This is a genomic window from Streptomyces sp. NPDC004051 (assembly GCF_053604275.1).
Genome location: NZ_JBSGHG010000024.1, coordinates 1 through 106,462 on the forward strand (window position 1 = coordinate 1; position 106,462 = coordinate 106,462).

A 106,462-nucleotide genomic window follows, 5' to 3' on the forward strand; every position below is an offset into this window, starting at 1 on the left:
GCATGTCGAGCCGGGTGGCGGCGGCGAGGAGTTCGTCGTAGACCTTCGCGTATTCCTGCGCGCGTACGGCGTGGAGGTCATCCACGTCGGGTGCCGCGGACACCCCCACCTCTGCTCCCTGCTTCCCCGCGCCCTGCTCCTACTGCCCGGGGCCCGCCGTCCCCCGCACCGGCCCCACCCGGTCCAGCAGTCCCGTCCGGGCCGCCAGTGCCGCCGCCTCCAGCCTGGAGCCCACTCCCAGTTTCATCAGCACGCGCTGCACATGCGTCCGTGCCGTGGACGGCGCTATGCCCATGCCCGCCGCGATCAGCCGGGTGTCCTCACCGTCGGCCACCCGGACCAGGACCTCCACCTCACGCGGGGTCAGCATCCGCAGCAGCCGCTGCCCCTCGTCGTCCGGTTGTGCCGCCGGATTCAGCAGCTCGCCGAACGCCCCCTGCAGCAACTGCGGCGCCACCGCGGCCTCCCCCGCCCGCGCCTTCATGATCGCCCGTTCCACGCCCTCGATGCGTTCGTCCTGCCGCACATAGCCGGAGGCCCCCGCCGCGAACGCCGCCGCGATGCCGCGGGGGCTGGGCACCGGGCCCAGCACCAGCACCGCCACCTGCGGCCGCTCCCGCTTGATCTTCACCACCGGATCGAAGATGCCGGCCTCCGCCGGTGCCGCGGTCCCCAGCAGGCACACCTCCGGCGCCCTGCTGATCACCAGGTCCGCCGCCCCCGCCACCGGTGCCGCCGCGGCCAGCACCCGGTGCCCCCGCAGCTTCAACGCCGAGGCCAGCGCCTCGGCGAGCAGCCGGTGGTCGTCGACCACCATCAACCGCACACCCATGTATCAACCCCCCATACCGCGAGCGCATCCCCGTGCGCCGCCTCCCCGTCCGGTCCCGGAAGCTACACGCTTGTTCGACGTCGCGCTCCCCCTACCGGTGAGAATCGTCCCGGATCACCGAAATTCTCGCATTCGGTGGCGATGGGCACCCGATGAGCGGTACGCGTGCGGCCCCGCCCCTGAGCAGGGACGGGGCCGCACGAGCGGGCCGACGGAACGATCAGCCGGTTCCGAAAGCGATCGCCAGGTATTCCTTCCTGTCCAAGCTGGAATCGCTGGCGTACACCTTCGACATGTACAGGCGTCCCTGCGCGAACAGCACCTCGGAGCTCCTGGGCGACATCCCCGTCTCCGCGTCCCGCACCGCTTCCGTCGCCGGGTTCTCCAGCAGCTTGGTCTGCTCGAAGGTGCCGCCGTCGATGCTCACGACCTGCCCGCCCTTGTCGTAGGGCGGCCGCTTGTACGCCAGGATGTTGCCGCCGTCCATGCGCAGCGGGGTGATCGTGTAGCCGTCGCCGGCGTCGGCGCGCTGACCGGTCTGCTCGCCGGTGGCCAGGTCGAAGGCGACGACCTCGTTGGTCCTGCTGAACTCGGCCGTGCCGTCGTGCTCCTCGGTCGGGATGTACAGCCGGTCGTTGCCGACCGCCAGCCCGTTGCAGTACTCGATCCTGGTGATGCCGTCGCAGCGGGCCGCGAACTCCTCACCGGGCGCGGAGATGCGGGTACGCAGCTTGCCGGTCTTGTTGTCGATGGAGAAGAAGTCCGAGATGCCGCTGCCGTCACCGGCGGAGTCGCCGACGTCGGCGGCCACGACCAGCGGGTCGGTGGACACGACCGCGGCGTACTCGATGCCCTCGGTCATCTTGTACTCGGAGATCACCTTGCCGGACTTCGGGTCGATGGTCTGGATGTGCAGCTGCCGCTGATCGTACGAACCGCACTTGCGCACCGCGACCAGCTTCGGTCCGCCGCCGTACCCGGCGTCGTAGCAGGAGTCGGACGTCTTGGGCGACCACAGGGGCTTGCCGGAGGTGAGGTCCCAGGCGGCGCCGCCGCTGGTGCTGGCCGCCGCGACGGTGTTCCCGCTGACGGTGACGTTGTTGAAGCTGATCTCCTGGGTGCCGGACTTGGCCGTCTCGGACCACAGCTTCTCGCCCGTGGCCAGGTCGAAGACCGCGACCTGGGTGCATCGCTGCGGCTCGTTCTTGGTGGGCATCCTCGGCTTGTGGACGATCGCCGTCTTGCCGTCCTCGGTGGCGTGGGCGCTGGCCTCGCAGACCGGTCCGGGCAGGTCGAGCGTCCACACCTTGCTGCCCTTGACGGCGTCGTAGCCGACGACCTCGGCGATGCCGCTCTTGGCGTACACCGTGTCGGTCAGCCAGGAACCGGAGACGGAGATGCTCGTGCTGTCCTTCGGGGCCTTCGGCGCCGGGACCTGGAAGAGGACCTTGGCGGAGGGGTCGGCCGGGGCCTTCTCCTTGCCGCCGGCGGCGGAGCCGCCGTTCTCGGCATCCTTCTCGCCGCCGTCGCCGCCGTCGGCGCCGCCCGAGTCCGCGGTGGTCTCCTTGTCGCCGCCGGACGAGGACGAGGACGAGTACCAGACACCGGCGCCGACGATCAGGGCGATGGCCACGACCGCCGAGACGATGATGGCCAGCTGCGCGTTGATCTTCCGCCCGCCGCCGGGGGGCGGCTGCATCGGCACGGTCGGGTACGGGTAGCCGTGACCGGGCTGGCCGTAGGGCTGCTGCGGGTGTCCGTACGCACCCTGCTGGCCGTACGGCTGCGGCGGTTGGCCGTACGGACTCGGCTGGCCCGGGTAGCCGTAACCGGCCGGGGGCTGCTGCGGGTAGCCGTACCCGGGGGGCGGCGTCGGGCCCGTCGGCGCGGGCGGGGTCTGCGGGTAGCCGTATCCCGGTTCCGGGGTCTTGCTGAGGTTCGGCCCGGCCGGGGCGGACGGCGGCTGCTGCGCCGGCGGCTGCGACGGCTCGGCCGGCGGACCGAAGCCCGGCGGCGGAGCCGGCGTGGCCGACTGCTCGGGCTGCGAGGACTCGGGCTGCTGCTTGGGCTGTGACGGCTCGGGCTGCTGCGGGGGCTGGTTGGGCGGCTGGGGCGGCTGCGTCATGACGTGTGGACCTCGGAAGGATCGAAGAACCCGAAGAACCTGAGGAACCCGAAGGAATCGGAGGACTCTGAGGGCTCGGAGGACTCGGAGGACTCGAAGAAGGGGACGGACGGAGGGGAAGGGGCCGGACGGAGCGAGGGCGCCGACCGTACCCGGCCGGCGCGCCCCACCACTGCTGCGCGCCTCACTTGCCGTAGGCGAGCATCAACTTCTCCTTCGCCTCGTCGTTGCCGGACAGCCGGGTCGTCGAGATGTAGAAACGGCCGTCGACCCAGTCGATCGCCTTGCTGAAGAAACCGTTCTCGATCCTCGCGACGCCCTGCGGGTTCTGCAGCAGCGTGACCGGCTCGTGGCTGCTGCCGGTCGTCGGGACGGACACGACCCGGCCGCCCGCGTCGTACGACGGCTCCACGTAGGCGATGAGCTTGCCGCCCTCTACCTTCATCGGCACCATCGAGTCCGACGTCGGGGACTTCACCCGCCACTTCTCCTTGCCGGTGGCGAGGCTGATCGCGACGACCTCGTTGGCCCCGGTGATCGCCTTGGTGGGCAGGTAGAGGGTGTCCGCGTCGGCGGCGACGGCCTCGCAGCCCTGGAGGTCACGGGCGAAAATGGCCCAGCCGCACTCGGCGGCGAAGTCCTCGTCGACGGCGACCTGGGAGCGGATCGAGCCGTCGGCGCCGAGCGTGGAGATGTTCCACGCCTTCTTGTCCTTGTTGGTGCTGTAGATGACCACCGGGTCGATGGAGTAGGTGCGCTCGACGCGCCAGCCCTTCTCGAACTTCCGGGTCCACTTCACCTTGCCGGTCTTCGGGTCGAGCTCCTGGACCTGCTCGTGCTCGTTGTTCCCGCCGGCGCCGCAGGAAGCGACCTGGATCAGCCGCTTGCCGCCCGCGAAACCCGCGGGGAAGCATGCCTCGCCGTATTTCTTCTTGTCGTACATCTTCTTGCCGGAGGTGACGTCGAAGGCCGTACCGGACTGCGAGCGGCTCACCATCAGCGTGTCGCCGCTGAGGGTCATCTTGATGGAGACCACGGAGTCGAACAGCGCGCCGTCCTCGACCTTCTGCGTCCAGCCCTTCTCGCCGGTGTCGAGGTCGACGAGCTGGATCCGGTTGCACTTGGCCCGGTCGCTGCTGCCGCTCATGTACGCGACGACGATCTTGTCGTCGGACGTCTTGTCCTGGGTGGCCGCGCAGATCTTCTCGGGGAAGGCGATGGGCTCCCAGGTCGGCTTGCCGTCGGCGACGTTGTAGGCGGAGAGCTCCTTGTAGGCCGCCTTCACCGCCGCCTTGTCGGTGATCCACATGCCGGGGGCCTCGGCTCCGGAACCGGGCGCGTCGGGCGCCTCCTTGTACCAGAGCACCTTGGCCTCGCCGGACTGGCGGCCCGCGTTGAGGTCCTCCGGCTCCGAGCCGCCGTCTCCGCTGCCGTCGCCCGGGTCGACCGGGGCGCCGGAGGGGTCGGAGGAGTCGGGCTCGGGGGCGTCGCTCTGCTGGGCGACGGGCTTCTTGTCCTGCTTCCCGTCGTCGCCGGAGACCGCCCACACGGTGCCGCCGACCACCAGCAGCGCCGTCACCACCGCGGCGCCGATGATCATGGCGGGCTTGCCCTTGAAGGGGTTGCGGGAGCCGGGCCCCGGCTGCGGGGCGCCGGGCGCGCCCGGGTACTGCGGCTGCGGATAGCCGTACTCCGGCTGCCCGTACGGGCCGGGCTGCTGCGGCTGGCCGTAGGGCCCGGAGGCGTACGGTCCGGAGGCGTACGGTCCCGGCTGCTGGCCGTACGGGCCCGGCTGCTGCGGGTAGCCGTACCCCGGCTGCGGCGGCACACCGGACGGCGGGCCCTGCGGGGACGGCGGGGTCTGGGGCGGGCCCTGCGGGGGTGGCGGGGTCGGAGCCCCGAAACCGCCACCCGGGGCGGACGGATCCTGCGGCGCTCCGAAGCCGCCCTGCGGCGGCTGATTGGGCGGCTGAGCCATCAGCGCGTTCCCCCCTTGCTCACTGATTTTTGGCCACGCCCTGAGGTGCGTGATGTTCCCCAGAGTCGTATAAAGCCGGTTCTTACTCTTCTCAGACTGGGCCTTTCTATCACCCGGTACCGACAGGCCACCGGGCCCCGTCCAGCCCTGTTCCCAAGGGAGGACCGGCCCGTGATGCCCTCGTTACGCGCCCCCGCGCACCTCCACGCGCCTCCACGCACCCTTCACACGACGCGCGCCCCGCGCACGGACCCGTGCGCGGGGCGGTACGGACCCGGGTACGGGGGTCAGGCGTCCTCGGCGAGTTCCAGCCACCGCGTTTCCAGCGCCTCGCGCTGAGCGGCCGTCTCGCGCAGCTCCGCGTCGAGTTCGGCCACCTTCGCGAAGTCGGTGGCGTGCTCGGCGATGGCGGCGTGCAGCGTGGACTCCTTCTCGGAGAGCTTGTCCAGCTGCCGCTCGATCTTCTGCAGCTCCTTCTTGGCGGCGCGCACCTCGGCGGCGCTCTTCTCGGGGGCTTCCTCGACCGGTTTCGCCGCGGGGGAGGCGGCCGCGGCGGCCTCTTCCATTCGCTTGCGCCGCTCCAGGTACTCGTCGATGCCGCGCGGCATCATCCGCAGGGTGCCGTCGCCGAGCAGGGCGAAGACCCGGTCGGTGGTGCGCTCGACGAAGAACCGGTCGTGGGAGATGACGATCATCGAGCCGGGCCAGCCGTCGAGGACGTCCTCGAGCTGGGTGAGGGTCTCGATGTCGAGGTCGTTGGTGGGCTCGTCGAGGAAGAGGACGTTGGGTTCGTCCATGAGCAGCCGCAGCAGCTGGAGCCGCCGTCGCTCACCGCCGGACAGGTCGCCGACCGGTGTCCACTGCTTGTCCTTGTTGAAGCCGAACGTCTCGCACAGCTGCCCGGCGGTCATCTCCCGCCCCTTGCCGAGGTCGACGCGCTCCCGCACCGCCTGGACGGCCTGGAGCACCCGCCAGGTGGGGTCGAGTTCGGCGACCTCCTGGGAGAGGTAGGCGAGCCTGACCGTCTTGCCGACACCGATCCGGCCCGCCGCGGGCTGCACCTCGCCCTCGCTCCGGGCCGCCTCGGTCAGCGCCCGCAGCAGGGACGTCTTGCCCGCGCCGTTGACCCCGACCAGACCGATCCGGTCGCCGGGGCCGAGCTGCCAGGTGATGTGCTTGAGCAGCACCTTGGGTCCCGCCTGGATGGTGACGTCCTCCAGGTCGAACACCGTCCTGCCGAGCCGTGACGAGGCGAACTTCATCAGCTCGCTGCTGTCGCGCGGCGGCGGCACGTCCTTGATCAGCTCGTTGGCGGCCTCGACGCGGAAGCGCGGCTTGGAGGTCCGCGCGGGCGCCCCGCGGCGCAGCCAGGCCAGCTCCTTGCGGACCAGGTTCTGCCGCTTGGCCTCCTCGGTGGCGGCGATGCGCTCGCGTTCGGCGCGGGCGAAGACGTAGTCGGAGTAGCCGCCCTCGTACTCGTACACGGCACCGCGCTGCACGTCCCACATGCGGGTGCAGACCTGGTCGAGGAACCAGCGGTCGTGGGTGACGCAGACGAGCGCCGAGCGCCGCTCGCGCAGGTGCCGGGCGAGCCAGGCGATGCCCTCGACGTCGAGGTGGTTGGTGGGCTCGTCGAGGACGATCAGGTCCTGTTCCTCGATGAGCAGTTTGGCGAGCGCGATCCGGCGCCGTTCGCCACCGGACAGCGGTCCGATGACGGTGTCCAGGCCCTTGGGGAACCCGGGCAGGTCCAGCCCGCCGAACAACCCGGTCAGCACGTCGCGGACCTTGGCGTTGCCCGCCCACTCGTGGTCGGCCATGTCGCCGATGACCTCGTGCCGGACGGTGGCGGCGGGGTCGAGGGAGTCGTGCTGGGTGAGCACGCCGAGGCGGAGCCCGCCGGAGTGCGTCACCCGCCCGGTGTCCGCCTCCTCCAGCTTGGCCAGCATCCGGATGAGGGTGGTCTTGCCGTCGCCGTTGCGCCCGACGACACCGATGCGGTCCCCCTCCGAGACCCCGAGGGAGATGCCGTCGAGGAGGGCACGGGTGCCGTACACCTTGCTGACGTTCTCGACATTGACCAGATTGACGGCCATTTCTCTCCTGCCTGGGGGTTCGATCAGCTTTCCAGCGTAGGGCGTCCCCGGGGGCGGCCGGGGCGCGAGGGGGCGGTCACCCTTTGTGATGACGTGATCGGAAACAGGCGGCTACCTTGGAGGGCAGGCAGTAGGACCCCGTCCATCCCTGACCTTGCGTGGGTATCCCCCGCTTCGGCCAGGGAGGAAAACACATCCTTGACGCGGAGACGCGAAGCACGGAGTTCGCTGTGTCTTCGTCCTGACGGTCAGACGGGCCGCTTCTGCCCTTCGATGTACTGGCGAATCACGGTCAACGGTGCTTCGCCGCAGGATCCCACGAAGTAGGAGCAGAACCAGAACACCGACCCCGTGCCGGTGAGGTTGATCCGCCCCGTGTACTCAGCCCGCAGATACCTGGGACTGACGTCCTTGAGGCTGTTGACCAGCTTCGACAAGGCGAACTTCGGCGGGTAACGCACCAACAGGTGAACGTGGTCGGCTTCGCCGTTGAAATCCCTCAGCTTCGCTTCGAACGTGCTGCAGACCTCACGCATGACCTCTTCGCATCGCTTCAGCATGGCGTCATCGAACACACCGCGCCGGTGCTTGGTGACGAGCACCAAATGCGCATGAAGATCGTAGGTAACGTGACAACCAGTGTGAATATCAGAGTTTTATTCCCAGTGTGGCGATATAGGCCAAACGTATTAAGCTTCCGGAACTGACCAGGAAAGAGGGGTGGGCCGGATGATTCGCGCATACAAATTCCTCATGCGGCCTACCGTGGGCCAGCAGGGCGCGCTCGCTGAGATGCTTCGCGACCACCGCTCGCTCTACAACGGCGCGTTGCAGGAACGCCGCGACGCCTACCGGCACAGCTCGAAGACGACGGTCCGGTACGGGCAGCAGTCCGCCCAGCTCAAGGACATCCGCGCCTTCGACCCTGCGCGTCAGGGCCGTTGGTCGTTCTCCTCTCAACAGGCGACGCTGCGGCGGCTGGACAAGGCGTTCGCGGCATTCTTCCGGCGGGTCAGGGAAAGGGAGAAGCCGGGCTATCCGCGTTTCCGTTCGGACAAGCGGTTCGACACCGTGGACTTCCCGAAGAACGGCGACGGCTGCCGCTGGGACTCTACCCCGCACGATCCCGCCACCCGCGTCCGCCTCCAGGGCGTCGGCCACGTCAAGGTGCATCAGCACCGGCCGGTCGTCGGCAAGGTCAAGACGGTCTCGGTCAAGCGGGAAGGGCGGCGCTGGTACGTCATCCTGACCGCCGAGCAGACCGCGCCCGAGCCGCTTGCCCCGACTGGCAGCGCGATCGGCATCGACATGGGCACAGCGAATTTCCTCGCCGACTCCAACGGCGCGTTCGTGCCCAACCCCCGTCACGCGGCGAAGGCCGCCGCCAGGCTGGGAGAGGCCCAGCGGACACTCGCCCGGTGCAAGCGCGGCAGCAAGCGCCGGCGCAAGGCCGTAGAAACGGTGGCACAGCTGCACCGCAAGGTACGCCGTCAACGCCTGGACCACGCGCACAAGGCCGCGCTCGACCTCGTACGCGAACACGATTTCATCGCGCACGAAGACCTCAAGATCCGCAACATGAGCAAGTCCCCGGCCCCGAAGCCGGATCCCGCCACGCCGGGCGGCTTCCTGCCCAACGGGGCCGCCGCCAAGGCCGGGCTGAACCGCTCGATCGCTGATGCCGGATGGGGGGTGTTCCTGACGATCCTCACCGCCAAGGCAGAATGCGCCGGACGGGAAGTGATGGCCGTGGACCCCCGCAACACCTCTCGGCAGTGTCCCATATGCGGGCACACCGCCAAGGAGAACCGGCCCACCCAGGACACGTTCCACTGCGTCTCGTGCGGCCACCACGCGCACGCGGACACGGTAGGTGCCCTGAACGTTCTACGGGCCGGGCTGGTCCGTCGCGAAGCCCAGTCGGCATAGCGAGAAGCCCCCACCTTCACGCGGGGGAAGAGTCACGGGAGGAACCATGACCGCCGAGTCCGTAGAGCACCACCGTCACTGGCCGGTGCCGCCTGTGGACGGTTACACCGTGGACGACCTGTTCACACTGCCCGATCTCCCGCCGCACACTGAGCTGATCGACGGGAGCCTGGTTTTCGTAGGTCCGCAGCGCAATTTCCACGCAGACGTGATCGACCTGCTGGTCAGCGGCCTGCGGCGAAGCGTGCCGAAGAAGTACAGGGTGAAACGGGAGATGACCGTCGTCCTGGATCGGCGCAACGGACCAGAGCCCGATGTGAGTGTGGTCTTCGCCGATGCGGTCCGTGGCCCGGACCAGACGAGCTACCAGGCTCAGGACGTGGTCCTGGCCATCGAGGTCGTGTCCCCGGACTCGGAGTCCCGCGATCGTACGACCAAGCCGCACAAGTACGGCACCGCAGGCATTCCCCACTTCTGGCGCGTCGAGCGGGACGGAAGCGGCCGCATCCCACTCGTTCATGTATACGAGTTGGACCCGATGACTCGCTCGTACGTGCACATGGGCATGCACCGCAACCGGATCAAGGTCGACGAGCCGTACACCATCGACATCGACCTCACGGCCATCGACGAACTCTGATCCGAGCCCTCTCAGATCACCGTCGCGCCCGGTACGGGACCTACCGCCGTACGCACCGTGCGGCAGGTGCCCGAGGCACGCAGGGCGCGGGCGATCCCGTCCGCCGCTTCCGCGTCCCGGGCGAGGAACGCCGTGGTCGGCCCCGACCCCGAGACCAGTGAAGCCAGTGCCCCGGCCGCACGCCCCGCCGCCAGCGTGTCCGCCAGCTCCGGGAAGAGCGACAGCGCCGCCGGCTGGAGGTCGTTGGAGACGGCCGCGGCCAGCCCGTCGCAGTCGCCCTTGGCGAGGGCGTCCAGCAGGTCCTGCGAGGCCACCGGCTCGGGGACGTCCCGGCCCTCGGCGAGCCGGTCGAACTCCCGGAAGACCGCCGGGGTCGACAGCCCGCGCCCGGCCATCGCGAACACCCAGTGGAAGGCGCCGCCCACCTCCAGCTCGGTCAGCCTCTCGCCCCGCCCGGTGCCCAGCGCCGCCCCGCCGACCAGCGCGAACGGCACGTCGCTGCCCAGCTCGGCGCAGATCTCGAGCAGTTCCGCCCTCGATGCGCCGGTCCCCCACAGCGCGTCGCAGGCCAGCAGCGCGCCGGCGCCGTCCGCGCTGCCGCCCGCCATGCCGCCGGCGACGGGGATGTCCTTGGCGATGTGGAGGTGCACGTCGGCGTCCCGGCCGTACCGCTCGGCGAGTGCGAGGGCGGCGCGGGCGGCAAGGTTCGTACGGTCCAGGGGGACCTCGGCGGCGTCCGGGCCCGCGCAGGTGACGCGCAGCCCGTCCGGCGAGGGGGTCGCGGTGACCTCGTCGTGGAGGCCGACCGCGAGGAAGACGTTGGCCAGGTCGTGGAAGCCGTCGGGGCGGGCCGCGCCGACGGCGAGCTGGACGTTGACCTTGGCGGGCACGCGGACGGTGACGCTCACGCGGCGGACTCCTCGGACTGCTCGGGCCGCTCGGGCCGCTCGGGCCGCTTGTGTTCGGCGATGCGCGCGAACTCCTCGACGGTCAGGGACTCGCCGCGCGCCTGCGGCGACACCCCGGCGGCGACGAGGGCGGCCTCGGCCGCCGCCGCCGAGCCCGCCCAGCCGGCGAGGGCCGCCCGCAGGGTCTTGCGGCGCTGGGCGAAGGCCGCGTCGACGACGGCGAAGACCTCGCGCCGGGAGGCGGTGGTCCTCGGCGGCTCGCTCCGGCGGACGAGGGAGACCAGCCCGCTGTCGACGTTGGGGGCCGGCCAGAACACGGTCCGTCCGATGGCGCCGGCCCGCTTGACCCGCGCGTACCAGTTGGCCTTGACCGAGGGCACGCCGTACACCTTCGAACCGGGCGCGGCGGCGAGCCGGTCGGCGACCTCCGACTGGACCATGACGAGGGTGCGCTCGATGCTCGGGAAGGTCTCCAGCATGTGCAGCAGCACCGGCACGGCCACGTTGTAGGGCAGGTTGGCGACCAGCGCGGTCGGGGCGGGGCCGGGCAGCTCGGTGACGTGCATCGCGTCGGAGTGGACCAGCGCGAACCGCTCGGCGCGCTCCGGCATGCGGGCCGCGACGGTCGTGGGCAGCGCGGCGGCCAGCACGTCGTCGATCTCGACGGCGGTGACCCGGTCGGCGGCCTCCAGCAGCGCCAGGGTGAGCGAGCCGAGCCCCGGGCCGACCTCGACGACCACGTCGTCGGGGCGGACCTCGGCGGTGCGGACGATCCGGCGGACCGTGTTCGCGTCGATCACGAAGTTCTGGCCGCGCTGCTTGGTGGGCCGTACGCCGAGGGCGGTCGCGAGTTCGCGGACGTCGGCGGGGCCCAGGAGGGCGTCGGGGGTGGGGCTGGTCACGGGACAAGGGTACGGGGCGCCGGGGGCCCGCAGGTCACGCCTGTGGATAACCGAAAGCACGGGCCGTGTTCGCCGCGAGCGCCGTGGCGAGGGTGTCCTCGTCGACACCGCGTACGGCCGCCATGGCCCGCACCGTGACCGGCACCAGGTACGGGGCGTTGGGCCGGCCGCGGTAGGGCGCCGGCGTCAGGAAGGGGGCGTCGGTCTCCACCAGGATCAGCTCCGGCGGGGCCACGGCGAGCGCGTCGCGCAGGTTCTGGGCGTTCTTGAAGGTGATGTTGCCGGCGAACGACATGAAGTACCCGGCACGGGCGCAGGTCTCCGCCATCTCGGCGTCGCCCGAGTAGCAGTGGAAGACGGTGCGCTCCGGTGCGCCCTCCTCCTTGAGCACCCGCAGCACGTCGGCGTGGGCGTCGCGGTCGTGGATCACCAGGGCCTTTCCGTGCCGCTTGGCGATCTCGACGTGGGCGCGGAAGGACCGCTCCTGCGCCTCCTTGCCCTCCGGCCCGGTGCGGAAGTAGTCCAGTCCGGTCTCGCCGACGCCCTTGACCTGGGGCAGCGCGGCCAGCCGGTCGATCTCGGCGAGCGCCTCGTCCAGCGCGGCCTCCCCGCCCGGCTCCCGCGCCCCCTGCCGCGACCACCCTCCCCCAGCCCTGGGGGGCTGGGAGGTGCCCCCAGGGTCGCCGAGCACGATGCGCGGGGCCTCGTTCGGGTGCAGCGCGACCGTCGCGTGGACGGCGTCGTACGCCGCCGCCGTCTCCGCCGCCCACCGGGACCCCTCGACGTCGCAGCCGACCTGCACCACCGTCGTCACGCCCACCGACGCGGCCTTGGCGAGCCCTTCCTCCACGGTGCCGGACTGCATGTCGAGGTGGGTGTGCGAATCCGCGACCGGTACCCGCAGGGGCTCCGGGAGCGGCGGGGCGGCGTTCTTGTCGGGGGCGTTCGAAGACATGCCCCCGATCCTACGGAAGCGGCGCGGGCGTCAGCCCGCCCTGTGGAAGAGGTGCAGGAGGTGGGACAGCTGCCACTGGTGACGCTCCCGTGCGGGCGTCGATCCCTCGGGCTCCCACGGCGCCTCGACGGGCCCGGCGGCCGGCACCAGGCGTTCGCGGTGGGCGGCGTCCCGGGCGGAGGCGACCCGGCCCGGCCGCATGATCCGCACGACGTGGCCGTCGCAGTGCCGGCACGTCGGACGGCTCAGCGGGGAGGGCACGACCCGGCCGTCCGCCAGGTAGCGCACGGTCTCCCGGCCGTCGATGTCCGTGTGGTGCTCTATCTCGTACGACTGCTCCCAGCCGTACCCGCAGCGCATGCAGGCGAACGAGTACGACTCCCTGACGACGCCGTCGGTGCGGTGTCCGGCCCTTCCTGCGATCTCGGTCATCCCGGCTCCTGTCGGTCCACGGCGGGCACGGGCCGGTGCGGCCCGTGCCCGTCTCCAGTGGACTCCTCCCAGGAGGCGAAAGCAGGAGGGGAGGCAGAGTATTGGAGCCGTTTTGAGCGTTTCGTTGCCGAAGGCTCCCAAACGCTTTACGGACGTCCCCGGCCGCCCCGGTCCCCGCTCACCCCGCGGGGTGTTTCGCCGCCACCACCGCGTCGAAGACCTCCCGCTTGGGCACCCCCGCCTCGACCGCGACCGCCGCGATCGCCTCCTTGCGCCGCTCCCCCGCCTCCTCGCGCACCCGCACCCTGCGCACCAGCTCGGCGGCGTCCACCTCCCCGGGGCCCCGGTCCGGCGCGCCCTCGACCACGACGGTGATCTCCCCGCGCACCCCCTCGGCCGCCCACGCGGCCAGTTCGGCGAGCGAGCCCCGCCTGACCTCCTCGTACGTCTTGGTCAGCTCGCGGCAGACGGCGGCCCGGCGCTCCGCGCCGAACACCTCGGCCATCGCGGCGAGCGTGTCGTCGAGCCGGTGCGGGGACTCGAAGTAGACGAGGGTGCGCCGCTCCCCGGCCACCTCCCGCAGCCGCCCGAGCCGCTCCCCCGCCTTGCGGGGCGGGAAGCCCTCGAAGCAGAACCGGTCGACGGGCAGTCCGGACAGGGCGAGCGCGGTGAGCACGGCGGACGGTCCGGGCACCGCGGTGACCTTGATGTCCCGCTCCACGGCGGCCGCGACCAGCCGGTACCCGGGGTCGGACACGGAGGGCATCCCGGCGTCCGTCACCAGCAGCACGCGCGCGCCGCCGGCCAGTTCCTCGACCAGTTCGGGCGTACGGGCGGACTCGTTGCCCTCGAAGTACGACACCACCCGGCCCTTGGGGGTGACGCCGAGCGCCTGGGCCAGCCGCCGCAGCCGCCGGGTGTCCTCGGCGGCGACGACGTCGGCGCCGGCCAGCTCCTCGGCGAGCCGGGGCGGGGCGTCGGAGACGTCGCCGATGGGGGTGCCTGCGAGTACGAGGGTTCCGGTCACTCCCCCATCCTCCCAGGGCCGGGCGGGCCGGAGGGTCCGGGCGGACCGGCCTCGTCCGGAACCGGGCATACCACCCATGCGCGGGACTCCCACAGCGCCGTTCCCTACGATGGCGCGGTGACCAGTACCGCGTCCTCCACGGACATCCGGCAGGAGCAGTCGCCACAGGAGCGGCAACCGTCGTGGCAGCAGCGGTTGCGCCGCTTCGGCCACCCGGCGACGGGGACCGGGGGCAGCGCCCCCGAGGTCCCCGGGGCTCCCGGGGTTTCCGGGACTCCCGACATCCGTGACCGCCTGGTCCCGCCGTACACCGAGCCGTCCGGCAGGCTGTGGAGCACGCTCGGGGTGCCGCCGGTGCTCGCCGACCGGATCGTCCGCTGGTCGGCGTGGGGCGGTCCGCTGCTGGTCACCCTGTTCGCGGGGGTGCTGCGGTTCTGGAACCTGGGCAGCCCCAAGGCGGTGATATTCGACGAGACGTACTACGCCAAGGACGCGTGGGCGCTCGTCCACCGCGGCTTCGAGGTCAACTGGGACAAGAACGCCAACGACCTGATCCTCTCCAGGGGCGGGGACGTCCCGATCCCGACCGAAGCGGCGTACGTCGTGCATCCGCCGGTCGGCAAGTACGTCATCGGGCTGGGCGAGCTGCTGTTCGGGTTCGACCCGTTCGGCTGGCGGTTCATGACGGCCCTGCTCGGGACGGTCTCCGTCCTGATGCTGTGCCGTATCGGCCGGCGCCTGTTCCGTTCCACGTTCCTGGGCTGCCTCGCGGGCGCGCTGATGGCGGTGGACGGGCTGCACTTCGTGATGAGCCGCACCGCGCTGCTCGACGGGGTGCTGATGTTCTTCGTGCTCGCGGCCTTCGGGTGCCTGCTCGTCGACCGGGACCGGGCCAGGGCGCGGCTCGCCGCCGCGCTGCCGGTGGGCCCCGACGGCCGGCCCCTGCCGGACCCGGACATCGCCGAGAACACCCGGCTGGGCCTGCGGCCCTGGCGGTTGGCGGCGGGGCTGATGCTGGGCCTGGCGTTCGCCACGAAGTGGAACGGGCTGTACGTCATGGCCGCGCTCTGCGTGATGGCGGTGCTGTGGGACGTCGGCGCGCGCCGCACCGCCGGCGCCCGCCACCCCTACCGGGCGGTGGTGCGGCGCGACCTGGGCCGGGCTTTCCTCTCCACCGTCCCCATCGCGCTCGCGACGTACGTCGCCTCGTGGCTCGGCTGGTTCCTCTCCGCGGACGACGGCAGCGGCGGCTACTACCGCGACTGGGCGGCGACCGACGGCAAGGGCGGCAGCTGGTCCTGGCTGTTCCCCGACTGGTGGCGCAGCTTCTGGCACTACGAGAACCAGGTGTACGACTTCCACGTCGGCCTGTCCTCGCCGCACCCCTACGAGTCCAACCCGTGGAGCTGGATCGTCACCGGCCGCCCGGTCTCCTACTTCTACGAGTCCCCGGCGCCCGGCAGGGACGGCTGTCCGGCCGACGCGGCCGAGAAGTGCGCCCGCGAGGTGCTGGCCCTGGGCACGCCCATGCTGTGGTGGGTGGCCTGCTTCGCGCTCCTCTACGTCCTGTGGCGCTGGTTCTTCCGCCGTGACTGGCGGGCGGGCGCCATCGCCTGCGGCGTCGCGGCCGGCTATCTGCCGTGGTTCCTGTACCAGGAGCGCACGATCTTCTTCTTCTACTCCATCGTCTTCCTCCCGTTCCTGTGCCTGGCGGTGGCGATGCTCCTGGGCGCCCTCGTCGGCCCGCCCCGCTCCAGCGACACCCGCAGGGTCGCGGGCGCGACGGCGGCCGGCGTCCTGGTCCTCCTGATCGCCTGGAACTTCATCTACTTCTGGCCCATCTACACCGGCACGTCGATCCCCATCGACGACTGGCGGGCGCGGATGTGGCTGGACACCTGGGTCTAGCTGGGCAGATGCAGCACGAGGGCGCGGCAGTCTGCCGCGCCCTCGTGGTCGTTGTTGGTCGTTAGCGGTTGCCATGGGCCACCCCCGGACGGCCCAGAGACGGCCCGTTAGTCGGGGCTGACAACAGGGCTGAGACACACCGTGCCGACAACGCCTGGTGCCTGCGGACTCAAGAACTGAGCAGCGCCGCACGACCCATGTAAGCGATAATCCTCGTCCCGATGCCTCTTAAGGAGATCCCAGCGGACGATCGAACACTTACCCACAAGCGTCCACCAATCCGTCTTCCATTAACCAGCCAGAAGGAGCGCAACTAAATGAATCTGGAAGTCCAAGAAGACGGCAGAAACAAAAGCCACACATACGGCACAATCCGGGCAGGAGAAGTAGAGTTATTCGCCTTTCGAAATTTCGGCTATCCCGATAACGAGCTTGAGATAGGAATGACTTCCCCAGAGGCCATGCAGGTGCATTTTGGGGACATTATGGGTGCGTTCGCCAAGAAAATCCCCGGCCTCGACCTCACAGTGGGTAGTCCAGCAGAGTGGCCAGAATTCTCAACATGGCGAGAATCTTCCCCTATGAGTTTGACTCTCGGTTTTGACGAAGAGGACATCTGGTTCACCTTCGACTGGATAAATGGGCAGCCACCCACGGTAACTTTTTCCATCCCCTTTGCGCAGGTCGTGTCAGAAAGTGAGGTGCGGCAGCGCTCGGAAAGAATCCTGCTCAGGCATGGAATGAAGCTCCTCAACGTGGAGGAGTACGACGAATATAAATTCCATACATGGTCGATCCAGGCCGCCTGCATAAAGGATCAGCGGTTGAGTGACGCCAAGGACTGCGCCCAACAGCTCACTATCGCAGCGCACTCGATTGCATGGCCCAATGAGCTATCTCGCGCAGAAACCCTGCGAATCATACGACTGGGTCAGGTCGAGACCCTGCTGGGATGGCTCACAGAGAACGAGTGGTTCGACGCCAAAGAGAGCGTCGTTCTTGATGCACGCGGAACGGTGGAGTTCGCCAAGGACCTTGCGCAATTTGCCAACGGGCCCGCTGGGGGGCTGCTCCTGATCGGAGCCAGAACCAGCAAAGACGAGGGCGGCGTCGAGACCCTATCGAAATTGTGCCCGCTGGATAAAAACCCCAAATCCCCTCAACCTGTTACCCGCCTAGCTCAAAGCCTGCGGGACATCGCTACGTCGCACATCTACCCGTTGCCCGAAGGGCTAAAAATAGAGGTAGTCGACACCTCTAAAGGCCAGGTCATCTGCGCCCATATTCCAAAACAAGCAAAGAACGTAAAGCCGTTTATCGTGACAGGCGAGGCAGTATCCGGCAAGATCAAGAATACATTCTTCAGCATTCCTGTTCGCACCCACGACGGTAACGTCCCAGTATCATCACGCGAAATTTACGCATTGTTGGCGGGTCGCATGATCCGACTGCAAGACGGAGACGCGGGCAAGGAGGGATAATTCAAATCGGTCACTATTAAACGCAATGAGGGACGGTACGTGTGGAGCAGACGTGGAGCGACTATCAGGGCGGCCAACTCGGCAGCGTCATCGCCGCTCTTCCCGCCCTTCTTCCTCACAGGGCTCACTCGACGCCGTCATTCCCGTTCTGCGGTATCCGGCACGAGTCGGCTCGTGAACCCGGCGTCACGCAGGCGCTCGTACGCTGCGACCACGTCATCGGGAACGCGCTGCTCAATCATGAATCCCTGTTGCGGGTAGATCATGAGTCGCTGCTGTGCGCCGGTCAACATGTCGATGACCAGGCGTGCGTCTCCGATCGAGTCGACGTAGTCAGCCAGGGGCATGGGTGTGGATGTGCTGACCCACTCGACTTCGGGCCACAGTTTGCGGGCGGTCGCGTAGGCCCGCCGTTCCTCGTACGGCTTGCTGATCAACAGGACGGAGGACACGGCGGCCTGGTGCTCTTCGAGTAGTGCGCGCGAGAAGCGGATGTTCTCTCCTGTGTTCCGGGCCCGCGGCTCAACAAGGATGGCGTCAGCCGGCACCCCCAGTTCCATCGCTCGCTCACGGTAGTGCTCGGCCTCGCCGCGCGGCATGCGGTCGCGTGTGGTGCGGCTGGTCGCCCCGGTGAAGACGATCAGCGGCATCATGCCCCGGTGGTAGAGATCGGCGGTTGCCTCCGCGACTCCGAGGTCATGGCTGCCGAGTCCGATCGCGACAGAGCATGGGCGCAGCTCGTGACCCATCTGCTGGAAGTCCCAGAGCCGTTGAGCGTCGGCCCATGCCTGTGCTGAGATCACTTACTCTCGCCCTTCGCTTTCGCTGAGTCGGGGACCTTGAAGTCGTACGTCCAGGCGAAGCGTGTCGCCGCGTGAACGCCGATCGCGAATTCCACCACGGTGCCGTCGGCCGTGCAGGTCGTCCGGTGCAGCTCCACCACCCATTCGCCCGGCACGAGCTGGAGGAGCTGGGCCTCATCCGCCGTGGGGATACGTGCGAACAGCGTCTCCTGGATGTGGTCGATCTCGTATCCGGCGTCGTACAGGACATGGAAGTCCGGTGCGTATGAACTGCTGCTCCCCGCTCATGGTTTGAGCGGGGAATGCCTTCATACCGCGCTGCTTGAAGACGGCAGGCTGTGGTGGGCACCGGTCAGCAGACTGCGCGGATCATCACCGTGAGGACCGGGGAAGCCGGTGACGGCTGGCTCTGTCCGATGTCCTCGTAGCCCCACGACTTGTAGAGCGCGTGGACCTTTCCGTCGCCGGCGGCCGGGTTGACCATGAGTGTGACGTACGGCTCGTCGCGGGTGGCGAGGAGGGCGTCGTGGATGCGGCGGGCGGTGCCGGTCTTCCGCCAGGTCGGCCGGACACCGATCTCCTTCAGGGCCACGGCCGGACGTTCGGTGTACTCGTCCGCCGGTGCCGGGCTGGTGCGCTGCCAGTAGCGGTCTCCGTGCTCGATGGTGTTGCCGTAGGCGTAGCCGACCGGGTGCCCGTCCGCGTAGGCGAGGACGGCTGTGAACCCCGGCTCTGCACTGTGCCGGTCCAGACGCTCGCCGAACGCGGTGACCGCGTAGTTCGGCAGGTGCAGCAGTGGGGCGCGTACATCGGCGTACACGTCGAGGAGGTCGCCGCGGACGGGATCCAGGGCGGTGAAGGTGCGCAGGTCGATGGCGGGCGCCGTGGTCATGCGGCCATCCTCCAGGAGGCGGTGTGCTCGGTCCAGGTCTGGATGGTGGTGCTGCCGGGTGCGGTGGCGCGCAGCGCGGCCCCGAACTCCTGGAGCATGCGCGAGACGCGAGCGTGTCGGGTGGCGGCGTCGGCGGACACTTCCATCGCGGTGGCCGTGGCGGCGTCGGCGTCGCCCTGGGCGAGCTGGGCGTGGGCGAGCCGGGTCGTGGTGATGGCCCGGGACCTGACCATGTGGGGGCGGAGGGCGAACAGGCAGCGGTGGGCGTGGTACTCGGCGGTCGGATAGGCGCCGAGTGCCAAGTTCGCTGACAGAGCCAGGGAATCCAGCTCGGCCTGGTCGTAGAAGGCGAGCATCCACACCGGCCGGTGGTCGGCGGGGTCGGCGCGCAGCATGGCGTCCTGGGCCTGCTCGAATGCACGGCGGGTGCCGGTGCGGTCCTGTGCCGCTCCGTGGATGGCGCCCTGGCGGGCCAGGCCGAGGGATGCGAACAAGGGGTCTCGGCGGGTGAGGTGCAGGTTGCGGGCGACATCGTTGGCGGCGAGCGCATCAGCAGGGCGGCCCATGTGCCGGTACATGGTGCCCGCGTGGCTCCAGATGCGGAACTTGATCGACTGGTCGCCGGACATCTCGGCGAGGGCCTGGGCTTCGCGCATGTGCGCCTTGGCGATGTCGTAGCGGCGGCCGTCGATGGCGGCCCACATCGCGGAGGAGCGGAAGGCCGCTGCGGAGGCGTAGAGGCTGCTGCGTACGCGTTGGGTGGCGCTGCCGGCGTTCTGGAGGTTCAGCGCCTCGTCGGCGAGCGCGGAAGCCCGCTGCTCGATGCCGAGTTGTCCGCCGTGACGGTGGTCGCTGGCAATGATCTCGGCGAAGCGCTTGTTCAGGCGGTTGACGTCGCTCATACCGATACGGCGCGGCGATGCGCTGCCGGGCGCTGCGGCTGCTGCGGCGGCAGCCGCAGCGATGCCGCCGACGAGGGTGCGGCGCTTCATGTCGGGGTCCTCCTGCTGAGATGAGGCTGGGGTGGACGAAGGCCGACTCCGTGGCACGAACCCTAAAGCGACGGCGGGCAGTCCGGTGACGTCCTCAAGTGCTTTGCGGGCGGCCGATTTGGGCCACGTGACCCGGCCCGCCTTCCATGCCCGGACCGATGAACCGTCGAGCCCGCCAGGGCGCCCGGTCAACCGTTCAATGGCCCTGTTCACGGCCTCGGCAAGGCTGTTGGAGCTGTAGCCGTGTTCGGTCATCCACGCCTCAAGAACGGTGTTGCGGGTGGTGTCCATGCGGGCACGGTAGCCCGCGCGCTTCTCACCCGCCAGGTAAAGGAAAAGCCAAAACACCCTAGGTCCGGCCGGTGGATGAATCCCTGAACGCCCTAACCAACATGCTGGGAGCGGGAGTTGTCTGGGTACTGGCCGCCCGTTACCTCCTCCGGTCCGGGTGGCTGTTGACGGCCCGGCTTACCCCTGAAGTGTTCCGAGGGAATAGCCGGGCGCCGAGACAACACGAAGGCTCCACCCCAATGACGAGTCTGAAAAAGCCGACTGAGGCCGCCTCCGTCGGCCACCCCAAGTACAGCCAGACCTTTCCGTGCGAGCCGTCCACGGCCGAGATCGGCCGGAAACTCGTCCGGGACGTCCTTGGCGTATGGCACCTCGATGACCTTGCTGACCGAGCCGCACTGGTCATCACGGAGCTGATCGCGAACGCCTCCAGGCACACCCCGTGCTCCGAGATCCGCCTCATCGTGGGGCGGCCGAGCGCGATACGGGTACGCCTCGGGGTCGTGGACCGGGAACCCTCACTCCTGCCGGCGCTCAGCCGTGCCGGTGAGGACGACGAGTCCGGCCGCGGACTGCTCCTCATCGATGCTGTCGCCGACCGTTGGGGCTACGAACTGCAAGGCTCGGGCAGACGTCCATGGGGCAAAGAGGTCTGGGCCGAACTCCGCACCAAGGGCGACGAGTGAGTATCCCGGCTACGGCTCCCTCAACCCTTCCGGCCATCGCCGGACTCCGGTCCCACCAGCAGATGGCCATGGACTGCGCCCTCTGTGCCCACCCACTGGAGGCGAGCGACCGGCGACTGGGCGAGGTACGCCACCGGGACCTGCTGTTCCAGCTCTGGGCCTGCGCTCCCAACTGCCAGGCCCCCGGACCGAACTTCCCGACCAGCTGAGAAACCGGCACACGACTTCCCGATGTGAGGCAGGCGGCCCGCGAGGACTTTCTACGTGGGTCACGCCCCCTCATGCCGGGCGGCCAGAAGCCGTCCGGGGAGCCAGCCGTCCGGCCATGCTCCCGCTGACGGCGTCTGGTGGGCGTTCCAGCCCAGCAACACACCAACGATTGCGAGGAGTTGAAGCATGACACGCAGCACCGTAGTTCCCAGCCGTACCGAGGTGCGCCCGCAGATCCCGGGGGCATCGGACGGCTTCGACCTCGACGTTTCCCTCGTGGAGATCGCCGACCCGGCAGGCCTGGTCAACCTGACCGACGACAACTGCGGGTCCACCTGCGGCGCCTGCACCACCAACGTCGGCTGACCCGCCCCTAGTTCACCCCGGTCTGGTGCCGTCGCGTCCCGGCGCGGCGGCGCCAGCCGCCCGTCCCCTCGCCTACGGAGGTCATCGGTGGTTACTCCGCCCGCAGTGTTCCGAACCGGTTCCACTGCTCTCGTGCGCGCCGTGGCCCGGCCCTTGCTGCCGGTTCCTCCGTGTCCTGACCTCGATGACCACTCGCCCGGTGGTTCGTCTTCCTGTGTGGTGTGGCTGCGCGCGGTCTGGGCGAACAAGGACGTCGCCGAGGCACTACAGCACTCCAGCCCGGTTCTGGCCGCGCAGGTACGGGCCCTGTGTGCGGCCGAGCATCCTCCCCTGCGGGACGTGCGACGCGCGGCGCTGTCCGTAGCCCGCTACCTGCTGCGGGCCCAGCACCGGGCGACGCCCTTCGGTCTGTTCGCCGGTGTGGCCACCGCGCAGTTCGGTCCGCAGGCGCGTGCGGACTGGGGTGAGGAGCACGTGGCCGTCGGCCGCGCGGGGGCAGAGTGGCTGGCCGCCGTGGTCGAACGGTTGGAGTCGTGTCCGGACCTCCTCGAACGGTTGCCCGTCGTCGTCAACAACACCGTGACGATCCGGGAAGGCCGGCTCATCGTGCCGTTCCAGCCCGACGTCCAGGACGACCGGACTCGCGCGGTCGAGGCGTCCCTGGCCCTGACCGAACCGGTGCGCGCGGTCCTCGCCGCGAGCCGGGCGCCGATCCGGTTCGAGACGCTTGTGGACAAGCTCCGAGCGAAGTTCCCCGAGGCCAGACCGGAGAAGGCGCGTCGTCTGCTGACGGAGCTGATCCGGCGGCGAGTGCTGATCACGAGCCTGCACGCGCCGAGCACCGAAACCGACGCCCTCGGGTGTCTGCTCGACCGACTCGACGTGATCGACGCCGGAAGCCTCGCTCCGGTCGCGGAGGCGGTGCGCGAGCTGCACGCGGTTCGGGCGGATCTGGAGGAGTGCGCCACGCGCGGCGGCCGGGACAGCATCACGGCACGGATGCGTGCGCTCGTTCCTGGCCTGCGCCGCCACCCCGTCGCGCTCGACCTGCGCCTGGACGCGCAGATTGTTCTGCCGGAAGCGGTCGCCCGGGAGATCGAGCGCGCCGCCCTCATCCTCACCCGGGTGAGCACCCGGCCGTACGGAACCGCCGCGTGGAACGACTACCACCAGCGGTTCTACGAGCGGTACGGCATCGGCACGATGGTGCCGCTCGTGGAGACCGTGGCGGACAGCGGCACCGGCTGTCCCGACGGCTACCCGGGTGCTCCGGGCGAGGCGCGTCGGCCTCGTGTCTCCGCTCGGGATGACGCCCTCGTACGGCTGGCGCAGGCCGCTGCACTCGACGGTTGTGACGAGGTACTCCTCACGGACGAGCTGATCGCGGCCCTGGACGTGGGGCCAAAGGAGCCTCGGATGCCGCCGCACCTGGAGGTGGGGGTACGGGTGCACGCGGCCGGCCTCGAAGAGTTGCAACGCGGGCGGTTCCGGCTGGAGGTCGTGAGCGTGTCCCGTGGTGCCGGCGTCTCCTCGGGCCGGTTCCTCAGCGTGCTGTCCCCGGGCGACCGCGAGGCGTTGGCCGCGGAACTGGCCGATCTCCCGGCCGCGGACGGCAACACCGTGCCCGCGCAGCTCTCCTTCCCGCCGCTCCTCCCGGAGAGTGCTCACGTCACCCGCGCCCCGCAGGTCCTGCCCACCGTGATCAGTCTCCAGGAACACCGCGCCCCGAAGGAGAACATCCTCACCCCGGGGGATCTGGCCGTGGGGTGCGACGGCCGTCGCATGTACCTGGCCGCTCCGGAACGAGGCCACCGCGTCGAGGCCGTCGGGGTGAACGCGCTGAACCTGCACACGCACACTCCGCCGTTGGCGCGGTTCCTCACCGAGTTGTCCCGCGCCCAGTGCGCACAGGTCACCGTGTTCGACTGGGGCGCCGCAGCGGCGATGCCGTTCCTACCGCGCCTGCGGTACGGGCGCACCGTACTGGTCCCGGCACGTTGGCGGCTGGAGGCGACCGAGCTGCCCGGCCGCGCTCGCCCTCGGGCCGAGTGGGACTCCGCTCTCACCGACTGGCGGGCCCGTCGGTGGCTGCCGCGCCGCATCCACCTCGTCGAGGACGACCGGCGCCTCTTTCTCGACCTCGACGAGGCCGGCCACCGGACGCTCCTGCGCCGACACCTCGACCGTACGCGCTCGGCCGTGCTCGTCGAGGCTCCGGAACCGGACGCGTACGGCTGGTGCGACGGGCGAGCCCATGAGGTCGTAGTACCCCTCAAGGCGACCCGGCCACCGACATGGCCTCCCCTGCCCTCCCCTACCCGGGCTCGCGCCCTGTCGCCCGCCCAGACGCAGACCCCCGCATCCTCCTCGGTACTGCTCGCCGCCCTGTACGGAGATCCCCGCCGCCAAGACCTTCTGCTCACCCGGCACCTTCCCGGCCTCCTAGAACAGCTCGGCAACCCGCCGTGGTGGTTCATCCGCTTCCGCGACCCGGACCAGCACCTCCGCGTACGCATTGCCCTCCCCGATCCGGGAGCCTTCGCCCGAACGGCTCGTACGGTGAGTGCGTGGGCCGACGGGCTGCGAGGTGCCGGCCTGCTGGCTGATCTGCGCTACCCCACCTCCTACCGGGAGATGGGCCGCTGGGGTTCCAGCGCCGCCTGGGAGACAGCCGAGGAGGTGTTCCGGGCGGACTCGCGGGCCGTCCTGGCCCAGCTCGCGCAACCACAGCGCCCAGGTCAGCGCACATTAGTGGCGGCCCATACCGTCGCCATCGCCTCCGCGTTCCTCGGGAGCGCCGAAGCCGGGATGCGGTGGCTGATCGACCGCATCCCGCCGACAGCACCCGTACCCGTGCCACGTCCGCAGTTCACCGAGGCCGTACGGCTCGCCGACCCCCGCGACGACTGGGCGGCACTGCGCGAGGCCCCGGGCGGAGACGCCATCGTGTCGGGATGGGCAGACCGGGATGCGGCGCTCGCCGCGTACCGGCCGCACCTGCCGGGCCCGGACACCCAGGGCATCGCCGTCGACGACGTCCTGACCTCCCTCCTGCACGTCCACTTCGTGCGGCACGTCGCGGTGAACTTCCCCGAGGAAGAGGTTTGTCTCCACCTGGCGCGTGCCGCCGCTCTGGCCTGGGCCGCCCGCACCATCGGGAGGCCGTCATGACCGCCCACCCCGCACTCGACCTGGCCGACACCATCGCCTCCCGGCTTGCCGACCCTGACACTGCGCTTCTCGTCCCCCGGAAACACCGGCAGCACCTTGCCTACGGCCCGCCCGGCATCGCGCTCCTGCACATCGAGCGGGCCGCGAACGGCCTCGGACCATGGCAGCGCGCCCACAGCTGGCTCGCCGCCGCCTCCCGCCAGCCGTTCACCAGCGGCCCCGACAGCCATCCCTTCTACGGGGTGCCCGCCTTCGCCCACGCCCTGGCCTGTGCCGCCGACCACCTACCCGGCTCCTACCAGCGCGCCCTCGACACGATGGACCGACAGGTCAAGGCCGATGTCAGGCGCCGTCTCGACACCGCACACCGCCGCATCGACACCGGACGCCTGCCGCAGCTCGCCGAGTTCGACACCATCCGGGGCCTCACCGGATACGGCGCCTACCTCCTGCGCCGTGACCCCGGCAGTCCCACAATGCGCGCCGCCCTCGACTACTGCGTGCGTCTTACCGAGCCGCTCACCCACCACGACGAGACCCTGCCGGGCTGGTGGACGGAGGCAAGCCCCTCGGGCAGCCCGGACGACGACCGGTTCCCCGGCGGGCACGCCAACGGCGGCATGGCCCACGGCATCGGCGGCGTGCTCGCGCTCCTGGCCCTCGCCGCCCGGAACGGCACCGTCACCGACGGACACCACGCGGCACTGCGCACCATCCTGGCGTGGCTGGACCGCTGGCAGCAGGAGACCGGCCGCGGACCGGTCTGGCCGTACTGGGTCACCCGGGGCGAGTTGCGCACCGGACGCCTCACCCCGTCCGCACCCCGGCGGCCGTCCTGGTGCTACGGCACCGCTGGCCTCGCCCGCGCCCAGCAACTCGCCGCGCTCGCCCTCGGCGACACCGGCCGCCAGATCGACGCCGAGAACGCGCTCGTGGCGGCCCTCGCCGATCCCGACCAGCTCAAGGCCACGACGGACAACGGCCTGTGCCACGGCTTCGCCGGCCTCGCCCACGTCGCCGCCCGTACGGCCGACGACGCCCACCCCTCGACCGTGGGTCGGCTCCGCGCCGCAATCCCGGCACTTCTGGCTGCGGTCCGTCCGCCGGACGCCGACCCCGAACTCACCGCCACGACTCTCATTCAGGACGCGAAACGAGGCCCTGGTCTGCTCGACGGCGCCGCCGGCACAGCCCTGGCGCTCCTCGCGTTCAGCACAGCCGTACCGCCCCGGACCGCCTGGGACGCCTGCCTGCTCATTGCCTGATCCACCGACCGAAGGACCCCTATGCCCCCCGATCGCTGGCAGCAGCACAACATCACATTCGCCGACCGCGAGAGCGCCTGGCCCGCCATCGTCGAACACCTGGGCCCCGCCCTGACCGCGGCCGAGGCCGAGGGGCAGCTCACCTGCTGGTGGTTCATGAACAAGCAGCCCTGGCCGCTGCGGTATCTCGCCGAAGAGCCTTCGCCGCTCGTCGAGTCGCTGCTGAGCGATCTCGTCGACGACGGCGTAGTCGTGTCGTGGCTGCCCTGCATCTACGAGCCCGAGACCGAAGCATTCGGCGGTTCGCAAGCCATGGACGCCGCCCACGAGCTGTTCCACAGCGATTCCCGCCACCTGCTCGCCTACCGGCCGAGCCCGGAGCACCTGGGACGCAAGGAGACCGCCGTCCTGCTGGCGAGCGCCATGATGCGCGGTGCCGGACTCGACTGGTTCGAACAGGGCGACGTATGGGCGAAGGTCGCCGCCTTCCGGCCGGCCACCGACCCTCTGCCACCGGAACGAGCAGCCGAACTGGCCCCGGCGACGCGGAAGCTCATGACCGCCGACGCCCACGGCCTTTGCCGTCCGGACGGCCCGCTCCACACACACGAGGGATGGGTGACCGCCTTCGAACGGGCAGGAGCCACGCTCGCCGACCTCTCCGCCCGCGGCGCCCTCACCCGTGGCCTGCGAGCGGTCCTCGCCCACCACGTGATCTTCCACGCCAACCGCGCCGGTCTCCTCCGGGACGAGCAGAGCACCCTGTCCAACATCGCACGAGAGGCAGTCATGGGAACGAGTAACCACACCGCGTCGCCCGCCGGGGCAACGGCCGACGCCGATAGCGTCAACGTGGTGAACACCGACACGACCACCACCCCCACGGCGGACGCCGAGCGCCTCCGCAACGCCCTGGTCGACCAGATCCGTGCGGATGGACACGCCCGCACGAACGCCGTCGAGACCGCGCTGCGGGCCGTGCCCCGCCACATGTTCGTGCCCGAAGCGTCACTCGAGGACGCCTACGCCGACGCACCGGTGCACATCAAGTACGACACCGACGGCACGTCCATCTCCTGTGCCTCCCAGCCGAGCGTCGTCGCCCTCATGCTGGATCAGCTCGACGTCCAGCCCGGCCAGCGCATCCTCGAACTCGGCGCCGGCACCGGCTACAACGCCGGCCTGCTGGCCCACCTCGTCGGTGAGCGCGGCCACGTGTCCACCCTCGACGTCGACGACGACCTCGTGGAGGGCGCCCGCGCGCACCTCGCCGCCGCCGGGATCACCCATGTCGAGGCCGTGGCCCGCGACGGAGCCCTCGGCTACGCCGAAGGAGCGCCGTACGACCGGATCATCGCCACCGTCGGCGCGCACGGCGTACCGCACGCATGGTTGCAGCAGCTCGCACCCGGCGGCCGACTCCTCGTCCCCCAACGCCTCAAGGGCACGGTGTCCCGGTCCATCGCCTATGAACAGCGCGACGGCCGATGGATGTCCCTCAGCAGTGAGATGAACACCTTCATGCCGCTCCGGCGTGGCATCGCCGACGACGACCGCCGAGCCATCCCGCTGAGCGCCGACGGCACCGTCCGGCTCCAGGCCCCCGCAGGCCACAACTTCGACGCCGACGCCCTCGCCGGTGTCCTGGAGCAGCCGCGCACCGAGGAGTGGACCGGCATGACGGTCCGCGCCATGGAGTCGCCGGAGTGGATGGAACTGTTCGTCACCTGTTCCCTTCCCTCCGGCCTCATGCGAATGCTGTTCCCCCGGAGCGCCAAGGGCGGTCTGCTCACCGAGGACCCCTACCCCTCGTCGGCCGCCGTCGTCGACAAGGGCGCCGTGACCTACCTCGCCCGACGCCTGTCGGAGGAGAAGACTTCGGAGGGCGACAAGCTCTGGGAGTTCGGCGTCATCGGTCACGGTCCGGGCAGCGACGAACTGGCCGCGAAGGTCGCCGATGCCATCCGCACCTGGGACCACGGCTACCGCGGCCGTGAGGCCACGTTCGAAATCCAGCCCCTCGACGCCCCCGCGACCGAGCATCGCCCCGGCCTCTTCACTCTCGACACCCCGCTGAACCGCATCATCGTCGACTGGCAGTGACGCACCGCGTGGAGCGGACGGTGCCCGCCGTCCTACGGCCGGCGGGCACCGGCACCTCAGTAGTTCTCACTCACGCCCGGGGGACCCATGGACCCGCACGGACCCACAGCCCAACGCTTCCCGCTCGTCGCCCGGTTCCGGCCCGCCTGCCTGCCGCTGCCCCAGCGCGTGCGCGCGCTCGTCGACCTGGCCGACACCGCGGTGAAGAAGAGCGATCAAGGGCTCGCATCGGCCGTCTACAACCAGGCCGCGCTCATCGCCTCCGATCTCGACCTTCCCGACCTCGCACGCGAGATGTGCCACCAGCACGCCGCCGCCTACATCCGCGCCTGCCCCCTGCCCGGCATGAGCGCGATCCGGGCCCTGGAACCGGTCGTCAACCTCGCCCGCCTCCAGATCCGCGCCGGTCGCGCAGACGAGGGCCGTCAGCGACTGCTCGACCTGTACGAGACCGTCGAAGCGGGCACGGCTGCCCGGTTCGACGGCATCGTGGTACCGGCGGACCTCACTGCGACCGATGAGGACCGCCACGAGGTCCGCGCGTGGCTGTGGCGCGTGCTCCTCGCCGACGGCACCCGCACTCTCACCACCGAGGGACGCTGGGCCGAGGCCCTGGCCCACATCGAAGCTCAGCGCGGCGTAGGCAGGCGGATGCTCGACGGGCGCCAAGTCGCCGTACTCGCAGCCCTCGTCGCAGGTGACACGGCATCAGCCGCTGCTCTCCTCGACGACACGATGCCCGGCGCCCCGTGGGAGCAGGCCGTCACGGAGTGCCTGACTACCCTGTGCTACCGCGACGACGGGCTGTCGGTCGACGATCACCTGGCGAACCTGGTGACCACCTACTCCGAGCGGAAGATCGAACCCGGGATGACCGTCTTCGACATCCGGCTCGGGCTCACCGTCCTCGACGCGATCGGTTCCGCCGAGGCGCCCGGCGCACGCAGCGTCGTCGAGGAACTGCACCGCAGGACAGTGAACGCCGAAGACGGATACGCGGCCCGCGAAGACCTGGCGCACCCTCTGTTCGTCGCGCTCGCCACCGACCGACAAGAACAGGACTGCCTCGCTCTCGTTCATGCCTGTGCTCTCGGGGCAGGGACTATGCCGGACCGGTTGCAAGCGGAACTGACAGGAGTACTGCGCGCCAGTGACAGCGTGATCCAGGAAAGCCTTACGTGAACATCCGCCGAACCGTGATCAGGCGCAACTGCTTCCACGGCCAGGACATGCCACTGCCCCGCCGATCACCGCCCGCCCGCTGGCTCACTCCCAAGCCAACGACCCTCCCGATCGGCCGGACAGTCCCAGCGGCGCCCAGGGCGGCCCCCGACTCGCCAAGAACCGGCACGACCCCGGCCCTGCTGCGGTCCGCACAGGAGCGGGGGAGGATGGAAGGCGAGCGACCGAGGAGGCCTGTCATGAAAACCGGAGACGCCGGAGACGCCGGAGACTCTGACTACGAACCGTGGCTGTACTCTCACACGCCCTCGCAGGCCGAAGGCGAGCGTGACGATCCCGTCGAACGCGCTGCCACACACCCGGACGTCCCCAGGACCGAGCCGTCCCAGGCGGAGGGCGAGCAGGCGGACGACACCGGGACGGCATGACCGCCGCCGAGAGTCACCCTCGCAATCTATGAACGAGTGTGCGCACCGAGCCGGCTCACGCCCCTCGGCACGCTCGGTTCCAGGGTCGTGTCAGGCCGGGCGGCCGACGGGCGGTGTCATCAGGTGGATCCGCGCGGGCACGGCTCCGTCGTTCCCGGTGGGTTGTCCGCGAGGTGGTCGAGGGCGCGGGCGACGGCCGAGTCGCAGCGGCGTTCGAGCTCCGTGGCCGTGAAGACGGGGGTGCGGAACTCCCGTGGGACCGGGATGCCGCGGCCCTCGAAGCTCTGCCCGGTCGCGTCCCGGTAGTCCTCGTTGCTGAGGTCGAGGTACCAGTCGCCGGGCAGGGTCCGCGACAGTTGGTCCGAGAAGACGCCCTGCGTCGGGCGGCCGATCAGGGTGGGCTTCGGCGAGCGGTTCAGCAGGGCCATGACCGCCGTCTCGCCCGCGCTCACCGTGAGGTCGCTGACCAGCAGCGCGATCGGTCCGTGGAAGCCGGGGCGGGCGCTGGGCGGCACCCGCAGTCTCTGGTACGGCGTGAACCCGGAGGCCGCCTGCGTGTCGCGTGCCCGCTTCTGGAACGCGAAGTGGGGCTCGTCCGTCAGCCGGGAGGCGAGGGCGATGCCGAGCTCGTCGAAACCTCCGTCGTTGAGGCGCAGATCGAGCACGAGGCCGCGCCGGCCGTCCCTCTCGGCGACGGTGAACACCGTGTCCAGGGCCTGTTCGAACCTCTTCCGGTCGGCGTCGTACGACTCGTCCGCGAAGTCGTCGAACCGGGTGATGCGCAGGTATCCCAGACCGTCCGGCAGTCCGCCGGCGTACTCCACCCCGTCGTCGATGACGGGGGTGAGCCGCTTGCCCAGCCTCGCTTCGATCGCGGGCCGGAGGGCGTCGGTGTCCACGTCGTCGGATTCGCGCGTGCCCGGCCGTTTGCCGTAGAGGCTGAGGTCCTCCCCCTCGATGCCGGTGTGCATGTCGCCGAGTTCGCGGACCGTGTCGCCCAGCAGTTCGCCGAGCGTCCGGTCGGTGTTGTGCTCGGCGAGGGTGGCCCGGTCGCGCTCCCTGCGCGCCGTGTCGAGCTTCCGGTGCGGGTAGGGCGGGTAGTGCTCGACGAGGTTCTGCCAGAAGACGTCGAAGGTCTGCAGCCTGCGGTCGGCCGCGTCCTCCGGGACGTCGGACGGGCAGTCGGGCAGCTCCTCGATCCGGTTCATACGGATGTGCCCGACCGACCCCGGTTCCCGCACGATCAGCCGGTCTCCCTGCCTGCGGACGATCAGCTCGGCCTCGCCGTCCTCGCCGAAGGACGTCGCGTCGCCCTCGCGGTCCACCGACGCCGACGAGTCCCCGCCGAGGCAGCTCCCCGCCGTCCGGTCGTAGGAGGTGAGCCGCGTCTTCCCCGCGCCGTCCCGGGCGATGTCGAAGACGTAGCCGTACCCGGCGCTCTGCCATGTCCCCTCGATCGCCGCGTTCCGGTCGCCGGGGGTGCGGTCCGGACCCGAGCAGGCGGTCAGCACCGCGGCGAGCCCCACCAGCAGCAATCGTCTCCACACCATGAGCGCGAACGTATCGCAGGCCTTGTGAGCATTGCGGTCAACCGGGCACCGGAGGGTGTCGGGCCAGAGAAGGCGGGCGACTGCCTCCGGCCTCCTGACCACCCGTATCCGTTCGGACAACAATCGGAAACAGCCATCCCTCCCGTCACTCCTTGTGCGTAAAGTGCTCACTCGCCGAACGTCCTGAACACGTTCAGAAGGCGTGGGGGGTCCGGCGGGGAGGGGGTAAACCCGATGGGCAAGGGGGTCAAGGCCGCCGTCATCGGTGGTGTGTTCGCGGTCATGGTGGGTGGGGCCGGGTACGGGGTCTACAACATCGTGTCGGCGGTGAACGGCGGTGGGAGCGGCGACGGTTCAGACGCGACCGTGACCAAGAGGTCCGGGCCGCCGGACGAGGAGGAGGTCGCGAAGGCGAGCGGGGCGTTCTTCGCGGCCTGGGAGAAGGCGCAGGCCGAGCAGGCCGCGTCGTACACGAACAACGCCGGGGAGGCGGGCTCGTTACTGGCGGCCTACGGCGAGGACGCCCGTATAGCCGACGTCGAGATCACGCCGGGCACGGCCACCGGCACCACCGTCCCCTTCCGGGTGAAGGCGACCGTCTCCTACGACGGGAAGTCCGAACCCCTCACCTACAAGAGCGAGTTGACCGTCGTGCGCGGGAAGACCACCGGGCGCGCGCTGGTCGACTGGCAGCCGTCCGTGGTCCACCCGGACCTGAAGGACGGCGACACCCTGGTCACCGGGGAGGCGGCGCAGCCGCCGATCGAGGCCGTGGACCGGGACGGCGCGGTGCTCACCGAGGAGGAGTACCCCTCCCTCGGCCCGATCCTGGACACCCTGCGCGAGAAGTACGGCGACGAGGCGGGCGGCACCTCCGGTGTCGAGCTGGTGATCCGGCACGCCGACGGGGCCGCGGGCGAGGGCGCCGGCGACACGACGCTGCTGACCCTCGCCGAGGGCGAGCCCGGCCGGCTGCGCACGACGCTCAGCGCGGGGGTGCAGGCCGCGGCCGAGAAGGCGGTGAAGGGGTTCGCCGAGTCGTCGGTGGTGGCGGTGCGGCCGAGCACCGGCGAGGTGCTGGCGGTCGCCAACCACCGCGAGGACGGGTTCAACGCGGCGTTCCAGGGGCAGGTCGCCCCCGGTTCCACCATGAAGATCGTCACCGCGGCCATGCTCATCGACAACGGCGTGACCTCGATGAACGGCCCGGCGCCCTGCCCGCCCACCGCCACCTGGCAGAGCCAGACCTTCAAGAACCTCACCGACATGGAGCCGAACGAGAACGCCACCCTCGCCGACAGCTTCCTGCGTTCCTGCAACACCGCCTTCATCAAGCTCATCGACGAGGACCCGCTCACCGACGCCTCGCTCAGCCAGGAGGCGCAGGAGCGGTTCGGGCTGGGCCGGGACGACTGGAAGACCGGCATCGTCTCCTTCGACGGCAGTGTTCCCGCCGTCGCGGGTCCGGACCGTGCCGCCGGCGCCATCGGCCAGGGCCAGGTGCAGATGAACCCGCTGAACATGGCGTCGGTGACGGCGACCGCGATCACCGGCGCCTTCCGCCAGCCGTACCTGGTCTCCCCGGAGCTCGACGGCCGGCAGCTGGCGCGGGCGAAGGGCCTTCCGGCGGGCACCGCCGCCCAGTTGAAGCAGATGATGCGGCTCACCGCCACCCAGGGCACCGCCCAGAAGGCCATGGCCGGGCTCGGCGGCGACATCGGCGCGAAGACCGGTTCCGCCGAGGCCGACGACAAGGCCGCCTCCGACAGCTGGTTCACCGGTTTCCGGAACGACGTGGCGGCGGCGGCCATGGTCCAGCAGGGCGGCCACGGCGGCGACGCGGCCGGTCCGATTGTCGCAGCCGTGCTACGAGCAGGTGGCTGAGCACGACGCGCGGAAGAGGGGACTCTAGGCTGGTGGCCGTCGTTGGCATGTGAGCGCCGTGGCGGGTGAGAGCCACGGCGGACGAGCGCCACGAGGGCAGCGCGCGGGCATCGGGGGAGCCCGGCGGAGTTTTTTTGCGGAGGATCGGACAAGCAGTGGGCAACAGAAAGCGCGTCGCCGAGCGACGGAAGACCCCGCCCGCCGTGCTCGGCGGGGTGATCGCCGTCGTCGTCGGGGGTGCCGGGCTCGGCGCCTACGCGTTGTTCGGGGGTGGGGGCGAGGACGGGGACGGCACCCGGACGTCCTCCTCCCAGCAGGCCGAGGAGGTCAGGACCGGCCCGTTGTCCGCCGCCGAGGTCACCGCCGCGGCCGACCGTTTCCTCACCGCCTGGCAGCAGGGCAAGGTGAGCGAGGCCGCCGAGGCCACCGACGACCCGGAGGCGGCCACCGCCCTGCTCACCGGCTACACCAAGGACGCCCGCGTCAAGGACGTCGCCCTCACCGCCGGCGCCCGCACCGGCGACAAGGTCCCGTTCTCCGTCAAGGGCACGGTGGCGTACGGGGACTTCACCGAGCAGCTCGCCTACGACAGCACGCTGACCGTCGTACGCCGGGCCGGGGACGGCGAACCGCAGGTCGCGTGGGCGCCCTCCGTCGTGCACCCCGACCTCAAGGACGGCGACCGGCTGGTCACCGGGGAGGCGGGCACCCCGCCGGTCAAGGCGCTGGACCGGGACGGCGGCGAACTGACCACCGCCACCTACCCGTCCATCGGGCTGATCCTGGACGGGCTGCGCGAGAAGTACGGCAAGACGGCGGGCGGCGAGGCCGGCATCGAACTGCGCGTGGTCCGCGGCGAGGAGTCCAAGAAGGCCGAGGCCTCCGACAAGACCGTGCTGGAGCTGAGCAAGGGCACCCCCGGCACGGTGCGGACCACGCTGGACCCGAAGCTCCAGGCCGCGGCCGAGGAGCAGGTGGCCAAGAAGGCCAGGTCGTCGGTGGTGGTGCTGCGGGCGTCGACCGGTGAGATCCTCGCCGCCGCGAACGCCTCGCGCGGCTTCAACACCGCCTTCCAGGGGTCGCTGGCCCCCGGCTCGACGTTCAAGGTGCTCACCGCCTCGATGCTGATCGAGAAGGGCCTCGCGTCCGCCGACGAGAAGCACCCGTGCCCGAAGTACTTCAGCTACGGCGGCTGGAAGTTCCAGAACCTCGACAAGTTCGACATCAAGGGCGGAACGTTCCGGGACAGCTTCGGCGCCTCCTGCAACACCGCCTTCATCAGCCAGGCGCCCGAGTTGACGGACGACGACCTGACCCAGCACGCGCAGCAGGTCTACGGGCTCGCGAAGGACGACTGGCAGATCGGGGTGCCGTCCTTCGACGGCGCGGTGCCGGTGCAGAAGGACGCCCCCATGGCGGCCTCCCTGATCGGCCAGGGCGGGGTGCGGATGAACCCGCTGAACATGGCGTCGGTGTCGGCGACCGTCAAGGCGGGCGTGTTCCACCAGCCGTACCTGGTGGCGCCGGAGGTGGACAACCGCACGCTGGCCACGGCCGCGCGCACCATGTCGCCGGAGACGCTGTCGCAGCTGCGGCAGTTGATGTCGTACACGGCGACCAGCGGCACGGCGGCGACGGCGATGGCCGGGGTGAGCGGTGACAAGGGCGCGAAGACCGGATCGGCCGAGGTCGACAATCAGAAGAAGCCCAACGGCTGGTTCACCGCGTACCGCGGGGACCTGGCGGCGGCGGGGGTCGTGCAGGCGGCCGGCCACGGCGGCAAGACGGCGGGTCCGATCGTGGCGAGCCTGCTGAAGCTCGGCGACGGCTGAACCGGACGCGGGCGCGGACATGGGCGGCGGTTCACCGGCCGCCGCCCCGCCGACGCGGTCGGTACGGTCGGCCCGATCAGTGCGGGACCGGTGCGGCGGTCGCCGCTGCCGCGTGGGTGCGCCGCAGGAACCGCGTCAGGGCCTTCGTCTCGAACTGCACCACCGACACCTCCTGCGCGGAGTGGAACTCCACGACGGTCTGCACCCGTCCGCACGGCCACACCCGCACGTCGCCGCTCCCCACGGGGGCGCGCAGCCCTTGTTCGAGCAGCGCGAGGGGGGCGCTCCACTCACGGTTCCCGGGGCCGGGCATCCGCACCGTCACGGTGCGGGGGGCGCGCTCGGCGTCGTAGCACAGCGTCACGGGCACCGTCCCGCGGTCCGCGGCCTGCGGGGCGTCCGCGTCCGTGACGATCTGCGCACGTGCGTACTGCTCGACTGCGTTCATGGGTGGCCCCTCATGGTGCGCTACCTGTACGAAAGCCGTGTACCCACTTGTACTGACAATGTCGCACACATTTCGCGATCCCACCCTCCGTGCGGGCCCGGTCACGGATGCGCCAAGGCCGTTCCCGCACTCTTGCGAGTGAGTTGCAAGAGCGCGCATCATCGAACAGTGCATGTCCCTGATGGGTTCATCAACGCCCCCGTGTCCGCCACCACCGCCGTGGTCGCCGCCGGCGCCGTGGCCGTGAGTCTGCGCGGCGCGCGCCGGGAACTCGGGAACGAGCGGGCGGCGCCGCTGGCAGGACTGGTGGCGGCGTTCATCTTCGCCGTGCAGATGCTGAACTTCCCGGTCGCGGGAGGCACCAGCGGCCATCTGCTCGGCGGTGCGCTGGCCGCGATACTCGTGGGCCCCTGTACGGGGGTGCTGTGTGTCTCGGTCGTCCTGCTGATGCAGGCCGTCCTCTTCGCCGACGGCGGCCTGACCGCGCTCGGCGTGAACATCACCTGCATGGCGCTCGTCACGGCGGTCGTCGCGTACGCGCTGTTCCGCGGGCTGGTGAAGGCGCTGCCGCGCAGCCGCCGGTCGGTGACCGCGGCGTCCTTCGTCGCCGCCCTGGTCTCGGTCCCGGCCTCGGCGCTCGCCTTCACCCTGATCTACGCGATCGGCGGCACCACGGACGTCGCGATCGGCAAGGTCGCCACCGCCATGGTGGGCGTCCACCTCCTGATCGGCCTCGGGGAGGCCGTGATCACGGCCCTGACCGTCGGAGCCGTCCTCTCCGTCCGCCCGGACCTGGTGTACGGGGCGCGCGGACTGGGGCAAAGGCTCAAGCTGCGGGTGAACGGCGAACTGGTCGACGCCCCGGAGCCCGAGCCGTCCCACGCCCCGGCCACCGCCTGGTCCCCGCGCGGGGTCTGGATCGCCGGTCTGGTCGCCTCGCTGGTCCTCGCCGGAGGCGTCAGCTTCTACGCCTCCGCCCATCCGGACGGACTGGAGAAGGTCGCCGCCGACCACGGCATCGACGAGAAGGCCGAGGAACACGATGCCGCCGACTCCCCGCTCGCCGACTACGGCGTCAAGGACGTCGAGAACGCCCGGCTCTCCGGCGGCCTCGCGGGCGTGATCGGCGTCGGTGTCACGGTCGTCGCGGGAACCGGGGTCTTCCGGGTGGTCCGCAGGCGTCGCGCGGGCGACGGGACGGACGCGTCCTCACCGATGGACGTGCACGCGAACACCCGCACGAACAACGACACGAGTGTCTGACCATGGGCGTCTGACATGGGCAGCGGCCACACCCACCGGCTGTACCGGCACGGACACTCCCCCGTGCACGCCCTGCCGCCGCACACCAAGCTCACCGCGGTCCTCGCCTTCGTGCTGATCGTGGTGGCCACCCCGCGCGAGGCCGTGTGGGCCTTCGGGGCGTACGCGGTACTGCTGGGCCTGGTCGCGTACGCGGCCCGGGTTCCGGCGGGGTTCGTCCTGGGGCGGCTGCTGATCGAGGTGCCGTTCGTCGCCTTCGCCGCGCTCATGCCGTTCGTGGCCGAGGGCGAGCGGGTCGACGTGCTCGGGCTGTCCCTGAGCGTGAACGGACTGTGGGGCGCCTGGAACGTGCTGGCCAAGGGCACCCTGGGCGTCGCCGCCTCCGTCCTGCTGGCCGCCACGACCGAACTGCGCGAGCTGCTGCTGGGCCTGCAACGGCTGAAACTCCCGCCGTTGCTGGTGCAGATCGCCTCCTTCATGATCCGCTACGGCGATGTGATCGCCGACGAGATGCGGCGCATGCGGATCGCCCGTGAGTCGCGCGGCTTCGAGGCGCGCGGTGTCCGGCACTGGGGTGTGCTGGCGAAGTCGGCGGGCGCGCTGTTCATCCGCTCCTACGAACGCGGTGAGCGGGTGCACCTGGCCATGCTCAGCCGCGGCTACTCCGGTGCGATGCCGATCGTCGACGAGGTGGCCGTGGGCCGGGCGCAGTGGTCCTGCGCGCTGTCCCTCCCGGCCGCCGCCCTCGTCGTCTGCGTGCTGGGCCGGGTGCTGTGACGGGAGTCGTGATGAGTGCTGGTACGACGGGTGCGGCGATGGCCTCCCTCGAGGTCTCCGGCCTCGCCTTCGCCTATCCGGACGGCCGACAGGCCCTGTTCGGCGTCGACTTCTCCCTCGCACGCGGCGAGCGGGTCGCGCTGCTCGGTCCCAACGGCGCCGGCAAGACGACCCTGGTCCTTCACCTCAACGGCATCCTGTCCGGCGGCACCGGCACGGTCACCGTCGCCGGACTGCCCGTCGGCAAGCGGCACATGGCCGAGATCCGGCGCCGGGTCGGCATCGTCTTCCAGGACCCGGACGACCAGCTGTTCATGCCGACCGTGCGGGAGGACGTGGCGTTCGGTCCGGCGGCAGCCGGGCTCAGGGGCCCGGAGCTGGAGGAACGGGTGGACCGGGCGCTGGCCCGGGTCGGCATGGCCGCCTTCGAGGACCGGCCCCCGCACCACCTCTCCTTCGGCCAGCGGCGGCGGGTGGCCGTGGCGACGGTGCTGGCGACGGAGCCGGAGATCCTGGTCCTGGACGAGCCGTCCTCCAACCTGGACCCCGCCTCCCGCCGCGAACTGGCCGATGTCCTGCGCTCGCTGGACGTGACCGTCCTGATGGTCACCCACGACCTGCCGTACGCCCTGGAGCTGTGCCCGCGCTCGCTGATCCTCAGCGACGGGGTGATCGTGGCGGACGGCCCCACCGCCGACCTGCTCGCCGACGACGCCCTGATGCGCGCGCACCGCCTGGAACTGCCGTACGGCTTCGACCCCCGATCGGTGCCGGCCGCGCCGGGCGCACCCGGCCGTCCGTGACAATGGGCGTGTGACGAACGAGGAGACCGAGGGCTCACTGCTGCTGGACGAGCAGCTGTGCTTCGCGCTGTACGCCGCCCAGCGTGCGGTGACGGCCGCGTACCGCCCGCTCCTCGACGAACTCGGGCTGACCTACCCGCAGTATCTGGTGCTGCTGGCGCTGTGGGAGCGGGGGGAGACGACGGTCAAGGAGCTGGCGTCGGCCCTGCGCCTCGACTACGGCACGATGTCGCCGCTGCTGAAACGACTGGAGGGCGCGGGCCTGGTCCGCCGGGAACGGGCAGCGCACGACGAGCGCTCGGTGCTGATCGCGTGCACCGGGCGCGGGAAGGAACTGCGGGAGCGGGCGGCTCGGGTGCCCGGCGCGCTGCTCACGACGACCGGGCTCACGGGTGCCGAGGTGGCAAGGCTGCGCGAGGAACTGTGGCGGTTGGCCCGGAGGGCGGACGCGGCGGCGGAGCGGTCGGACTGACCACGCGCACCGACCACGCATTACTCGTAGTTGCTCCCCCCTGGTGGCGGCCACTTGCTACTCGCCAGTACCTTGTGCACGATGCATTTGCGCACACTTGATTCCGGGAAGGTCCAGCCATGACCGAGGGCACCGCTGTCGCCGCCGCCGACACCCGTCCGACGAAGATCATGTACGTCGCCGAGGCCACCGCGCACGGCGGTCGGAACGGCTACGTCACCACCCAGGACGGCCGTCTGGACCTGAAGGTCGCGATGCCTCCCGCGCTGGGGGGCGACGGCGACGGGACCAACCCCGAGCAGCTGTTCGCGGCCGGCTTCAGCTCCTGCTTCCACAACGCCCTGATCCTGGTGGGCAACCGGGCCGGCTACGACCTCACCGGCTCCACCGTCGCCGCGAAGGTCGGCATCGGCCCCAACAAGCAGCACGGTTACGGGCTCGCGGTCGCCCTGAGCGTCTCCCTCCCGGTCCTGGACGCCGGCCTCGCGGCCGGGCTGGTGGACGCGGCCCACGCGGTCTGCCCGTACTCCAACGCCACCCGCGGCAACATCGATGTGACGATCGTGCTGGGCTGATCCGGCCTCCCCCAAGGAATCACAGGCGGACGGCGGCGGTTGCACCCACTGTCGCAGGTACGTGAAGGGGAAGGGGCCGACGGACGTGGGCATGGTCGTGCACGGCACAGTGGCCGAGGGCTTCGAGCCGGTGCGGGAGGCGTTCGCCCGGAACTTCGAGAAGCTCGGGGACCGGGGAGCCGCCGTCGCCGTCTACCGGAACGGACGCCGGGTCGTCGATCTGTGGGCCGGTACCAAGGACGTCAACGGCACGGACGGCGCAGACGGCGCCGACGGCGCAGAGCCCTGGCGGCGGGGCACCGCCCAGGTCGTGCGCTCGGCGACCAAGGGCGTCGCCGCCGCCGTCCCCCTGCTGCTGCACCAGTACGGCGAACTGGACCTGGACGCGCCGGTCGGCCGGCACTGGCCGGAGTTCAAGGCCCACGGCAAGGAGCGGGTGCTGGTCCGGCACCTGCTGAACCACCGGGCCGGGCTCCCGCTCCTCGACCGCCCGCTCACCCCGGCGGAGGCGCTCGACCCGCTGCGGGGCGCCGAGGCGGTCGCCGCCCAGGCGCCCGTGTGGGAGCCGGGCACCGACCACGGCTACCACCCCCTCACCTACGGCTGGCTGCTCGACGGACTGGTCCGGCGCGTGACGGGGCAGGGGGTCGGCGAGTGGATCGCGGACCGGATCGCCGCTCCGCTGGGGCTCGAATTCTGGCTGGGGCTGCCCGACGCGGAGGCCGGCCGGGTGGGGCGGGTCGGCCCGGTCGAGGGACCCGAGCCGTCCGGCGCGCTCCGCACCCGCCCCAAGCGCTCGGTCACCGCGGCCTACGACGACCCCGCCTCCCTCACCCGCCGGGCCTTCGCCGCGATCAGCCCGTCCCCGGACCCGAACGACCCGGCCTTCCGCGCACTGGCCCAGCCCGCCGCCAACGGCATCGCGACGGCGGACGGACTGGCCCGCTTCTACGCCGCGCTGATCGGGCCGGTCGACGGCGTGCGCCTCTTCGAGACGGCCACTGTCGCACGCGCCCGCGCCGAGGAGTCGGCGGGCCCGGACCGCGTCCTGGTCGTCGGCACCCGCTTCGGCCTCGGCTACATGCTGCACGGCAGCGCCTCGCCACTGCTGGCCCCGGGCTCCTTCGGCCACCCCGGCCGCGGCGGCTCCCTGGGCTTCGCCGACCCGGAGTCGGGCATCGCCTTCGGCTACGTCACCAACGGCTTCCGCACGACGGTGACCTCCGATCCCCGCGCCCAGGCCCTGGTACGGGCGGTGCGCTCGTCCCTCGCCGGCTAGCTCGCCCCGCGCCGCTCACACGTGGATCGGGTGCGAGGTCCGGCCGGACGCTTCGTCGATCTCGTCGTGCGCCTTGGTCAGCAGTTGCATCGCGAGTTCGTTCAACGCGCGTGCGCCGGCGACCTCCTCCCCGACCCTGGGCTGGTTCGCGTCGACGTGGTGCCGGCTCGCGTGCCCGCGGGCCCGTACCTCGGTCCCGTCGGGCAACCGGACCATCGCCACCGCGCGCGTGTGCTGGTCGTCCTCCATGAACTCCATGTCGACGTGCCACCCGACCGTGGTGCGCATCGTGCTCGTCATGACGGTCACCTCCGGAAGTCCTGCTTCCAGGGTGCCCCTCCTCCCTTCCGCCCGCACCCCATCGCCCCGGCCCCGCCACCGCTACCCCGCGCGCGGCATCAGCCCGATCCCGACGACCAGCAGCCCGGCCGCGGCGACCCGCGGGGCACCGAAGCGTTCCCGGAAGAACAGCGCCCCGATACCGGCGCCCACGATGATCGACGATTCCCGCAGGGCCGCGACCGGGGCGAGGGGCGCCCGGGTCTGCGCCCACAGGACGAGGGCGTACGCGGCGACGGAGAGGGCCGCGCCGAGCAGGCCGAGGGACGCGTGCGGACGCAGCAGGGCGGTGGTGCCGGACCGCCGGCGCCAGAGCACGTACGCCGGGATGACCGTGCCCTGGACGGCCATGAGCCAGGCGATATAGCCGAGGGAGGAGCCGGAGGCACGTACGCCGAGGCCGTCGACCACGGTGTACGCGGCGATGGTCAGCCCGGTCGCCGGCGCCGCCCCGATCGCCGCCCGGTCGGGCCGGTGCCCGCGCAGCCCCCACAGGGCGACGCCGGTCAGTCCCGCGCAGGACAGGGTGATCCCGGCGGCAGGCGACCGGGTGTGCCCAGGTGGCGGGCACGGCAGACCCGGCAGGCACAGGAGGCACGGCGGGCGCGGAACGGGGAAGCCGGTGAGGGCTCCCCGTCCCCACGGGGCCCTCACCGGCTGGTAGAGGGGACCGCAGGAGTCGATGTCCTGCGGTCCGGTGGTGTCAGGCGTGGACCAGTTCCCGGTCCTCGCCCTTCCTGTCGTCCTGCGTGCGCAGGCCCTCGCCCTCGACGTCCACGTTGGGCAGGACGCGGTCCAGCCACTTCGGGAGCCACCAGGCCTTCTTGCCCAGCAGCGCCAGCACCGCCGGGACGATCGCCATGCGGACGACGAACGCGTCGAAGAGGACGGCGACGGCGAGGCCGAAGCCGATCATCTTGACCATCGCCTCGCTGGAGCCGATGAAGCCGGAGAAGACGGCCATCATGATCACCGCTGCGGCGGTCACGACCCGGGCGCTGTACCGGAAGCCGGTCACCACGGCCTGGCCGGGGTTCTCCCCGTGGACGAAGGCCTCCCGCATCCGGGTCACCAGGAACACCTCGTAGTCCATGGCCAGTCCGAAGACCACGCCGACCATGAAGATCGGCATCATCGACATGACCGGGCCGGTCTCCTCCACGCCCATCAGGCCGGACAGCCAGCCCCACTGGAAGACCGCGACCACGGCGCCCAGGGCGGCCAGCACGGAGAGCAGGAAGCCGAGGGCCGCCTTCAGCGGGACCAGGATCGACCGGAAGACCACGATCAGCAGCAGGAACGCCAGCCCGACCACCAGGGTCAGGTACGGCAGCAGCGCGTCGTTGAGCTTCTGCGACACGTCGATGTTCATCGCCGTGGCGCCGGTGACCAGAACATCGACGCTGCCGGTGCCGCTGCCGCTGCCGGTGCCGTCGGCGTCGGCCTTGATGCCCGCTCCGGCGTCCCGGATGTCGTGCACCAGGTCCTCGGTCGCCACGGACGACGGCTTGGAGTCCGGGATGACGGTGATCGTGGCCGTGTCGCCGGCCTCGTTGGGCTGTGCCGGGGCCACCGTGACGATGCCGTCGAGGCCCTTGATCTCGTCGCCGGTCTGCTGGAAGACGGCCTGCGGGTCGTCGCTGCCCTTGGCGTCGACCACGACGACCAGCGGGCCGTTGAAGCCGGGGCCGAAGCCCTCGGACAGCAGGTCGTAGGCGCGGCGCTGGGTGGTGGAGGTCGGCTGCGAACCGTCGTCGGGCAGACCCAGTTCCAGGGAGCTCGCCGGGACAGCCGCCGCGCCGAGGCCGACGACGCCGAGCAGGAGGACGGCCACGGGACGGCGCACGACGAAGCTCGCCCAGCGGGTGCCCATGTTCGGGCGCTGCGCCGTGCCGGTCCCGGTGGCGGTCCCGGTGGCGGTCTTCTTGGCGCGGCCGCCGCCGAGCAGCTTGCTCTTCTCGCCGGCCGGGCGGACCTTGCCGCCCGCGTAGCCGAGCAGTGCCGGGACCATGGTGAGCGCGATGAGGACGGCGATGGCGACGGTGCCGGCGGCGGCGATGCCCATCTTGGTCAGCATCGGGATGTTGACGACCGACAGGCCGACGAGGGCGATGACGACCGTGAGTCCGGCGAAGACCACCGCGGAGCCCGCGGTGCCGACGGCGCGGCCCGCGGCGTCCTCGCGTTCCCTGCCCTCGGCCAGTTCGGTGCGGTAGCGGGAGACGATGAACAGCGCGTAGTCGATGCCGACGGCGAGGCCGATCATCGTGGCCAGGATGGAGGTGGTGGAGCCGAGCTCCAGGGTGGAGGCCAGCGCGGTGATGGACGCGACGCCGATGCCGACACCGATGATCGCGGTGAGCAGCGGCAGGCCGGCCGCGAGCAGCGAGCCGAAGGTGATGACCAGGACGACCGCGGCGACACCGATGCCGATGATCTCGGCGGTGCCGGTCTCCGGGACGGCCTGCAGCGCGTCACCGCCGATCTCCACGGTCAGTCCGGCGTCGCGGGCGTTCCCGGCTGCGGCCTTCAGGGAGTCGCGCGAGGAGTCCTCCAGCTCCATGCCGGAGACCTTGTAGCTCACCGAGGCGTAGGCGACCGCGCCGTCCTGGCTGACGCCGCCGCCCTGGTACGGGTCGGTGACGAGGGCGACCTGGGAGTCGCCGGAGAGCTCCTTGACGGTCTTCTGGACGGTCGCCTTGTTGCCGGCGTCGGTCATCTTCTCGCCGGCGGGCGCCTTGAAGACGACGCGTGCGGTCGCTCCGTCGGCGCTGGCGCCGGGGAAGCGTTCCTCCAGCACGTCGAAGGCCTTCTGGGCCTCGGTGCCGGGGATGGAGAACGAGGCGTTGCCGGCCGCGGGAGCGCCGGCCGCGCCGACGCCGGCGAGTGCCAGCAGCGCCACCCAGAACAGGGCGGTGAAGTGTCGTCGCCTGAAGGCGAAGCGTCCGAGTCGATACAGGAATGTGGCCACGAGGGAGTACTCCCGGTCAGGTCGTGGATTCTCAGGGCAGGGTGGTCCAGCCCGACGACGTGAGCGGTGGCGTCCGTCAGGTGGTGATGATGGATGGAGAGAGCCGACCGGGGCGGTCAGCGGGGGGAGACGCCGAGGGCGGGGAGGACCACGGCGTCGATGTACGAGATGAGGAAGTCCCGCGTGGGCGGCTGGTCGTCGATCAGCGTCCGGGTGGCGAACGCGCCGACGAGCATGTGCACCATGTAGCCCAGCGCCGGGTTGTCCGGGTGGACCTCGCCGCGCTCGACCGCGCGCCGGAGGATCCCCTGGAACTCGTCGATCTCGGGTTCCACGAACAGGTCTCTGAAGGCGCGCCGCAGGTCGTCGTTGGTGTGGACCGCCATGGCGAGCGCCCGCATCAGGGCGGCGTTCTGCTCCATGACGTAGTCGCCCTCGCGGCCGATGAGTCCGTGCAGGTCACCCTGGAGGGAACCGGTGTCGATGTCGCCGGTGCTGTCCGGTTTCTGGCATCGCATGGCTCTCACCACCAGCTCGGCCTTGCCGCCCCACTGGCGGTAGAGGGTGGCCTTGCTGGACCGGGTGTGGGCGGCCACGGCGTCCATGGTGAGGGCGTCGTACCCGACCTCGCGAAGCAGGTCGAGCACGGCCGCGTAGATCTCGGCCACGCGCTCCGGGGTGATCCGGCTGCGTCGCGCCGTCGCGACCTCGGCCATCCCGCCCACCTCTTCTCGCTCCTGATCTCGCCGTGCCGAACGACACGGTTTCGTACACGAAGAATGTACCGCACCCCTTAGGGGAACGAAACCGTTTCGTACGTGCGCTGGATCACGTCGGGAGGGCCGTCGCCGCTCCGCACGAGTTGCTGCGGCCCGGCACCGGGAAAAGCATGGGAAGGGTGAGTTATCTGCGCCTGCCACACCTCAACGGCGACCTGCTGTGCTTCGTGGCCGAGGACGACCTCTGGCTCGCCCCGCTCGACGCACCGGGCCGGGCCTGGCGGCTCACCGTCGACCGCACCAAGCTCGGTCACCCCCGCTTCTCCCCCGACGGCCGCCACATCGCGTACACGAGCTGGCGCAGCCTCGACCCCGAGGTCCATCTGGTGCCGGTGGACGGCGGGCCGGGCCGCCGGCTGACCTACTGGGGCAGCCCCGACACCCGGGTCTGCGGCTGGACGCCCCCGAGCCCCGACGGCGACGAGGTCCCCGAGATCCTCGCCGTCGCCTCGCACGGCCAGCCGTTCTCGTACTTCTCCTGGGCCTACAAGCTCTCCACCGACGGCGATCCGGGCCGCAAACTGCCCTGGGGGCCGGTGAGCGACATCCAGGTCGCCGAGGTCGACGGGGAACGCAGGACCCTGCTGCTCACCGGCACCCCGCCGCACGAACCGGCCGGCTGGAAGCGGTACCGGGGCGGGGCGACGGGCAGGCTGTGGCTGCACGGACGACGCCTGCTCGACGGGCACGACGGGCTCGACGGGCTCGACGGGTTCGCCAAGGTGGACGGGCATCTGCAGTCCCCGATGTTCGTCGGCGGCCGGGTCGCCTTCCTCTCCGACCACGAGGGCGTCGGCAACCTGTACTCCTGCGCGTACGACGGCTCCGACCTGCGCCGCCACACCGACCACGACGCGTTCTACGCCCGGCACGCGTCCAGCGACGGCACCCGGGTCGTCTACCAGTGCGCCGGCGACCTGTGGATCGTCGAGGACCTCTCCGCGGACTCCGTGCCGCACCGGCTGGACATCACGCTGAGCGGGCCGCGGGCCGGGCGGCGCCGCTACCAGGTGCCCGCCGCCCACCACCTGGACGGCGTCTCGGTGGACGAGACGGGCCGGGCCAGCGCCGTCGTCGTACGCGGCAGCCTGTACTGGCTCACCCACCGCGACGGCCCCGCGCGCACCCTCGCCGACACCCCCGGGGTGCGGGTGCGGCTGCCGGAGATGCTCGGCGCGAGCGGGCGGGTGGCGTACGTGACGGACGCCGAGGGCGAGGACGCGATCGAGATCGTCTCCCTGCCCCGGGCCAGCGGCCGCCGTCCCACCCGGCGGCTGGCCCCGGGGAGGCTGGGCCGGGTGCTGGAGATGGTGGCCGACCCGGACGGCGAACGCCTGGCCGTCGCCTCCCACGACGGCCGCCTGCTGCTCATCGACGCCGGCGAGGCCGACGACACCCAGGGCTCCACCCCCGCCCCAGACCCCCCGGTCACCGAGCTGATCCGTTCCACCAACGGGCCCGTGCGCGACCTCGCGTTCTCGCCCGACGGCGGGTGGCTCACCTGGTCGCATCCCGGGATCGGGCGGACGCTGCGGCAGATCAAACTCGCCCGGATCAAGGACCGGTTCGTCATCGACGTCACCAACGGCCGCTTCGAGGACGAGAACCCGGTCTTCACCCGGGACGGCCGCTACCTCGCCTTCCTGTCCTGGCGCGGCTTCGACCCGGTCTACGACGTGCACACCGGTGACCTGTCCTTCCCGCTGGGCTGCCGCCCGTACCTGGTGCCGCTGTCCTCGGCGACCCCCTCCCCGTTCGCCCTCAGCCCCGAGGGCCGGCCGGCCGCCGGGGGCCTGGACCCGGTGGAGGCCGAGGAGGACGACCTCGGCGACAGCGGCGGCGCGGTGACCGTCGAGACCGAGGGCCTGGAGAGCAGGGTCACCCCCTTCCCGGTCACCGCCTCCAAGTACTCGGCGCTGCACCCGGTCGCGGGCGGCGGGCTGGTCTGGCTGCGCTGGCCGATCTCGGGCGCGCTCGGCGAGACGTTCGCGAACCCGGACGACACCAGCGGCCGGCCGACCCTCGAGCACTTCGACATCAGCAAGGCGAAGAAGTCCGAACTCGTCGTTCACCTGGACTTCTTCGCGGTCAGCGGCGACGGGACGCGACTCGTCGTGGCCGACGAGGGCGAACCGCGCGCGGTGCCCGCGACCGAGCCGGGCGACAGCGACTCCACCGTCTGGATCGACGTCCGCCGCATCCTGCACGAAGCCGACCCCGCGGCCGAGTGGCGGCAGGCGTACGAGGAGGCCGGGCGGCTGATCCGGGCCTACTTCTGGGAACCCGGCATGTGCGGCATCGACTGGGGCGCGGCGCTCGACCAGTACCGCCCGCTGATCGAACAGGTCGCCTCCCCGGACGAGTTCGCGGACCTGCTGCGTGAACTGCTCGGCGAACTCGGCACCTCCCACGCCTACGTCACCGCCGCCCGCCGCAACGAGGGCCCTCCGCACTACCAGCGCCGCCAGGGCTTCCTCGGCGCCAACCTGGTGTCCCGGGAGGGTGGTTGGACGGTCAAACGCATCCTGTCCGGTGACTCCTCCGACTCCCGCGCGCGTTCGCCGCTGGCCGGCACCGGCATCCGCGAGGGCGCGGTCCTCACCCATGTCCACGGCCGCCCGGTGGACCCGGTCGCCGGACCCTACCCGCTGCTCGCGGGAACGGGCGGCACGACGGTGGAGCTGACGTTCGCCCCGGCCGAGGGCACGGGCCCGCCCCGCAGGGTCGCCATCGTCCCGCTGATCGACGAACGCCCCCTGCGCTACCAGGACTGGGTGGCCAAACGCCGGGAAGTGGTACGCGAGCTGAGCGGCGGCCGGTGCGGCTATCTGCACATCCCCGACATGGGCGGCTCGGGCTGGGCCCAGTTCAACCGCGACCTGCGCATGGAGGTGTCCCGCCCGGCTCTGATCGTCGACGTGCGCGGCAACGCGGGCGGCCACATCAGCGAACTCGTCGTCGAGACGCTGACCCGCACCATCCTGGGCTGGGACCTCACCCGCGACGCCCAGCCGGTGTCGTACGCGGCCAACGCCCCGCGCGGGCCGGTGGTCGCCCTCGCGGACGAGGCGACGAGCTCCGACGGCGACATGATCACGGCCGCGTTCAAACTGCTGAAGCTGGGGCCGGTGGTCGGACAGCGCACCTGGGGCGGGGTGGTCGGCATGACCGGCCGGCACCGGCTGGGGGACGGCACGGTGATCACCGTGCCGATGAACGCGGCCTGGTTCGACGCGTACGGCTGGTCGGTGGAGAACAGGGGCGTCGCCCCCGATCTCGAGGCGCTGCGCACTCCGTTGGACTGGGCGGAGGGCCGGTACCCGGTGCTCGACGACGCGGTCCGGCTGGCCCTGGAACTCCTGGAGACGGAGCCCCCGGCCACTCCCCCGACCTACAGCGACGTCCCCGACCGCTCCCGCCCGAAGCTGCCGCCGAGGACACCCGAGGCGTGAGGAGATCAGGGGCCTGAAGGGCCTGAGGAACCTGAGAAGCCTGAGAAACCTGAGGGGCCCGGAGACGTGGGAAGGGGCGCCCCCCGCGGAGGCGCCCCTTCCCGCTTCAGCGAACGGCCTTCAACGGCCGTGCCGAGCAGTGGCGTTCAGCACACGACGTCAAGCGTCGTGGTCGTAACGCTCCTCGGACTCCTGCCGCCCGCGCTGCGGGTTGTTCGGGTCCTCTTCGTGACGGCGGCCGCGGTTCTGCATCTGCTCCTTGGCCTGGCCGGCCTTCCGCTTGGCCTGCTGCTGCATCTGCTCGGACTTCTCCTGGAACTGGTCCTTCATACCCATGTGGGTTCACTCCCGTTGGGGTGTGGGGGAACTTGCCCGATCAGATTCACACGGGCGGTCACCCCGCGCATGTCGATCAGTCACGCACCGTAGTCCTGTGCTGTTCGTCGGCGTTTCCGCCGGCCCCGACCAGGCCCGTGCGCATGCCGGTGAGACGGTCCGCGAACCGCCGCATCTCCCGCTGCCCGACGGTCCCGATCACACCGGGCAGGTATCCGCGCACGCCCTGCATCCCGCGCAGCCACCACTGCCCGTACACATGGCTCGAGCGCCGCTCGATCCCGGCCACGATCCGGTCCACCGCGGGCCCCGGCGGATACGTCCTGTTCGCCGGCCACGGCAGCCGCCGCCTGAGTTCCCGCATCACCTCGTCCTGGTCGGCCCCGCGCACCATGTCGGTGTCGGTCCAGGAGAGGTAGCCGACGCCGACCCGCACCCCCCGGTGTCCGACCTCGGCCCGCAGACAGTGCGCGTACGCCTCCACACCGGACTTGGAGGCGCAGTACGCGGTCATCATCGGCGCCGGGGTGATCGCGGCGAGCGAGGCGATCTGGAGCAGGTAGCCCCGGCTCGCGATCAACAGGGGCAGGAACGCGCGGGCGGTGACTGCCGACCCGATCAGGTTGACCTCGACGACCCGCCGCCAGGTCCCCGGATCGGAGTCGGCGAACGGACCGCCGCCGGCCACACCGGCGTTGGCGACCACGATGTCGACCCGCCCGAACCGTTCCGCGACCTCCTCGGCGACCCGAGCCATCGCCTCGTGGTCGGTGACGTCGGCGTGCCAGTGGCCGCTCTCACCGTGCAGCCGCGCCGCGACCCGCTCGAGCGCCTCCGGCTCCAGCCCGACCAGCGCCACCTTCGCCCCGCGCGCGGAGAGCTTCCGGGCGAGCAACTCCCCCACTCCGCGGGCCGCTCCGGTGACGACGGCGACCTTTCCCTCGAGACTGCCCCTGCTCATGCGGCCACCTCGGTGTCCTCGTGGGGCGCGGCGGTCCTCTTCGCGGGGGCGCGCAGGACGGCGTACTCGGACAGGTCCACGCGCCGGGTCTCGCGCCGGAACTCGCCGGTCGTGCCCGGCCAGACGGTGGTGTTGCGGCCGTTCGCGTCCAGGTACCAGCTGGTGCAGCCGCCGGTGTTCCACACCGTGTGCTTCATCCGCTGCTGCACCCGGTGGTTCCAGACGCGGACGGCGCTCCGGCGGGCGTCGAGGGCCACCCGGCCGCCCAGGACGTCGAGTTGGCGGAGGTAGTCGGCGAGGTAGTTGAGCTGGGACTCGATCATGAGGATCATCGACGAGTTCCCGAGGCCGGTGTTCGGCCCGATGAGCGTCATCCAGTTGGGGAACCCGGCGGCCGAGGCGCCGCGCAGGGCCTCCATCCCGCCCGTCCACGTCTCGGCGAGGGTCCTGCCCTCCGCGCCGACGACCCGCTCGGCGATGGGCATGTCGGTCACGTGGAACCCGGTGCCGAACACGATCACGTCGACCTCGGCCCCGGTCCCGTCGGCGGCGACGACGGTCGACCCGCGGACCTCGCTCAGCCCGCCGGCGACGACGTCGACGTTGGGCTGGACGATCGCCGGATAGTAGGTGCTGGAGAGCAGGATCCGCTTGCATCCGATGCGGTAGTCGGGGGTCAACTTGGCGCGCAGGGCAGGGTCCTTGACGGCACGGGTCATGTTGCGCCTGGCCACCTGCTCGACGAGACCGAGCTCGCCCGGGTGCCTGGTGAACGCCTGCACCTGCAACTCCCTGACGCCCCACAGCAGTCCGCGGCGCAGCCGGGTGGTGAAGGGCAGCGCCCGGTGCAGGGCCCGTTCGGCGCCGCCGATGGCCCGGTCCATGCGGGGCAGGACCCAGGGCGGGGTGCGCTGGAAGAGGGTGAGCCGGGAGACGAGCGGCTGGATCTCCGGCACGATCTGGATCGCCGAGGCCCCCGTGCCGACCACGGCGACCCGCTTGCCGCGCAGGTCGTGGTCGTGGTCCCAGCGGGCGGAGTGGAAGACCTTGCCGGGGAAGGTGTCGAGCCCGGGGATGTCGGGGACCTTGGGTTCGGACAGCGGCCCGGTGGCGGAGACCACGACATCGGCGGTGAGGGTGCCGCCGGCGGTCTCGATCTCCCACCACAGCCGCTCCGTGTCCCACACCATCCGCTTCACCTCCGAGTCGAAGCGGAGGTGCGGGCGCAGGCCGAAGGTGTCGGTGACGTGCTCCAGGTAGGCGCGGATGTGCTCCTGCCCGGAGAAGGAGCGCGGCCAGTCGGGGTTGGGGGCGAAGGAGAACGAGTACAGGTGGGACGGCACGTCGCACGCGCACCCGGGATAGCTGTTGTCCCGCCAGGTGCCGCCGACGCTGCCGGCCCGCTCCAGGACGACGAAGTCGGTGACCCCCTCGCGCCGCAGCCGCACGGCGGCCCCCAGCCCGCCGAACCCGGACCCCACCACCGCGACCCGTACGTGCTCGTGCTCGGCCATCCCGAAGCCTCCAGCCCTCGCGCACCACCGAAAACCCCGCCAGTGAACACTGGCGCAATGGGGAGAGTAGGGCAGGGCCGTACTGATGGGTAGGGGGCACGCAAGGAAAGTTACCGCCGGTACGACCCGGGGCCCGCGCGGCGCGCAGGCCCTAGGCTGCTGCCGTGGCAGAGGAGAGCGCAGGACCCGGCGAGCGGCGCGAGTACCGCATGGAGGAGCTGGCCCGACGGGCCGGCATCACCGTGCGCACGCTGCGGTTCTACCGCGAACGCAAGCTGATCCCGCCGCCCCGCCGCGAGGGCCGCATCGCCTGGTACGACGACCGGCACCTGGCCCGCCTGCGCACCATCACGGCCCTGCTGGAGCGCGGCCACACCCTGAACGGCATAGCGGAACTCGCCGAGGCCTTCGACCACGGCCGCGACGTCGGCGAACTCCTCGGCGTGGACACCCCCACCGAGGAGACCCCGGTCCGCCTCACCCCCGAGGAGCTCGCCGACCATTTCACCGGCGAGGTCACCCCGGAGAACCTCGCCGCCGCGATGGACCTCGGCTACCTCGGCACCGACGGCGAGGAGATCGTCCACATCAGCCGCCGCCTGCTGGACGTCTCCGCCGCCCTGGTCCGCGAGGGCGTCCCGCTCGCCGAGGTGCTGCGCGCGGGCCGGGAGGTCCGCGCCCACGCCGAGGCCGTGGCCGACCTCTTCGCCGAGCTGATCCTCCGCCACGCCCCCGAGGACGCCGTCCACCGCCTGCGCCCGCTGGCCCGCAGCGTGGTCGACGCCGAACTCTCCCTGGCGATGGACCGCCGCCTGCACCGGCGGGACTGACGGCCGGCGGCCGGTCCCCGACCGGTCCCCGGCCGGCCGCCGGTCAGTCCCCGGCCAGCTCCGCCTCCCAGAGGGAGCTGGCGCAGTAGTGGTTGTCGTACCGCTCGGAGCCGGCCTTGATGTCCTCGACGGTGGCCTCGCCCTGGTGGACCCGCTCCAGCAGACGGTAGTAGTCGAAGCGGTCCATACCGGGGGTGAAGGCGACCAGCACATCGGCCTCCTCGCCCCGGGCCGGAGCGAAGGCGTGCGGCAGCCGCGGCGGCACCGTCACGAAGTCGCCGGTCCCCAGGGTGACGATCCGGTCGCCCAGCAGCACCCGCAGGCTGCCGCCGAGCACGAAGAACATCTCGGTCGCCTTGGTGTGGAAGTGGGCGGGGGCGCCCGGGGACCCCTTGCGCAGAGTGGCCCGGTTGGCCGTCAACGCCCCCTGGGTCCGGTCGGAGTCGGCGAGCAGCGTGATGAGACTGGTGGCCCCGTCCTGCAACGTCTCGGCGGAACCGGCACGGACGAGGACGGGGCGGGCGGACGCGTTCATGGGGCTCTCCTCGGATGCGGTCGGTGGCCTGCGGGGAGCGGTCCGCCCGGGTCGCCCCGGGCCGTATCCGGATCCCGGTCTCGCGCCGGGCCGGCCCCCGTCCCCCATGACCACCACGCTACGCACCCGAAAGACCCTGTGTAGGGTGCATTTCCGTGGCTGATTCATGGGTCAATCCAGCCGAACGCGTCGGCAGCGACCTGCACTTGGACCTGAACCCGGGCATGACCGGAGGCGGTGGCCGCCGCGCCGCGCTCGGTCGCGCACTGCGCGAGGCGATAGGGGACGGACGGCTGGCCCCGGGCACCCGCCTCCCCCCCTTACCGGTCGCTCGCCGCCGACCTCGGTCTGGCCCGCAACACCGTCGCCGAGGCCTACGCCGAACTCGTCGCCGAGGGCTGGCTGGTCGCCCGCCAGGGATCGGGGACCCGGGTGGCCCCCCGAGCGAAGCCGGTCGGCTCTCCTCGGGCGCCCCGACCGGCGCCGGCCCGTCCGGAGCCGCCCGCCCACAACCTGCGGCAAGGCCTGCCGGACGCCGCGTCCTTCCCCCGTACGGCTTGGCTGGCTGCCGCGCGGCGGGCGCTGAACGCGGCGCCCCACGAGGCGTTCGGTCCCGGTGACCCCCGGGGCCGGCCCGAGCTGCGCCGTGCCCTCGCCGAGTACCTGGCACGCGCGCGAGGCGTGCGCACCAGCCCCGAGACCATCGTCGTGTGTTCCGGTTTCGCGCCCGCCCTACGGCTCCTCTTCGACGGGAGGGTGCTGCGCGGCCCCCTGGCGGTGGAGTCCTACGGGCTGCCCTTCCACCGGTCGGTCCTCCAGGCCGCGCGCGTGCGGACCGTACCTCTGACGCTGGACGAACACGGGGCCCGCACCACGGAGTTGTCCGCGCTGAAGGGCGTACGGGCGGCGCTGCTCACCCCCGCCCACCAGTTCCCGACGGGAGGACCGCTCCACCCCGAGCGGCGGGCCGCCGCGGTGGACTGGGCGCGCGGGAACGGGGGCCTGCTGCTGGAGGACGACTACGACGGGGAGTTCCGCTACGACCGGGAGCCGGTGGGCGCCGTCCAGGGTCTCGATCCGCAGCGCGTCGTGTACCTGGGCTCGCTCAGCAAGAGCCTCTCCCCCGCGCTGCGGCTGGGGTGGATGGTGCTGCCGGACCACCTGGTGGAGCCCGTCCTGCGCGTCAAGGGCAAGCGCGAGGCGTGGGCCGGTGTCACGGACCAGTTGACGCTCGCCGATTTCATCGAGTCGGGCCATTACGACCGGCACGTCCGCCGGACCCGGCAGCGTTACCGGGACCGCAGGGACCGCCTCGTCGGCCTTCTCGCCCGCCGGGCGCCGCACATCGCCCCCACGGGCATCGCCGCCGGGCTGCACGCGGTGCTGGGCCTGCCGCCCGGCACCGAGCGATCGGTGACCGCGGCCGCGGCCCGGGAGCGCATCGCCGTGGACGGGCTCGCCGGCTTCCGGCACCCGGCCGCCACCATGCCCGCGCACGACGGCCTGGTCGTCGGCTACGCCGCCCCTCCCGACCACGGCCTCGCGGCGGCGCTCGACGCCCTCTGCCGCATCCTGCCCCCACCACCCGGCGGAAGCTGACTGCTGCGGCGGACCGGCGCCCGGCGCCCCGGCAGCGGCCGGGACCCGGTGGCGCTCCGCCCGCGCGGCACACCCGCGGCACACCCGCGGTGCACCACCTCACCGAACGGGCACCTCAGCCCCGGGGCCGGAACACCACCGTCACCGGCGCGTGGTCCGACCAGCGTTCGGCGTGCGTGGCCGCGCGTTCCACGCGGCCCTCGACCGCGCGGGCGGCGAGCCCGGGAGTGGCCACGGCAAGGTCGATGCGCCAGCCCGCGTCGTTGTCGAAGGCCCGCCCCCGGTACGACCACCACGAGTACGGCCCGTCGACACCCGGGTGCAGCGCCCGTACGACGTCCACGTACCCGCCCTCGGCCGGATCGAGGACGCGGGAGAGCCACTCCCGCTCCTCCGGCAGGAACCCGGAGTTCTTGGTGTTGCCGCGCCAGTTCTTCAGGTCGGCCTGCTGGTGCGCGATGTTCCAGTCCCCGCACACCACGACCTCCCGGCCGTCGGCGGCGGCCCGCTCCCGCAGGCCCTTCAGGTAGGGGAGGAACTCCCCCATGAAGCGGATCTTCTCGTCCTGCCGCTCGGTGCCGACCTCACCGGAGGGCAGGTAGAGCGAGGCGACGGTGACGCCGGGCAGGTCCACCTCCACGTACCGCCCGCTGCCGTCGAACTCGGCCGACCCGAACCCGACCTGGACGCGATCGGGCGCACGCCGCGTGTACAGCGAGACCCCCGCACGCCCCTTCGCCGCGGCGGGAGCGTGCACCACATGCCACCCCTCGGGCTCCCGGACGTGCTCGGGCAGCTGCTGCGGCTCCGCGCGCACCTCCTGGAGACACACCGCATCGGCGGAGGTCCGCCCCAGCCACTCCACGAAGCCCTTCTTCGCGGCGGCACGCAGTCCATTGACGTTGACGGAGGTCACAGTGAACATCCGGGCACGATACCGGCACACTGGACGGGTCCCGTTCCGGGCCCGGAAAACGGACCCTCACCTCACCCGGATTGATATACCTTACTGCGCATGAATATCCGCCGCGTCTCCTACGACCACCCCGACGCCGTCAAGCTGAACGACGAGGTCCAGGCCGAGTACCACGTCCGCTACGGCGACGGCGGCGACGCCACCCCCATGGACCCCGCGGACTTCCGCCCCCCGAACGGCGTCTACCTGCTCGCCTACGACGAGAGCGACACCCCCGTCGCCTCCGGCGGCTGGCGCGTCCAGGACACCAACGGCGAGGGCAACCGCGACGGGGACGCCGAGCTGAAGCGGATGTACGTGACCGAGGGAATGCGCGGCCGGGGCCTGGCCCGCCGCATCCTGGCCGCCCTGGAGGAGGACGCCCGTGCGGCCGGCCGCCTCCGCATGGTCCTGGAGACGGGCACCCAGCAGCCGGAGGCCATCGCCCTCTACACCTCCAGCGGCTACGAGCCCTGCGAGAAGTTCGGCTACTACCGCTTCCACGACAGCAGCCTCTGCTACGCGAAGCCGCTGTAGCGGCCCCCGGCCCCACCGGCCACCGACCGGGCCCCAGGAATCACGCCGGCGCTCCCGTGGCGCGGTCACCGGTTCCGTGGCCGTCACCTGCGTCACAGGGCTCGTCGGTGCCGTCCGGTGAGGGCAGGCGCCGACCGCGGGATTCCGCGACGCGCAGGGCGTCGGCGAGGCACTCGGTGAGGCGGATGCCGGCGTACCGCACCTCGGCGTACGGGGACATCGGGTCCTCCAGCACCGTTCGGGCGCGGCGGAGCACGTCCAGGCCGTCGGCCAACTGCCGGGCCTCCGTCTCGTCGGCCAGCCGCGAGACGTATCCGCCGTCCCCGCCGTCGGCGAGGAAGCAGGGCTTTCCCTCCGGCCAGAGCCAGGGCAGCAGCCGGAGCGAGGGGTACGACTTCATCACGCGGCCGCCTTCCCCGCGCCGATGGCGTGCTGGTCGAGGTCGGCCCCGCGACGCCGCCGGCGTGCCGCCCGCTCCTGCTCGTGGGCGGCGAGGTAGGGGCGGACCAGCCGGGAGTCGGCGCCGTCGAGGGGGAGGTGCAGGCAGCACGGGGAGCGGTGCGGGGGGAGGCAGGCGGAGCCGGCGGCGGTCACGGGGCCGGCGACGAGGTGCGCGGGGCGGGGGCCGCCCGCACGGTGGGCTCCGGCGCCGGGACCGAGGAGAAGGCCCAGCCGATGGGCGAGGCGGCGGATAAGGTCATGCATGTCGACGCTCCTGTTTAGCGTTGGCCGTGCCCCGGGAGGTCTGGCCACCTCGCCGGGGTCTTCTTGACTACGAAGCTACATCGAGCTGCATCCCTCTACATACAAGTGCAGAGAGATCCACTCGTTAGTGGACGTGAGGGCATACCTATGTTGGACATATGAGCGATACAGAGGAGTCGAAGTCGACTCTGGATCCGATGAGCGCACGGCCGCTCTACGTTCAACTGGCCGACGTGATCGCGAAGAAGATCGAGTCGGGCGAGCTGGCACCGGACAGGCCGATCCCCTCGGAGAATCACCTCGCCGACGAGTACGGGGTGGCGCGGCTCACCGCACGGCGGGCGGCACAAGAACTCCGCGAGCGAGGACTCATCGTGACCGTACGGGGCAAGGGGTCTTTCGTCGTGGAGCAGCCACCCGCCAACACCCCGAAGGGGCACGGAACCGCCGACTGACGCTCCCGCCGCACCGGGGGAAAGGAGCGGGCATGACGGCCAGGACACCGGCCGAGCAGGCGCTCGCCCGTTCGTACACGACCGGCGACGGCAGCATGAGGTTCGCCGTCGCCGACCTGTCGGTGGAGCACCGTCCGGGTGGCACCGCCGTGCTGGAATACCGGATCACGGTGGAACGCCCGGGACGACGGGACGAACGCTGGGCGGTCACACTTCCCTGGGACGACAGCTCCTTCGTCGACGTCCTCGTCTCATCGGCCCCGGACCCCGACCGGCTCGAGCAACTCGTGCACATCGTGCGTGCGTTGCTGGAGGAGTGGTGGGACACGAAGGGCCACAACCGTCAGTCGGCGAAGATGGGACACCGCCTCCCCTGAGCCCTCCGTGGCCAGTTGCCGCAAAGCCACGAGGAGCAGGTCGCCCGACGGGATCCGCACCACGCCCCTTCGTTCTGCCAACCGCTCGGCCACACCCGGCAGTTCGGCTCCCCGAAACCGAGGGGCCGGGGGCAGGCACCTTGCTGAAAGCTGTGAGCAGTCGGCGGGCAAGTGTCCCTTTCGCGCTCAAACGAGCGGCATATGGACAGCGACGGCTGAAGTGCTCACGGATTTACCACCACATGGCTCGGCCGAGGCGGCGTACGGGCTCGCCCGCGAGGAATGCCTCGATGTTCTCGACGGCCTGGCCGTAATAGGTGCGGTAGTTGTTCTGCGAGACGTGGCCGAGGTGGGGGGTGGCCAGGAGCCAAGGCGCGGTGCGCAGGGGTGACCGGCGGCGGCTGCGGCAAAGGGCTTGCCGTGGACGGGTGGGCGGGCAGTGGCTGCATGCGTCAACGACCTGTGCTGCGGGCGGAGTTCACTCGCCCGGCAGGCCATCGCCCCCCCCCGGCGCCCCGGCGTGCCAAGATCCCGGTGTACGGAGTTCGACCGACCGGAAGGACACCATGCCCGCCTACGTCATAGCCCACCTGCAAGAGGCCGCTCCGCACCCGGAGATCGTCGAGTACATCGAGCGCATCCCCGCCACCTTCGAGCCCTACGGCGGACGCTTCCTCGTGCACGCCACGCAGCACGAGGTGAAGGAGGGCAGCTGGCCCGGGCACGTCGTGATGATCGGCTTCCCCGGGATCGCCGAGGCGCGGGCCTGGTGGGACTCACCCGCGTACCAGGAGATCGCCCCGCTGCGCTCACGGCACATCGAGGGCGACATCATCCTGGTCGAAGGCGTGCCCGAGGGCTACGAACCGACCGGCGCCACCCAGGCGATGCGGGAAGCCCTCCCGGCCGATTAGCCCCGCACGCTCCGGACAGGGCGGGACCGGCCACTCGGAACAGGCCGTACGCCCCTCGACAGCGCGTACGTCGCCCGACTGCTCGCCGCCCGGCAGCCCACCGCGGAGATCCACTGCCCGACCCGAGGGACGCCGCGTGGCAGCGGGCCGTCGACGAGGGCGGCGTGACGCCCGCCACAAGGGCGGGAGGGTTGCCCGCGTCGACACGAAGAAGCCCCCGCCGGTTTCCCGGCGGGGGCTTTCAGCTGCGGTGGACCTGTGGGGATTTGAACCCCAGACCCCCTCGATGCGAACGAGGTGCGCTACCAGACTGCGCCACAGGCCCTTGCAACGAGAGAAACCTTAGCACCTCGATCGGGGTGCTCGGAAATCCGTTGCCGGCGGGGGGTCGGCCACGGGTTTTCCAAGGTCATTCGTTGACGGCCCGGGGGCGGTCGCCGTCCTCGTACTGGTCGAACAGCGGGGTGCGGCCGCGCTCGCGGGCACGGCGGGCGGAGGCCACGCGGAGGGCGTCGTTGCGCCCGTCGGCGTCGGCCTGCTCCTCCGTGCCGGCCCGGCCGCCTTCCGGAGCCGTGCCGTCGGCGGGGCCGGCCATCTCCTCCGGGCCCGGGGCCACGGCGCTCGAACGCGCCGAGCTCCAGGTGTCCTCGGCTCCGAGGTCCACGTCGCTGGTGGCGCGCGGGGCGACCGGGGCGGTCACGTAGGTGGGCAGCGGCACCGGGACCGGGTCCCAGCTGTCGCCGCCCTGGCCGGGCCGCCGCCGGCGCTCCAGCTGCTGGTCGACCCACTCGGCGTGGTCGGTCTGCTCGACGAGCGCGCGCCGGTCGGCGGCGAGCGCCAGGAGGCCGGGGTCGGTCTCCTGGCCCGGTTCGGCGTCGGCTTCGACTTCGGCGTCGAGGCTCGGCGCGGGTCCCTCCGGTTCGTCGGGGTCGATGTCGTCGACGGAGGGGCGGCGGCGCGGCTGACGCTCCCGCAACCGCTGTGCCGCGGCCTCGGCCTGACGACGGTCCATCTGGTACGCGAAACGGCGGCGCTCCTGGGAGCGCAGGTAGGCGATGTAGACGCTCAGCAGCACCGCGGGCACTCCGGGCGCCCACAGGAAGGCGAGCCCGCCGACCGCGGCGACGACCGCGCCGAGCGTGAAGGCGAGGAAAAGCATCGTGGTGGTGCGCCGGCGCCGGGCGAGCACCCTCGAGCGCCGGGCGCGCGCCGCGGCGGCCTGCGCCGACGGAGACGGCTGCGGCTGCTGCAGCTGCTGCTGCGGCGGCGGCTGGGCGGAGGGGGCGGCAGCCTGCGACGGCGCGGCCTGCTGGGCCGGGAGCGCGGGCTGCGCCCTTCGCGGGGGCGCTCCGCGCCGGGCGGACGGGACGCGCTCGCGCGGGGGACGCCCGGTCGGCTCGTCGGGGGCCGGTTCGGAGGACACCGCCGGTTCCGGACGCTGCGCGGAGTGCGGCCGTGCCGGATGTACCGGATGTACCGGCTCCTGCACCTGCTGCGGGCGGGTCTGGGACACGGCGAAGGCCCGGACGTCCACCGAGTCGGTGACCGCTTCCGGGTCGTGGACGCTCTCCTCCGCCTCGTCGGCGGAGCGCGCCCGCAGGTCCTTGGCGTACCGGCGCTCCATCCCCGCCCGTCCGGACAGCAGTCGGATGGCGGTGCTGAAGCGTTCCGTCGGACGGGCCTCGTTCAGCTCATCCTGCCTACGGAGCCACATCGGCACCAAGTAGGCGGCCCAGGCCCCGACGATGGCTGCGTAGATGAGGCCGCTGTTGCTCACGCCTCACACGGTAGAGGGGTTTAGGTGAGGCCATCCGCCAATTGAGCCGGTGTGTCGCACGATCCGGCTGATATTTCGAACTTTTTTTGCGAACGATGCGATCAGCCGACCACTTAAGCCGGGAATTTTCCTGTCTTCAGACGGTCATCGCGCGATCAAATTCGAACATTTATTCAATTACTCGGGTGGTGCGGGATTCCCCGAGCGTGCCCGTTGCCAGCGCCCGAGCAGTCCCTCGGGCACTTCCTCCGCCGTGAGCGCGAAGACGAGATGGTCGCGCCAGGCGCCGTCGATGTGCAGATACCGCGGGCGCAGCCCCTCCTCGCGGAATCCGAGTTTCTCCACGACCCGGCGGCTGGGCCCGTTCTCGGGGCGAATGCACACCTCGACGCGGTGCAGTCCGACGGTACGGAAACAGTGGTCCACGACCATCGCCACGGCCGTCGGCATCACCCCGCGACCGGCCACCGCCTGGTCGACCCAGTAGCCGACGTGCCCCGAGCACATCGAGCCCCAGGTGATCCCGGCGACCGTCAACTGGCCGACCAGGCGCCCCTGGTACTCGATGACGAACGGCAGCATCCGCCCCGCGTGCGCCTCCGCCCTCAGGTGACGGACCATCTGGCGGTAGGTCGGCCGGTGCACGACCGGACCGGACGGGGTGGGCGGCGGGATCGTCGCCTCCCAGGGGCGCAGCCAGTCGCGGTTGCGCCGGTTGACCTCGCGCCAGGCCCGCTGGTCGCGCAGCTTTATCGGCCGGAGGACGACGTCGCCGGCCACCAGCTCCACGGGCCAGGATGAACCGTTCAGCTCGCACCCCCGCCGCCGGCGCCGGTTCTGGAGTGGTCGCCGCCGCGCAGTTGGTCGACCGCGTGCTTCAGCAGCGGTTCCAGGACGGCCAGGCCGTCCTTCACCCCGCCGCTGGACCCGGGCAGGTTGACGATCAGCGTCCGGCCCGCGACGCCCGCGAGGCCCCGGGAGAGGGCCGCCGTGGGCACCTTGTCCCGGCCGTACGCCCGGATGGCCTCCGCGATGCCGGGCACCTCGTGGTCGAGCACCGCGCGGGTCGCCTCGGGGGTGCGGTCGGTGGGCGAGACGCCGGTGCCGCCGGTGGTCACGATGACGTCGTACCCGGCCTCGGTGCCCGCGCGCAGCGCGGCCTCCACGGGGTCGCCGTCCGGGACCACCTGCGGGCCGTCGACGGCGAAGCCGAAGCGCCGCAGGCCCTCGGCGATCAGCGGGCCGCCCGTGTCGCGGTAGACGCCGGCGGCGGCCCGGTTGGAGGCGGTGACCACCAGGGCGCGGTACGGCGCGAGCGGTGCGCCGCCGACGGATGCATCCGGTGTCATGCCCTGCTCCAGTCGCCCGACGTGCCGCCCGTCTTCTCCTCCACCCGCACGTCCGTGATGACCGCCTTCTTGTCGACCGCCTTGACCATGTCGATCACGGTGAGCGCGGCGACGGAGACCGCGGTGAGCGCCTCCATCTCCACGCCCGTGCGGTCCGTCGTCTTCACCGTGGCCGCGATCTCCACGGCGTCGTCCGCGACCGACAGGTCCAGTTTCACACCGGACACCGCCAGGGGGTGACACAGCGGGATCAGGTCGGGGGTGCGTTTGGCGCCCATGATGCCCGCGATCCGCGCGGTGGCCAGGGCGTCGCCCTTGGGGACGCCCTCACCGCGCAGCAGTTCGATCACGCGGGGCGAGACCAGGACACGACCGGTGGCGCGGGCGGTGCGCGCGGTGACGTCCTTGCCGGACACGTCGACCATCCGGGCCGCGCCCGCCTCGTCGATGTGCGTCAGACGGCGCTGGTCAGGGTGGCCGGGGGTCTCCCCCCGGGAAGGCACGGTCATGATCGTGTGGCGCTCCCGGTCCGGGCCCGCCGCGGTGCGGCGCGCGGGCCTGCTGTGCGCGCCACGGTACCGCCAACCGGTACGGCTCAGCCGAGCAGGACCACCTCGACCTCGGTGCCGGGCTCGACGGACTCGACGTCCTCGGGGACGACGATCAGCGCGTCCGCCTGGGCGAGGGCGGCCACCAGGTGGGATCCGGCGCCGCCGACCGGGGTCACCTCGCCGTCCGCGTACCGGCCGCGCAGGAACTGGCGCCGGCCCTTCGGCGAGGTCAGCGGCCCGTCCGCGGTCAGGGTCGCGCGGGTTCTCGGCCGGTGGACGTCCGTGAGGCCCATCAGGGTGCGGATGGCGGGGCGCACGAACAGCTCGAAGGAGACGTACGAGGAGACCGGGTTGCCGGGGAGGGCCAGCAGCGGGGTGTGGTCGGGGCCGATGGAGCCGAAACCCTGGGGCTTGCCGGGCTGCATGGCGAGCGTGCGGAAGTCGATGCCGCTGCCCGGCTCGTCCTCGTCGCCCACGGACGACAGCGCCTCCTTGACGACGTCGTACGCCCCGACGCTCACCCCGCCGGTGGTGACCACCAGGTCGGCGCGGACCAGCTGGTCCTCGATGGTGTCGCGGAGGGTGTCGGCGTCGTCCGCGACGGCGCCCACGCGGTAGGCGATGGCGCCGGCGTCCCTGGCGCAGGCGGTGAGGGAGAAGCTGTTGGAGTCGTAGATCTGGCCGGCGCTCAGCTCCTCGTCGGGCTGGACGAGTTCGCTGCCGGTGGACATCACCACCACGCGCGGGCGCGGGTGCACCCGCACCGTGCCGCGGCCGATCGCGGCCAGCAGGGAGATCTGCGGCGGGCCGAGGACGGTTCCGGCCGCCAGGGCGCGGTCACCGGCCCGTACGTCGCTGCCCTGGTCGCGCACGTGCGCGCGGGCCCGGACCGGGCGGTGGACGAGCACCTGCCCGGTGGCGCCCTCGGGGGCCAGGCTGCGGGCCCGCATCGCGGTGACCGGGCCCTCGCCGAGCCCGCCGTCGGTCCACTCCACGGGGACGACGGCCTCGGCGCCGGGCGGGAGCGGGGCGCCGGTCATGATGCGCACCGCCTGGCCGGGGCCGACCCGGAGCAGGTCGGACTGGCCGGCCGCGACGTCACCGACGACCTCGAGGGCGGCCGGGTACCGCTCGCTCGCGCCCGCGACGTCCGCGACCCGTACCGCGTACCCGTCCATGGAGCTGTTGTCGAACAGCGGCAGCGACACCGGCACCGTGACGTCCTCGACCAGGACGCAGCCCTGGGCGTCGAGGAGGTTCAGCTCGATGGGTTCCAGGGGGCGGACGGTGGCGAGGATGTCGTCCAGGTGCTCGTCCACCGACCAGAGGTGGTCCGGGCCTGCGGTGCGGGGCGCGGCGGTGCTCAACGTTCCTGCATCTCCTCGGTGACGTAACGGCGGAGCCAGGTCCGGAAGTCCGGACCCAGGTCTTCACGTTCGCACGCGAGTCGGACAATGGCACGCAGGTAGTCGCCTCGGTCGCCGGTGTCATAGCGGCGGCCCCCGAAGACCACGCCGTGCACCGGGCCGCCGAGCTTCTCGTCCGCGGCCAGCTGCTGGAGGGCGTCGGTGAGCTGGATCTCGCCGCCGCGGCCCGGCTCGGTCTTGCGCAGCACGTCGAAGACGGCCGGGTCGAGGACGTAGCGGCCGATGATGGCGTACCGGGAGGGCGCCTCGGCCGGTTCGGGCTTCTCGACCAGGCCGCTGACCCGGACCACGTCGGAGTCGGTGGTGGTCTCGACGGCGGCGCAGCCGTAGAGGTGGATCTGCTCCGGGGCGACCTCCATGAGCGCGACGACGCTGCCGCCGTGCTGCTCCTGGACCTCGATCATGCGCTGGAGCAGGCAGTCGCGGGGGTCGATCAGGTCGTCGCCGAGGAGGACGGCGAAGGCCTCGTCGCCGACGTGCGGGGCGGCGCACAGGACGGCGTGGCCGAGTCCTTTGGGGTCGCCCTGGCGGACGTAGTGGATGGTCGCGAGGTCGCTGGATTCCTGGACCTTGGCGAGACGGGCGGCGTCGCCCTTCTTGTCGAGGGCCGACTCCAGTTCGTGGTTGCGGTCGAAATGGTCCTCCAGGGGGCGCTTGTTGCGGCCCGTCACCATGAGGACGTCGTCGAGACCGGCGGCTGCGGCCTCTTCGACCACGTACTGGATCGCCGGCTTGTCGACGACCGGCAGCATCTCCTTGGGAGTGGCCTTGGTGGCCGGCAGGAACCGGGTGCCGAGGCCTGCTGCGGGGATGACAGCCTTGCTGATCCGAGGGTGCGACTGAATCATGTCGGACACCATATCCGGTGCCTTTGCAGGGAATCTGCGACTCCGAATATTTAATGCTCATATGAGCACAATGAAACAGTTCAGGGACAGAGTTGAGACACGACGATCGCGCGAACGATCCTGACAAGCGGGTATTGCGACGGGAAATCCTCATGGTGAGGAACAGGTTGACGGCGGATGACGTGCGGGAGGCCTCGACCGCTCTGGCCGACCGCGCGCTCGGGCTGCCCGAACTGGCGCACGCGCGGACGGTGGCGGCGTACGTCTCCGTCGGGAGCGAGCCCGGCACGCTCGTGCTGCTCGACGCGCTGCGCGCGGGGGGCGTGCGCGTGCTGCTGCCGGCCCTGCTCCCCGACAACGATCTGGACTGGGGCGCGTACACCGGCGAGGACTCGCTCACGCGGGTGCGCCACGGCGGGCGGATGGCCCTGTTCGAGCCGGCCGGGGAGCGCCTCGGGCCGGACGCCGTGACCGGGGCGGACGCCGTGCTGCTGCCGGGCCTGGCCGTGGACGCCCGCGGGATGCGGCTGGGGCGCGGCGGCGGCTCGTACGACCGGGTGCTGGCCCGGCTGGAGCGCGCGGGCGCGCATCCGGCCCTGGTGGTGCTGCTGTACGACGCCGAGGTGGTCGAGCGGGTTCCCGAGGAGCCCCACGACCGGCCGGTGCACGCGGTGGTGACCCCGTCGGGGGTGCGGCGGTTCGGCTGAGCGCCGGCACCGTTCCGGCGGTCCCGGCGGTCCCGGCGGTCCCGGCGGTCCCGGCGGTCCCGGCGGTCCCGGCATGAGGAAGGCGGCCGCCACGTGCGCGTGGCGGCCGCCTTCCTCATGCCTCATGCCCCGGGGGCCGGGCCTCTCAGGTCATGGCTTGAGCAGCAGCGTGTCGCTGGTGCCGGCCTCGACCGCCTTCTCCGAGTACGCCCACTCGAGCAGTTCGCCCTCGGCCCACTTGTCCGTCTGGTCGACGTAGTGGGAGTGGTAGGCGTGGCCGGAGGCGCCGGAGAGGTTGATCCACCGCGACTTGTCGAGTTCGCCGAGGTTGACCACCATCCGCATCGACGGCACCCACACCACCCCGTAGCCGCCCGCGGCGTTCCAGCCGGTCGCGTTGACCGTGGCCTCGCCGCCGCCGAGCTTCCAGGGGCCGCGGTTGAGGGCGTACTGCAGGAAGTCGGGGCCGGAGGTGCCCAGGGTCTGGTTCTTCAGGAACAGGCGGTGCAGCCGGCCCCAGCTCCAGGTGTCGATGTCCTTGCCGAGCTTGGCGGTGAGCTCCCAGCGGGCGTCGATCAGGGCGCGCTCGAACAGCTCGTCACGGTTCTCCGCGCCGGGGCGGGTGCCCGCCTTCAGAGTCGTCCACCAGCCGCTGTCCTCCTCCTCCATCAGCGTGCGGACCACCTCGAACCAGCGGTCGCCGCCGTCGGGCTGGGCCTGGTCGGCCTCGCGCATGCCGCACTCGCGCACCTTGGCCCTCGCGTCGGCGGGCCCGGTGGGGTTGACCGGGTCGACCCACAGGCACTGGCCCTTGACCCGCAGCTCCTTGGGCAGCTTGTGGCTGAAGGCGAGCTTGAGGACGTTGCGCCAGACGGAGTTGAAGTAGGCGGCGGCCGCGGAGTCGGCGTCCTGGGTGTAGTCCCAGCCCTCCAGCAGCTTCTGCGCCTTGCGGACCTCCGGGTCCTCGAGGTCGATCTTGAGCAGTTCGGGCACCAGCAGCCTGGCGATGCCGCTGCTGTTGTCGAGCTGCATCTGCCGCATGTCGTCGGTGGAGATCTTGCCGCCGTCCTTGATCTTCGACTGGATCAGATCGTTGATCCGCTGGCTGCGGGCGCCGTAGCCCCAGTCGGTGGTCAGGGTGTACGGGTAGGCCTCGGGGTCGACCACGGCCTGGTTGGCGGTGACGATGTAGCCGCGGTCGGGGTCGAACTCGTAGGGCAGCGCGTCCTGGTCGATCCAGCCGGTCCAGCGGTACTTCGAGTCCCAGCCGGGTGCCGGGACGGAACCGTCGTGGTTCTTCGCGCGGGTGGGGATCCTGCCCGGCAGGGTGTAGCCGATGTGGCCCGCGGTGTCCGCGTAGACGAGGTTCTGCGAGGGCACCTCGAAGAAGGTGGCCGCCTCGCGGAAGTCGTCCCAGTCCTTCGCGCGGTTCATCGCGAAGACGGCGTCCATGGTGCGGCCCGCCTCCAGCGCGGTCCAGCGCAGCGAGACGCCGTAGCCGTCGCCCCGGTCGGGCGCGGCGGAATCGACGGTGGCCTTCTTCCCGGTCCGCACCAGCTCGGGGGAACGGTCGGAGAGCAGCGGGCCGTTGCCGGTCTCCCTGACGACGATCTTCCGCGACGCGCCGCCGGCGACCTTGATGGTCTCCTCGCGCGTCTTGAAGGGCACCACCTCGCCGTCGTACTGGTAGCCCTCGCCGGTGATCTTCTCCAGGTAGAGGTCGGTGGCGTCGACGCCGGAGTTGGTCAGGCCCCAGGCGACGTCCGCGTTGTGGCCGATTATCACGCCGGGCATGCCCGCGAAGGTGAAGCCGGTGACGTCGTACTGGCACGTGGGGGAGACGCTGCGGCAGTGCAGGCCCATCTGGTACCAGACGGACGGCAGCGAGGCCGACAGGTGCGGGTCGTTGGCCAGCAGCGGCTCACCGGTGACGGTGTGCTCGCCGGAAACCACCCAGGAGTTGGAGCCGATGCCGTCGCCGTTGACGCCGACGGCCGTGGGCAGGTTCTGCAGGACCTCCTGGAGGCCCGCCAACTGGCCCTCCAGACCGCCCCCGCCGGTCCCGACGGCTCCGGACGCGCCTTCCACGCCGCCCGCGCCCGCACCCGCGCCCGAGCCCGCACCGGTGCCGTCGCCGATTCCGGTGCCGTCACCGGTCCCGGTCCCGGTCCCGGTGCCGTCGCCGGTCCCGGTGCCCGTGCCGCTCTCGCCGCCGCCCGACTCGTAGGCCCCGGTGAGCTCGTTGTACTGGCCCTCCTGGACCACCGGCTTGTTCCGGCCGTACGGGTACGCCGGGTACAGGTCGGCGACCTGCTCGGGGTCCAGGCGGCTGGTCATCAGGGCGCGGTCGATCTCGTCCTGCATGTTGCCGCGCAGGTCCCAGGCCATCGCCTTCAGCCAGGCCACCGAGTCCACCGGGGTCCACGGTCCGGGCGTGTAGTCGTTGGTGAGGCCCAGCGCCGCGTACTCCAGGGAGATGTCCGCTCCCTCCTTGCCCTCCAGGTAGGCGTTGACCCCCTTGGCGTAGGCGTCGAGGTACTTCTTCGTGGCGGGGGAGAGCTTCTTCTCGTACTCCTGCTTCGCCACCCGGTCCCAGCCCAGGGTGCGCAGGAACTCGTCGTTCTCGATCTGGCTCTCGCCGAACATCTCCGACAGGCGCCCGGAGGTCATGTGCCGGCGCACGTCCATCTCGTAGAACCGGTCCTGCGCCTGGACGTAGCCCTGTGCCATGAACAGGTCCTCGTCGGAGGAGGCGTAGATCTGCGGGATGCCGTTGCCGTCACGTTTGACGTCGACGGGGCCCGACAGGCCCTTGAGCGTGATCGATCCCTTGGTCTGCGGGAAGGAGGCACGCACGGTGCCGATCGACCAGTACGCCCCGTAGGCGACACCGCCGATCAGGGCCAGCACCAGGACGAACACGAGCAGACGGGCTTTGCGCCCCCTTTTCCTGCCGGACTTGACGGGCTGCTGACCCGTGGAGGCGGTGGTGTCGGTGGGCATCGCTGTCCTTGCTGTCCTTACGCGAGCGGCAGGGCGGGCTGTGCTTTTAACTGAACGCTGGAGCAACGATAGGCGCAGGACCCCGCGCCGCTTGACGCGGAGTCTGGAACCAGCCCGGACGGACGTTCGATGATGCCAGGTGGACGCATCAAGAACGCGTCAAGACTTAGGTAAGGTAACGAAGCGGTTCGCCACGAACACGACGGCTCCCCGCGCCCCGCAGCCGAGGCCGGGCACACCGCGCGTGAGCCAGGGAAGGGAACGGCCGCTGACTGTCCACCACCTCAACCAGCTCCTGCTCGTCTGCTCGCTGGTCCTGCTCGTCGCCGTCGCAGCGGTCCGGATCTCCTCGCGCAGCGGGCTCCCCAGCCTGCTCGTCTATCTGGGCATCGGCGTCGCCATCGGCCAGGACGGCATCGGCCACGTCCAGTTCGACAACGCCGGGCTGACGCAGGTCTTCGGGTACGCGGCCCTGGTGGTGATCCTGGCCGAGGGCGGACTGGGCACCAAGTGGACGGAGACCAGACCCGTCCTGCCCGTCTCCGCCGCACTCGCGACCGTCGGCGTCGCGGTGAGCGTCGGGGTCACCGCGACGGCCGCGCACTTCCTGGTCGGGCTGGAGTGGCGGCAGGCGCTCATCATCGGCGCGGTGGTGTCCTCGACCGACGCGGCGGCCGTCTTCTCCGTGCTGCGGCGCATTCCGCTCCCCCCGCGCGTGACGGGCGCCTTGGAGGCCGAGTCCGGCTTCAACGACGCCCCCGTGGTCATCCTGGTGCTCGCCTTCTCCACGGCCGGCCCGATCGAGCACTGGTACGTCCTGCTCGGCGAGATCACCCTGGAGCTGGCCATCGGCGCCGTCATCGGACTCGCGGTGGGCTGGCTGGGCTCCTGGGGACTCAGACATGTGGCGCTGCCCGCCTCCGGTCTCTACCCGATCGCCGTCATGGCCATCGCCGTCGCCGCCTACGCGGCGGGCGCCATGGCCCACGGCAGCGGCTTCCTCGCCGTCTACCTCGCCGCGATGGTGCTGGGCAACGCCGGACTGCCGCACTGGCCCGCCACCCGCGGCTTCGCCGAGGGGCTCGGATGGATCGCCCAGATCGGCATGTTCGTCCTGCTCGGCCTGCTGGTCTCCCCGCACGAACTGGGCGACGACATCGTGCCCGCGCTGGTCATCGGGCTGGCGCTGACCGTGGTGGCCCGGCCGCTGAGCGTCGTGCTGTGCCTGCTGCCGTTCCGGGTGCCCTGGCAGGAGCAGACGCTGATGTCGTGGGCGGGACTGCGCGGCGCCGTGCCCGTCATCCTGGCGACGATCCCGATGGTGCAGGGCGTCGAGGGCAGCCGGAGGCTCTTCAACATCGTCTTCGTCCTGGTCGTCGTCTACACCCTCGTCCAGGGGCCCACGCTGCCGTGGCTGGCCCGCAGACTACGGCTCGGCACGGGCACGGAGGCCGCCGACCTGGGCATCGAGTCGGCGCCCCTGGAGCGGCTGCGCGGGCATCTGCTGTCGGTCGGCATCCCTCAGGAGTCGAAGATGCACGGGGTGGAGGTCGGCGAACTCCGGCTGCCGAAAGGGGCGGCCGTCACACTCGTCGTGCGCGGGGGCGCCTCGTTCGTGCCGCTGCCGACGACGATGCTGCGGCACGGCGACGAACTCCTCGTCGTCGCCACCGACCCGGTCCGGGACGCCACCGAACGCCGCCTGCGCGCGGTGGGTCAGGGCGGCAAACTGGCCGGCTGGCTGGGCATCGACGGCGAGGACCCGGGGCACTGACCCAGCCGCCGTCCACCGGGGCCCGCCGGGTCACGGACCGCCGGGCCCCCGTGGACGGCGGGCCCCGGTGGACGGCGGGCCCCGGTCCCGCGGTATCCGGTTCCACAGGCGCACGAGCCCCCGTCGCCCGCGGACACCTGATCGCGTCGACACGGCGCCTGTACCATGCATGGAGTACCCAGATCGAACCAACTCTGCCTGACGCAGAGCTGGCGCGACCGTATGGCGGCCGACCTGCCCCGAGCTGTGGCACCCGGCATCTACCGCAGTCAGCGCAAGAGGACAGCTCTCGGCGTGCCCGAAGCCCGACCGTGAAGGGCCGCGCGCCACCAGGCGGCAGAAAGGCACGGGCCGTGGCATCCACGGTCACCACGTCGAAGGCCCCCGCGGCCGGCTCCCGTCCGGGATACGGCCGACTGCTGCGCACCCGCGGCGCCTGGACGTTCCTGCTCCCCGGCTTCGCGGCACGCCAGCCGTTCGCGATGCTCACCCTCTCCATCGTGCTGCTGGTGCAGCACACCACCGGCTCGTACGGCGCGGCCGGCGCCGTCGCGGCGGTCACCGGCGTGTCCATGGCCCTGTTCGCGCCCTTCAGCGGCCGGCTCGCCGACCGCCACGGGCAGCGCGCCGTACTCGTCCCCGGTGTGCTGCTGCACACCGTGGCCGCGCTGGCCCTGACCGCGCTGGCGCTGACCCACGCCCCGCTGTGGGCGCTGTTCGCCGCGGCCGTGCCGACCGGCGCCTCGGTGCCCCAGATCGGGCCCATGGTGCGCGCCCGCTGGGGCGTCAAGCTCAAGGACTCCCCGCTGATGACCACCGCGGCGGCCTTCGAGTCCGTCACCGACGAGCTGACCTTCGTCGTCGGACCGCTGCTGGCCACCGCCCTGTGCACGGCCGTGAACCCGGCCGCGGGCCTGGTCACCGAGGCCGCGCTGACCCTGGTCGGCGGTCTGCTGTTCGCCGCGCAGAAGGGCACCCAGCCCGAGGTCGCCACCGGCGGGCACGCGCGCGTGCAGCACGCTTCCGCCCTGCGCGTCCCCGGGGTGCGCGTCCTGATCGTCACCTTCCTGGGCATCGGCTCCGTCTTCGGCGGCATGCAGGTCTCGCTGGCCGCGTACACCGAGTCGATCGGCGAACCCGGCCTGAACGGCGTCCTGTACGGCGTCTTCGCCGCGGGCAACATGCTCGCCGGCATCGCCTGCGGCGCCATCGCCTGGAAGGTCGCCCCGCAGCGGCGCCTCGTCCTCGGGTACGCGGCGCTCGCGGTGAGCGCGTCCGCCCTGTGGACCGCCCAGTCGCCGCTGCTCCTCGCGGGGCTCGGGCTGCTGGTCGGCATGTGCATCGCGCCCGCCCTGATCACCGGCTTCACCATGGTCGACGACCTGGTCCCGGCGGGGGGCCGCACCGAGGCCTTCACCTGGCTGACCGGTGCGGTGGCACTCGGCCAGGCGGCCGCGGTCACGGTCGCCGGACAGTTCGAGGACCGCCTGTGGGACGGCGCCGGTTTCCTGGTGCCGATGGGCGGTACGGTGCTCGCCCTGGCGACCCTGCTGGCGCTGCGGTCACGGCTGGCGCCGGCCCCGCACGGACGCACCGTCGCACGTGGCGTGGGTCACCGCTCGCCCGTCACAGTGGACTGAACACCGGGAATACGGCACTATGAAGCGTCGTTTAGCACTCATCGAGTGAGAGTGCCAGGAGGAAGACAGTGCCCACCTACCAGTACCAGTGCACCGAGTGCGGCGAGGGCCTCGAGGCGGTGCAGAAGTTCACCGACGACGCCCTGACCGAGTGCCCGAACTGCCAGGGCCGCCTGAAGAAGGTGTTCTCGGCGGTCGGCATTGTCTTCAAGGGCTCCGGCTTCTACCGCAACGACAGCCGCGGCTCCTCGTCGAGCAGCACCCCGGCGGCGTCGAAGTCGTCCGACTCCTCGACGGGCTCGTCCTCGTCCTCGGATTCGTCGTCCTCTTCGGCCTCCTCGACGTCCTCGTCCTCCTCGGGTTCGGGTTCGTCGGCCGGGTCCACCAGCACCACCGCCGCGTAAGGTCTGTCTCCGAGGACCCCGTCGTCGTCCGACGACGGGGTCCTCGGTGTTTTTCCGGTGTTCTTCCGGTCCGTTCCCGGGGTGTTTTCGGGGCGGTTAGGGTGCGAGGCATGGCGAACATGGCGCACAAGGCGGACGCCGAGATCGGCGTGATCGGCGGCTCCGGTCTCTACTCCTTCCTCGAGGACGTGACCGAGGTCCGGGTGGACACCCCGTACGGGGCGCCCAGCGACTCCCTCTTCCTCGGTGAGCTGGCCGGCCGGCGGGTCGCCTTCCTCCCCCGGCACGGAAGCGGCCACCATCTGCCGCCGCACCGGATCAACTACCGGGCCAACCTGTGGGCGCTCAGGTCGGTCGGCGCCCGCCAGGTGCTCGGGCCGTGCGCGGTGGGCGGGCTGCGCCCCGAGTACGGACCGGGGACGCTGCTGGTCCCGGACCAGCTCGTGGACCGTACGAAGTCCCGGGTCGGCACCTACTTCGACGGGCTGCCGCTGCCCGACGGCACGGTGCCGAACGTCGTGCACGTGTCACTGGCCGACCCCTACTGCCCCGCCGGCCGGGCCGCCGCCCTGAAGTCGGCGCGCGGGCGGGACTGGGAGCCGGTGGACGGCGGCACGCTGGTCGTGGTCGAGGGGCCGCGCTTCTCCACCCGCGCCGAATCGTCGTGGCACCGGGCGCAGGGCTGGTCGGTGGTGGGCATGACCGGCCATCCCGAGGCGGCGCTCGCCCGTGAGCTGGAGCTCTGCTACACGTCCCTGACGCTGGTCACCGACCTCGACGCCGGCGTCGAGACCGGCGAGGGCGTCTCGCACGACGAGGTGCTGCGGGTGTTCGCCGCGAACGTGGACCGCCTGCGGAACGTGCTCTTCGACACGGTGGCGGCGCTGCCCGCCACCGAGGAGCGGGACTGCCTGTGCGCCTCGGCCCTGGGCGGGATGGATCCGGGGTTCGCGCTGCCGTAGGGCCGCACGTTCGGGTGAGGGAGTTTTCCACAGAGCGCGATGCGTCCACAGGCTCCGGCGGAGAACGGCGGAAAGCCCCATCGTGGGGTGCACAAGCCGTCCCCTCGCCCCAGGTGGTGTCCCGCCGTGTCCTTCCCTCCACCCCGTGAGCCCTCGCACCGCTCCCCTTCTCTCCCTTCCCCTTCCCTCCCTTCCTCTTCCTCCCCTTCCTCCCCCTTTTCTTCCTTCTCCTCCTTTTCGGCCGGGGTGCCGCCCCGGTGCGAGGTGCCGCACTTCGCACCGGTGCGGGTGCGGAGCGGTCTGCTGCGGTCCGGCCGGCTCGTCCGGCACCGGCGGCGGGCCGCGGCGCTCGGCCTCGCCGTCACGGCGGTGGCGCTGGTGGCGGCGGGCCCACGGGAGACGGACCGGCCCCGCGGGCATCCGGACGGCGCTTCGGGCACCCGCGTCGCGTCGGCGTCGGCCGCCCCGGCGGACGGGCCCCCGGGAGCCCGCGTCACGGCGCCGGTGCGGATCGCCGACTCCGCCACGGTGCGGCTGCTGCGGCCGGGCGACCGGGTCGACGTCATCGCCGCCGGGGAGCGGGGCGCGGGCGGTGCGGCCGACGGCGGGTCCCGCGTGGTCGCGCGGGGAGCACGGGTCACAGAGGTGCCGGAGCCGCCGGAGACCCCGGACGCGGGCGGGGCCCTGGTGATGCTGTCGGTTCCGCGTGCCACCGCTGCCGAACTGGCGGGCGCGAGCGCCACGGCACGGCTGGCGGTGACGCTGTGGTGAGGGGTTCGCCGGCCCTTGGCGCCGTCTTCACATCACGTGCCTCGTTCGAGGGGCGGCCCCACTGGGCAGATGGGCGATGCGCTGTCGTAGGTTGCGGAGCGTTCGGTCACCGGCGTCACGCATGCGGAAGGGAGCTCCGAGGTGAGCGAGAAGAACGAGCCGAGCATCTGGCAGGGCTTCAAGGCCTTCCTGATGCGCGGGAACGTCGTCGACCTGGCGGTGGCCGTGGTCATCGGCGCGGCCTTCACCAACATCGTCAACTCGGTGGTGAAGGGCGTGATCAATCCGCTGGTCGGCGCCTTCGGCACCCAGAACCTGGACAGCTACAGCTCCTGTCTGAAGGCCCCCTGCACGGGCACCGGCGACGCCGCGACGGGGATCAGGATCCTGTGGGGCTCGGTCCTCGGCTCGACGCTCCAGTTCGTGATCACGGCCGCTGTCGTCTACTTCCTGATGGTGCTGCCGATGGCCCGCTACCTGGCCCGGGTGGAGGCCCGCCGGAAGGCCAGGGAAGGCACGCGGGAGGTCGTCGAGATCTCCGAACTGGAGGTGCTCAAAGAGATCCGCGACGAGCTGGTCGCACAGCGCGGCTCGAACAGCGGCGGGCGATAGCCGGCACCGGCACGGCGCCCGGTCGTCGGATCGCCGGGCCGCGTCCGGTCAGAGGTGGTGGGGCGGCTTCTCGTCGAGGAAGCGCTTCAGGTCCGAGGCGCTGTCGCCGGACGGGCGCTCGCCCCATCCCCGGTCCGTGTCGTCCGAGGACTGCTGGTCCAGCGGGTCGTCGAAGACCAGCGCGGGCTTCGGCTCGCGCGGCCGGGATTCGGGGGCGGTGCTCATGCCCTCAGGGTACGGCCTCGCCGTTCCCCCCTTCCGTTCCTCCCTTCTTCCGTTTCCGTCGGTGACCGTGCGGGAGGAGGGCCCTGCACGAGACTGGCGCCATGACAGTTGACGCGCTCACAGATGTGGACGGCGTGCGGGTGGGACACGCGACCCGCACCGGCGGCGGCCTGCTCACCGGCACCACGGTCGTGCTCGCGCCCGAGGGCGGGGCGGTGGCCGCCGTGGACGTACGCGGCGGCGGTCCCGGCACGAAGGAGACCGACGCGCTCGATCCCCGCAACCTCGTCCAGAAGGTCGAGGCGATCGTCCTGACCGGCGGCAGCGCCTACGGACTCGACGCGGCCTCCGGGGTGATGGCCTGGCTGGAGGAGCGGGGCCGCGGGGTCCGTGTCGGACCGGAACCCGCGCACGTGGTGCCGGTGGTGCCGGCCGCCTGCGTCTTCGACCTGGGCCGGGGCGGCGACTTCCGGGCCCGTCCGGACGCGGCCACCGGGCGGGCCGCGGTGGAGGCGGCAGCGGCGACCGCGCCGGGGGCACGGGTGCCGGAGGGGTGCGTGGGCGCCGGTACGGGGGCCGTGGTCGGAGCGGTCAAGGGCGGGATCGGCACCGCGAGCAAGGTGCTGGATTCGGGGATCACGGTGGCCGCGCTGGTGGTGGCCAACGCGGCGGGGGCGGTGACGGACCCGGAGACGGGGGTGCTGTACGGGGAGTTGTTCCAGGGCGGCCGGGTCCGTCATCCGGACCCGGAGGTGCACGAGGCGGCGCTCCGGCGGCTCGCCGACCTCGCCGAGCGGAACGGCCCTCCCCCGCTCAACACCACGCTCGCGGTGGTCGCCACCGACGCTGACCTGTCCCGGGCCCAGGCGCAGAAGCTGGCCGGTACCGCGCACGACGGCATCGCGCGGGCGGTGCGGCCGGTGCATCTGCTCAACGACGGGGACACGGTCTTCGCCCTCGCCACGGGCGCCCGTCCGCTCGACGCCGCGGACCCCCTCGCCCTGAACGGGATCCTCGCGGCCGGCGCCGACCTGGTGACGCGCGCGATCGTACGGGCCGTGCGCGCGGCCGAGTCGGTGGACGGGCCGGGCGGGGTCTGGCCGTCGTACCGGGAGTTGTACGGCGCGGCAGATGCGTGGACAGCGGCCACGCAGACAGCGGACGCGTAGCCACGCGGGGGTCGACGGGCGAACCGGAACCGTCCGGTGTCCGGAGAGCGGTGACCGCTGGGCGGAGTCCGGGTTCAGTGGCGGACAAGCCCGGCCGCTCACCCGGGGGCGGCGACTGAACAGGAGGTATCGGAGATCCGCCGGGGCGGGTGGGAATTCCTCGCGCCTCTCGTTCGTTCCCCCGCCGTACCTTTTTCTCAGTTCCCGGACATGATGTCCGCCCGAGGGGCTACGGTATGCACCCACTGGGTGACATGCAGCGACGCCGGGAGAAACCTTGAGCGTTCCGTACGAGACTGCGGCGTACGAACCAGCCGACTCGCCCGAGTCTCCTGAGGAGCACCTCGCGCGACTGCTCGGCCGCGCCCTGAACTCCTTCGAACTGCCCGACGAGGCGGTGCACCGGCTCGACTGCGCGCTGGCACACGACAGTTCGCTGCACTCCGCGCATCACAGCGCCGGCCTGCACCGGGAGACGTACCGGCACACCTGGCTGCTCGCCGACGGCTCGGCGCTCACGCTCTGGGAGCTCGTCCACAACGCCACCCCGGGCAGCGAGCCCGAGCACGAGGTGTACGCGGACGAGGAGGAACTGAGGGTCGCGACCGCCCGGTTGCCGTTGCCGCCGGAGACCCCGGACTTCGAGCTGCCGGTGGTGGTGCGGCTCTCCCGGATCCCGACACCCCGCCCGGTCTACGTCCCCGACGGTTCGGCGGACCACGCGCGCCGCTTACTGCGCCGGGCGGAGAACACGGACCGTCCGGGCCCCGGGACGGCCGCGCTGCTGACCACGGCGTTCGCCCACCAGATCACCCAGGCCTTCGGCCGCCCGTTCCGCGCGGGGCGCCCGGGGCGTTCAGGACCGAGCTTCTCCCTGTACGAGCACGCGTTCCTGCTGCGTGACGGCGTGGAGATGTCCCTCTGGGAAGTGGAGCACACGGCCACGCCCGACGGACGGCACATGTGCGAGGTGTACGTCACCGAGGACGCCGCCCGGGACGCGATGGAGCGCCGCGCGGCCCAGGTCCCCTGACCCCGGCTCCGACGGCTCCGACGGCTCCGGCACCGACGCCACCGGGCTGACCCTCGACGCTCCCGGGCTCCGCCCCGCTCTGTTCCCGGTTCAGCGGTCGCCCGCGGTGCCGTCCGCCAGGCGCCGTACCAGCACGGCGAACGCCTCGCGCTCCGCCGGCGTGAGCCGCACATCCTCTGCCCGCGGCCCCGTCCGCCGCTGCCGCGGAATCGCGCGCAGCGCCTGAAGCTCCCGCCCCGCCGGGACCGCGTACCCCGGCACCGGTCCGGACCACGGTCCCGGTTCCGTTCCCTGCCAGGGAGGAACACCCCCGCCCCGCCCGCGTCTGCGTTCCCGTCCGCGTTCGCGCCACAGGACACCGGCCAGGCCCACCGTGCAGGCCACGGCCACCACGGCGAGGACGGCGGTGCCCGCCGTCCTCAAGATCGAGTCGTGCTCAGGCATGCGCCCCAGTACACACCACGGTCCGGGACTTTGGTCCCGGACCGTGGTGAACGTGATCTATATCGCAGTTGCCGTGAACGGCTGCGAATCACCTTGAGCGGCCTATATGCACCCAGGGCCCATCTATCCGAGCCTAAAGGGGCAATCCGCCGCCCGTCGCGGCCGCCGCCTCACGCGGCCACCGGCTGCTTCGCCTCGGCCGCCGAGGCCGCCGAGCCCTTGTCCGCGTTCGCGCCGCCCGCTCCCGGTGCCGACTTGCCCAGGCTCTTCAGGACGATCACCAGAGCCGTCGTGACGCAGACGCCCGCCGCGATGGCGAGCAGGTAGAGGAAGGGGTTGCCGATCAGCGGGACCACGAAGATACCGCCGTGCGGCGCGCGCAGGGTGGCGCCGAAGGCCATCGACAGGGCGCCGGTGACCGCACCGCCCACCATCGAGGCGGGGATCACGCGCAGCGGGTCGGCCGCCGCGAACGGGATCGCGCCCTCGGAGATGAAGGAGGCGCCCAGGACCCAGGCGGCCTTGCCGTTCTCCCGCTCGGTCCGGTTGAAGAGCTTGCCGCGGACCGTGGTGGCCAGGGCCATCGCCAGCGGCGGAACCATGCCGGCCGCCATCACCGCGGCCATGATCTTCATCGCGGAGTCGCTGGGGCTCGCGACCGCGATGCCGGCCGTGGCGAAGGTGTACGCGACCTTGTTGACGGGGCCGCCGAGGTCGAAGCACATCATCAGGCCGAGCAGGGTGCCGAGCAGGATGGCGTTGGTTCCGGTGAGGCCGTTCAGCCAGTCGGTCATGCCCTTCTGCGCCGAGGCGATCGGCTTGCCGATCACCACGAACATCAGGAAGCCGACCACCGCCGAGGAGATCAGCGGGATCACCACCACCGGCATGATGCCGCGCAGCGCCGCCGGGATGCGGACCCGCTGGATCGCCAGCACGACCGCACCGGCGATCAGACCGGACGCGAGACCGCCGAGGAAGCCGGCGTTGATGGTGAGGGAGATCGCGCCGCCGACGAAGCCGGGCACGAGTCCGGGCCGGTCGGCCATGCCGTAGGCGATGTAACCGGCCAGGACCGGGACGAGGAAGCCGAAGGCGACGCCGCCGATCTGGAAGAGCAGAGCACCCCAGCTGGCGGCCTGGGTCCACACGAAGTGTTCCATCACCGACGGCGCCTCGTTGATCTCATAGCCGCCGATCGCGAAGCCGAGGGCGATGAGGAGACCGCCCGCCGCGACGAACGGGACCATGTAGCTGACGCCGGACATGAGCCACTTGCGCAGCTTGGTGCCGTAGCCCTCGCCGGGTCCACCGGCGCGGTCCACGGGCGTGTCGGAGGAGGCGGCGGCCGCGGTGACCTCACCGCGCTCGGCCTTGCCGCGGACCTCGGCGATCAGCTCGGCGGGGCGGTTGATGCCCGCCTTGACGCCGGCGTCGACGGTCGGCTTGCCCGCGAAGCGCTCCTTCTCCCGGACGGGCACGTCGTGGGCGAAGATCACACCGTCGGCCGCCGCGATCACGGCCGGGTCGAGCCGCTCGAAGCCCGCCGAGCCCTGGGGCTCGACGGCGATCTCGACGCCCGCCTCCCGGCCGGCGTTCTCCAGCGCTTCGGCCGCCATGTACGTGTGGGCGATACCGGTGGGGCAGGAGGTGACGGCGACGATCCGGAAGGGACGCGCGCCCGCGTCCGCACCGGACGCGCCCGCCGCGTCGGTGGTGCCCGTGGCGGCGCCGGTGGAGGCCGCCACCGGCGTCGCCACGGAGTCTGCGGTGTCCTTGCCGTCCGCGGTGCCCGCGGCACCGGCGGAGCTGTCGGGGGTCTCGGCCCCGGTCGTGCCCTCGGTGCCCGCCGCGGAGGCCGTGGTTGCCGTGGACGCCGGCTCGTCCGCTGCCGGCCGCTCGTCCCCGCGGACGAGCGCCGCCGCGCCCTCCGCGTCGCCGACCGACCGGAGCGCGTCGGTGAACTCGGCGTTCATCAGCTTCCGGGCCAACGACGAGAGGATCGTCAGATGAGCGTCGTCCGCACCCGCCGGCGCGGCGATCAGGAAGATCAGATCGGCGGGCCCGTCCGCGGCGCCGAAGTCGATCCCGGCGGCGCTGCGCCCGAAGGCCAGCGTCGGTTCGGTGACATGCTCGCTGCGGCAGTGCGGGATGCCGATGCCGCCGTCGAGGCCCGTCGGCATCTGGGCCTCACGGGCGGCCACGTCGGCGAGGAAACCCTCCAGGTCGGTCACCCGGCCGAGGGTCACCATCCGCTCGGCGAGGGCTCGGGCCGCCGCTTCCTTGGTGTCGGCGGACAGGTCGAGGTCGACCAGGTCCGCGGTGATCATCTCGCTCATCGCGGGCTCCTTCGCGCGCGTATCGCCCGTGGCGTGGGGTGGGCGAAAGGGGTGACGGGGACGGTGATACCGGTGATGCGGTGGGGGACGGTGGGGCTGCGGGGAACGGCGCCGGGGACGGTTCCCGCTGCAGCGGAGGGGGTGTGCGCGGCACTCGCGGTACGGGCGGTGCGCGCGGCACAGGTGGTACGGGCGGTCATGACACCGGCTCCTTCAGCACACGGTCGACCGGCACCGTTGCCGTGACCGTCACCGCGGCCGGGTCCAGGTCGGCCGGCGTGGGCATCACGCTGCCGGGCGTCTGGACGGCTGCCGCTCCGTGGGCGAGCGCCGAGGCGAGCGCCTCCGGCCCGCGCCCGCCGGCGATGAGGAAGCCGGAGAGCGAGGAGTCGCCCGCGCCCACGTTGCTGCGGACGACGTCCACCCGGGCGGTGCCGAACCAGGCGCCGTTCTCGTCGACGAGCACCTGCCCGTCGGCGCCCAGGCTGGCGAGCACGGCGCGGGCGCCCATCTCGCGCAGTTCCTCGGCCGCCTTCACCGCGTCGCCGACGGTGGCCAGGGGACGTCCGACGGCCTCGGCGAGTTCCTCGGCGTTCGGCTTCACCACGTCGGGCCGCTCGCGCAGCGCGGCGATCAGTGCGGGACCGGAGGTGTCCAGGGCGATGCGCACCCCGGAGGCGTGCGCACGGGCGACCAGCTCGGCGTACCAGGAGGGCTCCAGGCCGCGCGGAAGGCTGCCGCAGCAGGCGATCCAGTCGGCGCCCCGCGACCGCAGGCGGACCGTCTCCAGGAGCAGCTCCTGTTCGTCCGCCGTCAGTTCGGGACCGGGTGCGTTGATCTTCGTCAGGACGCCGTCCGCCTCGGCGAGCGCGATGTTGGAGCGGGTGGCGCCGGCCACCGGGACCGGGGCGGCCTCGATGCCCTGCGCGGCCAGCAGTTCGGCGACCAGGGCGCCCGGCGCGCCGCCCAGGGGCAGGACGGCCACGGTGCGCCGGCCTGCCGCGGCGACGGCGCGGGAGACGTTGACCCCCTTGCCCCCCGGGTCCACGCGTTCGCCGGTGGCCCGGATGACCTCGCCGCGGTCCAGCATGGGGACCTCGTACGTGCGGTCCAGGGACGGGTTGGGGGTGACGGTGAGGATCATGCACGTACCACTTCCGTGCCGCCGCGCTCGATCGCGAGGGCGTCTTCGGGGTTCAGCCCGCTGTCGGTGATCAGCAGGTCCACGTCGTTCATGCCGCCGAAGCGGGCGAAGTGCTCCTGGCCGTGCTTGGAGGAGTCGGCGAGCAGCACCACGCGCCGGGCGGCCGCCATGGCCGCGCGCTTCACCGCGGCCTCGGCCAGGTCGGGGGTGGTCAGACCGTGTTCGACGGAGTAGCCGTTGGCCGCGACGAACAGCACGTCCGCGCGGATCTCGCCGTACGCGCGCAGCGCCCAGGCGTCCACGGCGGCACGCGTACGGTGCCGCACGCGGCCGCCGACCAGGTGCAGCTGGATGCCGGGGTGGTCGGCGAGGCGGGCCGCGATGGGCAGGCTGTGGGTGACGACGGTGAGCGAGCGCTCCACCGGCAGGGAGCCGGCGAACAACGCCACCGTCGAACCGGCGTCGACGATCACCGTGCCCTCGTTCGGGAGTTCCGCGAGGGCCGCCTTGGCGATGCGTTCCTTCTCGTCGGCGGCGGTCGTCTCACGCTCGGCGAGGTCCGGCTCGAGGTCGAAGCGCCCGGCGGGGATGGCCCCGCCGTGCACCCTGCGGACCAGACCCGCGCGATCGAGGGACTTCAGGTCCCGGCGGATCGTTTCCGCCGTCACCTGGAAATGCTCAGCCAGCGATACCACGTCCACCCGGCCGCCGTCACGGGCCAGCCGCAGGATCTCCTGCTGACGCTCCGGTGCGTACATGCTCTTTCACCTCTGCCCCATGCCCGAACGCGTGGTTTCTCTTCGAAGGCTACGGCGAGATGCCCGAAAAGTAAACAAGAACGGATGCAAGCGGGCGTAAATGGGCTTCTGTTTGTGTCCGTTCTCCGGCGAGGCCCTCGGACGGCGGCACGGAAGCGGATGCACGGGTACCCGGAACAGGTCAGATCGTGTCCTGGTCCTGCGGCACCCTCGAATCCATGACGACGGACACCCCCGCCCGGCTCCTCCGACTCCTCTCCCTCCTCCAGACGCCCCGCGACTGGCCCGGCGGGGAACTCGCCGACCGGCTCGGGGTCTCCCGCCGCACGATCCGGCGGGACGTGGACCGGCTGCGCGACATCGGCTACCCGGTACGGGCGACGCTGGGCCCGGACGGCGGCTACCGGCTGGTCGCGGGCAAGGCGATGCCACCGCTGGTGCTCGACGACGAGGAGGCGGTGGCCATCGCGGTCGGGCTGCGTGTCGGCGCCGGGCACGCCCTCGAAGGCGTGGAGGAGGCCTCCGTGCGGGCGCTGGCCAAGCTGGAGCAGGTGCTGCCCGGCAGGCTGCGCCACCGGGTGACCACCCTCCAGTCCGCGACCACCCCGCTGATCAGCGGGGACGGCCCGACCATCGCACCCGGGACGCTGACCGTCATGGCCGCCGCGGTGGCCGGGCGGGAACGGCTGCGGTTCGCCTACCGGGCGGCCGACGGCACCGAGTCCCGGCGCGTGACGGAGCCGTACCGGCTGGTGTCGACCGAGCGGCGCTGGTACCTCGTGGCCTACGACCTCGACCGCGCGGACTGGCGCACGTTCCGCGTCGACCGGGTGAGCGAGCCGTTCGCGACCGGGGCCCGGTTCACACCGCGCGAGCTGCCGACCGGGAGCGCGGCGGAGTACCTGCGGCAGTCCATGTACCGCGTGCAGGAGTCGTACGACCTCGACGTCACCTTCGCCGCACCGGCCGAGGCCGTCGCGGCACGGCTGCCGGGCTGGCTGGGCACGCCCGAGCCGCTGGACGAACGGAGCTGCCGGCTGCGCACGACGCTGGACGGCCCCAAGGACTGGACGGCGGTGTGCCTGGCCCTGCCCGGCTACGACTTCACGGTGCGGGAGCCCGAAGAACTGGTGGAGAGCGTACGGGAGTTGGGAGAGCGGATGACGAGGGCGGCGTCAGGACGCTGAAGAAGGGCCCCCGGACTTCCACCGCCGGGACCCCGCCCCGTCAGGAGCCCGCCGTCAGATCGTCCCAGGGGAAGTCCCGTAGCGCCGCGAGGTTGGCCAGGGCCAGTTCCGCCGGCCCCTGCGGGCCCTCGGCGGGGACGTCGCCCACCGCCCAGCCCTCCGTGGCCGTGCGTACGGCGGCACTGGCGACGGCGGCGGCGAAGCGCAGCCGTGTGTCCACGACAACGTTGCCGGACGGGAGTCCACCGCCCGTCACCCGCGACGCCAGCGCCTCCGCCAGCGCACGCTCCGACGCCTGGCACGCCTCCGCCCACACCCGGCGCAGGGACGGGTCGGCGTGTGCCAGCCGGATCAGGGTGCGCACCCACGCCCAGGAGGCCTCCGAGACCCCGACGCCCGGCGTCAGGGTGTACCGCACGGCGTCCTCCAGGGCCTGCGGCACGGAGGTTCCGGGCGGCGCCGTCCGCACCGCCTCCACCCAGCGCCGGGCCCCGGCCTCGTAGAGGGGGGCGATGGCCTCTTCCTTGGCGGCGAAGTAGCGGTAGAAGGTGCGCGGGGCGATGCCCGCCGCCTGGGCGATGTCCTCGGCCCGGGTGGCCCGCAGGCCCTCCCGGACGAAGAGACCGGCCGCCGCGCGGGCGATCTCCATACGGGTCTCGGCCTTGCGCCGCTCGGTCAGCGAGGCCCGCGGGGTCGGCGGGGTCTGCGGAGCCGGCGGGATCTGGGCCCCGGACGACGTCGAAGGCGTGGGGGTGGTACTGCTCACGCCCAGCAGGCTATGCCCATGTGGCACAATCTGCCATCTGGCGGGCCACCCCGGGGTTCAGGTCCGGGGTGGCCCGCTCCCGCCCGTCCGGCGGCGGGGGGGCCGGCGGGAACGGGGAAAGCCGGGTTCGGCACCCGGGGGGAGGGCGCCGAACCCGGCCTGGGAAGTCCCGACGCCGGGGGGGTGGTGCGACGGGACGTGGTTCAGATGGATCGCGGGGCCGAGCCCCCGGGACCCGAACTCCTGTGCCTTGCCTTCTTGTTCCCTGGCCCAGGGAGTTGAAGCAGTGTCACGGCGTCAGGTTTGCGCCGTTTCCACCGCACGGCACGCACGGCGTCGGCACTGCGCCGGCACTACGCCACCGCGTCGAAACCGGTGTCGCGGGCCAGCTTCTTCAGCTCCAGCAGTGCGTGCTTCTCGATCTGGCGGATCCGTTCACGGGTCAGGCCGTGCTGCTTGCCGACCTCGGTCAGCGTGCGCTCCCGGCCGTCCTCGATGCCGTACCGCATCTTGATGATGGAGGCCGTGCGCTGGTCGAGGCGGCCTATGAGGTCGTCCAGTTCCTCGCTGCGCAGCAGCGTCATCACCGACTGCTCCGGCGACACCGCCGACGTGTCCTCCAGGAGGTCGCCGAACTGGGTCTCGCCCTCGTCGTCCACCGACATGTTCAGCGAGACCGGGTCGCGGGCCCAGTCGAGCACGTCCGTCACCCGCTCCGGGGTGGAGCCGAGCTCGGCGGCGATCTCCGCGGGCTCGGGGTCCCGGCCGTGCTCACGGTTGAACTCGCGCTGCACGCGCCGGATCCGGCCCAGCTCCTCCACCAGGTGGACGGGCAGGCGGATGGTGCGGGACTGGTCGGCGATCGACCGCGTGATGGCCTGACGGATCCACCAAGTGGCGTAGGTGGAGAACTTGAAGCCCTTGCGGTAGTCGAACTTCTCGACCGCGCGCACCAGGCCGGCGTTGCCCTCCTGGATCAGGTCCAGCAGCGGCAGACCGCTGCGGGGGTAGCGGCGGGCGACCGCGACGACCAGACGCAGGTTGGAACGGATGAAGACGTCCTTGGCGCGCTCGCTCTCCTCGTACAGCGCCTGGAGCTCCTCGGCGGTGGCCCCCACCGTGTTCTCCTCGGTGCCGTCGAGGATCTGCCGTGCGAACACACCCGCTTCGATGATCTGGGACAGCTCGACTTCCTTGGCTGCGTCGAGCAGCGGCGTGCGCGCGATCTCGTCGAGGTACATCCCGACCAGGTCACGGTCGGCTACCTCGCCGCGATGGGCGCGAACACTGCTCGCCGAGTCGGCCGTCTCGCCTGAGGCGGACTTACGACGGGCGACGGCACGGGTTGCCATGCTTGCTCCCTTACGATGATGAGGTCAGCGGGTGGTTCCTGCGGATACTCGGCACGTACGGTCAGGTCTGCGTCTCGGTCTGGTGCGGACTCTGCTCGAGTGCCCGGCATCTGTTGGAAACAACGACTGGAATCCGGACAGAATTCCCAACCCGCCCCCCGATTTTTCTGATCATGCAGTACCCTGTCGGCCCACAGGGGGCGCGGATGTCGCCGTCTTGCGCGAACGCCCAGGTCAGGCCGGTATCGAGGGCGATCCGACACCGCTCACCGATCCGCAGGACCGGTGAGCGCGTGAGACGACAATCACGTTCCGCACCGTGCCCCCCACTCAGAAGAAACACCGTCCCGCCCCCGGGCCGCTCTCCCTTCAGACGGATAGACGGCCCGTACCGCCCGATGGTTGTCACGGAGCGGCCCGGGCGACGCCGAGTGGCGGGCGCCGGACACTCCCGCCACCCGCCACCGCGACCGCCACCGCGACTGCGATCGCAGCCCGCGGCCCTCAGCCGAACTGGACCGACCGCTTCGCCAGCCCCAGCCAGAACCCGTCGATCACCGACTTCTGCGTGTCCAGGTCGCCGGCGGCATCCGCGGCGCCCATGGTCACGAAGAGCGGTGCGAAGTGCTCGGTGCGAGGGTGGGCGAGTGCGCCCGCCGGGGACTTGCGGGTGAAGTCGAGCAGCCCGTCCACGTCACCGGCGTCCAGGGCCCGGTTCCCCCAGTCGTCGAACTCCACCGACCACCTGGGGATGCCGCCCTGCCGCAGCGCGGCCAGGTTGTGGGTGAAGAAACCGGAACCGATGATCAGCACGCCCTCGTCGCGCAGCGGCGCGAGCTTGCGCCCGATGTCCATGAGCCTCACCGGGTCCAGGGTCGGCATGGAGACCTGGAGCACCGGGATGTCGGCCCCGGGGAACATCTCGACCAGCGGGACGTAGGCGCCGTGGTCCAGTCCGCGGTCGGGAACGTCCTGCACGGGAGTGCCGGGGGCGCGCAGCAGCTTGCGCACGGATTCGGCGAGCGCGGGGGCGCCGGGGGCGCCGTACTTCACCTGGTAGTAGTGCTCGGGGAAGCCCCAGAAGTCGTAGACGAGGGGCACCGTCTCGGTGGCGCCGAGGGCGAGCGGGGCCTCCTCCCAGTGGGCGGAGACGACGAGGATCGCCTTCGGGCGGGGCAGGTCCGCGGACCAGGCGGCCAGCTGACCGGGCCAGACGGGGTCGTCGGCCAGCGGCGGGGCGCCGTGGCTGAGGTACAGCGCGGGCATGCGTTCCTGAGTGGCGGCGGTCATGGCTGCGACTCCTTCCGGTGATCGGCGCAGATCCGTCACGGACCAGGACGGACCGACACGGACTGCCGTGGGCTGGCGCGGTTTTTACTTGAAACCTCAACCTCTGCCCGAACCCTACCGTAATTTTGTTTAACCTTCAAGCAGAAGGGTCGTAGAGTGGAGTACATGACGACGGCACCCACCTCCGCACCGGTCCCGGGTTCGGCCCCCGACCCGGCACCCACCGACGAACCACGCTGGCTCAACGAGGAGGAACAGCGCGTCTGGCGCTCGTACATCGAGGCCAGCACCCTCCTGGAGGACCATCTCGACCGCCAGCTCCAGCGGGACGCGGGCATGCCGCACCTCTACTACAGCCTGCTGGTCAAACTCGCCGAGGCGCCGCGGCGGCGGCTGCGGATGACCGAGCTGGCGATGCTGGCGAAGATCACCCGCTCCCGGCTCTCGCACGCCGTGGCCCGCCTGGAGAAGAGCGGCTGGGTGCGCCGCGAGAACTGCCCCTCCGACAAGCGCGGCCAGTTCGCCGTACTGACGGACGAGGGCTTCGAGGTGCTGCGCCGGCACGCGCCCGGTCACGTGCACGCCGTACGGCAGGCGCTCCTCGACCGGCTCACCCCCGAACAGCAGAAGTCCCTCGGCGAGATCATGGAGATCGTCGCCGAGGGACTTCAGCCCAGCGAAGCGGGTGCGGACCTGCCCTGGCTCCGCTGAGCGCGGGAGCCGGGGCAGGTCCGGGGAGCCGTACGGACGAGGCGTCCCCTCCTCGTCCGTACGGGTGGTCCGAAGGGGCGCGGCGGTCAGTGGGCGACGACCGGCACCACCGCTTCCTCCTGAGCGCCCCCGGTGACCCCCGCGCCCCGGCCGGTCCCGTCGGAGGACCCGGTGGCCCTGGCCCCCGGGCGGCCCGCGTCGACGAGGGTCAGGGCGATGAGCGCGGCCAGGACGAGGATGCCGACGGCGAACCAGATCGCGCTGGTGTAGCCCTGCACCATGCCCTCGAGCCGCACCACCTGCTGCTGGGACCGGCTCGCGGCGCCGCCGATGTGGTCGGCGACGTAGGACGTGGTGGCCGAGGCCGCGATCGTGTTCAGCAGGGCCGTACCGATCGCACCGCCCACCTGCTGCGAGGTGTTGACCATCGCGGAGGCGACGCCCGCGTCCCGGGGCCCGACGCCCGAGGTGGCCAGCGACATGGCCGGCATGAACGCCGTGCCCATGCCGAGACCGAGCAGCAGCATGCCGGGCAGCAGGACGGCGGCGTAGGAGGTGCCGATCTCCATCCGGGTCAGCAGCAGCATGCCGACGGCGGCGACCAGGAAGCCGGGGCCCATCAGCAGCCGGGGCGCGACCCGGGTCATCAGGCGGGCGCCGATCTGGGTGGAGCCCGTGATCATGCCCGCGACCATCGGCAGGAAGGCGAAGCCGGTCCTGACCGGCGAGTAGCCCTTCACGACCTGCAGGTAGTAGGTCAGGAAGAGGAACAGGCCGAACATCGCGATGACCGCCAGGCCCAGTGAGAGGTAGACCCCGCCGCGGTTGCGCTCGGTGATCACCCGCAGCGGCAGCAGCGGCGCCCCGACCCGGGACTCGACCAGGACGAACGTCAGGAGCAGGGCGGCCGACGCGACGAACATGCCGACGGTCAGCGAGTCGCCCCAGCCCTCGGACTCGGCGCGGGTGAAGCCGTAGACGAGCGCGACCAGGCCCAGGGTGGACAGCACCACGCCGGGGATGTCCAGCGGCGAGCGGTTGCGGCCGCCCCTCGGCTCACGGATGACGAAGTACGCGCCGGCCGCGGCGACGACGGCGAACGGGATGTTCACGAAGAACGTCCAGCGCCAGTCCAGGTACTCGGTGAGGAAACCGCCGAGGATCAAGCCGACGGCGCCACCGCCGCCCGCGATCGCACCGTAGATGCCGAACGCCTTGGCGCGCTCCCTGCCGTCGCTGAACATCACCGCGAGCAGGGACAGCGCGGCCGGCGCGAGCAGCGCGCCGAACACGCCCTGCAGCGCGCGGGCGCCGAACATCATGGCCTCGTTGGTGGCCGCGCCGCCCAGCGCGGAGGCCGCGGCGAAGCCGCCCAGGCCGAGCACGAAGGCCCGCTTGCGGCCCCACAGGTCGGCGATCCGCCCGCCGAAGAGCAGCAGTCCGCCGAAGGCGAGGGCGTAGGCCGTGACGACCCACTGCCGGTTGCCGTCGGAGATGCCCAGATCCTGCTGGGCGGAGGGCAGGGCGATGTTCACGATGGTGGCGTCCAGGACGACCATCAGCTGGGCGAGCGCGATGAAGACGAGCGCTTTCCAGCGGTTGGCGTCCGGTGCGTTCCGTGCGTCCGGTGCGTTCGGTGTGTCCTGCGCTCCTGGTGTGCTCCGTGCTCCCGGTACGCCGGGGGACTTTGACGCTGTTTCAGACATGGAGGTACCCACTTCGGGACTTCGTGACGGAAAATTCAGAGCTTGAGAGGAAAAAACGATGTCGTCGGGGAACGACTCGCCCACGGGGGACGGCCGTTGAGGCAGCTCTACGGATCTCGGTCGGGAACTCGGGCTGGAACTCGCTCTGGAACTCGTTCAGGGAGCGCTCAGCGCACGCGCAGGTCCTCCACGGTCACCGCCGTGCCCGGCAGGACGCCGCGGCCCGGGGCCCGCATCCCGTCCAGGAACAGCTGAAGATGGCGGTGGACGAACCGGTCGGCGTCGAGGCACCCCGTACCGGCCGGCGGCCGGCTGAGCTGGGCGATACCGACCAGCAGGTCACCGAAGCACACGTCGGCACGGAGCCGGCCCGCGGCCTTGGCGCGGTCCATGATCTGTGCGACGAGCCCCTCGACACGCACCCGCGCGGCCTCCAGGTCGGGATGGCTCTGGTCGAAGGTGCCGGCGATCATCGGGCACAGCGCGCTGATCCGCTCGTCGGCGGCGGTGTGCGCGAAGCGCTCCAGCGCCTCGAAGGCGTCCCCGGTCTCGGCGAGCGCACGCTCGGCCGCCCGCGCCGTACGGTCCATCACGGCGCACACGACCTCGCGCACCAGCGCGCCACGGTCGGGGAAGTTGCGGTACACCGTGGCATTGCCCACGCCGGCCCGGCGGGCGATGTCGTCGAACGGCACGTCGGGGCCGAACTCGACGAACATCTCCCGGGCGGCGGCGACGATCCGCTCCCGGTTGCGCAGGGCGTCGGCACGGGGCCGGGACGCCTTGCGCGATGCGGAGGGGGCGGTCTGCACGATGCACTCCTGTCGTTCTGCTCACTGACGCACTGCTCGCTCTCGCGATCCGGGGAAGAACTCCCCGCTTCACGCGAACACAGGTCCAAACGGGGAAGCCGTCCCCGCTTATTTCCCACCGGGGAAACTCTTCGTGTGACCTGAGTCACACTCAAGCGAGCGTCCGCCCCCACCTCCCCCCATCCCCCCCCGTCCCCGACCTCCCGCCCTCCCCGCCCGGAAACCGCACGATCGGCCCCTCCAGCGCGCGCCCGCACACCTCGTGACAGAGGGTGATCGAAAGGGTGCAGCCGGAGACCGGAGGCTGCCGTGCGGAGCGGAGGTCCCCCGTATGCAGGCGCAGTCGACCAGCAGCCGGATATCCCCGCGCCGACTGGCCGCCCTGGCCTCCGTGACCGCATTGACCCTCGCCGCCCTCCCCTCGGCCGGCAACGACCACCTCTCCCCGTACACCTCGCCCCCCGGCGCCGGCCCCAGCGCCCTGGCGCCCACCTCCTCGCACGGCCCGTGCCTGATCAGCAGCGCCCGTGAGGTGCAGATGTCGGAGGGCGTCCCCACGGCCGCCGGATACGCCCGCTCCACCGGCACCGTCCGCGCCCTCACCCTTCTGATCGACTTCTCGGACGCCCCCGGCGAGGGCGACGCCCTCGACCGCTACCGGGAGTTCTTCCCGCAGACCCAGAAGTGGTTCCGGACCAGCTCCTACGGTCGTCTCGACTACCGCCCCGAGCTGCCGATCCCCGGCTGGCTGCGGATGCCCAAGTCGTTCCGGGACTACGGCATAGAACGCGGCGCCCCCTTCCACCCCGACTACCACGAACTGGTCCGGGACCTCGTGGCGGAGGCGGATCCGAAGGTGGACTTCGGTGTGTACGACCTGGTGAACGTGCTGGTGACCCCGAACGCGGGGCCCTCCGCCCTGGACACGGTCCTGTCGGTGACCTTCGCGGGCAACGCGGAGGCCCCGACGGCGGACGGCGTCCCCGTCGCCAACGCCTCGTTCGTCTACTCCCGCCAGGACGACGGCTCCGGCTCCCTGGACCGCACGGGTTACCGCGTCCTCCCCCACGAGAACGGCCACGTCTTCGGCCTGCCCGACCTCTACACGGCCGAGGGCGGCGGCGCCGTGGGCCACTGGGACATCATGAGCGAGGACTGGGGCGCCAACAACGACCTGCTCGGCTGGCACAAGTGGAAACTGGGCTGGCTGGACGCGCCCCAGGTGCACTGCGCGGCGCACACGGGCACCAGGGAGTACACCCTGACGCCGCTGGCCGAGGCGGGCGGCCCGAAACTCGTCTTCCTCCCGCTGGACACCGGCTCCGGCTACGCCGTCGAGTTCCGCACCCGGGCCGGCAACGACGAGGCGGTGTGCCGCCCCGGCATCCTCATCTACAAGGTCGACGCGGACGTCGACACCGGGATGGGCCCCGTCACGGTCTACGACTCCCGCCGGAACAGCGGCGGCTGCACCCGCAGCCCCAACGTCCACGCGGAACTCTCCGACGCCACCTTCACCCCCGGCGAGACCTTCATCGACCGCAAGGCGGGAATCCGCGTCAAGGTCCTGGAGCCGACCACCCCGGACACCGACTCGGCCTCCGACAGGGACTCGGACACGGGCACGGGCACGGGCTCGGGCACGGGCCCCGGCTCCGGCCCGGACTCGAGAAAGCCGGAGTACCGGGTGCGGATCACCCGGGGCTGAACCCCCCTCCGAAGGCCCTCGCGGATGCCCGGCCGGGCGGGCGAAGCCTCACTTTCACCGCCGAAAACAGGCAGCGCGGAAAGCAAGCAGACAGCAAACGGGCACCGTTCCGGGCGGTCCGGGTGAGGATCATGCTCTGTTTTTGGCCGAAGAAGGCCCCTGTCTGCGGGAACAGGTCCTGCGAAACGGGCACATCCGGTCACGGAATGCGTGACGTTTTGCCTGGTCATAACCCTGGGCGTAGCCGTAAATAGTCCGCAAGAGTCCGAACGGACCGGACTCTGACCGGCGCGATCGCGCCACACCGGAAACGGCCCGACCGGATGTCGGCCCAAGTCGCGCAGGGGAGGTGTCACCGTGGACGCCGAAGAACGCCGCCGCTCCCTCCTGGAAGCGACGCGCCGGGCCGGCTCGATGGACGTCGCCAGGGCCGCCGCCGATCTGGGCATCTCCAAGGAGACCGTCCGGCGCGACCTGAACCTGCTGGCGGCTCACGGGCTGGTGCGGCGAACCCACGGCGGTGCCTACCCCGTCGAGAGCGCCGGCTTCGAGACGACGCTCTCCTACCGCACCACCAGCCAGGTCAGGGAGAAGTCGCGGATCGCCGCCGCGGCCGTGGAGCTGCTCGGTGACGCGAAGACGGTGTACATCGACGAGGGCTACACCCCGCAGCTCATCGCCGCCGGCCTGCCGCGCGACCGGCAACTGACCGTGATCACCTCCTCCCTCGCCGCGGCCGGCACCCTGGCCTCCGTCGAGAACATCACCGTGCTGCTGCTCGGCGGCCGCGTCCGCGGCGCCACGCTGGCGACCGTCGACCACTGGGTCACCCACACGCTGTCCGACCTCGTCATCGACCTGGCCTACGTCGGCGCGAACGGCATCTCCCGCCAGTGGGGTCTTACCACTCCGAACCCCGCGGTGAGCGATGTGAAGACACGGGTCATGGCCGTGTCCCGACGCCGGATCTTCTCGGGCGTCCACAGCAAGTTCGGAGCGACCAGCTTCTGCCGTTTCGCCGGGATCGGGGACCTGGAGGCGATCGTCACCGACACCGGGCTCCCCGCCGCCGAAGCCCGCCGCTACGTCCTCCTGGGACCCCAGGTCATCCGGGTCTGACCCGCGACCCTCCCACACACCACACGCACCCCATACCCCGTACCGGACACCACCCACCACACCTCACACCTCACGCCTCACGCCTCACGCACCAGACACCACGCCTCGAACACTCCTGGAGCCAACCATGTCCACTCACAAGACCCCCCGAGTCCGGAGAACCGCCCGCGCCGTGCTCGTCGCCGTCTCCGCCGGCTCACTGATGGCCGCGTGCAGCGGGGCCGGCGGGTCGAGTTCGGAAGCCGGGGGCGAGAGCATCAACGTCCTCATGGTCGGCAACCCGCAGATGGAGGACATCGCGAAGCTGACGAAGGACACCTTCACCAAGGACACCGGCATCAAGGTGAACTTCACGATCCTTCCCGAGAACGAACTGCGCGACAAGGTCACCCAGGACATCGCCACCCAGGCCGGCCAGTACGACGTCGCCACCATCGGCGCCTACGAGGTGCCCATCTGGAACAAGAACGGCTGGCTGCAGGAGCTGAGCTCCTACGCCGAGAAGGACTCCGCCTTCGACAAGGACGACCTGCTCAAGCCCATGGTCCAGTCCCTGTCCGGCGAGGACGACAAGCTGTACGCGCTTCCGTTCTACGGCGAGTCCTCCTTCCTCATGTACAACAAGGAGGTCATGGAGGAGAAGGGCATCACCGTGCCCGAGAGGCCGACCTGGCAGCAGGTCGCCGACATCGCCGCCAAGGCCGACGGCGCGCGCCCCGGCATGAAGGGCATCTGCCTGCGCGGTCTGGCCGGCTGGGGTGAGCTCGGCGCGTCGCTGTCGACCGTGGTCAACACCTTCGGCGGCACCTGGTTCACCGAGGACTGGAAGGCCCAGGTCGACAGCCCCGAGTTCAAGAAGGCCACCGACTTCTACGTCGACCTGGTCAGGAAGCACGGTCAGTCGGGCGCCGCGCAGTCCGGGTTCACCGAGTGCCTCAACGCGATGAGCCAGGGCAAGGTCGCGATGTGGTACGACGCGACCAGTGCGGCGGGACCGTTGGAGGACCCCAGCTCCAGCAAGATCGCGGGCAAGGTCGGCTACGCCTACGCGCCGGTGGACAAGACGGACAGCTCCGGCTGGCTGTGGACCTGGGCGTGGGCGATGCCGAAGACCACCAAGAAGGCCGACGCCGCCTCGAAGTTCATGCTCTGGGCGTCCGGCAAGGAGTACGAGAAGACCGTCGGCGAGAAGCTGGGCTGGTCGCGCGTCCCCGCCGGGAAGCGGGCCAGCACCTACGAGATCCCCCAGTACAAGGAGGCGTCGGCGGCCTTCGGTGACATCACCGTCAAGTCCATCGAGCAGGCGAACCCGACGAACCCGGGCGTGCAGCAGCGGCCCACGGTGGGCGTCCAGTTCGTGGCCGTCCCCGAGTTCCAGGACCTCGGCACCAAGGTGACGCAGGACATCTCCGCGGCCATCGCGGGCAAGACCAGCGTGGACAAGGCCCTGGAGAAGGGCCAGAAGCTCGCGGAGGAAGTCGCCAAGAACTACCGGTGACCCGCCCGGCCGCTCACCGGTGAATCCCGCTGCCCGTCGGTCCCCGACGCCCCGACGGGCGGCGCCCCCGCCGCGGTGCCCGGTACGCCCTCCTCCGCACCGGCGGACGTCATCCCGTCGGCGTCCGCCGACCGGGCACCGCTTCCTTCCCCACCCCCGGCCGCGATCGGCTGCGACCGGCCGGCCCAAGGACCCTTCATGACCACGCTCACCCCCGCACCCCGAGAGGTGCGCACAGACCCCCCGCACCGGCCAGGCAAGCGGGAGACGCCGCACAAGTGGCGGCGGCGCATCCCGCTGCTGCCGGCACTGATCTTCACGATCGTCGTGACCCAGCTGCCGTTCGTGGCCACGCTCGTCATCTCGACCTTCCAGTGGAACATCCTCAAGCCGGGCGAACGGCACTTCACCGGCCTGTCCAACTACGGCTTCGTCTTCACCGACGAGAGGCTGCGCACGGCGGTCCTGAACACCGTCCTGCTCACCGCGTCGGTGGTGATCCTCAGTGTGCTCCTCGGACTGGGACTGGCGCTCCTGCTCGACCGCCGCTTCCCCGGCCGGGGCCTGGCCCGCACCCTGCTCATCACGCCGTTCCTGGTCATGCCGGTGGCCGCCGCGCTGCTGTGGAAGCACGCCATCTACAACCCCGACTACGGCCTCATCAACGGCACCCTCAACGCCGTCTACCGCCTCTTCGGAGCCGAGAACGGCCCCACCATCGACTGGCTGTCGAACTCCGCGATGCCGGCCGTCATCGTCTCGCTGGTGTGGCAGTGGACGCCGTTCATGATGCTCATCCTGCTGGCCGGACTCCAGGCCCAGCCCGGTGACGTGCTGGAGGCCGCCCGGGTCGACGGCGCCTCGGCCTGGCAGACCTTCTGCCACATCACCCTGCCCCACCTGCGGCAGTACATCGAACTGGGCGTCCTGCTCGGCACCATCTACGTCGTGCAGACCTTCGACGCGGTCTTCACCATCACCCAGGGCGGCCCCGGCTCGCAGACCACCAACCTCCCCTACGAGATCTACCTGACCATGTTCCGCAAGTACGAGTACGGCGAGGCGGCCGCCGCCGGTGTGGTCGTGGTGATCGGTGCCATCGTCGTCGCCACGTTCGCCCTGCGCACCATCGCGTCGCTGTTCCGCGAGGAGGTCTCCCGGTGACCACCACCCAAGCGGCGCCGGACGCCGCGGCCGGGCCCGAGAAGTCCCTCCGCCGCAAGGGCGACCAGGGCGGTCAGGGCGACTCGCCGCGGCTGAGCCCGGTGTGGGCCTTCGTCGCCTGGCTCGCCACCCTGGTCTTCTTCGCCCCGGTGGCCTGGATGGTGCTGACCAGCTTCCACCAGGAGTCCGACGCCGCCACCAACCCGCCCAGCCTGCTCGCGCCCTTCACCCTGGACCAGTACGAACTGCTGCTGGGCCGGGACATCACCCCGTACCTTCTCAACTCGGCCATGGCGAGCGTCATCTCGACGCTCCTCGTCCTGGCCCTGGCGATCCCGGCGGCCTACGCGCTGTCCATCAAGCCGGTCGAGAAGTGGACCGACGTGATGTTCTTCTTCCTGTCGACGAAGTTCCTGCCCGTCATCGCGGCGCTGCTGCCGATCTACCTGATCGCCAAGGACGCCGGGATGCTGGACAACGTCTGGACCCTGATCGTCCTCTACACCGCGATGAACCTGCCGATCGCGGTGTGGATGATGCGCTCCTTCCTCGCCGAAGTGCCCAAGGAGATCCTGGAGGCCGCCGAGGTCGACGGCGCCGGACTCCCCACCGTGCTGCTGCGCATCGTCGCCCCCGTCGCCATGCCCGGGGTCGCCGCCACCGCGCTGATCTGCTTCATCTTCAGCTGGAACGAGTTCCTGTTCGCCGTCAACCTCACCGCCACCAACGCCTCCACCGCCCCGGTGTTCCTCGTCGGGTTCATCACCAACGAGGGTCTCTTCCTCGCCCGTCTGTGCGCCGCCGCCACCCTGGTGTCCCTGCCCGTCCTCATCGCCGGCTGGGCCGCCCAGGACAAGCTGGTCCGCGGTCTGTCCCTAGGAGCAGTCAAGTGAAAGCCGCCCTCATCGAAGCCCCCGGCAAGGTGACCGTCACCACGGTCCCCGACCCCACCCCGGGCCCGCGCGACGTCGTCGTCGAGGTCGCGGCCTGCGGGCTGTGCGGGACGGACCTGCACATCCTCCAGGGCGAGTTCGCCCCCAAGCTGCCCATCGTGCCCGGTCACGAGTTCGCCGGCGAGGTCGTCGGCCTCGGCAGCGCGGTCACCGAGCTCTCCCTCGGTGACCGGGTCGCCGTGGACCCCTCCCTGTACTGCTACGAGTGCCGCCACTGCCGCACCGGCCACAACAACATGTGCGAACGCTGGGCCGCCATCGGCGTCACCACCGCCGGCGGAGCCGCCCAGTACGCCGTCGCCCCGGTGGCCAACTGCGTCAAGCTGCCCGAACACGTCCGCACCCAGGACGCCGCCCTGATCGAACCCCTCTCCTGCGCGGTCCGCGGCTACGACGTCCTGCAGTCCCGCCTCGGCGCCCACGTGCTGATCTACGGCTCGGGCACCATGGGCCTGATGATGCTGGAACTGGCCAAGCGCACCGGCGCGGCCCGCGTGGACGTCGTCGACATCAACCCCGACCGCCTCGCCACCGCCCAGCAGCTCGGCGTCTCCGCCACCGCCACCGACGCCGACGAACTGGACCGGCCCCAGGGCTGGGACCTCGTCATCGACGCCACCGGCAACGCCACCGCCATCCAGGACGGCCTGGACCGGGTCGCCAAGGCCGGCACCTTCCTGCAGTTCGGCGTCGCCGACTACGCCACCCGCGTGACCATCGACCCGTACCGCATCTACAACCAGGAAATCACCATCACCGGCTCCATGGCCGTCCTGCACAGCTACGAACGCGCCGCCGACCTCTTCGCCACCGGTGTCCTCGACCCGGACGTCTTCATCAGCGACCGCATCCCGCTGGACCGCTACCCGGAGGCCATGGCCCAGTTCGCAGCGGGCCAGGGCCGGAAGATCCTCATCACCCCCTGACACGGGCGTGCACACGGGGCCGGGCGGACACCCGCCCGGCCCCCCCCTCCCCACCCCCCCGCCCTCATACCGACAACCCTCACCGACACGTATCCGCTACGCTGTCCCTGGTCGGTCATCGGTACGCCGCACCATGCCCGACCAGTAGGCTCACCCCCTCCCGGGGACGCCTACGCCTTCGTAGCTCAGGGGATAGAGCACCGCTCTCCTAAAGCGGGTGTCGCAGGTTCGAATCCTGCCGGGGGCACCAGCCAAAAGGCCCCGGACCGATCATGGTCCGGGGCCTTTGACATCCACTTCTGACATCAACGAAGACGGTCACTCACAACCGGCCGCCGCTTGAGCAGCCGGTCCATGTGGCTGATGGCCTCGCGCTGAGTGTCCTGCACGACGTGCGTGTACACGTCCATGGTGATGCTGATCTGACTGTGCCCGAGGATCTCCATCACGACGCGAGGCGCGACTCCGGCTGCGGTGAGGAGAGTCGCCGTGCCGTGCCGGGCGTCGTGCAGCCGGACCACGCGAAGGCCGGCGGACTCGGCGACACGGGTGAAGGAGCGGTAGACGTTCCGCGGCTCGACCTGACGACCAGTGCGGGTGGTGAAGACGTAGCCCGATTCATGCCACTGCTCCCCCGCTTTGGCGCGAGCGGCGGACTGCCGCATCCGGTGCCAGCGCAGCGGGGCGATGCAGAGTGCGGGCAACGGAACGACGCGTCGACGGCGACTCTTGGGATCGTCGTCGTACAGGACACCACGGCGCCGCTGGGTCTGTTGCCGGACGTAGAGGACGCGGTTTTCGAGGTCGAGGTCAGACCAGCGGAGACCGATGATCTCTCCCCGGCGGAGCCCCATGGCGATGGCGAGCACGAAGGCCGCGTACAGCGGGTCCCTACGGGAGGCCGCCAGGAAGTCGAGTGTCTCGTCGAGGGTCCAGGGCTTCAGTTCGCGGTTGTCGGTACGGGGCGGCTCGACGAGCTTGGCGACGTTGCGCGTGATCAGTTCCTCTCGGCAGGCGGAGGAGAGCGCCGATCGCAGAACGCGGTGGGATTCCTTGGCGGTCGCCGCAGTCGTCTCCTTCTCCAGGCGGACGAGAAAGCGGCGTACGTCGGCGACACCGAGGGATTCGAGTCGTTTGGCGCCGAGCAAGGGCACCAGGTAGAGCCTGACGTGTGCCTCGTACTTGTCGTACGTGCTGAGCTTCCGCCGAGGCTTGATGACGTTGTCCAGCCAGTACGGCAGCCACTCGGAGAGCTTCGCCGAGCGGGTGGGCACGGGCACGCCCTGGTCGACCTTGGCGAGCAGCTCCCGGCGCTTGGCGTCACACTCGGCCCAGGTCTTGCCGTACGCGAACTTGCGGGCGCGGGTGCCGTCCGGCTGGAGGACGTAGACCGCGCACTGATAGCGGCCGTCCTTGCGCTTGGTGATGGTGCCCGCACCATTCGGATTGCGCTTGCGCTGGCCGGCCATCAGGCAGCCTCCTCAATCCGGTCGAGGATGAAGTCACGTACGGCATCGGTGGGGATCCGGCGGGCACCATCGATCTTGATCGAGACCAGGCGACGCGAGCGGATCAGGTCGTAGACCTTGGAGCGTCCGACCTTGAGCCGCGTCATGACTTCCGGCACGGTCAGCAGATCGGGGGTCGCGGTAGTCATGCTGCGGCTCCTTCCTGGGTGAACTGATCACGTAGGGCTTCGCGGGCGGTCTCGCGGTTGAGCTGGAGACCTCGGGCGATGGTGGCGGCGAGGGCGGACTCACCGGGGGTGTGGCCGTGTCCGGCGTACTGCCAGTCGGTCAGGACGAGGACGGTCTCCGGCTCGCGGTCGTCCAGGCGGAAAGCGGCGGCATCCTGTGCGGCTCGGTAGTCGGCGCGTGCCTGGCGGAGAGCTCCGAGGGTGGTGGAGTAGCGGCGGGACTTGGAGGAGAAGTGGCCGCGGAAGCCGAGCATGTGCGCCCAGGCCCATAGCCGCCGGTCCGGATACAAGGGATCAAGCCGCTTGCAGGCTTCGATCAGGCGGCGGGTGTGGTCGGGGACGCCGTGGCGGTCGAGTTCGGCGAGTTCGCCGATACGGCGGTCGAGGGTGCCGGTGTTCTCGGCTGCTTTGGTGGCGTACTTGGCGACGTACGAGGCGACCGCCTGCTCTGTGATGTCGGAGCCGTCCCCGAACGCCTTCACCGGGCGGACGTCGAGTTGCGTTCCCCAGCGGAACGACCGGGCGGGTTGGTCCCCGGCGGCCGGGACCGAGACCGAGGTGTAGGAGTGAGCCGCAGCCGCACGGATCGCGTCGGCGAGGAGATCGACCGTGGCCCAGGCCGGCGGCGGCGACTCAGCGCCCTCGGGCCCGTCGAGCCGGACCACGGCATGGAAGTGCAGGGCGCCCCGTTTCTGGAACTCGGCGACCTTGCCGTACGAGACGCGCAGGCGGTCGGCGAGTTCACGGCGGGAAAGGTCGGCACGGGCGGCGAGTTCACGGCGCAGTCGTGTGGTGAAGCGCTGCCAGAGCTGCCCGGCGTGGTTGTTGAACAGGACGGATCCCGCGTAGTCGTACGTGGCCGGGTCCAGGGCGGTGCCCAGCTCCGGGGCATCCGGGGCGTGGCGGGTGCCGCAGCGGCAGACGCCACGGTCGGGCCGGTTGTGGACCGGGCCGAAGGACGGGGCGGTGAGGGTGGCGAAGACGCGTGGGTGCTCTCGGACGGTGGCGGGGATGTCGCGGCGGTCGTCACCGGCCAGGCCCGCACGGATCAGGTGATAGGTGTCGCCCGCGTACGTCCAGGCACAGGACGGGCAGCGGGAGGCCCGGCGGTTGCCGCAGGCGAGGCGAAGACGTCCGCCGGGCTCACCGGCGGTGGTGTAGTGGTGCAGGGTCTCGCCGGTGGTCTTGTCCTTGTGGAGGACCCAGCCGGTCAGATGGATCGGGTCGGAGCAGCCGCCGGTACGGCGGATCTGGTCCTCCCAGCGCGCATAGTCGGAGGCCGAGGCCACCCTCAGCAGGTCACCGAGGGTGGTCGGGTCGAGCAGCGGCTCAGGCACGGGCGAGGCGCAATGCGCCATGCTGGGTTCTTCCTTCCGGTTGCGAGATCGGACAGGGACGGCTCCCGGGCGGCGGATGCTTGGCGGTATCGAGGCCGCCCGGGGGCCGGTCAGCGACGCTTGGCGTCGGCGTTGACGAGCGAGCGGATCACCAGGGCGCAGACGGCGACCGAGGCGCCGGTGATGGCGACCGCCAGGAGCATGGAGACCAGGACGGCGCCGACGACCAGGACGACGGCCGTACCGCCGCCGACGAGGGCGAGCGCGGTGCCGGGGGTGAGCTGCACCGTGGGCCGGGGCGGCGCCGGTGCGACCGGAGCGGGCGGCGAGGCCTGGACGCTCGGGACGACGGCGGTCGGCTCGATCACCACGGGCGGCGAGGCCTGGACGGTGGGCGTGGGGTTGGTCGGGATCTTCGGGCGAAGCATCGGTGTTCTCCTTTCGGGGCGGGCGAGGTGGCGGCGGACTACTTGGTGAAGCTGTCGATGACGGGAGCAAGCACGCTGTCGGCGAGCAGGAAGCCGCCGAGGAGGAGTACGGCGATGAGCCACCAGGGCGGGCGGACGAGCTTGACGCCGAGGTAGCCGACGACCAGCAGGGCGAGCCAGAGCGGAACATCCATGGGGCGGCCTCCTAGCGGGCGCGGCAGCGGTGGGTGCGGGCGGCGAGCTGGGCGGCGGAGCGGCTGGAGTAGTCGGCGGACCAGCCGCAGTCGTCGGCGCTGCACACGGCGGCGTGCTTGGTCCGGCCGTGGCGGTCGCGGTGGGTGCCGATCTGCACCGGGCCGATGCGCATCACGGAGTGGAAGAAGTCGCGGGCGGGCATGTCAGTCGGTCTCCGTCCGGGTGGTGGTCGGGTCGGGGAAACCGGCACGGATACCGGCGGCGGTGGCCGGGTCGGTGATGCGGCGGGCGGCTTCCTCGGCGAGCAGGTGGGCGAGATAGGGGCGGTTCGCGGCGACCATCTCGCGAGCACCGTCGAGGTAGTCGGCGGCGGTCAGGTCGGCTGGGTCACGGGTCATCGGCCGTTCCTCCCTTCCGGGTCAGGTGAGTTGGGCGGCGATGGCGTCGGCCAGGTGCGGTGGGACGCCGAGGCGGGTGCGGAGGGTGTCGGTGTCGATGCGGGCGCCGGTGCGGGCGTGGTGGTCGGCGGCGACCTTGCGGGCGTGGTCGACCAGCGCGGCCGGGACCGGTACAGCCGGGGGCGATTCGGCAGTGGGCAGGACCGGGAGCTCGTCGGGAACGGGGACCGCGACGGGTTCGGGTGCCGGGTCCGGTTCAGCAGTGGCGGCCGGTTCGGGCTGCTCCTGGGGTGCCGGGTCCGGATCCGGGACGGAGGGTGCCGGCGGAGTCGAGGAGCGGTCCGCGGAGGAGTGGGCGAGGAGGGTGCCGCCCATGAAGGCCAGGGCAGGCCAGGCGGCGACGAGGATGCGCAGCCAGGCCGGGACGTCGTTCAGGTCGAGGAGTCCGGCGGTGGCGACATTGGCGCCGAGCGAGGCGACCAGGGCGATGAGGAACCAGCACCAGGCCAGCCGGGACGGCCCGTCGGTGCGCAGCCGACGCCAGGCGGCGACCAGGAGGAGGTCTACGGAGACGGGGTAGGCCCAGGCTTTCCAGCCGTCCTGTCCGGCAGCGGCGGCGAGGTCGTGGAGGTGGGCGAAGGACAGGGCCCCGGCAATGACGGCCTGGACAAGTACGGCGTCGATGCGGAGAGCGGGGCGGGCCATCACGGCTCCTTCCTGTGATGAGGCATGGCGGGGTAGGGACGTGGCGCGAAGGGTGGTCGCGCCGACCGTGGGAGCGGGGGTGGGTCAGGCGGTGGCGGCGGCTGTCTTGGACAGCGGCACACGGGCCGACGGCAGCGGGGCGACCGCGGGCCGGAAGGGCGCGAGGGCGGGCACGTCGGGGGTGCGGTCGGCGTGCTTGTTGCAGATGTTCACGGCCTGGCGCAGCGAGGTGTGCGGGGCGCGGATGCGGTGCCAGCCGCCGGTGGAGTCACCGGCGATGGCGATGCCGCGCGTCTCGGCGGGAATCTGGATGGCGGCCAGGACGGCGTCCGGGGCGATGTCGCCGAAGGCCATGTTCGCGCTGGTCTCGTCGTTGACGCGGTGCGCGGTACGGCCGGTGAGCTGGGCACGGAGCATGGTGATGCCCTTGCCGAGTTCGGAGCCGAAGCGCTGCCCGCAGATCTCCAGGTAGACGCCGGCCGCGCGGCCGAGCTGGGCCAGGCGGACCAGGGCGGTGATGATCCGGTCCCGGCGCTTCTCCTCCTCCTTGCTGGCGAACAGAGCGAGTTCGGCGACCTCGTCGACCAGAACCACGACCGGCACCGGCCGCAGGTCTTCGGGCAGGTCCCAGATGTCGGCGGCGATCTCGGCGTCCGGCACGTCAGCGGTGATCCGCTGCTCGGCCCGGATGAGCCGATACACCTCCCCCATGTGCGACACCAGCGCCTCCAGCAGCTCCAGCGCGGTATCCGGGTTGTCGGCCAGCGCGGAGAACCGGCGAGCCAGCGGGAACAGCTCCACCCCTTGCTTGCAGTCGATCCCGACCAGCGCAACGTGTTGCGGGGCGAGGCCGGCGACGAGGTTGCGCTGATAGACGGACTTGCCGGACTCCGTGGCCCCGAGGGTCAGGCCATGCGGCACGACCCGGTAGTCGCGGTAGTGGACCGAACCGTCCTCTCGCAGAGCCACCGGGACCCGCATCGGGCGGGCGTCGGTCTCGGCGGGCATCTGCACCCGCTTGAGCACGTCGTATCCGGTCATCCGGATTTCGACGACACCCGAGCGCAGCTCACGGGAGGTGACGCCGTACATCGAGAAGGAGTGGCGTAGCCGGTCCGTGGCGGCGGCGACGTCGAAGGCGTCCTGACCGGGGCGGAGCTTGAGCCGGAGGACCAAGCCGGTGCGGGTGGGCCGCAGGCGCAGGATGCGCGGTGAACGGGACTCCGGCGCCGGACGGTTGGCCATTCGGGCGAGCGTCAGACGCCAGCGGGAGGGCGGGACCGTCAGGCCGCAGGCGTCCATGACCGAGGCGTAGCGGACCAGGACCCGCAGGACGGCGAGGGTGACTCCGAAGGTCAGCCAGTACCAGGCGGGGCGCCGCCACCGCAGGAGACCCGCAGCGGCGACGACCACCAGCAGTAAGACCGTCGGCCATGTCATGGCTCAGGCCGCCTTGGGTGCCGAGCCCGCAGCGGCCAGCGAGGTGACGGCGACCGCGCGGAAGGCGATCCCGTGCCGCTTCTGGCCGTTGAACTCGTTCTCCCACGGCCGGGCGATCAGCCCCGTGAGCGCGACCGGGGTACCCATGGTCAGCTCACCGGAGATACCGGTCTCGGGGACGGTGATGGACAGGATCTCCACCTCGTCGTTGGCCGCGAACATCACGTCGACCGTCATCAGCTTGACGCCGGTCTCCATGTCGGTGGCGATCTCACCGGTACGACGGTCCTTCACCTTCGGCTGCGGGGTCTTGGCGACCATCACGACCGCGGCGGAGGTGTCGACGGGAATCTGACGCACAGCAGATCACTCCTATAGAGAGGCTGGACTCCGTCACTCATGTACATGAGTGACGTGAAGAAGAGTGCCTGACTCCTATACATGAGTCAACCCGCCGCGAGACAGAACTCACGACGGGTTGGAGGAAGTTGAGCGCGCGTCAGTCGGCGGCGGGGATCCGGTACTCGAAAACGAACTGGTCAGCGGCCATCAGCGTGTCACAGACCTCGACCACAAGCCCTTCAGTCGTACGGGCCTCCCGAATCAGGTGAACCACGGGCGCCCCTGTGCTGAGGACCAGCTCCGATGCCTCCACCTTGGTGGCCGGCCGTGCTTGCAGCGTCTCGACGAACTCAGCGAACTCGTGCCCGTGCTCCTCGAGTCGGGCGTAGATGCCACCACCGCCGGGGTTCTCGGCGAACAGCTCCGGGATCTCCTTCACCACGTCCCACGGAAGATACGAGGTGGCAGTCTCGACCGGCGTGCCGTTGCGGAAGTAGAGACGCCGGCGCGCGAGGACCTGAGTGCCGGCGGGGATGCCCAGTCGTTGGGCGGCATCCTCGGGGGCCTCCATGGGGCCGATGTAGAGGACGCTCACCTTGGCCGTGGCACCGGACTGCGCGGACTCCGCGAGATACGCCGCCTTGCCCCCCTGTCGCAGCGAGCGCCGGAAGCGATCGGAGGAGCGGTGCCGCACCGGCGGCCGGTCCTTCACGATCGAGCCCTTGCCGTGCCGGGTCTCCACGAGCCCGCTCGCCCGCACCTCGACCATGGCCTTACGGATCGTGCCGCCGGAGACGCCGTAGCGCTCCACCAGCTCCGACTCACTCGGCACCATGTCACCGGGCTTGAGCACACCGGCCCGGATCTGCTGCACGATCTCATCGGCGATCTGCACATACCGAGGCCCCGACCTGCCCCCCTCTACCGCAGTTCCCATAGCCCTTCTCTGCCTCCTATGCTCCTGTACATGAGTCAATCACAGGAAGCAACGTCCCCACCCCTGCACTCCGTATCCGTTGCCGGAGTCGTGGTGCGCGAGGACGGACGCCTCCTGGCGATCCGCCGAGCCGACAACGGCACATGGGAACTCCCCGGCGGCGTACTCGAACTCGACGAGACCCCAGAGGCCGGCGTAGCCCGCGAGGTCCTGGAGGAGACCGGCATCCACGTCGAGGTCGACGAACTCACCGGCGTCTACAAGAACACGACCCGCGGCATCGTCGCCCTGGTCTTCCGCTGCAAGCCCTCCGGCGGCACCGAGCGCACCTCTGATGAGTCGACGGCCGTCTCCTGGCTCACTCCCGACGAGGTCAGCGAGCGCATGGCGGAGGTCTACGCGATCAGGCTCTTGGACGCCTTGGACGGCAACGGCCCCCACGTACGAAGCCACGACGGCAAGCAACTGATCTCAGCGGGATAAGACTTTCCCTACTTCATCAAGCCCGCGCACGGCGCGGGAGCGCGCCGCCTCCGCGGCGCGGCCTGCCTCCTGTCTCCGCCCCGGCTGGCCGCGCCCGGCGGCGCGCTGGCGAGCTGCGGGCGTGAAGTGGGAGACACCCTCTGTGGCTGGGGCGGTCGGCTCCGCGGCTTTAGGCAGCCACTTTGGGGCGAGCCTCGAAGATCATGGCCCCAACGTCGTGCTTTAACGGGCAGGTCCACAGACTGCCCGACGCGCCGGAAGCTTACGGGGCCATGATCACTCGCCCCAAAGCAGCTCCAGCCCAAAGCCGCTCCGCCAACCTTCGTAGGCCACCTGTGAGGCAGTACAAGCGAAGGCAGCGCAGATTTGCAACTAGCGCACTCAGCACCTCGCACCACGAAGCAAGATGTTCGCCATGGAACGCACGCGCAAGATCACCGGTGCAGCGCTGATTGGCCTGCTTACCCTGATCGGGGTCTGTGGATACGGATGGCTCCTCTGGAAGGGACCCTGGTACTTCGATCGCCCCCACCTTCGGCAACGCGATCTGCAGCCAGCTGACGGTGTTGTGATCACAGGGTTTCGCACCATGGTTGTTGCCCTGGGAGCGGGCATAGTGACCGCAATCGGCCTTTGGTACACCAGTCGCAACCACAGACTAGCAAGGGATCAATTCACACAGACGCAAGAGCAATTCAAGCTTGCTCAACAACAATTCGACCACGCGCAAGAGCAGTTTAAGCACACTCAAACAAAGGACAACGAGCAGGCTGAAATCGCACGCGAGGGACAAGTGACGGACCGCTATGTCGCGGCGATTAAACTCCTAGGCTCGGCAACACTCTCCGAAAGACTGGGAGGCATCTATTCTCTTGAGCGAATCATGAAAGATAGTAGGCGTGACGCCCAAACCGTAATCGAAGTCTTGGCAGCTTTCACTCGGAACTCATCTCCCGTAAGCGCTGAAGATAACGAAGCAAGTCCACGCAGCGGACGTATTGCGGAGGACGTGCAAGCCGCGGTAACTGTATTGGCCAGGAGGCCTGAAAACACAAAAACAACCCTCATCAGAATCGCAGGAGCGAAGCTTTCTGGAGTTCAACTGGAGGGCGCAGACCTCACCAAGTGGGATATGCGAGTTGCCGACCTATCTCGGGCGAATCTCCATCAGGTTCAGGCCCTCGGAGCACATCTAGAGGATGCAGATCTTGCAGGGGCATCGCTGCATCGGGCAGACCTGGAGGGCGCCTATTTGAACAAGGCAAAACTCACCAACACCAACTTGTGGGGCGCCAATATGCGGGAGACGACACTCTTCCAAACAGACCTATCGGAGTGCCTAAACATGAACCGTCAACAAATCATGGAATCCCACATCACCCATACCACCACACTGCCTAGAGAATTTGACCTGGACGACGAAATTGAACAGCGCATGCGAGAAGGTGAACGGGTAGCCGACAGCAGGGACCCATATAACATTTAGGCAATAGGTTGTGTGCAGCCAGCAGGCCATAGCACGAGCGCCCTTTCGGGCCTTCCTAGGGCCATGGAAGGGCGTTCAACATTGACCAACGTCGACAGCTACGGACAGCTCGGCATCAGGCCAGGGTGTTGATCTATTAGGGGATCGCAGGTCATGGCGGGCACAGATCAGCTAGGCGGCTAATTTTTAGGTCGCATTGTTCCTGTCGGCTCCGGAAACAAGAAGTGCCTAGCCGACCTTATTCGACCCCAGTCCCCATGCATGAAGGGGACCAGCCCTTCTGGAGAGTTGGAAAGCCTCGCGTTAAGTTCTGCAGCAAGAGGAAGAAGCATGCCTCCATTCGGGCAGTCCACCGCTACCAAGTCGGCCTCGGGTGACCCTGAGGTGACGATTACGTTGCCGTTGGACGGATAAGGATCGCCCGAGTCGACTCCCAAATAGCTGGTCAATCCCCACTTTATGTAACCTTTTGTCAGTACCCAGATTCCGTCGATACTGTGACTAAGGTTGGGTATTTCGTCGGCGAGATTAGAAAACTCTTCTAGCAGTAGGTCAAGGCTCGCACTCTCGTAGGCAAACACTAGAGTAGTGGGGAGATGCAGGTCTATCGCTGTGGTGCCATCCGGAAGCTTTTTCCAATATCCTGAAATGAACTTATTCATAAGCTTCGACTTTACCAGCGACCGAAATGACTTACGGAACTCATCTGCACTGAGGTAAGACTTGACCTCCACAATACCTCGAACGGAGGCTGGAGCAACGAGATGATATCCGTCCTCGGCCTGCAGTGGCCGCACGTCACCTCCGGTTATGAGGATGTCGCATTGCGGTGATGTATTGCCGTCATGGTCAACTATCTCACCATCATGAATCACATCGCATGAGCGTGGGACGCGTCGCTCGAGAAACCTTTTTACGGCCTCTTCCCGGGCCCTACCTTTTCCGCCGCGGTGAACTATTTGAGACGTTTTCTCGAAGCCACTGATCATTCCCTGCGCTACCGACTTCAAGATCTTCGACAGTTGATGGTCCGTCACGGATGGATGCTACTGAAGTTGAACTCGTGGTGTCGTAGGGGCTGACGGTTCGTCGCCCGTGCGGTATCACCGGGGCATGCGGTATCCACAGGGAGGCGGGCTGAC

At 70.9% G+C, this 106,462-nt stretch carries 100 protein-coding genes, 2 tRNA genes and 4 pseudogenes; 47 read left to right on the top strand and 59 right to left on the bottom strand.

The genetic code is table 11. The annotated features are described in order from the left end of the window. Positions 1 to 139: 139 nt before the first annotated feature. From ACWEQO_RS22975 to tnpA, 5 genes are all read right to left on the bottom strand, one after another. Positions 140 to 832 (bottom strand): helix-turn-helix transcriptional regulator, encoded by a 693-nt coding sequence (locus ACWEQO_RS22975; RefSeq protein ID WP_452985025.1) that lies wholly within the window; start codon positions 830 to 832, stop codon positions 140 to 142. A gap of 220 nt (positions 833 to 1,052) precedes the next feature. Continuing rightward, complete coding sequence (locus ACWEQO_RS22980) at positions 1,053 to 2,957, bottom strand: outer membrane protein assembly factor BamB family protein (RefSeq protein WP_452985026.1); 1,905 nt, start codon at positions 2,955 to 2,957, stop codon at positions 1,053 to 1,055. Between the two features lie 184 nt (positions 2,958 to 3,141). After that, positions 3,142 to 4,935 (bottom strand): outer membrane protein assembly factor BamB family protein, encoded by a 1,794-nt coding sequence (locus ACWEQO_RS22985; RefSeq protein ID WP_452985027.1) that lies wholly within the window; start codon positions 4,933 to 4,935, stop codon positions 3,142 to 3,144. Between the two features lie 287 nt (positions 4,936 to 5,222). Then, a complete protein-coding gene (locus ACWEQO_RS22990; RefSeq protein WP_452985028.1) occupies positions 5,223 to 7,031 on the bottom strand; it encodes an ABC-F family ATP-binding cassette domain-containing protein in 1,809 nt (602 codons plus the stop codon). A gap of 248 nt (positions 7,032 to 7,279) precedes the next feature. After that, positions 7,280 to 7,678, bottom strand: a complete 399-nt coding sequence (tnpA, locus tag ACWEQO_RS22995) for an IS200/IS605 family transposase (protein WP_452985093.1) — start codon at positions 7,676 to 7,678, stop codon at positions 7,280 to 7,282. Between the two features lie 82 nt (positions 7,679 to 7,760). Here tnpA and ACWEQO_RS23000 point away from each other — a divergent pair, with 82 nt between their 5' ends. Together ACWEQO_RS23000 and ACWEQO_RS23005 are read left to right on the top strand one after the other, a co-directional pair. After that, entirely contained in the window at positions 7,761 to 8,960 is a 1,200-nt protein-coding gene (locus ACWEQO_RS23000; RefSeq protein WP_452985029.1) for an RNA-guided endonuclease InsQ/TnpB family protein, read from the top strand. A 46-nt stretch (positions 8,961 to 9,006) separates the two neighbouring features. Continuing rightward, complete coding sequence (locus tag ACWEQO_RS23005; RefSeq protein ID WP_452985030.1) at positions 9,007 to 9,600, top strand: Uma2 family endonuclease; 594 nt, start codon at positions 9,007 to 9,009, stop codon at positions 9,598 to 9,600. 11 nt (positions 9,601 to 9,611) lie between these two features. Here ACWEQO_RS23005 and ACWEQO_RS23010 read toward each other — a convergent pair whose 3' ends face one another. The 5 genes from ACWEQO_RS23010 to rsmI form a co-directional block, all read right to left on the bottom strand. Then, a complete protein-coding gene (locus ACWEQO_RS23010; protein WP_452985031.1) occupies positions 9,612 to 10,508 on the bottom strand; it encodes a 4-(cytidine 5'-diphospho)-2-C-methyl-D-erythritol kinase in 897 nt (298 codons plus the stop codon). After that, positions 10,505 to 11,410, bottom strand: a complete 906-nt coding sequence (gene rsmA, locus ACWEQO_RS23015; RefSeq protein ID WP_452985032.1) for a 16S rRNA (adenine(1518)-N(6)/adenine(1519)-N(6))-dimethyltransferase RsmA — start codon at positions 11,408 to 11,410, stop codon at positions 10,505 to 10,507. The genes ACWEQO_RS23010 and rsmA overlap by 4 nt, the downstream gene beginning before the upstream one ends. A 34-nt stretch (positions 11,411 to 11,444) precedes the next feature. Then, positions 11,445 to 12,365, bottom strand: a complete 921-nt coding sequence (locus ACWEQO_RS23020; RefSeq protein WP_452985033.1) for a TatD family hydrolase — start codon at positions 12,363 to 12,365, stop codon at positions 11,445 to 11,447. Between the two features lie 30 nt (positions 12,366 to 12,395). Continuing rightward, complete coding sequence (locus tag ACWEQO_RS23025; RefSeq protein WP_361452300.1) at positions 12,396 to 12,797, bottom strand: hypothetical protein; 402 nt, start codon at positions 12,795 to 12,797, stop codon at positions 12,396 to 12,398. A gap of 178 nt (positions 12,798 to 12,975) precedes the next feature. Beyond that, positions 12,976 to 13,824, bottom strand: a complete 849-nt coding sequence (gene rsmI / locus ACWEQO_RS23030) for a 16S rRNA (cytidine(1402)-2'-O)-methyltransferase (RefSeq protein WP_361452297.1) — start codon at positions 13,822 to 13,824, stop codon at positions 12,976 to 12,978. 117 nt (positions 13,825 to 13,941) lie between these two features. Between rsmI and ACWEQO_RS23035 the strand changes: the two genes are divergently transcribed. After that, positions 13,942 to 15,732: a dolichyl-phosphate-mannose--protein mannosyltransferase gene (locus ACWEQO_RS23035; RefSeq protein WP_452985034.1), complete on the top strand. Its 1,791-nt coding sequence runs from the start codon at positions 13,942 to 13,944 to the stop codon at positions 15,730 to 15,732. Between the two features lie 317 nt (positions 15,733 to 16,049). Next, on the top strand, positions 16,050 to 17,213 hold the full coding sequence (locus ACWEQO_RS23040; RefSeq protein WP_452985035.1) for a hypothetical protein: 1,164 nt from the start codon (positions 16,050 to 16,052) through the stop codon (positions 17,211 to 17,213). 137 nt (positions 17,214 to 17,350) lie between these two features. On the opposite strand, the gene ACWEQO_RS23045 is transcribed toward ACWEQO_RS23040, so the two are convergent. From ACWEQO_RS23045 to ACWEQO_RS23060, 4 genes and pseudogenes are all read right to left on the bottom strand, one after another. After that, the gene (locus tag ACWEQO_RS23045; RefSeq protein WP_452985036.1) at positions 17,351 to 18,016 is read right to left on the bottom strand and encodes a YdcF family protein; all 666 of its coding nucleotides are present in this window, start codon (positions 18,014 to 18,016) and stop codon (positions 17,351 to 17,353) included. Next, positions 18,013 to 18,270 (bottom strand): annotated as a pseudogene (locus tag ACWEQO_RS23050) (UTRA domain-containing protein); the annotation flags it as partial. The gene ACWEQO_RS23045 and the pseudogene ACWEQO_RS23050, both read right to left, overlap by 4 nt. Positions 18,271 to 18,368: 98 nt before the next feature. Next, complete coding sequence (locus ACWEQO_RS23055; RefSeq protein ID WP_452985037.1) at positions 18,369 to 18,908, bottom strand: N-acetyltransferase family protein; 540 nt, start codon at positions 18,906 to 18,908, stop codon at positions 18,369 to 18,371. Further along, entirely contained in the window at positions 18,905 to 20,191 is a 1,287-nt protein-coding gene (locus tag ACWEQO_RS23060) for an XRE family transcriptional regulator (protein WP_452985038.1), read from the bottom strand. Before ACWEQO_RS23060 ends, ACWEQO_RS23055 begins: the two co-directional genes overlap by 4 nt. Positions 20,192 to 20,430: 239 nt before the next feature. On the opposite strand from ACWEQO_RS23060, the gene ACWEQO_RS23065 reads away from it, so the two are divergent. The 8 genes from ACWEQO_RS23065 (at position 20,431) to ACWEQO_RS23100 (ending at position 29,602) form a co-directional block, all read left to right on the top strand. Beyond that, positions 20,431 to 20,877: an ATP-binding protein gene (locus tag ACWEQO_RS23065; RefSeq protein WP_452985039.1), complete on the top strand. Its 447-nt coding sequence runs from the start codon at positions 20,431 to 20,433 to the stop codon at positions 20,875 to 20,877. Further along, a complete protein-coding gene (locus tag ACWEQO_RS23070; RefSeq protein ID WP_452985040.1) occupies positions 20,874 to 21,086 on the top strand; it encodes a hypothetical protein in 213 nt (70 codons plus the stop codon). Before ACWEQO_RS23065 ends, ACWEQO_RS23070 begins: the two co-directional genes overlap by 4 nt. A gap of 187 nt (positions 21,087 to 21,273) precedes the next feature. After that, on the top strand, positions 21,274 to 21,453 hold the full coding sequence (locus tag ACWEQO_RS23075) for an FxLD family lanthipeptide (RefSeq protein ID WP_452985041.1): 180 nt from the start codon (positions 21,274 to 21,276) through the stop codon (positions 21,451 to 21,453). Between the two features lie 216 nt (positions 21,454 to 21,669). After that, positions 21,670 to 24,624 carry a lantibiotic dehydratase gene (locus ACWEQO_RS23080; protein WP_452985042.1) on the top strand — a complete coding sequence of 985 codons (2,955 nt, stop codon included), beginning with the start codon at positions 21,670 to 21,672 and terminating at the stop codon, positions 24,622 to 24,624. Further along, entirely contained in the window at positions 24,621 to 25,889 is a 1,269-nt protein-coding gene (locus ACWEQO_RS23085; RefSeq protein WP_452985043.1) for a lanthionine synthetase C family protein, read from the top strand. The genes ACWEQO_RS23080 and ACWEQO_RS23085 overlap by 4 nt, the downstream gene beginning before the upstream one ends. A gap of 21 nt (positions 25,890 to 25,910) precedes the next feature. Continuing rightward, positions 25,911 to 27,992, top strand: a complete 2,082-nt coding sequence (fxlM, locus tag ACWEQO_RS23090; RefSeq protein WP_452985044.1) for a methyltransferase, FxLD system — start codon at positions 25,911 to 25,913, stop codon at positions 27,990 to 27,992. Positions 27,993 to 28,079: 87 nt separating this feature from the next. After that, positions 28,080 to 29,174, top strand: a complete 1,095-nt coding sequence (locus tag ACWEQO_RS23095) for a hypothetical protein (RefSeq protein WP_452985045.1) — start codon at positions 28,080 to 28,082, stop codon at positions 29,172 to 29,174. Between the two features lie 239 nt (positions 29,175 to 29,413). Continuing rightward, positions 29,414 to 29,602, top strand: coding sequence for a hypothetical protein (locus tag ACWEQO_RS23100; RefSeq protein WP_452985046.1), 189 nt, complete (start codon positions 29,414 to 29,416; stop codon positions 29,600 to 29,602). 119 nt (positions 29,603 to 29,721) lie between these two features. On the opposite strand, the gene ACWEQO_RS23105 is transcribed toward ACWEQO_RS23100, so the two are convergent. Continuing rightward, positions 29,722 to 31,152, bottom strand: coding sequence for a S41 family peptidase (locus ACWEQO_RS23105; RefSeq protein WP_452985047.1), 1,431 nt, complete (start codon positions 31,150 to 31,152; stop codon positions 29,722 to 29,724). Between the two features lie 234 nt (positions 31,153 to 31,386). Between ACWEQO_RS23105 and ACWEQO_RS23110 the strand changes: the two genes are divergently transcribed. Both ACWEQO_RS23110 and ACWEQO_RS23115 read left to right on the top strand, forming a co-directional pair. Next, a complete protein-coding gene (locus ACWEQO_RS23110) occupies positions 31,387 to 33,036 on the top strand; it encodes a penicillin-binding transpeptidase domain-containing protein (RefSeq protein ID WP_452985048.1) in 1,650 nt (549 codons plus the stop codon). Between the two features lie 155 nt (positions 33,037 to 33,191). Further along, complete coding sequence (locus ACWEQO_RS23115; RefSeq protein WP_452985049.1) at positions 33,192 to 34,868, top strand: penicillin-binding transpeptidase domain-containing protein; 1,677 nt, start codon at positions 33,192 to 33,194, stop codon at positions 34,866 to 34,868. A gap of 76 nt (positions 34,869 to 34,944) precedes the next feature. On the opposite strand, the gene ACWEQO_RS23120 is transcribed toward ACWEQO_RS23115, so the two are convergent. Next, positions 34,945 to 35,316: an SsgA family sporulation/cell division regulator gene (locus ACWEQO_RS23120; protein ID WP_361452276.1), complete on the bottom strand. Its 372-nt coding sequence runs from the start codon at positions 35,314 to 35,316 to the stop codon at positions 34,945 to 34,947. Positions 35,317 to 35,484: 168 nt separating this feature from the next. Between ACWEQO_RS23120 and ACWEQO_RS23125 the strand changes: the two genes are divergently transcribed. The 6 genes from ACWEQO_RS23125 to ACWEQO_RS23150 all read left to right on the top strand — a co-directional run bounded on the left by ACWEQO_RS23125 (position 35,485) and on the right by ACWEQO_RS23150 (position 40,485). Continuing rightward, positions 35,485 to 36,579, top strand: a complete 1,095-nt coding sequence (locus ACWEQO_RS23125; RefSeq protein ID WP_452985050.1) for an energy-coupling factor ABC transporter permease — start codon at positions 35,485 to 35,487, stop codon at positions 36,577 to 36,579. 15 nt (positions 36,580 to 36,594) lie between these two features. Next, positions 36,595 to 37,356, top strand: coding sequence for a cobalt ECF transporter T component CbiQ (gene cbiQ, locus ACWEQO_RS23130; protein WP_452985051.1), 762 nt, complete (start codon positions 36,595 to 36,597; stop codon positions 37,354 to 37,356). Between the two features lie 11 nt (positions 37,357 to 37,367). After that, a complete protein-coding gene (locus ACWEQO_RS23135; protein WP_361452267.1) occupies positions 37,368 to 38,159 on the top strand; it encodes an energy-coupling factor ABC transporter ATP-binding protein in 792 nt (263 codons plus the stop codon). A 10-nt stretch (positions 38,160 to 38,169) separates the two neighbouring features. Next, a complete protein-coding gene (locus tag ACWEQO_RS23140) occupies positions 38,170 to 38,631 on the top strand; it encodes a MarR family winged helix-turn-helix transcriptional regulator (protein WP_361452264.1) in 462 nt (153 codons plus the stop codon). A gap of 119 nt (positions 38,632 to 38,750) precedes the next feature. After that, a complete protein-coding gene (locus ACWEQO_RS23145; RefSeq protein WP_361452261.1) occupies positions 38,751 to 39,206 on the top strand; it encodes an organic hydroperoxide resistance protein in 456 nt (151 codons plus the stop codon). A gap of 91 nt (positions 39,207 to 39,297) precedes the next feature. Beyond that, positions 39,298 to 40,485 (top strand): serine hydrolase domain-containing protein, encoded by a 1,188-nt coding sequence (locus ACWEQO_RS23150; protein WP_452985094.1) that lies wholly within the window; start codon positions 39,298 to 39,300, stop codon positions 40,483 to 40,485. Positions 40,486 to 40,500: 15 nt separating this feature from the next. Here ACWEQO_RS23150 and ACWEQO_RS23155 read toward each other — a convergent pair whose 3' ends face one another. The 4 genes and pseudogenes from ACWEQO_RS23155 to ACWEQO_RS23170 all read right to left on the bottom strand — a co-directional run bounded on the left by ACWEQO_RS23155 (position 40,501) and on the right by ACWEQO_RS23170 (position 44,511). After that, entirely contained in the window at positions 40,501 to 40,785 is a 285-nt protein-coding gene (locus tag ACWEQO_RS23155; RefSeq protein WP_361452258.1) for a DUF1876 domain-containing protein, read from the bottom strand. Between the two features lie 81 nt (positions 40,786 to 40,866). After that, a pseudogene (locus ACWEQO_RS23160) lies at positions 40,867 to 41,364 on the bottom strand (EamA family transporter); the annotation flags it as partial. A gap of 163 nt (positions 41,365 to 41,527) precedes the next feature. Next, positions 41,528 to 43,795: an MMPL family transporter gene (locus ACWEQO_RS23165; RefSeq protein WP_452985052.1), complete on the bottom strand. Its 2,268-nt coding sequence runs from the start codon at positions 43,793 to 43,795 to the stop codon at positions 41,528 to 41,530. Between the two features lie 116 nt (positions 43,796 to 43,911). Then, complete coding sequence (locus ACWEQO_RS23170) at positions 43,912 to 44,511, bottom strand: TetR/AcrR family transcriptional regulator (protein WP_452985053.1); 600 nt, start codon at positions 44,509 to 44,511, stop codon at positions 43,912 to 43,914. A gap of 182 nt (positions 44,512 to 44,693) precedes the next feature. On the opposite strand from ACWEQO_RS23170, the gene ACWEQO_RS23175 reads away from it, so the two are divergent. Next, on the top strand, positions 44,694 to 48,026 hold the full coding sequence (locus ACWEQO_RS23175; RefSeq protein WP_452985054.1) for a S41 family peptidase: 3,333 nt from the start codon (positions 44,694 to 44,696) through the stop codon (positions 48,024 to 48,026). A 159-nt stretch (positions 48,027 to 48,185) separates the two neighbouring features. Here the strand turns inward: ACWEQO_RS23175 and ACWEQO_RS23180 are convergent, their stop codons facing one another. The 3 genes from ACWEQO_RS23180 to ACWEQO_RS23190 form a co-directional block, all read right to left on the bottom strand. Next, complete coding sequence (locus ACWEQO_RS23180) at positions 48,186 to 48,362, bottom strand: hypothetical protein (protein ID WP_361452246.1); 177 nt, start codon at positions 48,360 to 48,362, stop codon at positions 48,186 to 48,188. A gap of 76 nt (positions 48,363 to 48,438) precedes the next feature. Then, positions 48,439 to 49,323, bottom strand: coding sequence for an SDR family oxidoreductase (locus ACWEQO_RS23185; RefSeq protein WP_452985055.1), 885 nt, complete (start codon positions 49,321 to 49,323; stop codon positions 48,439 to 48,441). Further along, positions 49,320 to 50,837, bottom strand: a complete 1,518-nt coding sequence (locus ACWEQO_RS23190; protein WP_452985056.1) for a flavin-containing monooxygenase — start codon at positions 50,835 to 50,837, stop codon at positions 49,320 to 49,322. Before ACWEQO_RS23190 ends, ACWEQO_RS23185 begins: the two co-directional genes overlap by 4 nt. A 209-nt stretch (positions 50,838 to 51,046) precedes the next feature. On the opposite strand from ACWEQO_RS23190, the gene ACWEQO_RS23195 reads away from it, so the two are divergent. Beyond that, positions 51,047 to 51,667, top strand: a complete 621-nt coding sequence (locus ACWEQO_RS23195; RefSeq protein ID WP_452985095.1) for a MerR family transcriptional regulator — start codon at positions 51,047 to 51,049, stop codon at positions 51,665 to 51,667. Positions 51,668 to 51,710: 43 nt separating this feature from the next. Here ACWEQO_RS23195 and ACWEQO_RS23200 read toward each other — a convergent pair whose 3' ends face one another. Then, positions 51,711 to 52,202 (bottom strand): cupin domain-containing protein, encoded by a 492-nt coding sequence (locus ACWEQO_RS23200; RefSeq protein WP_452985057.1) that lies wholly within the window; start codon positions 52,200 to 52,202, stop codon positions 51,711 to 51,713. Positions 52,203 to 52,357: 155 nt separating this feature from the next. On the opposite strand from ACWEQO_RS23200, the pseudogene pdxR reads away from it, so the two are divergent. After that, positions 52,358 to 53,801: pseudogene (gene pdxR, locus ACWEQO_RS23205) on the top strand (MocR-like pyridoxine biosynthesis transcription factor PdxR). Between the two features lie 115 nt (positions 53,802 to 53,916). Here pdxR and ACWEQO_RS23210 read toward each other — a convergent pair. Further along, positions 53,917 to 54,726 carry an exodeoxyribonuclease III gene (locus ACWEQO_RS23210; protein WP_452985058.1) on the bottom strand — a complete coding sequence of 270 codons (810 nt, stop codon included), beginning with the start codon at positions 54,724 to 54,726 and terminating at the stop codon, positions 53,917 to 53,919. A gap of 90 nt (positions 54,727 to 54,816) precedes the next feature. On the opposite strand from ACWEQO_RS23210, the gene ACWEQO_RS23215 reads away from it, so the two are divergent. Then, positions 54,817 to 55,293, top strand: a complete 477-nt coding sequence (locus ACWEQO_RS23215) for a GNAT family N-acetyltransferase (protein WP_452985059.1) — start codon at positions 54,817 to 54,819, stop codon at positions 55,291 to 55,293. 40 nt (positions 55,294 to 55,333) lie between these two features. Here the strand turns inward: ACWEQO_RS23215 and ACWEQO_RS23220 are convergent, their stop codons facing one another. After that, positions 55,334 to 55,693, bottom strand: coding sequence for a hypothetical protein (locus ACWEQO_RS23220; protein ID WP_452985060.1), 360 nt, complete (start codon positions 55,691 to 55,693; stop codon positions 55,334 to 55,336). After that, the gene (locus ACWEQO_RS23225; protein WP_452985061.1) at positions 55,693 to 55,998 is read right to left on the bottom strand and encodes a hypothetical protein; all 306 of its coding nucleotides are present in this window, start codon (positions 55,996 to 55,998) and stop codon (positions 55,693 to 55,695) included. Before ACWEQO_RS23225 ends, ACWEQO_RS23220 begins: the two co-directional genes overlap by 1 nt. Positions 55,999 to 56,156: 158 nt before the next feature. Here ACWEQO_RS23225 and ACWEQO_RS23230 point away from each other — a divergent pair, with 158 nt between their 5' ends. After that, entirely contained in the window at positions 56,157 to 56,453 is a 297-nt protein-coding gene (locus ACWEQO_RS23230; RefSeq protein WP_361452219.1) for a GntR family transcriptional regulator, read from the top strand. Positions 56,454 to 56,485: 32 nt separating this feature from the next. Then, a complete protein-coding gene (locus tag ACWEQO_RS23235; protein WP_452985062.1) occupies positions 56,486 to 56,830 on the top strand; it encodes a hypothetical protein in 345 nt (114 codons plus the stop codon). Between the two features lie 232 nt (positions 56,831 to 57,062). On the opposite strand, the pseudogene ACWEQO_RS23240 reads toward ACWEQO_RS23235, so the two are convergent. Continuing rightward, positions 57,063 to 57,218, bottom strand: a pseudogene (locus tag ACWEQO_RS23240) (D-2-hydroxyacid dehydrogenase family protein); the annotation flags it as partial. 178 nt (positions 57,219 to 57,396) lie between these two features. Here ACWEQO_RS23240 and ACWEQO_RS23245 point away from each other — a divergent pair. Next, on the top strand, positions 57,397 to 57,744 hold the full coding sequence (locus tag ACWEQO_RS23245) for a DUF1330 domain-containing protein (RefSeq protein ID WP_452985063.1): 348 nt from the start codon (positions 57,397 to 57,399) through the stop codon (positions 57,742 to 57,744). 251 nt (positions 57,745 to 57,995) lie between these two features. On the opposite strand, the gene ACWEQO_RS23250 is transcribed toward ACWEQO_RS23245, so the two are convergent. The 7 genes from ACWEQO_RS23250 to galU all read right to left on the bottom strand — a co-directional run bounded on the left by ACWEQO_RS23250 (position 57,996) and on the right by galU (position 63,696). Beyond that, positions 57,996 to 58,069: transfer RNA gene (locus ACWEQO_RS23250), tRNA-Ala, on the bottom strand. An 84-nt stretch (positions 58,070 to 58,153) separates the two neighbouring features. Then, positions 58,154 to 59,521: a divisome protein SepX/GlpR gene (sepX, locus tag ACWEQO_RS23255; RefSeq protein WP_452985064.1), complete on the bottom strand. Its 1,368-nt coding sequence runs from the start codon at positions 59,519 to 59,521 to the stop codon at positions 58,154 to 58,156. Between the two features lie 177 nt (positions 59,522 to 59,698). Further along, positions 59,699 to 60,331 (bottom strand): GNAT family N-acetyltransferase, encoded by a 633-nt coding sequence (locus ACWEQO_RS23260; protein WP_452985096.1) that lies wholly within the window; start codon positions 60,329 to 60,331, stop codon positions 59,699 to 59,701. Then, positions 60,328 to 60,870, bottom strand: a complete 543-nt coding sequence (locus ACWEQO_RS23265; RefSeq protein ID WP_452985065.1) for a MogA/MoaB family molybdenum cofactor biosynthesis protein — start codon at positions 60,868 to 60,870, stop codon at positions 60,328 to 60,330. Before ACWEQO_RS23265 ends, ACWEQO_RS23260 begins: the two co-directional genes overlap by 4 nt. Further along, positions 60,867 to 61,379 carry a cyclic pyranopterin monophosphate synthase MoaC gene (moaC, locus tag ACWEQO_RS23270; RefSeq protein WP_361452201.1) on the bottom strand — a complete coding sequence of 171 codons (513 nt, stop codon included), beginning with the start codon at positions 61,377 to 61,379 and terminating at the stop codon, positions 60,867 to 60,869. Before moaC ends, ACWEQO_RS23265 begins: the two co-directional genes overlap by 4 nt. Positions 61,380 to 61,465: 86 nt before the next feature. After that, positions 61,466 to 62,788 carry a molybdotransferase-like divisome protein Glp gene (gene glp / locus ACWEQO_RS23275; protein ID WP_452985066.1) on the bottom strand — a complete coding sequence of 441 codons (1,323 nt, stop codon included), beginning with the start codon at positions 62,786 to 62,788 and terminating at the stop codon, positions 61,466 to 61,468. Next, on the bottom strand, positions 62,785 to 63,696 hold the full coding sequence (galU, locus tag ACWEQO_RS23280; RefSeq protein ID WP_361452195.1) for a UTP--glucose-1-phosphate uridylyltransferase GalU: 912 nt from the start codon (positions 63,694 to 63,696) through the stop codon (positions 62,785 to 62,787). The genes glp and galU overlap by 4 nt, the downstream gene beginning before the upstream one ends. Positions 63,697 to 63,788: 92 nt before the next feature. On the opposite strand from galU, the gene ACWEQO_RS23285 reads away from it, so the two are divergent. Beyond that, positions 63,789 to 64,403 (top strand): 5-formyltetrahydrofolate cyclo-ligase, encoded by a 615-nt coding sequence (locus ACWEQO_RS23285; protein WP_361452192.1) that lies wholly within the window; start codon positions 63,789 to 63,791, stop codon positions 64,401 to 64,403. 150 nt (positions 64,404 to 64,553) lie between these two features. Here the strand turns inward: ACWEQO_RS23285 and ACWEQO_RS23290 are convergent, their stop codons facing one another. Further along, positions 64,554 to 67,406 (bottom strand): penicillin acylase family protein, encoded by a 2,853-nt coding sequence (locus tag ACWEQO_RS23290; RefSeq protein ID WP_452985067.1) that lies wholly within the window; start codon positions 67,404 to 67,406, stop codon positions 64,554 to 64,556. A 244-nt stretch (positions 67,407 to 67,650) separates the two neighbouring features. Between ACWEQO_RS23290 and ACWEQO_RS23295 the strand changes: the two genes are divergently transcribed. The 6 genes from ACWEQO_RS23295 to mscL all read left to right on the top strand — a co-directional run bounded on the left by ACWEQO_RS23295 (position 67,651) and on the right by mscL (position 73,569). Then, positions 67,651 to 69,180: a potassium/proton antiporter gene (locus ACWEQO_RS23295; RefSeq protein ID WP_452985068.1), complete on the top strand. Its 1,530-nt coding sequence runs from the start codon at positions 67,651 to 67,653 to the stop codon at positions 69,178 to 69,180. Positions 69,181 to 69,533: 353 nt separating this feature from the next. Next, a complete protein-coding gene (locus tag ACWEQO_RS23300) occupies positions 69,534 to 70,820 on the top strand; it encodes an MFS transporter (RefSeq protein ID WP_452985069.1) in 1,287 nt (428 codons plus the stop codon). A gap of 68 nt (positions 70,821 to 70,888) precedes the next feature. Next, complete coding sequence (locus ACWEQO_RS23305) at positions 70,889 to 71,224, top strand: FmdB family zinc ribbon protein (RefSeq protein WP_452985070.1); 336 nt, start codon at positions 70,889 to 70,891, stop codon at positions 71,222 to 71,224. A 119-nt stretch (positions 71,225 to 71,343) separates the two neighbouring features. After that, positions 71,344 to 72,186, top strand: coding sequence for an S-methyl-5'-thioadenosine phosphorylase (locus ACWEQO_RS23310; protein ID WP_361452342.1), 843 nt, complete (start codon positions 71,344 to 71,346; stop codon positions 72,184 to 72,186). Positions 72,187 to 72,450: 264 nt separating this feature from the next. Further along, complete coding sequence (locus tag ACWEQO_RS23315; RefSeq protein WP_452985071.1) at positions 72,451 to 72,957, top strand: RcpC/CpaB family pilus assembly protein; 507 nt, start codon at positions 72,451 to 72,453, stop codon at positions 72,955 to 72,957. Positions 72,958 to 73,098: 141 nt separating this feature from the next. Beyond that, complete coding sequence (gene mscL, locus ACWEQO_RS23320; protein WP_361452174.1) at positions 73,099 to 73,569, top strand: large conductance mechanosensitive channel protein MscL; 471 nt, start codon at positions 73,099 to 73,101, stop codon at positions 73,567 to 73,569. Between the two features lie 48 nt (positions 73,570 to 73,617). On the opposite strand, the gene ACWEQO_RS23325 is transcribed toward mscL, so the two are convergent. Beyond that, positions 73,618 to 73,794 carry a hypothetical protein gene (locus tag ACWEQO_RS23325; protein ID WP_452985072.1) on the bottom strand — a complete coding sequence of 59 codons (177 nt, stop codon included), beginning with the start codon at positions 73,792 to 73,794 and terminating at the stop codon, positions 73,618 to 73,620. 101 nt (positions 73,795 to 73,895) lie between these two features. On the opposite strand from ACWEQO_RS23325, the gene ACWEQO_RS23330 reads away from it, so the two are divergent. Both ACWEQO_RS23330 and ACWEQO_RS23335 read left to right on the top strand, forming a co-directional pair. Continuing rightward, positions 73,896 to 74,963 (top strand): P1 family peptidase, encoded by a 1,068-nt coding sequence (locus tag ACWEQO_RS23330; protein ID WP_452985073.1) that lies wholly within the window; start codon positions 73,896 to 73,898, stop codon positions 74,961 to 74,963. Between the two features lie 277 nt (positions 74,964 to 75,240). Next, positions 75,241 to 75,996: a DUF6227 family protein gene (locus ACWEQO_RS23335; RefSeq protein WP_452985074.1), complete on the top strand. Its 756-nt coding sequence runs from the start codon at positions 75,241 to 75,243 to the stop codon at positions 75,994 to 75,996. A 90-nt stretch (positions 75,997 to 76,086) separates the two neighbouring features. On the opposite strand, the gene ACWEQO_RS23340 is transcribed toward ACWEQO_RS23335, so the two are convergent. The 5 genes from ACWEQO_RS23340 to ACWEQO_RS23360 all read right to left on the bottom strand — a co-directional run bounded on the left by ACWEQO_RS23340 (position 76,087) and on the right by ACWEQO_RS23360 (position 80,681). Beyond that, positions 76,087 to 76,440, bottom strand: coding sequence for a hypothetical protein (locus tag ACWEQO_RS23340; protein ID WP_452985075.1), 354 nt, complete (start codon positions 76,438 to 76,440; stop codon positions 76,087 to 76,089). 170 nt (positions 76,441 to 76,610) lie between these two features. Beyond that, entirely contained in the window at positions 76,611 to 78,779 is a 2,169-nt protein-coding gene (locus ACWEQO_RS23345; RefSeq protein WP_452985076.1) for a PTS fructose transporter subunit IIABC, read from the bottom strand. Further along, complete coding sequence (locus tag ACWEQO_RS23350) at positions 78,776 to 78,979, bottom strand: hypothetical protein (protein ID WP_452985077.1); 204 nt, start codon at positions 78,977 to 78,979, stop codon at positions 78,776 to 78,778. Before ACWEQO_RS23350 ends, ACWEQO_RS23345 begins: the two co-directional genes overlap by 4 nt. Continuing rightward, entirely contained in the window at positions 78,976 to 79,923 is a 948-nt protein-coding gene (pfkB, locus tag ACWEQO_RS23355) for a 1-phosphofructokinase (RefSeq protein ID WP_361452156.1), read from the bottom strand. The genes ACWEQO_RS23350 and pfkB overlap by 4 nt, the downstream gene beginning before the upstream one ends. Continuing rightward, complete coding sequence (locus ACWEQO_RS23360; protein WP_452985078.1) at positions 79,920 to 80,681, bottom strand: DeoR/GlpR family DNA-binding transcription regulator; 762 nt, start codon at positions 80,679 to 80,681, stop codon at positions 79,920 to 79,922. Before ACWEQO_RS23360 ends, pfkB begins: the two co-directional genes overlap by 4 nt. A 218-nt stretch (positions 80,682 to 80,899) precedes the next feature. On the opposite strand from ACWEQO_RS23360, the gene ACWEQO_RS23365 reads away from it, so the two are divergent. Continuing rightward, complete coding sequence (locus tag ACWEQO_RS23365) at positions 80,900 to 81,868, top strand: helix-turn-helix transcriptional regulator (protein ID WP_361452150.1); 969 nt, start codon at positions 80,900 to 80,902, stop codon at positions 81,866 to 81,868. Between the two features lie 40 nt (positions 81,869 to 81,908). Here the strand turns inward: ACWEQO_RS23365 and ACWEQO_RS23370 are convergent, their stop codons facing one another. The 3 genes from ACWEQO_RS23370 to ACWEQO_RS23380 form a co-directional block, all read right to left on the bottom strand. Beyond that, a complete protein-coding gene (locus ACWEQO_RS23370) occupies positions 81,909 to 82,634 on the bottom strand; it encodes a TetR/AcrR family transcriptional regulator (RefSeq protein ID WP_452985079.1) in 726 nt (241 codons plus the stop codon). Positions 82,635 to 82,987: 353 nt separating this feature from the next. Further along, on the bottom strand, positions 82,988 to 83,986 hold the full coding sequence (locus tag ACWEQO_RS23375) for a sigma-70 family RNA polymerase sigma factor (protein WP_361452147.1): 999 nt from the start codon (positions 83,984 to 83,986) through the stop codon (positions 82,988 to 82,990). A gap of 504 nt (positions 83,987 to 84,490) precedes the next feature. Next, positions 84,491 to 85,276, bottom strand: a complete 786-nt coding sequence (locus ACWEQO_RS23380; protein ID WP_361452144.1) for a dioxygenase family protein — start codon at positions 85,274 to 85,276, stop codon at positions 84,491 to 84,493. A gap of 165 nt (positions 85,277 to 85,441) precedes the next feature. On the opposite strand from ACWEQO_RS23380, the gene ACWEQO_RS23385 reads away from it, so the two are divergent. Beyond that, positions 85,442 to 85,987, top strand: a complete 546-nt coding sequence (locus ACWEQO_RS23385) for a MarR family winged helix-turn-helix transcriptional regulator (RefSeq protein ID WP_361452141.1) — start codon at positions 85,442 to 85,444, stop codon at positions 85,985 to 85,987. 86 nt (positions 85,988 to 86,073) lie between these two features. On the opposite strand, the gene ACWEQO_RS23390 is transcribed toward ACWEQO_RS23385, so the two are convergent. Further along, a complete protein-coding gene (locus tag ACWEQO_RS23390) occupies positions 86,074 to 87,693 on the bottom strand; it encodes an MFS transporter (protein WP_452985080.1) in 1,620 nt (539 codons plus the stop codon). 167 nt (positions 87,694 to 87,860) lie between these two features. Beyond that, the gene (locus ACWEQO_RS23395) at positions 87,861 to 88,505 is read right to left on the bottom strand and encodes a TetR/AcrR family transcriptional regulator (RefSeq protein ID WP_361452135.1); all 645 of its coding nucleotides are present in this window, start codon (positions 88,503 to 88,505) and stop codon (positions 87,861 to 87,863) included. A 331-nt stretch (positions 88,506 to 88,836) separates the two neighbouring features. On the opposite strand from ACWEQO_RS23395, the gene ACWEQO_RS23400 reads away from it, so the two are divergent. The 7 genes from ACWEQO_RS23400 to ACWEQO_RS23430 all read left to right on the top strand — a co-directional run bounded on the left by ACWEQO_RS23400 (position 88,837) and on the right by ACWEQO_RS23430 (position 96,123). Beyond that, positions 88,837 to 90,213: a M6 family metalloprotease domain-containing protein gene (locus ACWEQO_RS23400; RefSeq protein WP_452985081.1), complete on the top strand. Its 1,377-nt coding sequence runs from the start codon at positions 88,837 to 88,839 to the stop codon at positions 90,211 to 90,213. Between the two features lie 357 nt (positions 90,214 to 90,570). Then, positions 90,571 to 91,332, top strand: coding sequence for a DeoR/GlpR family DNA-binding transcription regulator (locus ACWEQO_RS23405; protein WP_361452129.1), 762 nt, complete (start codon positions 90,571 to 90,573; stop codon positions 91,330 to 91,332). A 127-nt stretch (positions 91,333 to 91,459) separates the two neighbouring features. Next, entirely contained in the window at positions 91,460 to 92,830 is a 1,371-nt protein-coding gene (locus ACWEQO_RS23410) for an ABC transporter substrate-binding protein (protein WP_452985082.1), read from the top strand. Positions 92,831 to 93,028: 198 nt separating this feature from the next. Continuing rightward, complete coding sequence (locus ACWEQO_RS23415; RefSeq protein WP_452985083.1) at positions 93,029 to 93,994, top strand: carbohydrate ABC transporter permease; 966 nt, start codon at positions 93,029 to 93,031, stop codon at positions 93,992 to 93,994. Between the two features lie 92 nt (positions 93,995 to 94,086). After that, complete coding sequence (locus ACWEQO_RS23420) at positions 94,087 to 94,887, top strand: carbohydrate ABC transporter permease (protein ID WP_361452336.1); 801 nt, start codon at positions 94,087 to 94,089, stop codon at positions 94,885 to 94,887. After that, on the top strand, positions 94,884 to 95,873 hold the full coding sequence (locus ACWEQO_RS23425) for a zinc-dependent alcohol dehydrogenase family protein (RefSeq protein ID WP_452985084.1): 990 nt from the start codon (positions 94,884 to 94,886) through the stop codon (positions 95,871 to 95,873). The genes ACWEQO_RS23420 and ACWEQO_RS23425 overlap by 4 nt, the downstream gene beginning before the upstream one ends. Before the next feature lie 174 nt (positions 95,874 to 96,047). Then, positions 96,048 to 96,123 (top strand) — tRNA-Arg (locus tag ACWEQO_RS23430). 55 nt (positions 96,124 to 96,178) lie between these two features. On the opposite strand, the gene ACWEQO_RS23435 is transcribed toward ACWEQO_RS23430, so the two are convergent. The 11 genes from ACWEQO_RS23435 to ACWEQO_RS23485 form a co-directional block, all read right to left on the bottom strand. Then, positions 96,179 to 97,342 carry a tyrosine-type recombinase/integrase gene (locus ACWEQO_RS23435; RefSeq protein ID WP_452985085.1) on the bottom strand — a complete coding sequence of 388 codons (1,164 nt, stop codon included), beginning with the start codon at positions 97,340 to 97,342 and terminating at the stop codon, positions 96,179 to 96,181. Then, positions 97,342 to 97,530 carry a helix-turn-helix domain-containing protein gene (locus tag ACWEQO_RS23440; RefSeq protein ID WP_326753219.1) on the bottom strand — a complete coding sequence of 63 codons (189 nt, stop codon included), beginning with the start codon at positions 97,528 to 97,530 and terminating at the stop codon, positions 97,342 to 97,344. Before ACWEQO_RS23440 ends, ACWEQO_RS23435 begins: the two co-directional genes overlap by 1 nt. Beyond that, positions 97,527 to 98,906, bottom strand: coding sequence for a replication initiator protein RepSA (repSA, locus tag ACWEQO_RS23445; RefSeq protein WP_452985097.1), 1,380 nt, complete (start codon positions 98,904 to 98,906; stop codon positions 97,527 to 97,529). The genes ACWEQO_RS23440 and repSA overlap by 4 nt, the downstream gene beginning before the upstream one ends. Positions 98,907 to 99,016: 110 nt before the next feature. Next, positions 99,017 to 99,334, bottom strand: coding sequence for a SpdD-like protein (locus ACWEQO_RS23450; RefSeq protein ID WP_352331994.1), 318 nt, complete (start codon positions 99,332 to 99,334; stop codon positions 99,017 to 99,019). Positions 99,335 to 99,372: 38 nt separating this feature from the next. Next, on the bottom strand, positions 99,373 to 99,528 hold the full coding sequence (locus ACWEQO_RS23455) for a hypothetical protein (RefSeq protein ID WP_355899800.1): 156 nt from the start codon (positions 99,526 to 99,528) through the stop codon (positions 99,373 to 99,375). A gap of 11 nt (positions 99,529 to 99,539) precedes the next feature. Then, entirely contained in the window at positions 99,540 to 99,731 is a 192-nt protein-coding gene (locus ACWEQO_RS23460; RefSeq protein ID WP_332428504.1) for a mobile element transfer protein, read from the bottom strand. Between the two features lies 1 nt (position 99,732). Further along, entirely contained in the window at positions 99,733 to 99,927 is a 195-nt protein-coding gene (locus ACWEQO_RS23465) for a hypothetical protein (protein WP_452985086.1), read from the bottom strand. A gap of 21 nt (positions 99,928 to 99,948) precedes the next feature. After that, positions 99,949 to 100,632, bottom strand: coding sequence for a DUF2637 domain-containing protein (locus ACWEQO_RS23470; protein WP_452985087.1), 684 nt, complete (start codon positions 100,630 to 100,632; stop codon positions 99,949 to 99,951). An 84-nt stretch (positions 100,633 to 100,716) separates the two neighbouring features. Further along, entirely contained in the window at positions 100,717 to 102,072 is a 1,356-nt protein-coding gene (locus ACWEQO_RS23475; protein WP_452985088.1) for an FtsK/SpoIIIE domain-containing protein, read from the bottom strand. Positions 102,073 to 102,075: 3 nt separating this feature from the next. Then, complete coding sequence (locus ACWEQO_RS23480; RefSeq protein ID WP_326753226.1) at positions 102,076 to 102,432, bottom strand: SCO3933 family regulatory protein; 357 nt, start codon at positions 102,430 to 102,432, stop codon at positions 102,076 to 102,078. Positions 102,433 to 102,571: 139 nt separating this feature from the next. Beyond that, complete coding sequence (locus ACWEQO_RS23485; RefSeq protein WP_452985089.1) at positions 102,572 to 103,351, bottom strand: GntR family transcriptional regulator; 780 nt, start codon at positions 103,349 to 103,351, stop codon at positions 102,572 to 102,574. An 18-nt stretch (positions 103,352 to 103,369) separates the two neighbouring features. Here ACWEQO_RS23485 and ACWEQO_RS23490 point away from each other — a divergent pair, with 18 nt between their 5' ends. Together ACWEQO_RS23490 and ACWEQO_RS23495 are read left to right on the top strand one after the other, a co-directional pair. Then, entirely contained in the window at positions 103,370 to 103,834 is a 465-nt protein-coding gene (locus ACWEQO_RS23490) for an NUDIX hydrolase (RefSeq protein WP_452985090.1), read from the top strand. Between the two features lie 415 nt (positions 103,835 to 104,249). Continuing rightward, on the top strand, positions 104,250 to 105,320 hold the full coding sequence (locus ACWEQO_RS23495) for a pentapeptide repeat-containing protein (RefSeq protein WP_452985091.1): 1,071 nt from the start codon (positions 104,250 to 104,252) through the stop codon (positions 105,318 to 105,320). 179 nt (positions 105,321 to 105,499) lie between these two features. On the opposite strand, the gene ACWEQO_RS23500 is transcribed toward ACWEQO_RS23495, so the two are convergent. Next, positions 105,500 to 106,357, bottom strand: coding sequence for a DUF6602 domain-containing protein (locus ACWEQO_RS23500; protein ID WP_452985092.1), 858 nt, complete (start codon positions 106,355 to 106,357; stop codon positions 105,500 to 105,502). Positions 106,358 to 106,462: the final 105 nt, after the last annotated feature.

What these genes read in the sequence shown, in the direction of transcription:
- ACWEQO_RS22975 (WP_452985025.1), bottom strand. Translation starts at nt 832, where the DNA reads ATGGGTGTGCGGTTGATGGTGGTCGACGACCACCGGCTGCTCGCCGAG.
- ACWEQO_RS22980 (WP_452985026.1), bottom strand. Translation starts at nt 2,957, where the DNA reads ATGACGCAGCCGCCCCAGCCGCCCAACCAGCCCCCGCAGCAGCCCGAG.
- ACWEQO_RS22985 (WP_452985027.1), bottom strand. Translation starts at nt 4,935, where the DNA reads ATGGCTCAGCCGCCCAATCAGCCGCCGCAGGGCGGCTTCGGAGCGCCG.
- ACWEQO_RS22990 (WP_452985028.1), bottom strand. Translation starts at nt 7,031, where the DNA reads ATGGCCGTCAATCTGGTCAATGTCGAGAACGTCAGCAAGGTGTACGGC.
- ACWEQO_RS23000 (WP_452985029.1), top strand. Translation starts at nt 7,761, where the DNA reads ATGATTCGCGCATACAAATTCCTCATGCGGCCTACCGTGGGCCAGCAG.
- ACWEQO_RS23005 (WP_452985030.1), top strand. Translation starts at nt 9,007, where the DNA reads ATGACCGCCGAGTCCGTAGAGCACCACCGTCACTGGCCGGTGCCGCCT.
- ACWEQO_RS23020 (WP_452985033.1), bottom strand. Translation starts at nt 12,365, where the DNA reads ATGTCTTCGAACGCCCCCGACAAGAACGCCGCCCCGCCGCTCCCGGAG.
- ACWEQO_RS23025 (WP_361452300.1), bottom strand. Translation starts at nt 12,797, where the DNA reads ATGACCGAGATCGCAGGAAGGGCCGGACACCGCACCGACGGCGTCGTC.
- ACWEQO_RS23040 (WP_452985035.1), top strand. Translation starts at nt 16,050, where the DNA reads ATGAATCTGGAAGTCCAAGAAGACGGCAGAAACAAAAGCCACACATAC.
- ACWEQO_RS23055 (WP_452985037.1), bottom strand. Translation starts at nt 18,908, where the DNA reads ATGACCACGGCGCCCGCCATCGACCTGCGCACCTTCACCGCCCTGGAT.
- ACWEQO_RS23060 (WP_452985038.1), bottom strand. Translation starts at nt 20,191, where the DNA reads ATGGACACCACCCGCAACACCGTTCTTGAGGCGTGGATGACCGAACAC.
- ACWEQO_RS23065 (WP_452985039.1), top strand. Translation starts at nt 20,431, where the DNA reads ATGACGAGTCTGAAAAAGCCGACTGAGGCCGCCTCCGTCGGCCACCCC.
- ACWEQO_RS23075 (WP_452985041.1), top strand. Translation starts at nt 21,274, where the DNA reads ATGACACGCAGCACCGTAGTTCCCAGCCGTACCGAGGTGCGCCCGCAG.
- ACWEQO_RS23085 (WP_452985043.1), top strand. Translation starts at nt 24,621, where the DNA reads ATGACCGCCCACCCCGCACTCGACCTGGCCGACACCATCGCCTCCCGG.
- fxlM (WP_452985044.1), top strand. Translation starts at nt 25,911, where the DNA reads ATGCCCCCCGATCGCTGGCAGCAGCACAACATCACATTCGCCGACCGC.
- ACWEQO_RS23095 (WP_452985045.1), top strand. Translation starts at nt 28,080, where the DNA reads ATGGACCCGCACGGACCCACAGCCCAACGCTTCCCGCTCGTCGCCCGG.
- ACWEQO_RS23100 (WP_452985046.1), top strand. Translation starts at nt 29,414, where the DNA reads ATGAAAACCGGAGACGCCGGAGACGCCGGAGACTCTGACTACGAACCG.
- ACWEQO_RS23105 (WP_452985047.1), bottom strand. Translation starts at nt 31,152, where the DNA reads ATGGTGTGGAGACGATTGCTGCTGGTGGGGCTCGCCGCGGTGCTGACC.
- ACWEQO_RS23110 (WP_452985048.1), top strand. Translation starts at nt 31,387, where the DNA reads ATGGGCAAGGGGGTCAAGGCCGCCGTCATCGGTGGTGTGTTCGCGGTC.
- ACWEQO_RS23120 (WP_361452276.1), bottom strand. Translation starts at nt 35,316, where the DNA reads ATGAACGCAGTCGAGCAGTACGCACGTGCGCAGATCGTCACGGACGCG.
- cbiQ (WP_452985051.1), top strand. Translation starts at nt 36,595, where the DNA reads ATGGGCAGCGGCCACACCCACCGGCTGTACCGGCACGGACACTCCCCC.
- ACWEQO_RS23135 (WP_361452267.1), top strand. Translation starts at nt 37,368, where the DNA reads ATGAGTGCTGGTACGACGGGTGCGGCGATGGCCTCCCTCGAGGTCTCC.
- ACWEQO_RS23145 (WP_361452261.1), top strand. Translation starts at nt 38,751, where the DNA reads ATGACCGAGGGCACCGCTGTCGCCGCCGCCGACACCCGTCCGACGAAG.
- ACWEQO_RS23150 (WP_452985094.1), top strand. Translation starts at nt 39,298, where the DNA reads ATGGTCGTGCACGGCACAGTGGCCGAGGGCTTCGAGCCGGTGCGGGAG.
- ACWEQO_RS23155 (WP_361452258.1), bottom strand. Translation starts at nt 40,785, where the DNA reads ATGACGAGCACGATGCGCACCACGGTCGGGTGGCACGTCGACATGGAG.
- ACWEQO_RS23170 (WP_452985053.1), bottom strand. Translation starts at nt 44,511, where the DNA reads ATGGCCGAGGTCGCGACGGCGCGACGCAGCCGGATCACCCCGGAGCGC.
- ACWEQO_RS23180 (WP_361452246.1), bottom strand. Translation starts at nt 48,362, where the DNA reads ATGGGTATGAAGGACCAGTTCCAGGAGAAGTCCGAGCAGATGCAGCAG.
- ACWEQO_RS23185 (WP_452985055.1), bottom strand. Translation starts at nt 49,323, where the DNA reads ATGAGCAGGGGCAGTCTCGAGGGAAAGGTCGCCGTCGTCACCGGAGCG.
- ACWEQO_RS23190 (WP_452985056.1), bottom strand. Translation starts at nt 50,837, where the DNA reads ATGGCCGAGCACGAGCACGTACGGGTCGCGGTGGTGGGGTCCGGGTTC.
- ACWEQO_RS23195 (WP_452985095.1), top strand. Translation starts at nt 51,047, where the DNA reads ATGGAGGAGCTGGCCCGACGGGCCGGCATCACCGTGCGCACGCTGCGG.
- ACWEQO_RS23200 (WP_452985057.1), bottom strand. Translation starts at nt 52,202, where the DNA reads ATGAACGCGTCCGCCCGCCCCGTCCTCGTCCGTGCCGGTTCCGCCGAG.
- ACWEQO_RS23210 (WP_452985058.1), bottom strand. Translation starts at nt 54,726, where the DNA reads ATGTTCACTGTGACCTCCGTCAACGTCAATGGACTGCGTGCCGCCGCG.
- ACWEQO_RS23215 (WP_452985059.1), top strand. Translation starts at nt 54,817, where the DNA reads ATGAATATCCGCCGCGTCTCCTACGACCACCCCGACGCCGTCAAGCTG.
- ACWEQO_RS23220 (WP_452985060.1), bottom strand. Translation starts at nt 55,693, where the DNA reads ATGAAGTCGTACCCCTCGCTCCGGCTGCTGCCCTGGCTCTGGCCGGAG.
- ACWEQO_RS23225 (WP_452985061.1), bottom strand. Translation starts at nt 55,998, where the DNA reads ATGCATGACCTTATCCGCCGCCTCGCCCATCGGCTGGGCCTTCTCCTC.
- ACWEQO_RS23230 (WP_361452219.1), top strand. Translation starts at nt 56,157, where the DNA reads ATGAGCGATACAGAGGAGTCGAAGTCGACTCTGGATCCGATGAGCGCA.
- ACWEQO_RS23235 (WP_452985062.1), top strand. Translation starts at nt 56,486, where the DNA reads ATGACGGCCAGGACACCGGCCGAGCAGGCGCTCGCCCGTTCGTACACG.
- ACWEQO_RS23245 (WP_452985063.1), top strand. Translation starts at nt 57,397, where the DNA reads ATGCCCGCCTACGTCATAGCCCACCTGCAAGAGGCCGCTCCGCACCCG.
- ACWEQO_RS23265 (WP_452985065.1), bottom strand. Translation starts at nt 60,870, where the DNA reads ATGACACCGGATGCATCCGTCGGCGGCGCACCGCTCGCGCCGTACCGC.
- moaC (WP_361452201.1), bottom strand. Translation starts at nt 61,379, where the DNA reads ATGACCGTGCCTTCCCGGGGGGAGACCCCCGGCCACCCTGACCAGCGC.
- galU (WP_361452195.1), bottom strand. Translation starts at nt 63,696, where the DNA reads ATGATTCAGTCGCACCCTCGGATCAGCAAGGCTGTCATCCCCGCAGCA.
- ACWEQO_RS23290 (WP_452985067.1), bottom strand. Translation starts at nt 67,406, where the DNA reads ATGCCCACCGACACCACCGCCTCCACGGGTCAGCAGCCCGTCAAGTCC.
- ACWEQO_RS23310 (WP_361452342.1), top strand. Translation starts at nt 71,344, where the DNA reads ATGGCGCACAAGGCGGACGCCGAGATCGGCGTGATCGGCGGCTCCGGT.
- ACWEQO_RS23325 (WP_452985072.1), bottom strand. Translation starts at nt 73,794, where the DNA reads ATGAGCACCGCCCCCGAATCCCGGCCGCGCGAGCCGAAGCCCGCGCTG.
- ACWEQO_RS23330 (WP_452985073.1), top strand. Translation starts at nt 73,896, where the DNA reads ATGACAGTTGACGCGCTCACAGATGTGGACGGCGTGCGGGTGGGACAC.
- ACWEQO_RS23340 (WP_452985075.1), bottom strand. Translation starts at nt 76,440, where the DNA reads ATGCCTGAGCACGACTCGATCTTGAGGACGGCGGGCACCGCCGTCCTC.
- ACWEQO_RS23345 (WP_452985076.1), bottom strand. Translation starts at nt 78,779, where the DNA reads ATGAGCGAGATGATCACCGCGGACCTGGTCGACCTCGACCTGTCCGCC.
- ACWEQO_RS23350 (WP_452985077.1), bottom strand. Translation starts at nt 78,979, where the DNA reads ATGACCGCCCGTACCACCTGTGCCGCGCGCACCGCCCGTACCGCGAGT.
- pfkB (WP_361452156.1), bottom strand. Translation starts at nt 79,923, where the DNA reads ATGATCCTCACCGTCACCCCCAACCCGTCCCTGGACCGCACGTACGAG.
- ACWEQO_RS23360 (WP_452985078.1), bottom strand. Translation starts at nt 80,681, where the DNA reads ATGTACGCACCGGAGCGTCAGCAGGAGATCCTGCGGCTGGCCCGTGAC.
- ACWEQO_RS23365 (WP_361452150.1), top strand. Translation starts at nt 80,900, where the DNA reads ATGACGACGGACACCCCCGCCCGGCTCCTCCGACTCCTCTCCCTCCTC.
- ACWEQO_RS23375 (WP_361452147.1), bottom strand. Translation starts at nt 83,986, where the DNA reads ATGGCAACCCGTGCCGTCGCCCGTCGTAAGTCCGCCTCAGGCGAGACG.
- ACWEQO_RS23380 (WP_361452144.1), bottom strand. Translation starts at nt 85,276, where the DNA reads ATGACCGCCGCCACTCAGGAACGCATGCCCGCGCTGTACCTCAGCCAC.
- ACWEQO_RS23385 (WP_361452141.1), top strand. Translation starts at nt 85,442, where the DNA reads ATGACGACGGCACCCACCTCCGCACCGGTCCCGGGTTCGGCCCCCGAC.
- ACWEQO_RS23390 (WP_452985080.1), bottom strand. Translation starts at nt 87,693, where the DNA reads ATGTCTGAAACAGCGTCAAAGTCCCCCGGCGTACCGGGAGCACGGAGC.
- ACWEQO_RS23400 (WP_452985081.1), top strand. Translation starts at nt 88,837, where the DNA reads ATGCAGGCGCAGTCGACCAGCAGCCGGATATCCCCGCGCCGACTGGCC.
- ACWEQO_RS23410 (WP_452985082.1), top strand. Translation starts at nt 91,460, where the DNA reads ATGTCCACTCACAAGACCCCCCGAGTCCGGAGAACCGCCCGCGCCGTG.
- ACWEQO_RS23415 (WP_452985083.1), top strand. Translation starts at nt 93,029, where the DNA reads ATGACCACGCTCACCCCCGCACCCCGAGAGGTGCGCACAGACCCCCCG.
- ACWEQO_RS23435 (WP_452985085.1), bottom strand. Translation starts at nt 97,342, where the DNA reads ATGGCCGGCCAGCGCAAGCGCAATCCGAATGGTGCGGGCACCATCACC.
- ACWEQO_RS23440 (WP_326753219.1), bottom strand. Translation starts at nt 97,530, where the DNA reads ATGACTACCGCGACCCCCGATCTGCTGACCGTGCCGGAAGTCATGACG.
- ACWEQO_RS23450 (WP_352331994.1), bottom strand. Translation starts at nt 99,334, where the DNA reads ATGCTTCGCCCGAAGATCCCGACCAACCCCACGCCCACCGTCCAGGCC.
- ACWEQO_RS23455 (WP_355899800.1), bottom strand. Translation starts at nt 99,528, where the DNA reads ATGGATGTTCCGCTCTGGCTCGCCCTGCTGGTCGTCGGCTACCTCGGC.
- ACWEQO_RS23460 (WP_332428504.1), bottom strand. Translation starts at nt 99,731, where the DNA reads ATGCCCGCCCGCGACTTCTTCCACTCCGTGATGCGCATCGGCCCGGTG.
- ACWEQO_RS23465 (WP_452985086.1), bottom strand. Translation starts at nt 99,927, where the DNA reads ATGACCCGTGACCCAGCCGACCTGACCGCCGCCGACTACCTCGACGGT.
- ACWEQO_RS23470 (WP_452985087.1), bottom strand. Translation starts at nt 100,632, where the DNA reads ATGGCCCGCCCCGCTCTCCGCATCGACGCCGTACTTGTCCAGGCCGTC.
- ACWEQO_RS23475 (WP_452985088.1), bottom strand. Translation starts at nt 102,072, where the DNA reads ATGACATGGCCGACGGTCTTACTGCTGGTGGTCGTCGCCGCTGCGGGT.
- ACWEQO_RS23485 (WP_452985089.1), bottom strand. Translation starts at nt 103,351, where the DNA reads ATGGGAACTGCGGTAGAGGGGGGCAGGTCGGGGCCTCGGTATGTGCAG.
- ACWEQO_RS23490 (WP_452985090.1), top strand. Translation starts at nt 103,370, where the DNA reads ATGCTCCTGTACATGAGTCAATCACAGGAAGCAACGTCCCCACCCCTG.
- ACWEQO_RS23495 (WP_452985091.1), top strand. Translation starts at nt 104,250, where the DNA reads ATGGAACGCACGCGCAAGATCACCGGTGCAGCGCTGATTGGCCTGCTT.